Raw genomic sequence first — 112,034 nt, forward strand, 5'->3', positions numbered from 1 at the left:
GAGGCCGACTGGGTCCCCCGCCAGGGGAGCCACCCCGACTCCGGTCCGGAGGCGGCCGTCACCGACAAGGGGCTGCCCAAGCGGACCCCGCGCACGGTGGGCGCGAGCCGCCCCGAGGCCGTACGGCCGCCCGCGCCGCCGCGCCGCGTCGACGCCGACGAGCTGCGCCGCCGGCTCGGCGGCTTCTACCAGGGGACGCGGGACGGACGGCGCGTCGTGGCCGCCGAGCTCGCACAGGACACCGACCAGGGGGACACCGCACAGGAGGCACGCACATGACCGCGCCCAGTACGTACGGACTGAGCACCCAGGCCCGCAACCTGCAGTGGCTGCTGACCGACCTGGTCGAGGAGGTGCCCGGCGTCAACTCCGTCGCCGTCGTGTCCTCGGACGGGCTCCTGCTGCTGTCCTCCGACCCCGGGGGAGCGGCCGCGGGCGGGAACGCCGCGCCCACCAAGGGCCCGCGCGGCGCCTCCGCCGACCTGGCGACCATCGTCTCCGGCCTCGGCAGCCTCACGACGGGCGCCGCCGAGCTCATGGAGGGCGGGGCGGTCAAGCAGACGATGGTGGCGATGGAGCACGGCTCCGTCTTCGTCATGGCCATCAGCGACGGTTCGCTGCTCGGCGTCCACGCCACCCCCGACTGCGACATGAGCGTGGTGGCGTACCACATGGCCCTGTTCGTCGGCCGGGCCGGCCACGTCCTGACCCCCGAAGTCCGCAGCGAGCTGCGCCAGTCGATGGAGAAGACCCCGTGAGGAGTACGGCCTCGGCGGCGGCCGCCCCGGCCTCGGCGCCCGCGTCCGACCGCCTGCCGATACGCGGAGCCGACCGCCGGCCCGCCCGCGTCCGCCCGTACTCCCTCACGGGCGGCCGCACCCGCTTCGCGCAGGTCCTGCACGTGGAGACGTTCGTCGCCGCCTGCGACACCCGGGCGTCGGAGCCGCAGCGGCCCGAGTCCGACGACCGCATGCCCGAGATGCCGGCGATCGTCGAGGTCTGCCGCCGCATGCGCACCATCGCGGAGATATCCGCGCTGCTGAAGCTGCCCCTCGGGGTGGTCCGCGTCCTGGTCAGCGACCTCGCCGACCAGGGACGGATACGCGTCTACGGGACGGGGCACGGCCCCGGGCGACCCGAACGCGCGCTGCTGGAAAGGGTGCTCAGTGGTCTTCGCAGTCTCTGACCCGCCCGTCGGCATGCCCGCCCACGCCAAGGCCGCCCTGGACGACGAGCCCGTCCAGCCCTGGCAGTACGACCGCTCCCGCGCACCCGTCGCCGTCAAGGTGCTGGTCGCGGGCGGCTTCGGCGTCGGCAAGACCACCTTCGTGTCCTCCGTCTCCGAGATCACCCCGCTGCGCACGGAGGCGGTGATGACCCAGGCCAGCGTCCCGACGGACGACCTGTCCGGCACCCCGGACAAGAGCACCACCACCGTCGCGATGGATTTCGGCCGCATCACCCTCGCCGACGACCTCGTGCTGTACGTGTACGGGACCCCGGGCCAGGAGCGCTTCTGGTTCATGTGGGACGACCTGGTGCGCGGTGCCATCGGCGGCATCGTGCTGGCCGACACGCGCAGGCTGCGCGACTGCTTCCCGGCGCTCGACTACTTCGAGAGCTGCGGGCTCCCGTACGCGGTCGCCGTGAACCACTTCGAGGGCTCGCACGCGTACGAGCCGCAGGACGTGCGCGAGGCGCTGACCATCCCGCCGCACGTACCGGTGCTGATCATGGACGCGCGGCGCCGGGACACGGTCGTCGAGTCCCTGGTGACGCTGGTGGGCCACGCGCTGGACGCGACGCCGGAACCGTAGAACCGCAAACCCGCAGAACCCCGCAGGGCCCGCCGAACCGCAGTACCGCACACCTGAATCGAGAACGTGAGATGCGCAAGATCCTCGTCGTGGGGGCCGGCCAGTCGGGCCTCCAGCTCGCCCTCGGCCTCCAGGCGAAGGGGTACGAGATCACCCTCATGTCCAACCGGACGGCGGACGAGATCCGCACCGGGCGGGTCATGTCCACGCAGGTCATGTTCGACACGGCGCTGCGGCACGAGCGCGACCTCGCCCTGAACTTCTGGGAGCGGCAGGCCCCGCGGATCGAGGGCCTCGGCCTCTCGGTCGCCGCCCCGGACGGTTCGCGCCCGGTCGACTGGCTCGGCCGTCTCAAGGGGTACGCGCAGTCCGTCGACCAGCGCGTGAAGATGGCCGGCTGGCTCGACGTCTTCGTGCAGCGCGGCGGACAGCTGGTCGTCCACGGTGCGTCCGTCGCCGACCTGGACTTCTTCTCCCGTACGTACGACCTGGTGCTGGTCGCGGCGGGCAAGGGCGAGCTGGTGTCGATGTTCGGGCGGGACGCGGCGCGCTCCCCGTACGACGCGCCGCAGCGCATGCTGGCCGTCTCGTACGTGCACGGGCTGGAGCCGCGGCCCGAGCACCCGGAGACGGAGGCGCTGCGCTGCAACGTGGTCCCGGGGGTGGGCGAGCTGTCCGTCATCCCGACGCTGACCACGTCGGGGCGGGCGGACATCCTGTTCTGGGAGGGCCTTCCGGGCGGCCCGCTGGACGTCTTCAAGGGCGTGCGGGAGCCGGGCGAGCACCTCGCGCTGACGCTGGAGCTGATGGAGGAGTTCACGCCCTGGGAGTACGCGCGGGCGGCGAAGGCGGAGCTGACGGACGCGGGCGCCACGCTGGCCGGGCGGTACGCGCCGGTCGTCCGGAACCCGGTCGGGCGGCTGCCGGGCGGCGGGCTGGCGCTGGGGGTCGCGGACGTGGTCGTCGCGAACGACCCGATCACGGGGCAGGGGTCGAACGCGGCGTCGAAGTGCGCGGCCTCGTACCTGTCGTCGATCCTGATGCACGGGGACAAGCCGTTCGACGAGGCGTGGATGAAGGCGACGTTCGACAAGTTCTGGTTCACGACGGGCAAGCCGGTGACCGAGTGGACGAACGCGATGCTGGCCCCCCTGCCGGAGCACGTACTGACCCTGGTCGGCGCGGCCGGGCGGTTCCAGGCGGTGGCGGATCGGTTCGCCAACGGCTTCGACCAGCCGGCCGACTTCGACGGGTACTTCTACGACGCGCAGGACGCGGAGGACTACTTGGCGGAGGTCGCGGAGGTCGCGGAGGCTGCGGGAGTCGCTGAGGCGGCGGGAGTCGCGGCGGTCGCGGGAGCCTCCGTGGAGGAGTAACCGCTGTCGTCGCTGCTGCTGCTGCCGTCGCCGCTGCTGCCGTCGCCGTTCGTGTCGTTGTCGGGAAGTGCCGGTGCGGTGAACCGGGCGAGCGGGGCCGCGTCGGGATCGGGCCGTACGGCGCCGAGCAGCGGATTGGCCGCGATGGGGGACACCTTGACCTTCGCGCCGGGGCGCGGGGCCTGGATCACCTTTCCGTCGCCGACGTACAGGGCCACGTGGGTGGCGGTCGGGAAGTAGACCACCAGATCGCCGGGGCGCAGCTCGTCCAGGGGCACCTTGGGGAGCTGCGCCCACTGTTCCTGGCTGGTCCGGGGGATGGACCGGCCGGCGTGCGCCCAGGCCTGCGAGGTGAGCCCGGAGCAGTCGAAGGACCCGGGGCCCTCGGCGCCCCAGACGTACGGTTTGCCGATCTGCTCGGTGGCATAGGCCAGGGCGGCGCCGCCGGCGGCCGTGGGCGTACGGGGGGTGTCGGCGAGCCGGCCGGAGTCCAGCAGCTCCCGCTGCGCGGTGGCGGTGTTCGCGGCCTCGCGGGAGCCGAGCCGGGCGAGCTGCTCGGGGGTGAGCGAGGCGAGGACCCGCTCGACCTGCTTGAGCTTGAGGTCGACCTCCTGTTTGTGCCGCTTGCGCTGCGCGGTCAGGTTCTGCCGGGCGTCGAGGGACTTGCGGGCGGCGGTGGCGAGGAGGCCGGCGCGCTGCTCGCCGCGGGTGAGCCGGGCCAGCAGCCCCGCCCGCCGGGCGCCCTCGCGGGCGGCGAGCCGCCGCTGGTCCTGGGCGGCCTGGGGGTCGCCGGTGAGCAGCATCCGGGCGTACGGGGAGAAGCCGACGGCGCCCTGCTGGTACTGCTCCCGCGCCACCCGCCCGGCGGCGGCCTTCTCGGCGCCGAGGGCGGTACGGGTCCTCGCGAGCTCGGCACTGAGCCGCCGCTCCTCGTCCTGCCCGGCCTTGAGCGCGAGTTCGGTGGCCTTGTACCGCTCGGCGGCGGCTTCGGCATCCCGATAGAGCCCCTGCAGCCGCGCGAGCAACTCCCCGACGCCGAGCCCCTGGAGTTCGGTGGCCCCTGCGCCGCTGAGTCCCGGCGCCCCGGCCCCTCCGCTGCCGGGGTCCCGCGTGGCGGTGGCGGCTGCGCCGGCGTCCCGCGTGGCGGTGGTGCCTGCGTCGGCGGGGTTCCGTGTGGCGGCGGCTCCTGCGGTGCCGGCGTCCCGCGTGGCGGTGGCCCCGGCGGTGCCGTCGCCCTGCCGGTCGGTGGCATCCGCCGCACCGGCGGCCCGCGAGTCGGCGCCGTCCGCCGAGTCGAGCCCCTGCGACGTGGTGGCACCGCGGGCGCCGGTGGTCCGGCGGGGGGTGGTGTCTTCCGGGTCGGGGTTCTGCGTTGCAGCGGCGTGCGCCGAGTCGAGGCCCTGCGGGGCGGTGGCACCGCGCGCACCGGGGGTCCGCCCGGGGGTGGTGTCCACCGAGTCGAGGCCCCGCCGGGCGGCGTCTGCGGTACCGGGATTCCGCGTGGCGAAGGCGCCGGTGGGGATGTCGCTCCGCCCGTCGGTGGCCCGCCGGCTGGTGGCGTTCGCCGAGCCGGGACCCTCGGGGGCGGTGGCGCCGGGGGGCCGGTGGGCGGTGGTGTCCGCCGAGTCGAGGCCCCGCCGGGCGGCGCTTCCGGTGACGGGGGCCTGCGGGGCGGTGGCGTTCGCCGAGCCGTGGGCGGCCCGTGCGGTGGCGCCTCCGGGGTGGGGGGGTGCTGCGGCGGCACGGGGCTGCCGGGTCGTGGCGGCGGCCGAGTCCGCCAGGAAGTCGGGCACGGACCCGGCGTGGGTGACGGGGAGCGGCCCGGCCGACACGAACAGGGCGGCGATGCAGGCGGCACGGAGCACGCGGCGTGACATGTGATCACCTCCAGGCGGCCGATGCTGCCACGCCCGGTATGACAAATCCCCCACCCGGGACGGCCAGTTCCCCACGCCCACCCGTCCGGCCCACCGCTGCCGGCGGCGCGGCCCCCCGTCCGGCCCCCGGTAGCCGGACCCTGCGGGCGGCTTCGTGGTGGGCCGGTGCCGGGGGCGGGGTGGGGTGCCGTCCGGGGCGGGGCACGATTTATGGCGGCTGCTCCGGGTCGGGGAGGGGCTCGGGATCCACGCCCCACATCACGTTTTACGCCCCGGCCGACACCCCACCCCACCGCCGACCCCGGCCGGTTCGGCCCCCGGCGCATCCGGCCCACCGTTGCCGGAGGCGCTGCCCACGTCCGGCCCCCTGGGCACGGGTCCGGGCGGAGCCCGGAGAAAGGGCGGGCGGGGAGAAGGCCCCGCGCAGCGGCAACCCGCGCACCGACCGGCAAGGGCTGCGGCCCCGGGTGCGGCTGGGATCAGGAGTGGAGGAGGCGGGTCTTGGCCTCCTTGAACTCCTGGGGGGTGAGGAGGCCTTCCCGGGCCAGGGTGGCCAGTTGGGCCAGTTCCGTGGCCAGGCCGGCCGGCGGGGGCGTGGTCTGGCCGCCGTCGGTGGTCATCCGGCCGTCCGGAGCAGCCGACTTGGCCGGAGCCGTTTCGGGGCCCGCCGGAGCCACCGGCTGCGAGTCGGTGGGCTCGGCTCCCGGGCCCGCGGAGCCGGAGGCCTCGGCGCCGGCCGTCTCCGAGCCGGAGGGCTCCGCCGCCGGTGGCCGGCCCGCCGCTCGGGCGAGGAGGCCCTGGAGGAGGGGGCGGCCCGTGGGGCGGCGGGCCGGGTCCACTCTCGTGCCGACCGGGCGGATGAACATCAGGCCGCCTCCGTCCGCTCGGGCGGGATCCGGACCGAGCCGACGATGCGCCCGCCCGCCGCCCGTACCGCGATCGCCGCGTCCTCGGCCCACACGTGCTCCACGAGCAGCAGCAGCGCGCAGCTGCCCCGCTCCAGCAGCTGCGCCGACTCCTCGACGTCCTCCGCCCCGATCAGCTGCGCGGCCTCCCGGTGCCGCAGCAGCCCCAGCAGCTCCATGAACTCGTCGAACTCCGCCGCCAGCACCTCGCCCGCCGCCGTCTTCGTGACCACGAGCCCGTCGATCAGCCGTACGACCCCCGCCTTGCGCAGCCCCATCACGGCCTCGACCGCCGGTACCCGCAGCTGCTCCTCCGGGAAGGCCAGGACGATGAATTCCACTGGTCCCATGTCTCGCCGCTCCCACTCGTGACCGATTCTGACTACTCCTCGGCACTCTATGACATAAGCGGACATACCATCCGTCCGCTTGCTACGTTTCCGATATGACCGCTCTGACGGCAGAGGTGGCGGAGCCCGCGCCGCCCCCGCCTCCCGACGGCTCCGCGTCCACGCGCAGAGGCGTCGAGCTGACGCTCCTCGCCGGAGCCGTCCTCATCTGCGTCCTCGGCCACCTCTACGTCGGCCTCGCCACCACCGGCCGCGCCCCCGGATCCGCCGCCCGCTACGCGGCCGGGCTCGGGGGTGCGGCCCTGCTCGCGCACCTCGCCGTCCGCTTCCGGGCCCCGTACGCCGATCCGCTCGTGCTGCCCATCGCGGTCCTGCTCAACGGTCTCGGCCTGGTCCTGATCCAGCGGCTCGACCTGACCACTCCCGGCCATCTCACCGCCGGTGACCAACTGCGCTGGTCGGCGCTGGGCGTGGCCCTCTTCGTCCTCGTCGTCGTGCTGCTGCGCGACCACCGGGTGCTCCAGAAGTACGCGTACCTCTCCGTGGCCGCGGCCCTCGCGCTGATGCTCGTCCCCGTCTTCTTCCCGGCGGTCAACGGCGCGCACATCTGGATCCGGTTCGCCGGACTCTCCTTCCAGCCCGGCGAGTTCGCCAAGATCCTGCTCGCCGTGTTCTTCGCCGCCTACCTCGCCGCGAACCGCACCGCCCTCGCCCTCACCGGCCGCCGGCTGTTCTGGAAGCTGCGCCTGCTACCCGGCCGGGTCCTCGGCCCGATCCTCGCGATCTGGCTGCTCAGCGTCGGCGTGCTCGTCCTGGAGCGCGATCTCGGGACCTCGCTGCTCTTCTTCGGGCTCTTCGTCGTCATGCTGTTCACCGCCACCGGCCGGATCGGCTGGATCGCGATCGGGCTGCTGCTCGCCGCGCTGGGCGCGTACGCCGTCGGCACCCTGGAGCCGCATGTGCACAGCCGCGTCGAGGACTGGCTGAATCCTTTCGCCTCCATCGAGAGGGGGGAAGGACCGGGCCAGCTCGCCCAGTCCCTCTTCGCCTTCGCCGCCGGTGGGCTGCTCGGCTCCGGGCTCGGCCACGGGCAGTCCTTCCTCATCGGCTTCGCCGCCAAGTCGGACTTCATCCTCGCCACCGCCGGCGAGGAGCTCGGCCTCGTCGGCCTCACCGCGATCCTGCTGCTCTACGGACTCCTCGTCCACCGAGGTTTTCGCGCCGGGCTCGCGCTGCGCGACCCCTTCGGCCGCCTCCTCGCCACCGGGCTCGCCTCGATCGTCGCGCTCCAGGTGTTCGTCATCGCCGGGGGAGTCACCGGGCTGATCCCGCTCACCGGCATGGCGATGCCCTTCCTCGCCCAGGGCGGCTCCTCCGTCGTCACCAACTGGGTCATCGTCGCGCTGCTCGTCCGGCTCGGCGACAGCGCCGGCCGCCCCCGCCCGGCCGCAGGGGGCGGCGCGTGATCCGGTACATCCGCTGGTGCGCGTACTTCTGCGCGCTGCTGCTCGCCGCCCTGCTCGTCAACGTGGCCCGGGTGCAGGTCTGGGAGGCCGCCGCGTACGGGGCGAACCCGGCCAACAAGCGCCCCGCCATCGAGCGCTACGCCGAGCCCCGCGGGGACATCCTGGTCGACGGGAGGCCCGTCACCGGATCCCGGGACAGCGGCCAGCTCCTGCGCTACGAGCGGACGTACGCCAACGGCCCGCTCTACGCGCCGGTCACCGGGTTCTCCTCGCAGACGTACGGGACCAGCCTCCTGGAGCGCGCCGAGGACGCGGTCCTCTCGGGCACCGATCCGGGGCTCTCGGCCTTCCCGCTCTGGTACGACCTGGCCCGCGGCCGCCCGTCCGGCGGCAACGCGGAGACCACCGTACGGTCCGGCCCGCAACTGGCCGCGTACACCGGACTGGCGGGCCGGCGCGGCGCGGCCGTCGCCCTGGAGCCCGCCACCGGCAGGATCCTCGCGCTGGTCAGCAGCCCCTCGTACGACCCGGCGGCGCTCTCCGGCACCGGCGGGGCCGTCAAGGCGGCCTGGGCCCGGCTGAACGCGGACCCCGCCCGGCCGATGCTGAACCGGGCGCTGCGCGAGACGTACCCGCCCGGCTCCACCTTCAAGATCGTGACGGCGGCCGCGGCCCTGGACGCGGGCGTGGTCACCGATGTGGACGCGCCCACGCAGACCCCCGACCCCTACCCGCTGCCCGGCACCAGCACCCTCCTGCCGAACGCGGCCACCGGCTGCCAGGACGCCTCGATGGCCGAGGCGGTGCAGTGGTCCTGCAACACGGTGATGGCGAAGATCGGGGTACGGGTCGGACTGCGCGCGATGGTGGACGCCGCGCGCCGGTTCGGGTTCAACGAGGAGGGGCTGCGGGTGCCGGCCTGGGTCTCGCGGTCGAACTTCGACACGGACATGAGCCCGGACCAGCTGGCGCTGTCCTCGATCGGGCAGTTCAACACGACGGCCACACCGCTCCAGATGGCCATGGTCGCGGCGGCGGTCGCGAACGGCGGCGAGCTCACGTCCCCGTACCTCGTCGACCGGACCACCCAGGACGACGGGGATCAGGTCCGGCGCGGGCAGCAGCACGGCCTGGGCCGGGCGATGAACCCGGCGACGGCGCTGCGGTTGCAGGAGATGATGGTGCAGGTGGTGGAGAACGGCACCGGGCGCAATGCCGCGATCCCGGGCGCGGTGGTCGGCGGCAAGACCGGCACCGCCCAGCACGGCGTCGGGAACGCCGGGACCCCGTACGCGTGGTTCATCGGCTGGGCGAAGGCCGAGGACGCGCCGCAGCCGGGGGTCGCGGTGGCGGTGGTGGTCGAGGACGCGGAGGCGCGCCGCGGGGACATCAGCGGCAACGGCGCGGCCGCCCCGATCGCCCGGGCGGTGATGGAGGCCGCGCTCGCCGCGCGTTGAGCCGGGAACCCCCTACGCGGGATCCGACCCCTCCGCGATCGCCGCCTGCACCTCCGCAACCCGGTCCGCCTCCTCCGCCGCGAAGCGTTCGCGGTCCAGCGTCTCGGCGATCTCCTCGTCCTGGGTCATCAGCAGGTCCAGGTTGGAGTCGCCCATCTCGAAGACGCCCATGTCCAGGTACGCCTTCTGCAACCGCTCGCCCCACAGCCCGATGTCCTTCACGCACGGCACGATCCGGCTGAACAGCAGCTTCCGGAACAGGTGCAGGAACTCCGACTGCTCGGTGAACTCCGCGGCCTCCTTGCGGGAGATGCCGAAGTTCTCCAGCACCTCCACCCCGCGCAGCCGGTCCCGCATCAGGTAGCAGCCCTCGATCACGAACTCCTCGCGCTCGCGCAGCTCGGCGTCCGTCAACTGCTTGTAGTAGTCCCGCAGCGCCATCCGCCCGAACGCCACGTGCCGGGCCTCGTCCTGCATCACGTACGCCAGGATCTGCTTCGGCAGCGGCTTGTCGGTCGTATCGCGGATCATCCCGAACGCCGCCAGCGCCAGCCCCTCGATGAGCACCTGCATGCCCAGGTACGGCATGTCCCAGCGGGAGTCGCGCAGGGTGTCGCCGAGCAGCCCCTGGAGGCTGTCGTTGATCGGGTAGAGCATCCCGACCTTCTCGTGCAGGAAGCGGCCGAAGACCTCGGCGTGCCGGGCCTCGTCCATCGTCTGGGTCGCGGAGTAGAACTTCGCGTCCAGGTCCGGCACCGACTCCACGATCCGCGCCGCGCACACCATCGCGCCCTGCTCACCGTGCAGGAACTGGCTGAAGTTCCAGGCGGCGTAGTGCCGGCGCAGCTCCCCCTTGTCCTTCTCGGTGAGTCCGGCCCAGTGCCGGGTGCCGTAGAGGGTCAGTGCCTCGTCCGGGGTGCCGAGCGGGTTGTACGGGTCGACCTCCAGCTCCCAGTCGATGCGCTTGGCACCGTCCCACTGCTTGTCCTTGCCCTTCTGGTACAGCGCGAGGAGCCGTTCGCGGCCACCGGCGTACTCCCAGCTGAAGCGGGCCGAACCGGAGGCCGGAACCTGCCAGACGTCCGCGCCCGGGTCCTTGGTGTAGAGCTCGTGCGTCGACACTGACGCCCCCTCGCCTCGTGTACTTCCGTACAGGACTGGATGGTTGGCAGCGTCACACGTTGGTAGACGCGGGGTCAACAAGTCGTGCGCAGGGGATTGACGGTCTTGCTGACAAGCAGTCTCATAACTGTTGACCGCCGGTAACCCGATGAGCGAGGTATCCGAAGCCATGACGACCGTGACCGATCGAAACGCGCTGCAGGACGCGCTCGGCCTCCTCAAGGACCGCGAGCAGGTCGCCGCACGGCTGCTCGAGTCCTCGGCCAAGCACTCCTTCGACCCCGACAAGGAACTCGACTGGGACGCCCCGCCCATCGACGGCAAGTACTACTGGCCGCCCGAGCTGCTCTCCCTCTACGACACCCCGCTCTGGAAGAAGATGGGCGAGGAGCAGCGCATCGACCTCTCCCGCCACGAGGCCGCGGCCCTCGGCTCCCTCGGCATCTGGTTCGAGATCATCCTGATGCAGCTGATGGTCCGGCACATCTACGACAAGTCGCTGACCAGCAATCACGTCCGGTACGCGCTCACCGAGATAGCCGACGAGTGCCGCCACTCCATGATGTTCGCCCGCATGATCCAGAAGGCCGGTGCCCCCGCCTACCCCGTCTCCCGCACCAACCACAACCTCGCCCGCATCCTCAAGACGATCTCCACCACCCCCGGCTCCTTCGCCTGCACCCTCCTCGGCGAGGAGATCCTCGACTGGATGCAGCGCCTCACCTTCCCCGACGAGCGCATCCAGCCCCTCGTGCGCGGAGTCACCCGCATCCACGTCATCGAGGAGGCCCGGCACGTCCGCTACGCCCGCGAGGAACTGCGCCGCCAGATGCTGACCGCCCCGCGCTGGGAGCAGGAGCTGACCCGCGTCAGCTGCGGGCAGGCCGCCCGCGTCTTCTCGCTGGCCTTCGTCAACCCGAAGGTCTACGAGAACGTCGGCCTCGACCGGCGCGAGGCCCTCGCCCAGGTCCAGGCGAGCGGCCACCGGCGCGAGGTCATGCAGACGGGCGCCAAGCGGCTCACGGACTTCCTCGACGACATCGGCGTCCTGCGCGGAGTCGGCCGCAGGCTCTGGAAGAGCTCGGGACTCCTCGCCTGAACCGGCTGTTTCGGGGCTACCCTGCGGGCATGACGACCGTACGCGCGTACCGCAGGCTGAGCGTCGAGGAGCGGCGGGCCCAGCTCCTCGATGCCGCCTTGTCGCTGTTCGCGCACCGGGCCCCGGAGGAGGTCTCGCTCGACGACGTCGCCGAGGCGGCGGGCGTCTCGCGGCCCCTGGTCTACCGCTACTTCCCGGGCGGCAAGCAGCAGCTGTACGAGGCGGCCCTGCGCTCGGCGGCCGAGCTCCTGGAGCAGTGCTTCGCCGAACCGCAGGCCGGTCCGCTCACCCAGCGCCTCTCCCGGGCCCTGGACCGCTACCTGGCCTTCGTGGACGAGCACGACGCCGGCTTCTCGGCCCTCCTCCAGGGCGGCAGCGTCGTCGAGACCTCCCGTACGACGGCCACGGTGGACGGCATCCGCCGGGCCGCGGCCCAGCAGATCCTCTACCACCTGGCCGTCCCGGCCCCCGGCCCGCGGCTGCGGATGATGGTCCGCACCTGGATCACGGCGGTCGAGGCGGCCTCCCTGATCTGGATCGACGAGGGCAAGCAGCCCGAGGTCTCGGCCCTGCGCGACTGGCTGGTCGACCAGTTCATAGCCCTCCTGACGGCGACGGCCGCCACCGACCCGGAGACCGCCGCCGCGGCGCGGGCCGCGCTGGCCCTGGAATCGGCGGACGGCCCGGTCGGCGTCCTGGCCCGCCGCGTGATCCCGGTGGTCTCCGAGGCCGCCCACCTGCTGTGACACTGGTGGGGTGAGAAGCGAACCCACGCCCTTCGAGGGCGGCCCGATGGACGGCCGGGTCCTGCCGATCCTCCTCGGCCCGACCGGCCACCCGCCGAAGTGGTACGAGATCCCGGTCCCGTCCGCGGACGGCGGCCCCGCGACGGTCCTGCTGTACGAGCGGGTCCCGGCGGGCTATTCCAAGCGGCTGCACCTCCAGAAGGGCTGGAAGTACGCGTACGCCCCCTCCGGCCAGAAGCCCAGGATCCGCTGGCCCTGGACGAAGCCGACCCCGCAGCAGCGGGACACTCCCTAGCAGTCACTCCCTAGCAGGCACTCCCGGGCAGAGCACTTCCGGGCAGGGCATTCCCCGGCCGGGCATTCCGCGGCGGGTACGCGCTACAGGGTGTCCGGCGGGGGCTCCGGGAGCGTCAGGACGGCCAGCGCCCCGCCGCCCCGCGCCTCCCGGAACTCCAGCCGCGCGCCGATGACCTCCGCCTGCCCCACCGCGATGGTCAGCCCCAGCCCGTGCCCCTTGCCCGTCCCCACGCCCCCGGTCCGGAACCGCTGCGGGCCGTGCGCCATCAGGTACTCCGGGAACCCGTCCCCGTGGTCCCGTACGGTCACCACCGGACCGTCCACCGTCAGCACCACCGGCGCCCGCCCGTGCCTGTGGGCGTTGGCCACCAGGTTCCCGAGCACCCGCTCCAGCCGGCGCCGGTCCGTCTCCACGTGCGCGTCCCGGACGACCACCAGCTCCGTCTCCGTCCCGGACGCCCGGACCACCCGCCGCGCCAGGCGCCCCAGCTGGTGCAGATCCGTCTCCACCACCTCGCGCCCCGAGTCCAGGCGCGAGATCTCCAGCAGGTCCTCGGTCAGCCCGCGCATCGTCCGTACCCGCTCCTGCACCAGCTGCGTCGCCCGGCCCTCCGGCAGCAGCTCCGACGCCGCCTGCAAACCCGTCAGCGGCGTACGCAGCTCGTGCGCGACGTCCGCCGTGAACCGCTGCTCGCTCAGCAGCTTCGCCTGCAGGGTCCCGGCCATCGTGTCGAGCGCCCCCGCCACGGTCGCCACCTCGTCCTGGTGCCGGGAGGGGTCCTTCGTCCGCGGATCGTCCACGCGGGCGTCGAGATCGCCCTGCGTGATCCGCCGGGCCACGGTCGCCGTCTGGTGCAGCCGCCGCGTCACCCGGGTCACGGCGAAGGCGCCCACCAGCAGCGTTCCGCCGATCGCCAGCACGGACGACCCGATGATCGCGTTGTCCAGGCCGCTGATCGTCCGCGCGCTCTGCGCATAGTCCACGGCCGTGGCCAGGACCTTGCCGTCCGCCGGGGCCGCCGCCCACATCGTCGGCCGGCCCTCGTACTCGGCCACCATCGTCGCGCGCTGCCCGGACAGCGCCAGGGCGCGCAGCTCCGGGGGCAGCCCCGCCGGGTCGATCCCCGCGTCGGGCGGGAGGGCCTCGCCGGCCTCGTACTCGCGGGACACGTCGTGCAGTTTCTCCAAGGCCTTGTCCCGCGCCGCCGCGACGGTCTGCCGGGTCACCTCCACGTGGACCAGCGCGCCGAGCACGGCCGCGAGCGAGCAGCACATCACGACGATGAACAGCCCGGACTTCCAGGTCAGGGTGGCCGTCCACGCGGGCAGTCGCCCCTGCAACCCCTTCACGGGGTCCCCTCGGCGGACGGCTTCAGCGGCGGGGACGGGGAGGGGCTCTGCGCCGTCCCCGGCAGCCGTACGATCTGCTCGCGCGTCGGCAGCATCGTCCGCTGCTTCTCGTCCCAGGACCACGCGGTGATCAGCTCGTAGCCCGGATTGCCGCTCGGCACCCGCAGGATCACGTCCCGCCCGGCCACCTCCACGGTGACGACGGTCTGCGTGGTCGCCATGATCCGGTTGAGGCGTCCGTCCGGATCCGCCGTGTACGCCCGTACGGACATCATCCGGTCCGGCATCTCGATGCCGACGACGAGCTCGTCGCGGCCGTTGCCCGTCAGGTCCCGGTAGTACGGGGCCAGCACCGGGCACTTCCCGCCCGGCTGCCCCGCATGCCCGCAGGCTTTGATCGCCGCGACGGTCTGCGGGGGCATCCCGTCCGGGCCGACGTCGGTGTTCGGGTGGGCGGCCAGCTCCGCCTGGACGAGGGCCACCGGATCGACCTCGTGCACGTTCTGGCCCGTCACGGGCGGCAGCCCCTGCACGTACTCGGGCGGCGCGCCGCCGGGATCGGCGGGCGGTACGGAGGCCCCTTTGCGTTCCGGCCACAGATGTACGGGCCCGCTCGCGGTCGGGGTCGGACCGGCGGCCACCGGACCGCCGGTGTCGCCGCAGCCGGCGAGCAGGGGCAGCAGCGGGAGCAGCGGCAGGGCGAACAGGGCGGCGCGGGCGCGGGAGCCGGCACGGGGTGAGCGGGCGCGGGCGCGGGAGGGGGCGGCCGGGAAGGACAACGCATGCACAGCCGACCGGGCCTCCTCTCCACGGGCACGACGCCTCACCGGCGCATCTTAACCTTATGTGGAGATATGACCGTTTCTAGAGGCTTCGGTGACTGCGGAGGCTTCGGAGACTGCGGAGAGGCCCTCGCGGATCAGCCCTCGGTGCGGCCGCGGCGCAGCATGGCGAAGCCGAGCCCGGCCGCGCCCACGGCGGCGATCCCGCCGCCCGCGGCGAGCAGCAGTACGCCGTCGCCCGGCCCGTCGGCCAGCGTGTCCAGGGTCCCGCCGGCGACCGTGCGGGCGTGCCCGGCCGAGGCCTGGACGACCCGGCCGTCCCGGACCCCGGTCTTGTACCCGTCGGCGACGGGCGTGGCGGTGTGGCCGTCCGCGTCGCCGGTCTCGCCGACCCAGGAGGAGAGCCGGCCGTCGGGTTGCAGGGCGGCGTGGAGCGCGCCCGAGCGGCCGAGGCCGGCGACGCCGTCACGGCTGGTCAGGGTGGCCGTCTTGGCGCCGTCGGCGGCCAGGATGTCGGCCTGGAAGCCGCCCTCGGCGATCCGGTAGACGTTCGCCCTGGACACGCCGTCCGCGAGGGCGAGGCTCTTGACGAGGGTCCGGGGCGCACCCGCGGACCGCGCCGCCGACGCCGCGGGCAGCCCCTCGGCGAGTGCGGCCGCGGCGGGCAGCGCGAGGAGGGTTCCGGCGCAGACGGTCACTGCGGCGGCTCGTACCAGAGTGCGGCGGCTGACGGTGCTCACGGGAAATCCTTCGGTCCGGTCCAGGTGCCACAAACCTAGGAGTCCGCTGTGTCAGTACCGCGATGAGCTTGTAACAGGTACCCGGCGGAGTCCCGTAGAAGCTGTTACACGGCCGAGAACTCCACCGGGGGATTGCCGCGAGGCGTCCGGGCTGCTCCCATGTACGGCGGGGGGTGAGGTCCATGCGGGGACTCAAGGTGCTGCCGAGCGGCCGCCCCGGCCGCGGCCGGCTCTACGTCAACCTGCCCGACGGCCAGGCGGTGGCCTGGTACGACCGGCAGACCAACCGGATCAGCGTGCTCGCCGACCAGCACCGCGAAGCGGTCGTGGCGGCGTTACGCCCGTACATCGCCGGCCCGTTCACGGTCGGTCCGCCGCCGGTGCCTTCGCCGGCGGACCTGCGCAGACTCGCCCTTCCGCCGGACGAGGACCTGGCTCCGAACCGCCCCGGCGAACTCCTGCTGGGCGAGCTGGAACACGGCCCGGCGGGCACCCGGACCCGGCACCGGATGCGCCAGGACCTGACCGCCCAGCAGCGCATGGGCGACCTCCTCGACGCCCTCGAACCGGACGGCTGGCGGGTCCTGCACGGCGTCCCGCTCCCGGGCCTGGGCGGCATCGACCACCTGCTCATAGGCCCGGCCGGGATCTTCTGCGTCCGCACGCTCCCGGGACGCCGCCAGCGTGCGGCCGTGGGGGACCTGCTGCTGACGGTGGGCCGGGCCGAGCCGCGCCAGGACCCGCGCTGGATCCGCCGCGCCGCCGCCGCGGCCACCCGGGCGCTCGCGGCCCCGGTCCTGCCCGCCCTGGCCCTGGTCGACGCCTCACGCGTCGAGGTGGCCCCGACGGTCCGCGACATCCGCGTCCTGGAGCCGGCCACGGTCCGGGCGCAGCTCGAGGCGGCCCCGACCACCCTCAAACCCCCGGACGCGGAAGCCCTGTTCACCCAGGCCCGCGACGCCCGCACCTGGCTCCCGCCCCTTCCGCACCGCCCCCGGCGGCGGTTCCTCCCGGCCCGTCCGGAGCTTGAGGACCGGGGTCCGGGGCGGAGTTCCGGGAAACGCTGAAAGGGCGGGGCGGCGGGGCGGCGGCCGGTGCGTGAGGCCGTACCGTCCCGCCCCCGCCCCGCCGTCAGGCCGAGGCCCGCTTGCGCGGGGCCGCCTTCTTCGTCGCGGCGGCCGTCTTCTTCGCCGAGGCCGCCTTCGAGGCGGACTTGGCGGTGGACTTGGTGGCCGTGGACTTGGTGGCGGTGGACTTCGTCGCCGTCGACCTGTCCGCGGCGGACTTGGCCGAGGTCGACTTGGCCGACGCGGTCTTCTTCGTACCGGAGGCCGCCGCCTTCTTCGTCGCGGCCGTGGACTTCTTCCCGCCCACCGCCTTCGGCGCGGCCGCCGCCGTCTTCCGCCGGATCGGGGTGACCTCCGCCTCCGGGCCCGCCTCCCCCCGCGCGGCCTTCGCCGCGCTCACGCTCTTCTCCAGCGCCGCCATCAGGTCGATGACCTTCCCGCCGGCCGGCTCCACCTCGGCCTGCGCCGCGGGCTCGAACGCGCCCTCCGACTTCGCCGAGACCATCGCCTCCACGGCCTCCCGGTACTCGTCCGTCAGCGAGTCCATCTCCACCTCGCCGAGCGTCGCCATCAGCGCGTCCGCCAGGTCCAGCTCGGCCTCCCGCACCGACACCTTCCCCTCCGGGGCCACCCCCTCCGGCACCCGGATCTCGTCCGGCCAGAGCAGCCCGTGCATCGCGATCACATCGTCGACCACCCGCAGCATGCCGAGCCGCTCCCGCCCCCGCAGCGCGTACTTGGCGATCGCGACCTTCCGGCTCCGCTTCAGCGCCTCCCGCAGCAGCGTGTAAGGCTTCGCCGCCGTCGGCCCGTTCGCCGCGAGGTAGTACGCCGCGTCCATCTGGAGCGGGTCGATCTCGTCCGCCGGTACGAAGGACACGATCTCGATCGTCTTCGCCGTGGCGATCGGCAGCTGCGCCAGGTCCTCGTCCGTGATCGGGATGATCGACCCGTCCGCCTCCTCGAACCCCTTGCCGATCTCGGCGGTCGCCACCTCCTCGCCGTCCAGCTCGCACACCTTGCGGTAGCGGATCCGTCCGCCGTCGCTCAGGTGGATCTGGCGAAAGGAGATGGAGTGGCTCTCGGTGGCGTTCACCAGCTTGATCGGAATGCTGACCAGGCCGAAAGAAATTGCCCCGTTCCAGATGGATCGCACGGTTCCTCCCGATTCATGGCAATCTCATCGTATGACGCCGATCACCATGGTGGAGGGGCGTCGCATCCCGCTCTCCAACCTCCACAAGGTCCTGTACCCCGAGACCGGCTACACCAAGGGCGAGGTGCTGCACTACTACGCCACCGTCGCCGGTCCGCTGCTGGCCCACGTCCACAACCGGCCGGTGTCGTTCCTGCGCTATCCCGACGGCCCCGACGGCCAGCTCTTCTTCACGAAGAACCCGCCGCCCGGCACCCCCGCCTGGGTGAAAACCACCCCGGTGCCCCGCTCCGAGGACGTCTCCGCGCAGCAGGTGGTCATCGCGGACCTGCCCTCCCTCATGTGGGCCGCCAACCTCGTCGTCGAGTTCCACACCCCCCAGTGGCCGGCCGGCAGCCCGGCCGTCGCCGACCGGCTGATCATCGACCTCGACCCCGGCGCCCCCGCCACCGCCGTCGAGTGCTGCGCCGTCGCGCTGTGGCTGCGCGAGCGCCTCGCCGCCGACGGGCTGGACGCGTACGCCAAGACCTCCGGCTCCAAGGGCATGCACCTGGCCGTGGCCCTGGAGCCGACCCCGTCCGACCGGGTGTCGGCGTACGCGAAGGGCCTCGCCCAGGAGGCCGAGCGCGCGCTCCCCGACCTCGCCCTGCACCGCATGGCCAAGGCCCTGCGCCCCGGCAAGGTCTTCGTCGACCACAGCCAGAACGCGGCCGCAAAGACCACGGCCGCCCCCTACACGCTGCGCGCGCGGGCCCGGCCGACGGTCTCCGCGCCCGTCTCCTGGGAAGAGGTCGCGGCCTGCCGCACCCCCGCCGACCTGGTCTTCCTCGCCGACGACATCCTGCCCCGGCTGGAGCGCGACGGGGACCTCTTCGGCCCGCTGACCGACCCCGACCGCGCCCACCGGCTGCCCGCACCCCCCGGGTCCCGGCCGTGATCCGCGTCGCGCTCGCCGCCACCGTACGCACCCTCCCGCGCGGGGCGGGCCTCGCGTACGAGCCGAAGTTCGACGGCCACCGCCTCGTCGTCGTGCGGACCGCCGAGGACGTGGTGCTGCAGGCGCGCTCGGGCCGCATCGTGACCGCCGCCTTCCCCGATCTGGCGGCCGCGGCCCGGCAGTTGCCCGCCGGGACCGTCCTCGACGGCGAGGTGGTGGTCTGGCACGGCGGCCGTACGGACTTCGCCCTCGTCCAGCGCCGGGCGGCTGCCACGGCCGCGCGGGCCGCCGTGCTCGCCCAGAGCCTGCCGGCCTCGTACGCGGCGTTCGACGTACTGGAACTGGCCGGGCTGGACCTGCGCGGGCGCACGTACGAGCGGCGCCGGGTGCTCCTGGTCGACCTGCTGCTCCCGCTCGGGCCGCCCTTGCAGCCGGTCCCGATGACGACCGATCCGGAACTGGCCGCCACCTGGTACGAGACCCTGCCCGCCAGCGGCATCGAGGGGCTGGTCGTCAAGCGGCTGGACCAGACGTACCCGGCGGGCCGGCGCGGCTGGCAGAAGCTGCGGCACACGGAGGTGCGGGACGCGGCGGTGGTCGGGTACACCGGCACCCCGCGCCGCCCGCTCGCGCTGGTCCTGGTGCTGCCCGTCGGGGACGAGACCCCGCTGGTGTCGAGCCCGCTGACGGCGGCGCTGCGGGCGGACGTGGCGGCGGCGGTCGCGGAGCGCGAAGCCCCCGCCCGCACCCCGGCCGGGTCTCGGGCGGGCGGCGCCACGGTCACCGCGATCGGGCTCGGCGAGGTTCCGTACCGCCCGCTCGACCCGCCGCTGACGGCCGAGGTCCGCCACCCCTCGACGGCCCGGCACCCGCCGCCGGAGGTGCTCAGACTGCGGACGGAACTCTGACCCGCGCCGTCGCGTGGCGCGGGTCAGGGGCCAGGACGATGCGGCCGGGTTCAGCTGTGCGCGCCGCGCCCCGCGTCGGGGGGAGCGCCGGGCTGTACGTGCGGATGCGGGCCCTCGACCTGCTTCCAGCCGGACTCCCGCTCGGCCCGGACGTCCTCCGGATGACTGGAGGTCGTGGAGCCGAAGTTCCCGTAGCCCTGCATCTCGTGCGGGCGCAGCCCGCCCTCCGGGATCTCCACCTGGTCGCGTTCCTCGCGGACCTCGTAGACCGCGCCGCCGGCGGGCAGGTGCGGCTGGCTCTCCGCGGTCGGCGGCGGCGGCTCCTTGGCCCGGACCCGCTGGCCGAGCTTGAAGCCGCCGAGCAGGAAGGCGACCACAGCGATCCCGACGACCAGGAACCACACGATGTGCGTCACGGTCGCGTCCAGACTCAGGGTCATATCCATACGCACCATTTTCCCCAAAAGGGGCTGTTTCGCCGCAAAGGAGGGAAGATCCCCTTATCCGACCAGCGTGTGACTAGCGGGCCGAATCCAGGGCAGGCGCCGGGACGACCGCCCCGAAGGGAGCCGCAAAATGCCCCACGGATCTTCACCCGAACGAGAACGCCAGTTTGAGCACGTCATGGAGAGCGCCGAACCGGACGACATGTCCTCCGGCCGGCGCGGCGGCCTGCACTCCCGTTCGGGGGCGCAGGGGCAGACGTACGAACAGCTCTACGCGGAGGCCCGGCGGCGCAACATCCGCGGCCGCTCCGACATGAACAAGACGCAGCTGAGGCGCGCCCTCGGCGGCTGAGCCCCGACGCCCCGACGTCCCGGGCCCCGGCGCCTACCGCAGCGGCCCGTCCGAATCCCGCAGCGCCCGGACCTCGTACCCCCCGAGCACGGCCAGGATCTCCGCGCAGATCGCCAGCGCCGTCTCCGGGGGTGTCCGGGCCCCCAGGTCCAGCCCGATCGGTCCGTGCACGCGGGCCAGGTCCGCATCGCAGACCCCGGCGGCGATCAGCCCCTCGCGCCGCCGCGCGGTGGTCTTGCGGGAGCCGAGCGCGCCGACGTACGGAATCCCCAGCGCGAGCGCGCTCCGTACGGTCGGCACGTCGAACTCCGGATCGTGACTGAGCATCACCAGGCAGGCGGCGTCCCGGCGTGCGTCCAGCAGCTTTTCGGCCTCGGCGACGGAGCCGACGAGTCCGGCCCCCCACCCCAGCAGCAGGGCCTGCGCCTCGATGATCTCGGCCAGCTCGCCGCCCCCGCCGATGACCACGTACGGGGCGGACGGGTACGCCTCCACGAACACCAGCCCGCGCTGCCCGTACAGCGCGTCCCGCCCCGGCCGGCGCGTGGCCAGCAGCTCGCCGGCCCGCCGCTCGGCGTCGTCGGCCGGCGCGTCGACGGCCCGGACCACCTCGCTCACCGCGTGCTCGGCGTGCTCGTCGAGCCGGGTCACGAGCGCGACGCCGACGCCCTCCCCGAGCAGGTCCCACCACGCGGCGGGCACGGCCGACAGCGGCTGGAGCAGGATCTCGGCCCGCCCGCCGCAGGTCAGCTTCGCCGAGACGGCCTCGTCCGCCCCCACCGAGACCTCGCACACCCGCGCGGCGGCCCCGGCGGCCATGGTTCCGGCCTCCGCCACCAGCTCGGCGTCGAACACTCCCCGGTACAGGGCCCCGACGCACTCCCCGCGCGCGTCCACGAGCAGGGCCCCGGCCGGGTCCCGCGGCCCGAACCCCTGCTCGGCCACCGGCCGGGCCAGGAACGCGGCCCGCCCCTCGGCCGCCCACCGCCGCGCAGTCTCCACCAGCTCACGCATCGCGCTGCCCCATCCTCGTCGTCAGAGCCCGCCCCATGGCACCCGGTCGGCGGCGCACCGCGGACTCATCGCCAACCTACGCACGCACCGCACCCCTACCCATCCCTCAAAACCCACAGACCCGGACCCGCCTCCCTCGTACAGACCACCGGACGGGCCGCCGGACCCTGACTTGCGCGCGGGCGCCGGGAGGCGTTGTTTCGAAGTACGGCAGGGAACGTCGGGGACGACCCTTGGGGATGACCCGCAATGCTCTTCACGGACCGCGACGACGCAGGTCGAAGACTCGGCACGGAGCTCGCGAGGTACGCGGCGGACCGCCCCGTGGTCCTGGGGCTGCCGCGCGGCGGGGTCCCGGTGGCCTTCCACGTGGCCCACGCCCTCGGCGCCCCGCTCGACGTGATCGTCGTCCGCAAGCTGGGGGTTCCGTACCAGCCCGAGCTGGCGTTCGGTGCCATCGGGGAGGGCGGCGTACGCGTGATCAGCGAGGACATCGTCCGGCGCGGGGGGCTCCGCCCGCAGGACATCGCCGCCGTCGAGGAGGCGGAACAGGCGGAGCTGACCCGGAGGGCCGCCCGCTACCGGGCGGGGCGGCCGCAGGAGGACCTCCGCGGCCGGACGGTGATCGTGGTGGACGACGGCATCGCGACCGGCGCCACGGCGGCCGCCGCCTGCCAGGTCGTACGGGCGCAGGGCGCGGCCCGGGTCGTCATGGCGGCCCCGGTGGCCCCGCCGGACGCGCTGGGCCGGGTGGGCGCGGTGGCCGACGAGGTGGTCTGCCTCTCCGCGCCGCCGGGGTTCTCCTCGGTCGGCCAGTGGTACCGGGACTTCTCCCAGACCCCGGACGAGGAGGTCGTCTCCCTGCTCGCCCAGTCGCCGCGCCGGCCGGCCCCGGCGGAAGAGGCCGGGGTGGAGGTGGCGGTGGAGGCGGCGGGCCTGCACCTGCCCGGAGACCTCACCCTCCCGCCGGGCGCGAGCGCGGTGGTCGTGTTCGCGCACGGTTCGGGCAGCAGCCGCCACAGCCCCCGCAACCGCCAGGTGGCCGCGGCCCTGAACCGGGCCGGCCTGGGCACCCTGCTGTTCGACCTGCTCACCCCGGCCGAGGAGGCGGACCGCTCGAACGTCTTCGACATCGACACCCTGGCCGCCCGCCTCGCCGCCGCCACGACCTGGCTCCGCACCCGGACCCCGGCCCCGCCGGCCTACTTCGGCGCCAGCACGGGCGCGGCAGCCGCCCTCGCGGCCGCGGCCTCCCCGGACTCGCCGGTCTACGCGGTGGTCTCCCGCGGCGGCCGCCCGGACCTGGCCGGAGGATCCCGCCTCGCCGGGGTCCGGGCCCCCACGCTCCTGATCGTCGGCTCGGAGGACCACCTGGTCCTCGGCCTCAACCGCGAGGCACAGGCCCGCCTGCGCTGCGAGAACCGCCTGGAGGTCGTCCCGGGCGCCACCCACCTCTTCGAGGAGCCCGGAGCACTCCACCGGGTGTCGGCCCTCGCCGAGCAGTGGCTCACCACCCACCGCCCGCGGCCCGCGACCGGCTGAGGAGCGGGGCCGCTCGGGTGATCGTTGCCGAGACATGACGCAAAGGGTGATCATTCGATCACGGAGAGTCAATAATGGCCTCGTTCGTAGCCAGAGGCGCGCGCTTGCGGGCGCGACCCTCCCAGTCCCGTGAGGACGGTTCTCTTGAGTCATCGAACGATCCGAACCAGACGTCTGAAGTCCGCCACCATGGTCGGGGCCGGTGTGCTCGCCGTGGCGCTCAACGTCGTCCCGAGCACGACGGCCATCGCCGACGCGATCCACCGGTCCGGTACCGACAGTGCCGTGGCACTGCCCGGCCCGTCCGGTGTGGTCACGGGTGGTGACCACGGCAGCAAGGGCCGCGGCCCGCAGGGCCCCCAGGGCAGGCCGGGCCGGCCCGGCCACCCGGGCCGCCCGGGCGTCCAGGGCCCGCAGGGCTACCAGGGAGTCCCGGGTGAGCAGGGCAACCAGGGCTCCCAGGGCAACCAGGGCAACCAGGGGTTCCAGGGCAACCAAGGGAACCAGGGCTTCCAGGGGTTCCAGGGCAACCAGGGCAACCAGGGGTTCCAGGGCAACCAAGGGAACCAGGGCTTCCAGGGCTTCCAGGGCTTCCAAGGGTTCCAGGGCAACCAGGGGAACCAGGGCTTCCAGGGCGAGACGGGCACGGTGACGACCTACGTCAACGTCTCCGACCCCGTCACCAACGGCACGTCGACCGTCTTCTGCAACCCCGGAGACCAGGCCACCGGCGGCGGCTTCCAGACGAACAACGGCATCGTGCACCAGAGCCAGCCCGTTGCTCCCAACGGGTGGCAGGCCACGACCGTCACCGTCGGGCCCAGCCAGCCGATCGCCACGTACGTGGTGTGCGTCGACACGACGCCGTAACCCTCCCCGAAGAACGGCGGCGCCCCGGGGCTTCGGCCCCGGGGCGCCGCCGTTCGTCGTGCACGCCTACACCAGCAGCGGTCCGCCGCAGCGCGCGGCGCCCTCCTTCATCGCGATGAGGTTGGCCACCACGTACGAGATGTCGTTCCTCGAGTGCCAGTCGGTCGGGAAGTAGGTGACCAGCCGCGACGACTGGAACTTGGCCTCGATCGTCGGCACGAAGGTGCGGTACTGATCGTCCGTGTAGTACCAGAAGGAGTTCTCGTTGTAGTACGCGACGTGCGTCGGGTCCTGGTACGCGCCGCGCCCGTCCGAGCTGGGCGTCATCGTGAGCAGCATTCCGCCGGGCGCCAGCAGCCGGTACAGCTCGTTGATCAGCGGCACCTTCGAGGGCACGTGCTCCAGGAAGTCCACCGCCCGCATCAGCCCCACGGAACCGTCGGGCAGGTCCAGCTTCCCGGGCAGCGTCGCGACGATGTCGACGCCCTTGCCCGGGTACTGGTCGACGCCCAGGTAGCCGGGCGGCTTGCGGTGGGCCGCGCCGAGGTCCAGCGCGAGCAGTCCGCGCCGCTGGGTCCACGCGAGGGCGTTGGCCTCGATGTACTTGTCGTACAGGACGACCGTCTCGCGCTGGATGTGCGCGTTGATCTCCGGGTCGCTCTGGGTGTTCGCGGGGTGCACCCGCTGGAGGTACAGACAGCGGTTGATGTGGTGGAAGTCCCCGATGTGGAAGAGGCGGCACATCAGGTCCTGGTCGTCCAGGACCGTCCGCGCGGCGTCGTACCCGCCGGCCTGCTCGTAGCTCTCCTTGCGGAAGGCCCGTACGTGGTTGGGCGCGTACCAGATGTAGGAGACGTTGTGCGGGGTCGGCGCCAGCGAGACGATCTGCTGCAGCTTGCGGCCGTCGACCTCCACCTCCTCGTACTGCCAGCCGCAGGATTCGTCCCACCGGGTGTCGTCCCGGCTCCCGTCCTCGGTGATCTGCGCGGTGTTGCTGTAGACGAAGACGGCCTCGGGGTGCTCGTCGAACGCCGTGCCGAGCTCCGCCAGGCACGACTTCGCCAGCAGGTCGTCGTGGTCGAGTTCCACGAGGATGTCGCCGCGCGCGAGTTCGCAGGCCCTGCGCTTCGCCGCTCCGACGCCCTGGACCTCGTCCGCGACCACCACGCGGACCCGGTCGTCGGGCCGCTCCGGCCGCCATCGGGCGCCGCTGTTGAGAAGGACGATCCACTCCCAGTCCTGACAGGTCTGCGCCTGAAGGGTCGCCAGGCACTCGTCGAGGAAACGAGGCCGGTGGCTGGGCGTGAAAACGGAGAACCTCGGGGTCGCGGTCGACGTCATCTGGTGCTCCCGGCTGGGGGTGTCTTTCCGCGCGACGTTACGAGGGCGCCCGCGCGATGCCGCCGAATGGCAGGCGGTCGGGGCCCAAGACCACTCGAATGTACGTTTAGACCAGCCAGCCGGCGTCGCGGGCGATGCGGATCGCGTCGACGCGGTTGCGGGCCTTCAGCTTCATCACGACCGTCGTCAGGTAGTTCCGTACCGTCCCGGTGGACAGGTGGAGTTCGCCGGCGATCTCGGCGGCCTCCGAGCCCTGGGCCGCCATGCGCAGCACCTCGGTCTCGCGGTCGGTCAGCGGGCTCTCCAGGCCGTTCCAGGCGGCCACGGCCAGCTTGGAGTCGATGACCCGCTGGCCGGCGACCACCCGGCGGATGGCGCTGGCCAGTTCCTTCGGGGAGTCGTCCTTGAGGAGGTAGCCGGAGACCTGGGCCGCCAGGGCCCGGCGCAGGGTGCCGGGGCGGCCGAGGCTGGTGAGCATCAGCGTCCGGCACTCCGGGAGGTGCTCGTGGATCTGCATGGCCGCGCTCAGCCCGTCGAGGCCGGGGAGGTCGATGTCGATGATGGCGATGTCCGGCCGGACGTCGAGGGCGGCGGCCAGGATCTCGTCCCCGCGCGACAGTTCGCTGACGACCTCCAGGTCGTCCTCCAGGTCGAGCAGGGCGACGAGCGCACCGCGCACCATGTGCATGTCTTCGGCCAGCAGGATTCTGATCACCGTGACGAGCCCCCCGTCCGCGCGGTCGATCTTGTACTTCCGATCATAGCAACCGGCCCGGTCCGGCAGCCGGTTGGCAGTCGCCTGGCGGTCGGTTGGCGGCCGGTGTGCGCCGTCACGTCAGGCGACGAGCCACGACCGTTCGCCCTCCGCCGGCTCGTCCGACTCGTCGAGGTCGGGGTCGACGTCCCCGTGTGCGGGAACCTGCGCGACCAGCCGGAACAGGGTTCCGGGGCCCCGTTCGACCGTCAACTCCCCGCCCACCGCCCGCACGCGTATCCCCAGGTTCCCCAGCCCGCTGCCACTGTGCGGGGAGGTGTCGCGGTAGCCCTCGGTCACCCCGTCGTTGGTGACCGACAGCGTCATCAGGCCGTCCTCCTCGACGGCGGTGATCTCGCAGTGCACGGCGCGGCTGTGGCGCAGCACGTTGGTGACGGCCTCCCGCAGCACGGTGGCGAGCACCGTGTCCACCGGCGAACTGACCTCTCCCATGCGAATGTCGGTCACGGCGTCGACCTCGGCGGCGCCCAGCACCGACTTGGCCGAGGCGATCTCCTCCTCCAGCGACATGTCCCGGTATCCGCTCGCCACCCGCCGCACGTCGGCCAGCGACTGGCGGGAGATGGCGAGCACGTCCTCGATCTCGTCCATGGCCCGGGCGGGATGGGCCGGGATCAGGCGGTGGATGAGCTCGCCCTTGAGCTGGATCGCGGAGAGGCTGTACCCCAGCAGGTCGTGCAAGTCGCGGGCGAAGCGGAGCCGTTCGCGGGTGACCGCGGCGCGGGTGAGCTCACCGCGGCTCTCGTGCAGGACGCGGACCAGCTCCGACAGTCGGGTCAGCCCGAAGGTGACCAGCCCGGTCAGCAGGGTGCTCTGCGCCAGGTAGATGCCGTCGAGGACGGGCCGCCCTTCCAGCAGCGGGGGCACCAGCATGCTGATGCCGACGAAGCCGTACAGGATCCAGCCCAGCCGCGGGGGAAGGAGCAGCAGCAGGGAGCCGGCGAGGAAGCCCGCCATGGCACCCCACTGCGATTTCAGGGCGATGAGCGGCAGGTAGGTGAAGGCGACCTGGGCGCCGAGGGTCAGCGCCCTGCGGGCGGTCGGGACGCGCTGTGTGCTCGTCCGCGAGTGCAGGAGCTGGAGGGCGAAGACCGCGCCGAGGCAGCCGAAGGCGGCTGCCAGGGCGGGCCCCTCGACTCCGGCGCTGAGGATGTTCAGGGCGGTGATGCCCACGTAGCAGAGGAGTGCGGCGATGAGGATGACCTGGGCCATCCGGGGCGCGGGTAAGTCCCGGCTACGTCGCAGAATGCCCTCGACCAGGACCGCCTCCGACGGTCCATCCGAGGACTTGAGGCGGCCAGGCATGTCAATCCCCCTTGAGCGTTCCTCTGTTACATGCCAGGTGTGAGCATAGGGGAGGGGCGTGGGCAGGGGGCGTGAATCGTTCCGTCATACGAACAGCGGGACGGGGTTGAGCTGGTCGTACGGAGTGGGTTCGGCCAGTCGGCCGAGGCTCACGGGAACGTCGAAGAGCCGGCCGGACCCGTACCTCGCCCAGAAGTGGCGCAGTCCCGGTACGACCACTTTCGTCACGGGAAGTCCGAGGTCAGGTCGGCTCTGGTCGAGCACCAGCAGGTCCATACCTTTACCCCGGACCAGCTCGGTGATCAAGCGGACGTCGTCGAGCAGATCGGTGCTCCGGACCGACGGCCAGTGGCCCGGCGTGCGGGTCTGCGCCACCGGATCGGCCGCCAGATATGGCTGGTTGGCGATGGTGGCCCCCTGCCACCAGGACAGCGGCTCCGGGTCGGTGATCCGGTATCCGCGGCCGTCCGGCCGTGCGTCTGCGACGGCGGGCAGCAGCTGCCCCAGCTCCGACACGGCCCGGGACAGCGCCACCCGGGGGTCGAAGTGGGCTCCGAAGCCGAAGATCACGTCCTCGCCGGGCTTGTCGGTCCGCCGGGACAGCGCCGCGAACACCGGAATGCCCAGGTCGGACGTGAGGTCGAGCGCCCACACCTCCCGGTTCGTCCGGCGCAGGCCGTGGCGGATCCGCTCCACCCACTCGTCCTCGAAGGAGCCGAGGTCCACCCCCGGTTGACGGGTGCGGTTGTACCACCACAGGGCCACCGCGTCCCGCTCCACCAGCTCCAGGAAGCCCTGCACCAGCGCGTCCTCGGGGCTGCTGCCCGCCGCGTTGCCGTTGGAGTCGGCCCACGGCTCGTCCTCGGCGGGGTTCCCGGCGGGATGACCGGCGCGACCACCGGCGCAATCCGTCCCCCGCCCGAAGTACAGCATCGAGGTGGGGAGCAGCCGCTGGACGCCCCCGGTGAGCGACCACACCGGGGTCCAGTCGGTCGGACGGTTCTCGTCGAACGGCGCCGGGACGTGGTGGAAGCGGGAGTGCCGCGCGTTCCACAGCTCCCGCTCCGCGAACTGTCGGGGGCCGTAGAGCTGGCAGTCGTTGGGGTGCACGGCCGCCTCGCCCAGGCCGCGCAGGGAGTCGCGGACCACCGGCTCGTCCCCGTGCCGCGTACCGCTGTAGCGCTCGACCGCCTCGCACAGCGCGCTCGTACGGGCTTCCTCGGCGGTGCGGCCCTTGCCGCCGCTGAGCGCGCGCAGACCGGAGCTGAGACCGGCGAAGGACGCCGACTCCATGGCCAGGTTGTGCCCGGAGGTGTACGCGTGCACGAAGTCCGGGGCGCCGGAGGCCTGCCGGATCTCCTTGACCACCCCGGTCACCGGGTCCACGAGGTGCCCGTACGCACGCAGCACCTGCGCCGGGGTCAGGGCCCGGTCCCCGCCCCCGGTCGCGGCGGCCTTGGGCCGCGACACGGGGACGAACGGCGCACCGACCCGGCGGGCCACCAGGCCGGGGTCCCCGCAGCCCGCGCACTGCGGGAGCCGGCTCACCGGATGGCTGGCGGTGCGCAGGCGCAGCGTGTCGAAGGTACGGATGTGGGCCTGCTCGGGATGGCGCAGCCCGGCCAGCCACTTGGCGGCCTCCAGGACGGCGAGGTTCACCGCGAGCGCCGTCCCGGCCGCCAGCCCGGCGGGCGGCCGCGGCACGGGGCCGTCGAGGCCCAGCGCGCGCCGCACCGGCACCTCCGAGTGGCGGTGGCCGCGCAGCCGTACGGCCAGGCAGTGCCAGCAGGGCCCGGAGCCGGGCCGGAAGAACGGGCCCACCCAGGGGTCCGTCCCGCACAGCTTGGCCGGCACCCACGGCCGGCCCGCGGCGCGGTGGCGGGCGTCCACGGCGGCCAGCCCGGGGGAGAGGTAGTCCTCGCACAGGACGAGGACCAGGTCGGCGGCGCCGGGGTCCGCGGCGACCGCGATCCCCGACTCCCGGCAGGCCTCGGCCACCGGCCGCGGATCCAGGCCGGGCAGCGCCTCGATCGCGACGGCGGCCCGGGCCAGCCCGGCGGCGGCCATGCCGCCGTCCAGCCCGGCCAGGTCCCAGTAAGCCTCGGCCTCGGCCGCCGCCTCGGCGGGCGCGGCCGCCGGGGCGGCGGAGCGGATCAACCCGGCGTCGGCCAGGGAGAGGAGGGCCGCCTCGGCGTCCTCGGCGCCCAGGATCCGAGAGGCCTCCTGCCGGACCGCCCCGGCGGTCCGGGTGCCGTCGAGCAGCGGTACGAGGATCTCCGCCTCGCTCCCGCTCAGGGCGGTCACCCCGCGCCGGGACACCAGGTAGGCGGCGTCGCCGGGGACGACCGTCGGCCGCAGATGGGACTTGAAACCCACCAGCGCCTCGGCGGTGGCCGGCGGCGGCGCGAGCGCCGCGGCGGGCCGCTCACGCTCGGCCGTGCTCATGCTCCCAGCCGTCCGGCAATCGGCGCCGCCGGGCCCGTGACCTGCGTCTGGCTGCAGACGCTGAACAGGGCGTACGCGGTGTCCGGCAGGGCGTCGAGGTTCTCGATCACCAGCCCCGGCTTCGAGGGGCGGGCGGGTATCGGTGCGGATCCGGTGCTGGGGCTGATGCGGGCGTTGGCCGAAAGGCTGGTCATGGCGGTGGAGTTCCCTCTGCGTCGTCGTGGCGCGGGTCGGTCCGTTCACTGACGATTCTGCGAGGATCCGGTGATCGCGGGACAGTGCCCCGGTCACCAGCGGAAGGTGAAGATTTCACATGGTGCGGTGCCGCCGACAGGGCTGAACCTTCAGGGCAGCCAGCGGACGGGCAACTGCCGGGGGCCGCGGATGAGGAGGCCCGTGCGCCAGGTGAGGTCGCGGGGGCCGGCGTCCAGGGAGAGGCCGGGACAGCGCGCCAGGAGCGCGGTGACGGCCGTACGGGCCTGGAGGCGGGCCAGCGGGGCTCCCAGGCAGTAGTGGATGCCGTGGCCGAAGGCGATGTGCCCGCCCGCGGGCCGGCGGATGTCGAAGCGGTCCGGGTCGGGGAAGCGCGCGGGGTCCCGGTCGGCGTCGGCGAGGGCGACCAGCACCAGTTCGCCGCCGCCGGGTATCGGGGTCCCGGCGATCTCCACGGGCCCCGTGGTGAACCGGTACGTGGTGGTCTCGACCGGCCCCTCGTACCGCAGCATCTCCTCCACGGCGTTGTCGACGAGCGACGGGTCGGCGCGCAGCGCGGCGAGCTGGTCGGGGTGGCGGAGCAGCGCGAGGACGCCCGCGGAGATCAGCTGGACGGTGGTCTCGAAGCCGGTGACGAGCAGGAGCCAGGCCATGCCGATGAGTTCGTCGGGCGAGAGCCGGCCGCCGTCCTCGTCGGTGGCGCGGATGAGGGCGCTCATCAGGTCCTCGCGGGGCCGCTCGCGCATCTCGTCCACCATGGCGACGAGGTAGCGCGTCATCGCCGCCGTGGCGGCGGTCCTGGTGGCGTGGTCCGGGCTGCTCAGGGCCTGTTCGGCCCAGTCGCGGAAGGCGGCGCGGTCGAGGGAGGGCACCCCGAGGAGTTCGCAGATGATGCCCATGGCCAGCGGGAACGCGAGGGCCTCGACGAGGTCGGCCGCGCCGGCGGGCCGGGCCAGCATGGCGTCGAGGAGCTCGCCGGTGAGGGCCCGCACCCTCGGGGCGAGCGCCTCGACGCGGCGCGGCGTGAACTCCTTCACCACCAGCTTGCGCAGCCGGGTGTGGTCGGGCGGGTTCGAGCTCAGCAGGTTCTCGCCCGCGGAGAGCCTCGCCAGCGGCAGCGCGGGAGAGGCGTCCCGCCAGGACTTGGACAGGGAAGGCTCGGTGAGCGCGGCGCGGCAGGCCTCGTACCCGACCACGAGCCAGGCCTCGGCGCCCTCCGGCACGCGGACGCGGTGCACCGGGCCCCGGGCGCGCAGCGCGGCGTACACCGGGTGGGGATTCCTGGTGAATTCCTCGCCGAGCGCCCCGAAGTCCGCCGCGATGTCCGTCCCTGAGCCCGCCGTGAAGTCCGGCGCGATGTCCGTTCCCACGGATCAGCCCTCCTGCCGTCGTACCGTCTGGTCGTCGTGACGTGCTGTCGCCCTACCGAGCGGGGGTGTTCCGCTTCTCGAACACCTCCCTGGCCACTCCGATGGCGTTCAGCACCCGCGGGAATCCGGCGTACGGCACCACGTGGATCAGCGCCTCCACGACCTGCGCCGGGCTCAGGCCGACGTTCAGGGCGGCGCCGATGTGCACCCGCAGCTGGGGAGCGGTGTCACCGAACGCCGTCAGGGCGGCGACGGTGACGAGCTGGCGCCGCCTCGGCGACAGCCACGGGCGGTGGTAGACGTCCCCGAAGGTGAACTCGACGATGAACCGGCCGAGGTCCGGGGCGATGTCCTTGAGCGACTCGATGACCTCCAGGCCGTGGTGCCCGTCGATTTCCACGAGCTTCTCGGTTCCGCGCATGTAGCGGTCGCGCGGGTCGTTCATGACCGGCGGTTCGAAGGTGACGCCCCGGTTGGCGAAGACCGTCCTGGCGACGCCGACCGCGTTGAGCGCCCGCGGGAACCCCGTGAACGGCACGATGTGGATCAGGGCCTCGACGACCTCCTCGGGCCGCACGCCGACGTGCAGCGCCGCGTCGATGTGGAAGTCCAGCTGCGGGGCGGTGTCCCCCTGGGCGGCCAGCGCGGCGACCGTCGACAGCTCCCGTTCGCGCAGATCGAGGCCCGGCCGGGCGTAGACGTCGCCGTACGCGAACTCGACGACGTAGCGGCCGAGGTCCGGGGCGATGTCCCGCAGCGACTCGATCACGGCCGCTCCCCGCTCGCCCGAGGTCTCGTGCAGGACGGCCAGCCCCCGCTCGTAGCGGGAGTCGTCGCCGGAGGTGGCCGCGGCCGCGGCCGATGCCGGGTTCAGCAGGCTCTCGGCGAGGCCGATGCCGACGAGGGCGCCCCCGGTGAGGGTGGCCCGACGGGTCATTTCGGCGGTGCTCCGTACGTCGTTCATGGTGTGTCGTCTCCATCCATCGGTGCGAGCGGCACCGTGCCGATCGCGATGACGTTTCCTTCGCTGATGTATCCGTCCGGGTCACGCAGCGGGCCGGCCGGATCGTCGGGGTCGAGGAAGGGGGCCCAGTTCCCCGGGATGCCCTCGTCCGCCGCCTGCCGGGCGAAGCGCGCGCACGCGTTCGCGTAGAACCGGAGGGCGGCAGGGGGCAGCGGAGCGTGGTGCTCCATGAGGATCGTGCGCTGCGTCACGTCCGCCAGGCCGGCCGCCCGCAGCCGGCGGTACAGATCGCGGCCCCGGAGCAACTGGCGGGCGTACCCGGGGGAGGCGGCGGACGCCCGGAAGAAGTCGGTGATCAGGAACGGGTCCGCCGGGCGGACGGTGCTCAGCGAACCGTCCACGTCCTTGACCGCGACGAGCCCGCCGGGCCTGGTGACCCGGCGCAGTTCCGCCAGCGCACGCGCCAGCTCCGCGTCGTCCAGGTACTGCGTCGTGTTCGCGCACCAGACGGCGTCGAACATGCCGTCCGCGTACGGCAGGTCGAGGACGCTGCCCTGCCGTACCACCAGCGGCGCGGCGCCCGGGTGGTCCCGCAGCCGCCCGGCGGCGCGCGCCACGTTCTCCCCGGCCAGGTCGACGGCCGAGATCCGGCCCGCCGAGCCGACGAGTTCGGCGATGCGGGGCAGGAAGGCGCCGCTGCCGCAGCCCGCGTCCAGTACGTGCCACCCGGGCCGGATGCCGACGCCGTCCAGGGCGTCCCGGTAGTACGCGGCGCAGGCCTCGAAGTGCGGGTCCACGATCTCCTCGTGGGTGAACGGCAGTCCGGTGGACGTCGTGTACCCCCACCCCGCGTGATCCGCCGTCAGCATGCCGCGGCCTCCGCCCCTGCCCGTACGACGGCCCCCGCAGCGGTGGATTCCGCATGGGCGAGCAGCTCCGTGAGGATCTCCGCCGTCGCCTCCGGCGCCTCCAGGGGAGCGAGGTGGCCGACCCCGGGAAGGACCACGAGCCGGCCGCGCGGCAGCGCCTTCGCCGTCCGGCAGGCCTCGTCGAGGGAGACGAGCTCGTCCTCGGCGCCGATCACGACCACCGCGGGTACGTCCGCCGCCCGCAGGGTGGCCGTGGAGTCCGTACGGGCCGCGATGGCCCGCTGCGCCCAGGCGACGGACCGCGGCCGCGCCGCCAGCGCCAGGTCGGTCACCCGCGCCGTCAGGTGCGGCCGCCGGGCGCGCGTGGTGGCGCCCAGCAGGGACGGCGTGGTCGCGGCGACGAGCCCGGCGCGCGCCGAATCGTCGAGGACCGCTTCGGCGAAGCGCAGGCGCTGCCCGGCCGCCGCCGCGGAATCGGCCGTACCCCTGGCCGCCAGCAGGGCCAGCGCGCGGACGCGGTCCGGATGGCGGCGCAGGAAGGCCATCGCCACGTAGCCGCCCATGGAGCAGCCGGCGAGGGCGACTTCGCCGATCCCCTGCCGGTCGAGCTCCCGGGCCAGGCCGTCGGCGACGAGATCGAGCGAGGGCGAGCCGTGGGGCGGCGGCGCGGAGCCGAAACCGCACTGGTCGGGGGTGAGGACCCGCCGCCCCCGGGCGCGCAGGGCCCCGGCCGCCGCGTCCCACAGGGAGGAGTCGAGGGGCAGCGCGTGGAGCAGGACGAGGGGGAGGCTCATCGGCGCGCCGCCCTTTCCGCGTCGGCGACGAACCGCCGTACGTGCTCGGGCGGTTCGCCGCCCCGCAGCCAGGCGAACGCCACCGGTGAAGGCGGCAGGTCGTGCACCGGGACCACCTTGACGTCCGGCGGGAGCACCGCGTCCAGGGACTGGAACGAGAGGTGGATCGCGTACGTGCTCCTGAGCAGCTCCACCATCGCGGTCAGCGTCGTCATGGCGTGGATCCGGCGGATCGGCCGGCCCAGCGGGGTCCGCGGCGGCACCACCAGGTTCCAGACGTGCGCCGGGAAGTCCCCGGGGCACCGGAAGCCCCCGTACTCCGCGACCTCCTCGACCGACACCGCGGCGCGGCCGGCCAGCGGGTGGTGGGCGCCGACGAGGACGGCCCGCCCGTCGAAGCCGACCGGCTCGCTCACGGCGAGGTCCGGCTCCAGCGGGTCGTACTTGACGATCATGATGTCCATGGATCCGGCCCGCAGCGGGCCGAACGGCTCGGTGACCTCGTACGGGACGTACTCCACCGACTCCGGCGCATGGCCGGCGGCCGCGACGAGGCGGGACGCCAGGTGCGTCGAGCCGTGGACGCCCAGGCGGACGGTGCGCGGCGCGGTGCCGGTGCGGGTGCCGGCGGGGGTGGGGGTGGCGGTGGCGGTGGCGGTGGGGGTGGGCATTTCAGACCTCCGTGGTCAGTCCGGCATAGGCCTGGAGCTCGTCCGAGCGGTGGACGTCGGTGTCGACGCGCAACATGGCCAGCTGCGCGCCCAGACCGGTCAGGCGCGGTACGAACCGCAGCGTCAAGCGGTCTCCGGGACCGATCAGCCCGTCCAGGACGGCCTCGGCGAGCAGGTGGTTGACGTGCACGAGCGCCTCGGTGACGGACACCTTGGCGGTGGCGATGTACAGCTCGCGGTGGGCCGGGGGACGGGTGTCCGCACGGCCGGGCACGGTCACGATGGCCGACCGCTGCGCGGTCAGCTCGTCCGCCGCCTCGAAGGCCTTGAGCAGCCGGCGCAGCGTGGCCGTCCGCGCGCCGGGCGCGGGCCCGGCCCAGGCGAGCGAGTCGTCTCCGGCGACGTGGTCGAAGGCGAACCGCTCGCGGAGGTTGGACGGGCTGCCGGCCAGGTAGACGGTACGGGTGAACGAGCGCCGCCACGCCTCCCGTTCCGCGGGAGCCAGCGCGAGGGCGAAGGCGCAGGTCTCGCGCACCCACCGGGGCAGGTCGAGCCGGCCGATGACGACCACGGCCAGCACCTCGTCGGTCGGTGCGGTGCGGCCGCCGTGGAGTCCGGCCCGGACGGCGCGCAGGGCCTGCGCGCTGGACAGGTCGAGCCCGTCGGCGAGCTCCGGGCGGGCGGACCGGACGCGGTCCGCGGCCGACTTGAGCAGGGCCGCGGAGGACAGGGGGAAGGGGGTCACAGGAACACCGCCGACAGGAGTGCGGGATCGGGAGCGGGGCGGCCCTTGCCGAGGAGCGAGCAGGCCAGCCGGTAGGGGTCGACGTACGCATGGCCCCGCCGGTGCCGCTCCAGCGCCTCGGACAGATCGCCCGCAGCGGTCGTCGCGGACCCGGACCCGGACCCGGACCCGGACCCGGACCCGGACCCCGAGCGCCTCAGGAGCCGGGCGGCCACGGCCAGGCAGTGGCGCAGCAGGTCGTGGCGGAAGGACTGCTGCTCCCCCGGGCCGAGGGTCGCGATGAAGTACAGGCGCATGCCGAGCCGGAGCGCGTCGTCGCCGTGGCCGTCCGCGGCGTCGGCCGTCCCGGCCGAGGCGCGCAGCAGCGCGCCCGCCGTGTGGTCGCGCCAGCCGCCGTGCCGGGCCGAGGTGATCTTGCCGTCGATGGGCACCCGGCCGATGGGCACCCGGCGCACCGGCGGCCCCAGGCTGGTCAGCACCCGGTGGAGCAGCCGGTAGTCCGCGTCGAGCTCGCGGTCGTACAGCAGGACCACCTCGTCGTACCAGGGCACCAGCGGCAGCAGCTCGCGCAGCGCGCAGGCGAGGTAGTTGGGGCGGCCGTCCGCGGTGACGATCCGGCGCAGCGGCATCCCGTACCGGGTGAGGTCCAGGTAGACGGGGCCCCCGCAGTGCCGCTGGTCGAGGACCAGGCCCACGGCGCCGAGCCGTTCGATCATCTCCTCCAGCCCGAGGCCGGGCGGCTGGTGCTCCCGCAGGCCCGGGTCGTGCATCCCCAGCCGCTCGTAGTGCCCGGCCCACAGCCGCAGCATCCGCTCGCTCGCGGGGTGCACCCAGCCGCTGTGCTCGACGGCGTCCCGGTAGGGCCGCAGGACCTCGGCGCCCTGGCGCTGCTCCGAGGAGCGGTAGCGGACGTACAGGTCCCCGATCTCCTCCTCGGAGAGCTGCGTGTAGTCGGTCTCCCCGTGGGTGCGGTCGAGGTACTCCCAGAAGCCGACGGTCTGTTCGGTGACGTGGTAGGTGGTGTGGCTGTAGCGGTACGTCACCGCGGCGAGCGGGGCGGTGGCCCGGAACATCACGTCCGTCCACAGCAGGCCCTTGAGGTGGCTGGGGGTCAGCGGTTTGGTGGGGGTGACCGTGACCGGTGCCAGCAGGACGTTCTTGCGGGGCAGCACGTTCATCCTTCCTCCCGGTCCGGGGCGTGCGCGTGGGCTCGGTCGGGGGCGTGGGCGGCGATGGCTCGGCGGAGCCGCGCGTACGTCGGCGGCCGCGGGCCGGACGGCGCCGGGGCGTCCGTCCCGGCCGCCCGTACGCGGGCCAGGAACTCCGGGTCGGCGAAGACCTCGGCGGGGGTGGCGAGGCCCGACCCGATCCGGGTGGTGCCCCGCCATACGGCGCGGTCGGTGGCCGCCGCCGCGCTCGCGGCCGCCCGGACCGCCCCGGACACGGGCGGCACGGGCCGCTCGCCCGGCCGGCCGGGCCCGGGGAACGGCGGCGCTCCGGCCGCCGCCCGCCACCGATCGGCACGCGACCAGGAGTCGTGCACCCCCTGCTCGTACCAGGGCCGCAGGACGCGGTCGGCCAGTTCAGCGGCGGCCAGGCCCAACCACTCGTCCACCGCCGGGTGTTCCCCGATCAGGTCCGCGAGCCGGAAGGCGTGCGCGAGGGCGAGGGACAGGCCGCGGCCGAACATCGGATCGGTGACGCAGGCGGCGTCCCCGGCCCGCAGGAGCCCGGCGACCGGACGCTGCCGGCCGGGCCCGGCGCCGCGCAGGATGTTCGGCGGCATCGCGATGGCCCGGACCGGGCCGAGCGGCTCCGCCACGTCCTCGTCGACCCAGTCGGCCAGGTACGGCGAGAGGCGGCAGGCGGCGGTGAAGGCGGCGGGCGTGCGCAGGGCCGCCATCGCGCGGTCGCCGGGCAGGGCGCCGAAGGTGACGGCGAAGACCTCGTTGTCCGCCGGGTGCAGGACGGCGGAGTAGTGGTCCCAGATGCCGCCGGCCGCGTTGCCCCGGTTGAGCGGGCCCGGCGGCGGGCCGCCGGGGTCGCGCAGCCGGTAGAAGCGGCCGAAGGCGTGCAGCCGGCTGGGACCGGTCAGATCGCCCGCGGCCGGCAGGCCCGCCGCGGCCAGCCAGGCGCGGGACGCGCACCGGCGGCCGGACGCGTCCACCACCAGGTCGGCGGGGATCCGCTCGCCGCCGTCCGTGACGACCCCCGTCACCCGCAGGCCCGTCGGCCCGGACGGGGCGGTCAGCACTCCGGCGACCGTGGTCCGGTGGCTGAAGGTCACCTCGGACAGGGCCCCGACGGCCCGGTGCAGTACGAGGTCCAGGACGGAGCGGCGGACGAGCAGCGTGACGAGCTCCTCGTCCCCCGGCTCCACGGGACCCGGCGGCGCCGCGGTGGTGAGATCGGCGAGCCGGGCCCCCTCCGCCAGCGCCGCGTCGAGCACGGCCGGTGCGCAGGAACGCAGCGTGCGCACGCCGAGCGCGTTCAGGATGTGGTCGTGCCCGGCCTGGGGGACCGAGGGCCGCTCCCACAGCTCGGCGCTCTTGACGAGCGGCCCGTCCGGCGGCGGTTCGCTCCGCTCCAGGACCCGCACCCGGTGGCCGCGCCCGCCGAGCGCGAGGGCCAGGGCGAGGCCGGCCGTGCCGCCGCCCGCGATCACGATGCTCGCCATGGTCAGCGACGCCGGCCGTGCACGAAGAACACCCGCCGTACGTCCTCCACCCCGCGCGGCGGCACCGGGTCCGGCCACCGCCCGAAGTCGGCCTCGGGCTCGCCCGGCTGCACGGCTCGTACGTCGAACCCGTACTGCTCGAACAGGGCCTCCGGCTCGTCGGTGCCGAACACCCACGGGCACCCCCAGCCGGCGAAGACGTCCAGCAGGCCGCGCATGTGGGGGAGGGTCAGGGCGGCCCGGTTGACGATGTCGGCGGCGATCCGGCTCCCGGGTGCGGAGATCGCGGCGACCCGCTCCAGCATCCGGTGCGCGTCGGCCTCGGGGATGTAGTAGAGCAGCCCCTCCAACAGCCACGCCGAGGGGACGGCGGGGTCGTAGCCGGAGGCGATGAGGCGGTCCTCCCAGTCGTCGGCGGTGAGGTCGACGGCGACCGTACGGTGGTCGACCCGCGGCTCGGCTCCCCGCAGCCGCTCCGCCTTGAAGTCGAGCACCGCAGGGCGGTCCACCTCGAAGTAGCGGATGTGCCCGGGCCACGGGAGCCGGTAGGCGCGGGAGTCCATGCCGGCCGGGGCCAGCACGAGCTGGGGCGTCCCCGGGTCCTGGGCCGCCTCCTGGAGCAGGTCGTCGAAGAACCGGGTGCGGATGGCGTTGTAGTCCGGGGTGCTGGGCAGGGTGCGCGGCCGGTCGGGCGGGAAGGTCGCCGCCCGGATCTCGGCGAGCAGTTCCGGGCCGGCCTCGCCGACCAGTCCGGCGGCGTACGGGTCCTCGTACAGCCGGTCCGGGCGGCGGGTCTCGGCGGCCCGCAGGGCGGCGGTGAGCAGGGCGGTCCGTTCGACGGGGTTGAGCACGGGCATGGTGGCTCCTTGTACGGGGGTGCGGGTGCCGGACGGCCGAGGTGCGGTGGGGTGGGGTGGGAGCGGTGTCAGGCGAGCGGGGCGTGGGGGTCCCGGGTCAGGCGCTCCCAGAGGGCGTCGTCCTGCCGGAAGAGGCGGTCCTTGACCTGCGTCGGGCGGATGCCGGTGGCGACCGCCTCGTGCCAGTCGCGGTCGAACGCCTCGGCGTCCAGCAGGCGTACGGCGGGGGCGGCCAGCCGGCCGGCCGCCCGGGCCTGTGCGTACCCGGCGGACTGCGCCGCGAGGGAACGGTCCAGGGCGGCGGTGAAACGTACGGTCTCGGCCGCGTGCCAGGGGCTGCGCGGGGCGACGGCGAACACGTAGCGCGGGGCCCCGTGCTCCGCCGGACCGGCCGCCGGACCGGCCGCCGGTCCGGTCGTCGCACCGGCCGCCGGTTCGACCCGGCACGCCACGTTGCGCAGTGCGAGTCCGCCGGAGCCCAGGGCCGTGTGCAGGGCCAGGACCACCTGCGCGTCCCGCAGCCGCTCACCCGCCGCGTCGGACCGGCCGCCCCGGCCCGCGTACTCCAGCCGCGGGACCCCGCCGGACAGGTCCACGACGCGGACCACGTCACCGACGGCGTACCGGTACAGCCCGCCGACGTGGCTGAAGACCACGTGGTAGTCCTGGCCGGCTTCGAGCTCGTGCGGCAGCAGCGTGGCGGAGTCCGGGGCGAGATCCTGATCGGCCGGCACGAACTCGTACACCGAGGCCGACGCGACGAGGCTGCCCGCCGAGGCGTGCCGGTCCAGCGCCACGCCGACCGGGCCCTCCGAGGCGGCCACCGGCGCCGGCAGCACGGTGACGCCGGGGCCGAACTCCTCCCGGAGTGCGGGCAGGTACAGCGAGGCCACCCCGGTCGTCCAGCAGAAGATCGCCCGCAGCCGGGGCCACACGTGCGCGGGCCGTACGGTGCCGAAGTACTCCGCGAGGTGTTCGAGTTCGGCGGCCCGCCCGGGGTCCGGCGCCCGGTGCGGCAGACCGCCGAGGGTGCCGTCCCGCACCTCCTTCACGATCCGCGGCCACCACAGGTTCAGCTGGTACGGGACGGCGGCGACCATCGCCGGATTGATGCCGATCAGCGCGCGCAGATCGCTCTGCACCGCCAGCCGGAGCCGCAGGTACGCCCGCTCCAGGTGGTCGCCGGGCTCGGTCGGCACCGGAAGCGCCGCCCACGGTGCGCCCGTGCCGGGTTCGGCCGAGAGGGGCTCGCCGAACCGGGCCCCGAAGTCCACCTGGCTGGCGCCCACATGGGGCCGGCCGTCGCCCGTGGTGGGCGGGGCGCTCAGCGGATCGTGCTTGAGGTTGAGGACGGCGTCGGGCCGGTCCAGTACGTCGGGGAAGTGCTCGATCAGCGGGGCCCAGGCCGCGAAGTAGAACGGCATGAAGGTCGTCCGCATGAAGCGCGGGGTGACGGGCACCTTCTTGTGCGCTCCGGTGCTGCCGCTGCTGGTGAAGTAGACGGCGGGCGCGTCGGCCGACAGCAGGTTCCGCTCCCCGGCGGCCGTCCGCTCGATGAGGTCGGCGTGGTCGGCGTAGTCGCGTACGGGGACGGCCTCGCGGAAGTCGTCCACCGTGAGGACGCGGCCGAGGCCGTGCCGCCTGCCGAACCGGGTGGAGGCGTTGAAGCCCACCAGATCGGTCAGGACGCGCTGCTGCATCCCGCGCAGATCGGCGTGCTCGGCGGCCAGCCGCTCGCGCGCGGCGAACACGCGCTCGCGGTAGCGGCCGGTGTGGCCGGGGGTGTGCCAGACGGACGAGGCGTTCACGAGGCCAGCACCTCCCGTACGGCTTCGGCCGCCCGGTCGGCGTCGGGCTGCTCCGGCAGCATCGTCACCGGCAACTCCCGCACCTCCTCCAGCAGCAGCTTCCGCAGGTTCCTCTGGTAGCTCTCGAACTCCGCCCAGCTCCCGTCCTGCCCGTCGTGCTCCAGGGCGTTGAGCCGTGCGCCGTCTCCCCTGCGGCGCCAGGCGGACCCGGGGGAGACGTCGAGGAAGACCACCCCGCTGGGCTGCGGGAAGGAGCGCCACCAGGAGTACATCCGGCTGTCCTGGACCCCTGCCATCCGGCACTTCGCCAGGATCTTGTAGTAGTACGAGTCCACGAGCACCGGAACCCGCGGGTCCGTCTCCCGCACCTGGTCCCTGAGGTGGACCACGGCCGTCTGCAGCACGCTGGCCATGAAGTCCACCGAGTACGCGGTGCCGAGGCCCGGCAGCAGGTGGTCGTGCACGTCCCGCCGCAGCTCGGTGATCAGGGCGTGCTCGGGTGCGACGAACGCGCGGTCCGTCGACACCATCCGCCACTCGGGCAGCATGGGCGCCAGACGCCCCATGGCCGAGGACTTGCCGGCCCCGTCGGGACCCAGCAGTACGTGGAACCGGCGCCCGCTCATCGGACGGCGATCGTCTCGGAGCGCCGCCGGGAGAGCCGCGCCAGCCGCTCGCGCAGCTCGGCGTCCTCGCCCACGGCCACGGGGTGCCCCACGAGTTCGAGCATCGGCAGGTCGGAGACGTGGTCCCCGTACGCGAAGCAGTCGCGCGGGTCGACGGCGGGCCGCGCCGCCAGGAGGGCGAGGACCGCGGCGCGCTTGCCCTCGCCGATGACCGGGGTACCGACCTCGCCGGTGTAGCGGCCGTCCTCGATCAGCGGACGGGTGCAGAGGACCGTTTCCGCGCCCAGTTCGCGCGCCAGCGGTTCCAGGAGCGGCGGGAACGAGCCCGAGACCAGGACCAGGGGCGCGCCGGCGGCCCGGTGGCCGCGCAGGGCCCGGCGCGTGGAGTCGATGTAGAAGCCCCGGGTGGAGGCGGTGCGTTCGGTGAACCAGTCGTCCGCCAGCCGCGTGACCGTCTCCACGGACTCGCCCGCGTAGTGGCTGTAGTAGAAGCGGTTGATCTCCTCGCGGGGCGCCCCGGCGGCGGCCCGCCGGCCGATCACCGCCGTGATCCGCTCGTACTCCTCCTCCCCGGCCGGGCCGTGCCGGCGCACCAGCTGGTAGTGGAGGAAGTCGAACATGCTCTTGACGGTGATCAGCGTCTCGTCGACGTCGCTGAAGACGATGTAGGGCCCGGGCCCGGGCGTGTGGCCGGTCATGACGTACGGACCTCCGCGCGCGCCGGAGCCGCAGCCTCCGCGGCGGCCGCCGCCGCGGCCAGCGCCACCCCGTCCTGGAGGGACCGCTGCGCCGCCCGCGTCTCCTTGGCGTGGGAGACCTGGGTGTCGAAGGCCGTGAACCGGACCTCCATTCCCGCCGTCTCCGAACCGCCCTGGCTCACGGAGAGTTCGCAGTGGAAGGTCATCCGGGTGCGGTGCGGGGTGCGGTGGGCGAGGACGCGGCAGCGCACCACCGCGGGGAGCGGGAAGAGGAAGTTGCGGTACCGGGTGGCGAAGGAGTCGATGACGAAGTAGCTGCTCCCCACCGCCTCGGGCGGCAGGTAGAACTGCTCGGCCACCGCGATGAACATCTGCCGGCCGGCTTCGGTGGCCAGCATCCCCTGCATGTGCTGTCCGGTGAGGTGGTCGGACATCACCTCGTTGTCGCCGTCGACCAGCAGGTCCGCCTCGTACCAGTCGGCGCCGACCGGACGCGGAGCCGAGATCAGCACGTTCTCGGGACGGTGCTTGTGGGCGATCTCCCGGCCGGCGCGGGTGTGCAGCGCCTGGTCGTCGATGACGACCAGGTCCGCGAGCCCGCGCCGGGCCAGGGTGTCGCGTATGAACTGGACGTCGAACAGGGAGACGCCCTGCCCCACGCTCACGCGGACGCCGTCGGCGCCTTCGGCGCTCTCGGGGAACGTCCCGTTCCTGATCAGGCGCGCCAGCTGGGAGACGGTGAACACGCCGTCGTGGTGGGCGAACTCGGCGAACACGTCGCCCACGAGGAACAGCGTGCCGGGCTTGGCATCGGTGGCCTGGGACGACTCATGGGGCATGGGCACGGACATGGCTTTCGACCTTTCCTGTTCGGGTGGTGGTGGGGGTCACGTCATTCGGTCAGGCGCCGGCTCAGCACCGGGAACTCCGGGTCGCTGCCCAGGGCCCCGCCCTCCGCCCAGCGGTTGCGCGGCACCTCCTGGACGTAGACCGTGATCTTGTCCAGGGGGGCTCCGGTGACCTTCCTGACGGTCCGGGTCAGCTCCTCCATGAGCTCCCGGCACTGGGCGTCGTCCTGGCCGTCCCAGGTGGTGACGGAGATGATGGGCATGGGATGGGACCTCTCAGGGTGTGGTGCGCAGGTCCTGGAAGGACGGGCCGCGCAGTTTGAGGTGGGCGTGGATGTCCCCGCCGAGGCCGAACTCCCCGATGGCGCCGCCGTAGCTGCGCTGGTAGCTCATCCACAGCACGACGACGTTGATGATCCGGTTGGCGCCGGGCAGCTCCGGGTCGGGGAACGGGTCCGGCATCGTGGCGTGGTAGCGGCCGGAGCCGTCCGCGTCCGTGACGAACACGTTCGGCACCCCGAGCGGTCCCGGCCGGGTCGGGCCCGCCGGATCCAGGTCGCGGGCGCGCAGCGACATCACCGTGTAGACGCTGTCCGGTACGAGGCGGGAGAAGTCGAAGTCGAACGTCCCGGACCGGCCGTCCGGGGTGACGGCGACCTCCAGGGTCCCGCTCGCCTCCATCCACCGGCCGAACGTCACCGGCTCGACGACCTTGGGGCCGTCCTCCGCACGCAGGTCCGGGATCGGCACCTGGTGGAAGGCGTGGCTCGGCCGCTCGACGCGGGCGGCGTCCGGCAGCTGCTCCGGCGCGAACACCATGGGGTAGTTGTTGCACGGCAGGGGCAGCGGCAGGGTGTGGAGCACGAGGTCCCGGTCCGCCCCGTCGGGGTCGGTGTCCAGTTCGCGCACCACCGTGTAGGGGGCGAGGCGGCCGAACTCGGGAACCGGGCTGGCCGGTGAGACCACGGCCGCGCCCCACTCGGGCGCGGCCCCGCCGGCGGTGGTGGGCCGGTTGACCATGCCCACCACCACGAAGTTGCCCTCGCCGTCCATGACCTCGCTCGGCGGGTAGAGCGGCCCCTGGGTCGTCAGGGCGAGCTCGTACGTCTCCGTGCGGTTCGGGGTCGCGAGCCCGGCCGGGGGGCGGGGTGCCGTACGGGGTGCCGTACGGGTCGTCGTACCGGCGGTGAGACCGCTCTCAGACATCGGCGCGCTTGTAGACGCGGGTGTACAGGCCGCTCTCGCCGCCCACGATGTAGCGGTCGCCCGCCTGGCGGACGATCTCCTGGTACTCCGGCGAGGTGAACACCGCCTGGTACTCGGCCGGCTCGACCTCGAAGCCGGACACGAACATCACGCCCGGCTGCGAGCTGATCAGCGAGTGGTAGGCCAGGAACGTCTTCACCTCGTCCGCGCGCCGGACGACGTCGAAGATGGTGTTCTCGCGCCACTCGCGGTACGCGGCGTACTCGCTGGGCTTGACCTCGATGTAGCGCAGCTGCACGTACGGGGTCTGCGGCAGCGGGTCGGCGGTGTCCTTGGGCGCCTCGACGAACTCCAGGAGGTGGCGCCGGAAGTCCGTGACGAGGTCACCCGACACGGCCTCCCAGAGCTGCTTCCAGCCGGCGTTCAGGCCGTCGAGCTCGGAGAGCTCCTTGACCGGCGTGATCTCCAGGACGTTGCCGTCGTCCACGCTGACGTACAGCGCGCGGCCGGCCACCGGCTCCTTCTGGTTCAGCCGGCTCCACTCGGCGAGGACCTGGTCCAGCCGGCCCGGGGCCACGGTTACTTCATTGAGGACGAGCAGGGTGGAAGACATGGGTGTGCCCTTTCGATGACAACGTGAATCGGAAATGTGTGGTGGGGGGAGAGAGCGTGGGGGGCTCAGGGAATGAGGGATGAGTGGATGGGGGGTGCGGGGATGGGGGGTGCGGGGGTGGGGGGGAATGCGTCAGGCGACGGTGACGCCCTTGGACGCGATCACCGCGGCCGCCTCCGCGACGGTCTGCTCGGGGACGAGTTCACCCATCTCGATCTCGACGCCGAACGTCTTCTGCAACCGCAGCGCCAATTCCTCCAGCAGCAGCGAGTCGATCTCCATCGCCTCGAACGTGGTGTCCGGCGTAACATCCGCCGTCGGCACGTCCAGCTCGCCCAGGACCGTTATCACCCGGGTGACGATCGAAACATCCATGAGAATCCTCCGTGAATCACTTGGAACGCCGACTTTCGCGTTGCGGGATCGGAGCTGGTGAATTCAGCGGATCGAATTTCCTCCGCGTCCCACGGATTCATCATGGGTTCCGGGAACGGGCGGAGGAAGTGTCTCCTGATCATGGTGGTGCGAACACCACCGGCATGGGAATCAGGCGGCCTCGGCATGGCAGCCGACCAGTTCGCGCGGACGCGCGGCCGATTCCGCCCCGGGCCGGGCGACATACAGGGTCAGCAGGGACTCTGGGCTCTCCGGCACGCTCATCACCACGCGGTCGAAGACCCGCACCCCGGCCTGCGGGAGCGCGATCTTGCGCCGGCTCTGGTTCGGGCCGACCACCTCGTGACAGTCCCACAGCGTGGCGAAGCGCGGGCTGCGCTCGCTCAGCCGCTCGGCGATCCGGCCGAATTCCCGGTCCTCCGGGAAACGGGCCGACTGCGCCCGGAACTGGGCGACCAGACCGCGCCCCACCTCGTCCGCCTCGGGATACTTCTCGCGCGTCGACGGCTCGGTGAAGAACTTCAGCACGCAGTTGTCACCGCGGGCTTCGATACGGAACAGGGAGCGGGCCGAACGACTGGCCAGTTCGATCCGCCCGTACCGGTCCGTGATGTACGCCGGATTGCGCGACCACCCCTCGACGAGCGCGTTCATCCGCGCGTACTCGCTGTCCCACCGACGGCCCGCCGTGGGCTGCGGCGGATTGTGGCCCGCCAGCCGGTAGAAGTACGTGCGCTCCACGTCCCCGAGCCGCAGCGCATTGCTGACGGCATTCACGATGCCTTCGGAGACGTTGATGTCCCGGCCCTGTTCGAGCCAGGTGTACCAGGACACCCCGACCCCGGCCAGAGCCGCGACCTCCTCGCGCCGCAGCCCCGGCGTACGTCTGCGCTCCACGTTCACCAGACCGACTTCCTCCGGCGTGATCTGCTCCCTGCGCGCCCGCAGGAAATGCCGCAGCCGCGTCCGCCGTAAAAGTCCTGATACCGGAGGGGATGCAGTCGTCTGCATTCCTCGACCTCTTTCTCTTTCCGACTGAAGAAAACTTCGGTGTGGTGCGCCCGGCTGGCAGGCTCACCGGTGGTGGTGGCACCACCCCGTTCGACAGACACTCCCTCCCGCCGGAATCGCCCGCCACACTGGCGGCATGTTCCACACAGCGGCGAACATCCCGGCTGCCAGGGCAGCGGGTACGGCGGAGAGCATCCCGGCGAAGAACGAATCGACCCGGCTGCGCCTGTTCTGCTTCCATCACGCGGGCGGCAGCGCATGGTCCTTCTCGGGCTGGGGGCAATGGCTCGGCCGCGGCGTGGAGGTGGTGCCGGTGTCCATGCCCCCCAGGTCGGCGCCCGCGGCCGACGTCCCCGGTGCCGTCAGCACGATGGACGACCTCGTACGCGAGGTGACAAGGCAGCTGACCCCCTTCCTCGACGAGCCCTACGCCTTCTACGGACACAGCATGGGAGCGCTGGTCTCCTACGGCGTGGCACAGCGGCACATCGCCGCCGGAAGGCGCCCGCCCGCCTGTTTCGTGGCCGGGGCCCACCGTGCGCCGCATGTCCAGGCTGCGCCCGACCTGACCGTAGGGCTATCGGATCGAGCCTCCCTCGAGCTGCTGTTGGGCCTGGGTGGAGCCGGTCGGCTGCTGCGGGAGAACCCCGTCCGCATGAGCACCGTCGTCCAACGGCTCCGCGAGGACCTGCGGGTATGCGGCACCTACCGGCACCCGCAGGACGGCCACCGGCCGCTGCCCTGCCCGGTCCACGTACTGCTGGGCAGCCGTGACCCGCTCGTGCCCGCGGCGGACGCCGAGGCGTGGCGCGTGCACGCGGGCGGGCCGTTCTCGTTCCGCACCCTCCCGGGGGGCCACTTCTTCAACCGGGAGCACAAGGACCTGTTCTTCGCCGAGTTGGGGACCATCCTCGGGGCGGTGGAAAACCGAACCGTGTGATTCCCGCCGCTGACACCGCGTCGGGGTGTGACCTACCTTCGGGCGGTATGGACGCCATGCCGTTAGGGACCGACCACAACGACCGTAACGACCGCAACGACCGTACCGAGCGCAACGACCGTACGAAGAAGAAGCGCACCGAACTGGCGCACTTCCTGCGGACCCGCCGGGCGGCACTCTCCCCCGAGGACGTCGGACTGGCGACGGCCGCCCGGCGCGCCCGGGTCGGGCTCCGCCGCGAGGAGGTCGCGGTCCTGGCCGGGGTGAGCGCGTCGTGGTACGCGTGGCTGGAACAGGGCCGCCCCATCAAGGTCTCCGACGGGATACTCGACGCGATCAGCCGCGCCCTGCGCTTCAGCGAACGCGAGCGGGTGCACCTGTACCGGCTCGCGGACGCCAACCCCCCGCTGCCGCTCTCGGCCCCTGACCTCCCGGATTCCGGGCTCTTCCAACGGATGGTCGACACCCAGCTGTTGGGGCCCGCCTGCGTCATCGACCGGTACTGGGAGGTCCTCGCGGTCAACGAACCGGCCGCCGAGGCGCTGCGCCTGGGCCGCGACGGCAACGACAACTTCCTGACCAGCCTGTTCACCGGATCCCACGGCGAGCGGTACCTCAACCGGCCGCAGCTGGCCCGCCGGATGACGGCCCGGTTCCGCCTGCAGTCCTCGTACGGGGCCGACGATCCGCGGTACGAGGAGATCGCCGACGAACTGGCCGGGAGCGACCCGCGGTTCGCCGAGCTGTGGGAGCGCCACGAGGTCGAGGAGTTCGGGCCGACGACCGTGGAGGTGGACCACCCCCACGAGGGCCGCGTCTCCTTCGTGCTCTTCACCATGGACCTGGACGAAGCCGCCGGCACCCGCCTCCTGGTGTACCTCCCGCCGGGCGCCGCCGGGCCCGTGTCGGCCTGGTCGTAGGGGAGGGGCGAGGGGCGGGGGCGAGGGGCGGAGGCGAGGGTGGTGGTCCCACCACCACCGGCGGCACGGTCTGGATGGGTTCCGGCCGCCGCCGCAGAATCGTCGGGTGGCCTGCCCCCGCGCGGAGAGCGGCCCGTTCCACCGTGCCCGGTAGCGGCGTCCCGCACCGGCGACTATGGAGGCCTCCCTTGACTCATGCCTTGCCCCACGGCCGGACGGCGGTCCTCGCCGGGCTCGGGACGTTCGTCCCGCCCCGCGTCGTGACCAACGAGGAGCTGTCGCGGACCATGGACACCTCGGACGAGTGGATCCGCACCCGTACGGGCATCACCCAGCGGCACTGGGCCGACCCGGGCACCGCCACCGGCGACCTCGCCGTGGCCGCGGGCGAGCGGGCGCTGAAGTCGGCCGGCTCCGGGGACGTCGACCTGGTGGTGCTCGCCACGACCACTCCGGACCACCCGTGCCCGGCGACGGCTCCCGAAGTCGCCTCCCGGCTGGGCCTGGAGGGCGTGCCCGCGTACGACGTGGCCGCGGTGTGCAGCGGCTTCGTCTACGGGCTGGCCTCCGCTGCGGGCGCCATCGCCGCCGGCATCGCGGAGCGCGTCCTGGTCATCGGCGCGGAGACGTACTCGACGATCCTCAACCCCGAGGACCGCACCACGTCGGTCATCTTCGGCGACGGCGCCGGAGCGGTGGTGCTGCGGGCCGGTGACCCCACCGAGCCCGGTGCGCTGCTGGGGTACGACCTGGGCAGCGACGGCTCGCTGAAGGACCTGATCATCGTCCCGGGCGGCGGTTCGCGGCAGCGCTCGGCCGCGGCCGCGGCCGACGGGCCCGAACCGGACCCCGCCGACGCGTACTTCACCATGCAGGGCAAGCCGGTCTTCCGGCACGCCGTGACCCGTATGGCGGCCTCCTCCCAGGCCATGCTCGACCGCGCCGGATGGGCGGCGGACTCGGTGGACTGGTTCGTGGGCCACCAGGCGAACGTACGGATCCTGCACGCCGTGGCCGACCAGCTCGGCATGGCGCGGGAGCGGACGGTCGTCAACCTCGACCGCGTCGGCAACACCTCGGCCGCCTCCATCCCGCTGGCCCTCGCCGACGCCGTCGCCGGGGGCCGGGTCACACCGGGCGACCGCGTGCTGATGAGTGCCTTCGGGGGCGGCGTGACCTGGGGCTCGACCGCCCTGGTCTGGCCCGAGATCACCGCGTACTGACACGACCAACCACCCCAGAGTCGGCCGCCGGTCACCGTGACCGGCGGCCGACGCCGTACGTACGGACAACGCAAAGCGAGGAGTACCCCATGAACATCGGCATCCTGGGCGCGGGCAACATCGGCCGCCCGCTCGGCCGGCACTGGGTGGCGGCCGGGCACCGCGTGACGTTCGGCTCCCGGGATCCGGGCCGGCTCGCCTCCTTCGTCGCACCGCTGGGCGAGCGGGCGCGGGCCGCGACGTACGCCGAGGCGGTCCGGGCGAACGACGTCGTCCTGCTGTCCGTCCCGCACCCGGCCCTCGACGGCCTCCTGGAGCAGCTGGCGGGCCCGTTGGCCGGAAAGACCGTGATCGACGCCACCAGCCCGATCGGCGTCTCGGAAGACGGACTGTTCATCTCGGTGCTCGGACCGGGCGCCACCCGGGGGAGCCGGACCGCCGAGCGGCTGCCCGACAGCCCGCTCGCCCGCGCGTTCTGCCACTTCCCGGACGAGCTGCTGTGGTCGCGCGGCACCGGGCAGCGGCACTTCTGGGGCATGGGCACCGCTTCCGACGACCCCGCGGCCCGGGAGGTCACCGAGACCCTGGTGCACGACGCCGGTTTCGTACCGGTCCATGTCGGCGGGCTGGGGGAGTCGGCCGCCCTGGATCCCGGCGGCGCGCTCTTCGGCCTCGCCTCCACGGCCGCGGGCCTGCGCGCCGCGGCCGGCCTCTGACGTACGACGGGGACCGCCTGCCCCCTCCGGCCGGAGCCGGACGGGGCAGGCGGTCCCGTTTCCCACGTGCCTGTCCTGCGTACCCGTTCTACGGACCCGCGCTCATGCGGTGGGGGAGGAGCCGACCCGCTCGCCCGCTCCCCGGCCCGCGAGGGGCCGGGGCTCGGCGGCGGGAAGGGCGGCCGCCACGAGCTTCTTCTTCGGGTTCGACCAGCGCCGCGTGATCGGCCGCTCGACCAGGGTGTACAGCGCCCACGAGGCCAGGATCGCGACGCCCAAGGCCAGCGCCATCAGCCCGACGGCCGCCGGGTTCGCGTACGAGTGGCTGCCGAGCAGCTTCCACACCGCGACCATCACCGTGTAGTGCACGAGGTAGAAGGCGAACGAGATGTCGCCGAGCCAGACCATCGCGCGGTTGCGGAAGAGCGTGAACCTGCCCTCGTCGTCCGCGATGGCGCCGGCCGCGATGAGGAGGGCGGCGGGGACGACGCAGACCGCGCGCGTCGCGTAGATGGGCGGAACGAAGTAGCCCAGGGCGAAGGCGGCGGCGAGCAGGACGCCGGACCAGACCATGCCGATGTTGCGCCAGCGTCCCGCCATCACGGAACGGGCCACGAGGATGCCGAGGGCGAAGTCCAGTACCCGGGGCAGCGGCAGGATGTAGGAGAAGAAGTACTGGTTGATCGAGGTGTCGGGCTCGGTGGGCATCATCGCCCCGGCCGGGACCAGCAGCGTGGAGAGCAGCGGCGTCGCGATGATGCCGGCGACGACGCCCACGACCCAGAGGTTCAGCCGGCGGGCCGGGATCTTCTTGATCCAGTGGAGCAGGACGGGGAAGAGGAGGTAGAAGACGGCCTCGACGCCCAGGGACCAACCGGCCGGGTTCACCCCGAAGTTGATCGCGAAGTCCGGGTACCAGACCTGGACCATGAAGAGGTTGAGCACGCCGATCGTCATGTCCGTGATGGGCGCCGCGAACACCAGCATGGCCAGCGCCCAGACGACCACGTAGTTCGGGACGATCTTGAGGAAGCGGCGCCGCCAGAAGCGCGGCGCGGTATCGGTGTCCCGGGCCGACCAGGTCAGTACGAAGCCACTGAGCACGAAGAAGAACGTGACGCCGAGGGCGCCGGCGTGGGCCACGGCGTCGTAGTACGTCGTGACGGCCGAGCTGCTGCTCAGCCAGGGGACGCCCAGGAAGCCCAGGAGTGCCGCGTGGTACAGGAACACCACGAAGGCGGCGGGAAAGCGCAACCCGGTCAGCGTGTCGAGGCGGGTCACCCGGGTACGCATTCTGTCCGTCGACACGATGCTGCTCCTTCAGAAGAGGAATGCTGGGAAAGACGCCAGGAAAGCTACCCGAGACACGGCTGAATTGCCGGGGCGTACTTATCCGGTTGGTGCCACCACCAGGAGCCGGAGGCACTTCCTCCGTAGGCGTGGGCACGGGAAAATTCACCTGCGGACGTTTCCGCCTTTCGAAATCCGAGCGTCACCTGGCGCTATTTCTCGCTTCGCGCATATTCCTCGACCCGGGAGCAACCATGTCCACCAGCGTGACCAGTCAGAGCAGCACGACGCCCCCGGAGACGGAAGTCCCGACCCCCGCGGCCGCGCCACCGGGCTCGCCCTGGCGGTCCTGGCTGGCCGTGGTCGGACTGGCCCTCGGCGTCTTCTCGTTCGTCACCACGGAGACCCTGCCCATCGGCCTGCTCCCCTCCATCGCGGAGGGCACGAAGGTCTCCCTCGGCTCGGCCGGCTTCCTCGTCACCGGCTTCGCGGTGCTCGCCGCGGTGACCGCCGCACCTCTGACGGCGCTCACCGGCCGCGTGGACCGCAAGTGGCTGCTCGTCGGCCTGATGGTCCTCTACGTCGCCGGCAACTTCATGGCCGCCGCCGTCTCCGGCTACGCGCTGCTCCTGACCGCCCGCCTCATCGTGGCCCTGGCGCACGGGGTGTTCTGGTCCATCGCCGTGTCGATCGCCGTACGGCTGGTCCCCGAGCGGCACGCGGTCCGCGCGACCTCGGTGGTCCTCGGCGGCATCTCCCTCGCCTCCGTCGCGGGCACCCCGCTCGGCACCGCCGTCGGCCAGTCCGCCGGCTGGCACGCGGCCTTCGTCTGCGTCGGCTTCCTCGGCTTCCTCGTCCTGGCGGCGAGCCTGCTGTTCATGCCCGCCCTGCCCGCCAAGGGCAGCGGCAGCCTGGCCGCGCTCCTGCACGTACTGCGCCACCGCGCGCTGCGCGTCGCGGTCGGCGTCACCGCGCTGATCATGAGCGGCCACTTCCTCGCCTTCACGTACGTGGCCCCCTTCCTGCAGGAGGTGACCGGCGTCCGGGCGTCCCTCGTCGGCGCGCTGCTCCTGGTCTTCGGCGCGGCCGGACTGGCGGGGAACTTCGCCGCGGGCGCCGTCGTCGGCCGGGCCCTGCGGACGAGCATCATCGCCTGCACCGGACTGCTGGCCGTCGTCATGGGGGTGATGTACGCGGGCGGAGCGAGCGGCCCGCTCGTCATCACGATGCTGGTGTGCTGGGGCGTGCTCTACGCGGCGCTCCCGGTCGCCCTGCAGACCTGGGTCATGCGGCTCGTCCCCGAGGAGAGCGAGGCCGCCTCGTCGCTGTACGTCGCCGCCTTCAACGGGGCCATCGGTGTGGGTTCGTTCATCGGCGGCCTGATCATCGACTCCAACGGCCCGCGCCTGGCGATGGCCGTGGCCGGCGCCTTCGCGCTCGCCGCGATGGTGATGACCGCTGCTTTCGGCCGGACCGGGGGAGAGGCCCCGCAGTCCGTACGTTCCTGATCACGACGCGTTCACGTATCCCGACCAGGCTCGTGTGACGGGCCCCTTGGGGGCGACGTGAGGAATTCATGGTGGCCGTATGGCACACGACCTGTCGTGGGGCTCGGGCGCGCGGCCATACTCGTGAAAACCTCCGCCCGGCTAGAGAGGTGCAACATGCGGTATACGACCGGGGGTGTCCAGACCTTCCATCTCTGGTCGCTGTCCGAGGACGTGATCGTCGATCAGGGGGCCGGCGGCGACGTACTCCTGCTCACCAGCCGCTGGGGCCAGGACCGGCTCGACCGGCCCAGCCCGGCGGTGCGCGAGGTACTGCGGAGGATGGAGCTCGGGCCGGTCCTGCTGGCCAATGCCCTGAGCGAGCCCGAGGACCAGTGCCCGTTCACCCTGCCGGCGCTCAGCAAGCTGTCACACCTCGTGGTGCGCACGCTCGGCGTGGACGACCTGAAAGGGCCGCTGCTGTCCGTGGTCCCGCTGTCGTCGGCGGCTTCGTTCGTCCTGATCCGGCCTGCCGGTGAGCGCCGCGTATGCCTGCCCCGGCACGTGGCCTTCACCGTGCCGGAGTCGGGCACCGGATGCGTCCTGGAGTCCGAGCGCTCCCCCCACCGCGTCGTCCTGCACCGGCAGGAGGCGGCGTGGGTGGCGATGACCCTCGCGTGGCCGACCACGCTCACCGCGGTCTCGGCCGCGCTGCCGCTGCCCCCGCAGGTGACCGAGGACATCGTCGGCTACCTGGCGGCCGCCGGGCTGGTGATGTCCGTGGACGAGCCCGCGTAGCGGCTTGGTGGCTTGGCGGCTCTGCGGCTTGGCGGCTCGGCGACTCAAGGGACGCTTGGGTTCCGGCCGAGTTCCCGTCCAGGTGGTTTCAAGCCACTTCGTCGATAGTGCGGCGCATACAGCGGGAAAGTCCCGTAACTGACTCGACGGAGTGGCCATCATGCTGGACACGGATACCTTCCGTAAGGTTTTCGGTTCCTTTCCGACCCCCGTGGCGATCGTCACCGCACTCGGCGAGGACGGCGAACCGACCGGCTTCACCTGCAACGCGTTCTCCGCCGTCTCGGCGGCGCCGCCCCTGCTCCTGCTGTGCGTGGGCAAGGGATCCCGGACCTTGCCCGCGATCCTGGCCTCCGGGGTGTTCGCGATGAACTTCGTGGCGCACCGGGGCCGGGACAAGGCCCTGACCTTCGCCGGGAAGACGGCGCGCAAGTTCGACGCGGTGGCCTGGCGCGGCGGGCTGGCGGGCGTTCCCGTACTCACCGAGGACGCGGTGGCCTACGCGGGCTGCACGCTCGTGGAGACGGTGGAGGCGGGCGACCACCTGCTGCTCATCGGGCGGATCGACGAGAGCGAGACCTTCCCTGGCGCGGCCGCCCTCTACCAGCAGGGCGAGTTCGGCCGGTGGGAGCCGGACCGCCGGCTGGCCGTCCAGTACTGATGACGCAACGACGAAGCTCCTGGCGGACACGGTGTCTGCCAGGAGCTCCGTCGTGCGTACGGCGCGACCGCGCCCCCCATCGCCTAGGCGGAGAGTGCATGCAGGGTGGAGGAAGGGGCCTGCAGGCCGGTGTCGTTGGCCAGGATGGCCTCATGCAGCCGCTGGAGCCGCGGCGACGGTTCGACACCCAGCTCGTTGATGAGCGCGTGGCGCAGCGCCTGGAACGCGTCGAGCGCACGCCAGGGGTGCCCGGCCCGGTACAGGGCGGTCATCAGCTGGGCGGACAGGGTCTCGTGCAGGGGCTGCCGGCTCACGAGCATGCGCAGCTCGCCGATGATCTCCGCGTGCCGGCCGAGGCTGAGGTCGGCTTCGAGGCGCATCTCCAGCGCCCAGTCGCGTTCCTCCTGCATGCCGATGACCTCCGTACTGAGGACCTCCCCGATCGGGACGTCGGTGAGGGCCGGGCCGCGCCACAGGTCCAGGGCGCGGCCGAGCTGCTCGGAGGCCGTCCTGGGGTCGTTCTCGGCCATCGTCCGGCCGCCGGTGCGCACCAGCTGCTGGAAGGTCAGCAGGTCGAGGGAGAACTCCTCGGGAGCCAGCCGGTAACCCCCGTAACAGGTCGCCAGTACGTCCTTGGCGCTACGGCCGGATTGCTGCTGCACGCCGGCCTGCGTGAGTTTGCGGCGCAATTGGAGGATGTAGGTCTGGAGCGTGGTGGCGGCACTGCGGGGAATGGCATCGCCCCACAATTCGGCCATCAGCGTTTCCACTTGTACGACACGTCCCTCGCGGATGGCGAGCAGCGCGAGGATCTGGCGCGGTTTTCCGGCGGTCGGTGCGATGGACATGCCGTTCATACGGGCTTCGAGCGGTCCGAGAACTCCGAATTCCATGGACTCAGCATCGCAGCCGACTTGAGCGGGCGACCAGTGACGAGTGCACGGACGGACATGAAGTTCTCATATGCGTCCGCCCGCCTGCGCAGGAGCAGGCGGGCGGACGGGAACTCGGGGGCGCAGGCTCAGCCGTTGACGAAGGTGAGCCCGGTCGCGTCGTAGCGGGTGCCCGCGATCTCCCCGGGCGGGGCCGCGGCCTCGATCGCGGCGAGGTCCTCGGGCGACAGCTCGACGGCCAGGGCCGCGAGGTTCTCCTCCAGGTAGCGCTGGCGCCGGGTACCGGGGATCGGCACCACGTCCTCGCCCCGGTGCTGCACCCAGGCGAGCGCGAGCTGGCCGGCCGTGACCCCCTTCGCCGCGGCGAGCTCGTCCAGCTTCGCGACGATCGCCAGGTTCCGCTCGCGGTTGCCGTCGGCGAAGCGCGGGTGCCCGCGCCGTACGTCGCTCTCCGCCAGCTTCTCCACCGAGCCGTACCGGCCGGTCAGGAAGCCCCGCCCGAGCGGTGCGTACGGGACCACGCCCACGCCGAGCTCGCGGCACACCGGGACGATCTCCGCCTCCAGGTCGCGGGACCACAGCGACCACTCGCTCTGCAGCGCGGCGATCGGGTGCACCGCGTGCGCCCGCCGGATGGTCTGCGCACCGGCCTCGGACAGGCCGAGGTGGCGTACCTTCCCGGCCCGCACCAGCTCGGCCATGGCGCCGACGGTCTCCTCGATCGGGACCTGCGGATCGACCCGGTGCTGGTAGAAGAGGTCGATGTGGTCGACACCGAGCCGGCGCAGCGACGCCTCGCAGGCCTGCCGTACGTACGCGGCGTCGCCCCGTACGAGGGTGGGCTCGCCCAGCCGGTTGGCGAAGCCGAACTTCGTGGCCAGCACGACCCGGTCGCGGCGCCCGGCGACGGCCCGGCCGATCAGCTCCTCGTTGTGCCCGCTGCCGTAGAAGTCGGCGGTGTCCAGCAGGGTCACCCCGAGGTCGAGGGCGCGGTGCAGGGTCGCGACCGACTCCGCGTCGTCGGTGGCGCCGTAGCCGTGGCTCATGCCCATGCAGCCCAGGCCCTGCGCGGAAACCGCCAGTTCGCCGAGGTGTCGGGTGGGGACGTCGGTCATGCTGCCTCCAGGGCAAAGGGACGGGACGCGAAAAGGACAGCGGCCGGATCGAAGGTCAGGGCGATGTGCGTGGCGATGGAATTGACGTCCCGCCAGGCCCGCTCCAGCGGACTCCCGGTGCTCTGCCCGGACGTACCGGAAGCGGAGAACATCCGATTGACGGCGCTGACGAGGAGCTCGGTGGACAGCGCGTAGTCGCGCACGTTGCGGGCGATCTCCTCTTCGGAGATCCGGGGGCCCCGGTCGGCGACGGACGCGGCCCGCTCCAGCAGCAGCATCGCGGCGTCGATCTCACCGGAGCTGCGGGTCAGGACGGCTTCGTACGTACTGAGGGCCGGCCCGGGACCCCCCACCCGCCCGCCGCCGCGCGCGAGCCGCTGGGCGGTGTCGGAGGTCCACAGCTTGAGCGCGCCGCGCGCGGCACCGAGGGCCGCGGGCGCACACGACAGCCCGTTCACGGCCTGGATCGGCACGGTGTGGCCGTCGGACAGCCGCTGCCGGTCCGCGCTCCGCGACTCGGGGACGAACACGTCATCGACGATGACCGTATTGCTCCCGGTACCCCGCATCCCGGACCCGGTCCAGGTGTCCTTGACGGCATAAGCCCCCCGAGGCAAGGCGAACAACCGCGCGCCCCCGCCCCCGGGCAGGACGGCGCACACCACGACCCAGTCGGAATAGTCGACGCCACTGATGTAGGCCCAGCTCCCGGACACCCGCCACCCGCCCGGGGCCGGCACGGCCTTGCCCACGGGCGAAAGCGACCCGACGACGAAAACATCGGCCCCGCCGCCCCAGACGTCAGCCTGCCCCTCCTCCGGCAGACAGGTGGCCACCCGAGCCAGACTGGCCGCGACGGAAGCACACCAAGCGGTGGCCGCACACCCCTCGGCGACGGTGGCAACGGCCCGGGCGAACTCACTGAAACCGCCCTCGACCCCACCGAGCCGTACGGGCACGAAATGCCGGGCGAACCCGCTCTCCAGCATCAGAGCCACCACATCGGGAGTGAGCCGCCGCTGCTCCTCCGCATCGGCAGCCCGCCGCCGCCCCAACTCGCCCAACCCCCCGGCCCGCTCAACAAGCCCGGTCCCCGTAACCATCCTGCCTCCTCAAAAGACACCGATGAGCGGCCGGACCATCCCACACCCCCCTCAACCCCCACTCGCACCCCCCTCGAGCCAGGTCAGACCCAACTGCGTGGAGGTGCCGCTGATTCGGTATACAAATCAGCCTTGCGGCTGATTTGTATCTCTATCTGCGATGGCGAGTTCTCGTCACACTCTGGTGGGAGTGAGCGAGATATCCATTGGCTGGTGCTGAGTGCGCTGGGGGAAGCCGTTGGCATACGTTCCGATACTCAAGGGCAAGGCGGGGGAGTTCTCGGCGCTTGAGCACGTCACGCCGGCGGTTCGCTCGTGCATCCGCCCCGTCATGGAGCTGGTCCCTGACCCGGACGTGCGGGATGTGCTCGAGACCTTCTGCGACCGTGCGATGGACGCCGTGCCGAAGGGTGCCGTCCTGACTGTGGACTGCGGCGCCCTGCCAACGGCACGAGTCCTTGAGGGTGACGCCGGTGGCCCCATGGCCCGTCTCAGCGAGTCTCTCGCCCTCCGAGGCGTGGCCATGTGCCCGGTCATCCGGTACACGGACTCGCGAGACGTCCTGGCGGAGGCCTCACAGGCGATCGCTCTGCACCAGAGTGGTGTCTGCCTGCGTGTGTCCGTTGCCGCCGGCATGCCGGAGCGTCTTCCCGGCCACGGACAGATCCGGGGGCTGCTCAAGGTTCTTCAACTGGATCCGGAAGAGGTCGACCTGCTCATTGATGCCGGGCCGGTGGATTCCAGCATCGTGAGAGACCGATTGGCCGACCGCGCTCTGGCCGCGCTCACGACGCTCTCTCCGTGGCGTTGGCGGCGTGAGTGTGTTGCCGCCGGAGCGTTTCCCGCCAACCTGACCGGGTTTCCGAGGGGGCGGTCGACGACGGTAGCTCGGCGTGATGCGGAGCTCTGGCGGCGAGTCTTGAGCGGATGCCGCGGGAGGTTGCCGGACTTCGGTGACTTCGGTGTGACCCATCCACGGATGCCGACGCATTCTCGTGGGACGCCTGATCCCAACATGCGATACACGACGCCAGATGCCTGGCAGGTCTTCGTCTATCCGCGAGTCCGCTCCGGAAACGATGACTTTTTCACCCTGAGTGCCGACCTGGTCGCGTCTCCGTACTGGCCCGCGACAGGGGCGCGAACGTCATGGGGTGACGCACGTCTGAACGAGTGCGCGATGCGACAGAGGCCTAAAGCCGGCGGTGGAACGGAATGGCGGGCGTGGGCAACCTCGCATCACCTGGCGGTGGTTACGTCCGACCTCCATGCGTTGGGGCACCCAGGTCCGTGACAGCGGTCCCCCGTGGCGGGGGACCGCCTTCCCGAAGCAGTGGGGCATCAACTGCGGGCGTCAGGACACGTCGGCGCGTACCGCCTTGCCAATCAAACCGTCCGTGTACGTCACCGTCTTCGCGGTGAACTTACCCTTGCCGGTGATCGCACCGGTCACGTTCTCGCCCGGGGCCAGCTCCACCGTGGCGATCTGGTCCTCGTCGGCACCGAGTTCAGCCGTGTGCTTGGTGCCGTTCGTGTCGGTGATCGCAAAGTAGAGCGGGTTCACGTTGATCGGCTTGCCGCTGTTGTTCGTGACAGTGACGGACACGCTCGTGTAGTCGTCGCCTTGCGCGATGACGCTCTTGTTGAACTCCGCCTTCTTGGCAGCAACGTCGACAGCAGCCTTCTTCTCCGGCTCGGCGGAGGACGGCTTGGACTCGGAGGCCTTCGCCGGCGCGGACGCTGCGGCGGCCGGCGGCGTGGATTCCTTCGCCGTCTTGTCGCTGCTCTCACCGCCGAGGACAGCCCCGATGACGCCGAGGAGCACGACGACGCCCACGATGCCCAGACACGAGAACCCCACGATCTTCCCCGCGTTGGACTTCTTCGGCGGCGGGGGCGGGTATCCGTACCCGGGCTGCGGCTGGCCGGGCGGCGGGAACTGCTGAGACATGGAAACCCCCACAGTGACGGGTGCGAATCCGGTCACCGTATGGAGATATGTGCGCGCGGGTGCGGCAATGTCCAAACCGTAACAATCGAGAGTTCAACTACTCGCCGCCCGCCACACTGGAGCCTCCCGAAGGAGGGGACCGCCGCCTCTCACCCACGCCCTTGCAGCCCTGCTGGTTCAGGATCCGTGTCGTCAGCGAAAAGCCTGCCGGCTGCATCATGAGCGATCGCCGACGTGCGCCTACGGGAGGAACGATGGGGTGCGCACCGTGAGAGACAACGAGAAAGCCCCGGACTCAGTGGGACTGAGTTCGGGGCTTCTTCTTTGGCACTTCAGCTGGCCAGTCACACTTACACATTGCTAGCTGGAGTGCCCCCGGCAGGATTCGAACCTGCGCACACGGCTCCGGAGGGCATGTCTAGGGGATCGCTGAGGTGCCACCTGACCTGCGATTTCCTCGGAACCGGTTCCTCGGTAAACCGATCTCTATCGCATACCGTGCACAGGTCCCCGCAGGCACCCTTGTCAGACCCTCCACATACACTCCTTGGCCATGGCCAAGGGACTGATCTCGCGGGACGACATCCTCAAGACGCTGGAGGAGTACGACGCCTTGGGGCGCGACACCTTCCTCGACCGGTACGGCTACCGGGAGGCCAGCACCTACCTGCTGGTGCACGAGGGCAAGGACTACGACTCCAAGGCCATCGCCGGCGTGGCCCACAAGCACCAGCACGGCGAACCGCTCACTTGGCAGCAGTTCAACGGCGGCCTCGGCCAGGCGGTGGACTGGCTCAAGCGCGAGGGCTTCAAGGTCGTCGCCTCTCGCAACCCGAAGTGGACGAGGGACGAGCTGATCCTCGCCTGCGACCTGGTCGTACGGAACGGGTGGGAGGGCCTCGCCGCGGAAGACCCGCGCATCGCAGAACTCTCCGCCCTTCTGCAGGTCCTCGCCGCCTATCCCGAAGAAGAGCGAGCCGCCACCTACCGCAACTGCAACGGAGCGGCCCGGAAAACCTACGACATCGCGACGCATCACCCCGACTACAGCGGGAAGCGCACCAACGGCGGTCGGCTGGACGTTGTTGTCCTTCAGGACTTCCTTGACCGGCCAGCCGCGATGGCCCAGGCAGCCCAGCTGCTCCGCGAAGGCCTGAAGGCAGGGACCCTTGAGACCGTCCTGGCCGAGGACGATGATGATGCCGAGGACGAAGCCAGCGCCCCTGAGGGGCGCGTGCTGTACCGACGACACCGCACCCGTGAGCGCAACAAGGGGCTTCGAAAGAAGAAGATCGCCGCGGTACTGAAAGCTGGCGGAAGCCTCTCCTGTGAGGCATGCGGCTTCGACTTTGCGCTGGTCTACGGCGAGCGCGGAGAGGGCTACATCGAGTGCCACCACGTAGTCCCGCTGCACGAGGCTGGCGAAGGGACCACGAAGCTCTCAGACCTGGCGCTCATCTGCTCGAACTGTCACCGCATGATTCACCGCAGCGCACCATGGCCCACGCCTGCCGAGCTGCGCGACCTAGTTCAACGACAGACGACGAGTGCGGGGGCCGTGATGCCTGGCCCGAGGCATGCGGACACGTCAGTCGCAGGCGCGCGGTAGGCCACGGCAGCGCTGCTGCACTGAGGCGGCCTTGTTGGTCATTGTTGGCAGCTCTAGGTCGCCGCTCGACGGTGAAGCCGCGGCCCAGGGGCGGATCCCGTTCGACATCCATCCTTGGGGCTGACACGTAGCGTGCTGACGTCGCCAGGGGTGTAGTCCATCGCCTCGTCGAGCAGGTCGAGTCGCTTGCGGTTGAGGGCAGTTAGCGGCGGGGGGGGGTCTGCTCGGGCGGGATCAGACGGACAAGTCAGGAGCTTTCAGGTATGTCATCCGCACTAACTCGGCAGCCACTCGACACGGGGAGTCCCCATCTCGGTGATACCCGACGGATCGCGACCGAGATAGCCCTACGCTGCTGTCTTCGACGGCTCGCCTGCTAGATGACGAGCGCTCCTCCTCTCCCGCATCCGAAAATATTGGGAAGGACTCTGGGATGCCAAGTTTCAAGGAATCGCTGCGCCGAGAAGCGAACGCGACTTTTCGCAGAGTTGTCAGTGAAGCCGTGGCGGCAGTGGATGATCTACCAGGCCTTGATGACACGCAGCGAAATGTCCTTCGCAGGAAAGTGCGGCGCTCCGTTAGTCGATCCCGCGGCGCAAATCGCTATCGTGTCCGCCTCTGGTATCCGGTCGTCAATTTTATCGTGGTTGCAAGCATGCTAGGACTCATCGCTGCAACTTCAGCATGGATGAAGCACTGGAACAGAGAGCCAGATGGGGGTGAAATTGGGATTGGCCTAGCCATCGGCTTCATCCTGCTCTCCGCCGTAGTTCTGGTGCCGAGTAAGACCAGTGGCCAAAATCGAAGAAATCGCCTCCTGAAGCAATTCTTTTTCTTGGCTTTTGTGGCCTACCCGTCCTCCATCTTGACATACGCTCTGACTCAGGACCCTTGGGTGTCCTACATCGCTGGAGCGGCGATCATTCCGATCTCGATCTTCATCTCTTCCCTTTTCGTCGTGACAATTATGGGTAAAGTGATGAGGCGGCGCCCGGTATCGGCCGATAGCGTATACGACCGCACAGCGCTTGCGATGCTTGAGACTGCGGCGCTGGTCTCGCGAAGTCGATCGGAGTGGCAGTCGAGTACGGTCTCACGTCGAGTAGTTGCGGCCATCGAGGACCTTGCGAGGACGTGCCAAGGTGGCCTATCTCTCCGCTCCCGGGTCGGGCGATGGCATGCCGACGTATTTTCTCGAACAGCTGTCGAGGCTTTGAGGGTTGCGCACGTAGTTAGAGAGCACAAGAAGCTGATCGTGTGTGCATCGAGTGCAGAAGACTTTGATAAAGTTGCCATCTCACTTAGTAGCGGACTCGATGCTCTGCTGGCCAATGACCGAAGCAAGCTTTTGGAACACGCCCCTGATGTCGTACTCAAGGAGCGTGTTAGAGTCGTTGTTCGGCATCTCATTCCGGTGGTGCTGCTGATTGCCGCAGCCGTCATCCTTCCAATGATTCCGCCGCTCTCCGGGCAAGATAAGGTTGCCGATAGCGTTCGACTCACGTTCATTGTGGCAGCGGTTTTGGCGCTAGTCGCTCCGCGGAGTGAATCCTCAACACGGATTCTGGACACACTCAGCAAGGCGACGTCCTCAAAATAACGCTCACCTGAGGTGAATCGTCGCGGGTGGGCCGCCAGGTCCCCGCTAGATGATAGCCCGCCCGCAATTTTTCTGGTTGAGTTGCTGTGCGAGTATAACTGCAGAGTTTTCTTTTGGGAGAGATGTGACCAGCACTCCGGGTGTTCTTGTCGGTGCGTCTATACCCAGTGTCAGTGATTCGGCTCTGGCTGAAGTGGTGGCCGAGATTAAATCTCTTGATGGTAAGGGGCGCAATTCGCTAAAGTCGCGTTTTGCGAGAGTGTTCCGTGACTCCATAGATGAGATTCTGGACGGGCGTCGTACTCGACGTTATAGGTTCAGTAAGGTGTCTCCTCCCGAGAAATCATATCTCGGCACCAAAGTAGAGATTCTGGTGCGTGACGAGTTCGGGTTCAGTGAGGGGGTTGATCTGGATTATCTGATCGCTGGCCACGAGGTCGATGCCAAATTTAGTTCAACCGGCGCTTGGATGATCGCACCCAAGAATATTGGTGAGATCTGTCTGGTAATGAGGGCCTCTGAGGAGACGGCGAAATTCAGCGTCGGGGTGGTGCGGGCCACGCCTGATTTGCTGCGCCCAGCGAAGAACCGGGATAGTAAGAGAGTTATTCACGCTGAGGGGCAGAAGGAAATCGTCTGGTTGGTGAAGGAGGCTCAGTATGCGGAGAATCAGCTAATGGAGCTGGACCGTCGAGACAGCAAAGCCGTTGCGTCTGTCTTTGCTCTGGGATCGGGCCAGGCTCGAATTAATGAGCTATTCCGGCTTTTTCCGCTTACTGTGATGAATGGGACAACCGTGCAGACGGTTGCCTCGCAGTTGGATAGCTCTAAGCGCGTCCGTGAGGCTCGGGATGATCTCCGGGACAAGGGGGTGGTGATTCTTGGAGCCGACGAGCACTACCAACTTGTTGCGGCTGCTCTGGGCCTTCGCCCTATCGCCAAGGGGACCTGGATCGGTGTGCCGCTCGCAGCGAAGACGCCGGGCCGTCTGGCCTTCGAGGTGGATGGGATCCACTACTGCGTCGCTGGTCCTGGCGAGGCTCGGGTAAAGGCCCCGGTTATTCTGAAGGGTTGGCGACCTTCATCCGTGTCATGATTTCCGGCGCCACCGGGGGGCGGCGGCGACCTGTGAGGGATCCTGGCTTCCCGAGGCGGTGGGAAGCTTGATGGGGCGCGCCTGGCAGCTGAACGACCAACGCGTGTCTGACCCCAGTCCGCGCGGGACTCGGGGTGCCTACCGTTGGGCTCCGACGGGGACGCTGGGGCCTCGGCGAGAAGCGCTCAGCGTGCGAAGCTGGGGTGGTTAACGACTGCCGCCCAGGCTCAGGAAGAGGAGGCTGCGTGCCGCAGGCCAGTCCGCGAGGAACGTATTTGCTCATCGCGGAGTCGCTCCGCGTGAGAATCGCTGAGGGGCGCTACGCGGACGGTCTGCCGTCCGAGGCGGAGATCGGGCGCGAGTTCGGAGTGGCCCGTACGACCGTGCGCCGAGCCCTGCGAGCGCTGGAAGAATCTGGGGAGGTTGCCACCGTTGCTGGGGTCGGCCGGCTGGTGCCTGGAGGTGCCCAGCAGGCGCCCTACGAGCGGATCATGGCGGACCTGTTGAGGCAGATCCGTGAAGGTGCTCTCCCCGCCGGCGCCCGCCTGCCCAGTGAGGCTGTGATGGCCGAGGCCTACGGCGTTGCTCGCGGCACGGTGCGCCGTGCCGTTCGGGAGCTGGAGACGGCCGGGCACATTAGGGCCCAGCACGGGGTAGGAAGATTCGTCAGCAGCGCTACCTGAATCCCGACGCTCTCGGAGGCGTATCCATGCAATTGGCCAAGTGGGCCCATGACCTCGCGGAATCGCTGCTCGCTGAGAGCCTGCCGAAGCGGTGGGCTCACTCGCAGCGCGTCTATTCGCAGGCTCTGACCCTGGCTCCGGCGCTGGGGGACGACGCCGAGCTGTTGGCAGCAGCAGCGATTGCACATGACGTCGGCTACGCCCAATCCGCCGTCGACACCAAGCAGCACATGATCGACGGGGCCCGATACCTGCGTGACGTGGTCGGAGCAGATCCGAGGCTGTGTAGCCTCGTCGCGTTTCATACGTCGTCGCCATGGGAGGCGTCCGAGCTGGGGTTGGCTGAAGCCCTGGCCGAGTTCGGCCCCGCGGAGCCCGACCTGGTGGACGCCATCACATTCTGCGACCTCACAAGCAGCCCGACCGGCGCGCTGGTCGATCCCGGCGAGCGGTTGGCAGAAGTGTTGGAGCGGTACGGCCCCGAACACGTCGTCTACCGAGCCGTCTCCGCGGCCCGTCCCGAGTTGCTGGCCATGGTGGACCGGGTAAGGCAGCGCCGGGCCGAGGCGGATGGGTGGGCTCTCAGCTGATCCGGGGGACCGGTGACTCTCGGAAGCCCTCTTCGAGACGCCGGCGCGTAGTCGGCGACATGTCGAGCGAGACCACTTCGGACCGTGGAACCCATCGGACCTCGAAGGATTCGGAACTTACCTTGATCCCGCCGCCGACCGGTCGGGCGCGGAAGCAGAGCGAGAACTCCTGGCGAACCTCGCCGTCCGCGAACGCGATGACGTGGCCGGGGTCGGTGAAAATGCCCACCAGTCCGATCACCTCAACGGTGATGCCGGTCTCTTCCCGGACTTCTCGGACCACCGTTCCGGCGATGTTCTCGCCGATCTCCTGTACGCCTCCCGGCATTCCCCAACGCCCGTTGTCCGACCGGCGTTCCATCAGGACGGCGCCCTCGTCGTTGACGACGAAGGCCGTGACCGCGGGCACGATGCTGTTTGCCTTCGGCGCGGCAGGGTCGTTGAAGTAGTCGGTGCGGCGGCTCATAGTCACCTTTCGAGGGGAACGGCTTCGCTCCAGACCTTCTCGAAGCTCAGCTGATATGTCGAGACCAGTTCGGCGCCCGCTACTCGGCGCAGGTGGAGGACTGGGGTCAGTGGCGCGCTTACCCCGTACACCTGCGTATTCACTAGCCACTCGTCATCCGAGCGGTACAGCGAGTTGTGCAAGGTCGACCTGTGCTGACGAAACTCGATCCCCGGCACTGAGTAGAGCGGGCGGTACAGCTTCATGACCTCCCGGACTTTGTAGGCAACCCCCTCTCCGATCTCCTCTTCCTCGCCGCGGCGCTGGATCTCCGGACTTTCAGGGTCTCCGAGCAAGATACGTGCCCGGACTCCCTCGGCTGCTTTCAGCCTGAGGAGCTTTGCCCATCGCGGGTTCTCGGCGAGGAACACGCCTGCGTGCACCAGTACGCCGATTTCGCGCTCAGCCCTGCCGAACATCTGGAGCCATAGCTCGGCCGGCACGTAGGACCGGTGCGGGTACACCTTCAAGACCTCGGCGTCGGCAGCGTCCTTGCGCTGGGAGTCGGGTAGACCCTCCGGCCACAGGTACGACTCGTCCTCATGCAGCATCGCCGCGATGGCGAGGCGATGGCGGCGGTACGGCGCCCGCCCTTTCGTGATCCAGCGCTCCACGGTCTTGGGGTCCACCCCGACGTGCTCTGCCAGGGCTTCCACGTTGATGCCTTGCGTCAGCATTGCGGATCGCAGCCGCTCGTTAGCCATCCCACCCCCAGGGACGTCCAGGGACGTACTCGACCTGCGGAACGCTACCGAGGACGTCCCAAGTCGTCCAGGGACGTGGTGACTTCGTCCCGCCCGTCAGCGGCACTCTGATGACACATCACACGGAGCCCCGGTTGAGCGAGGAGCTTGACAAGCGCAATCAGGGCCGCCACTGTGAGAGACATGTTCAAGCATGTATCGCATGCTGGATCGGGGCCATTTCCACGCTCTGACCTGCATTGATACCTGCGACGAGCTGTGCCCGGAGGAAAGCCCCAGGGGGTGAGTACGAAGGCAGCGTCCGTTCCTTAAGAACTCAACAGCGTGTCAAGTGAGACGAGACGGGACGTGATCCCCGTCCCCATGGCGACGGGCAGTCGTCGGCGGCAACACCTTCTCTTGCGTGCTGGCTCTGGAGAACGCCCCGCTTCCAAGGGGGTGCCACCCGGTATGCGCCGCCCTGCTGGCGTCAGAGCAGTGACGATGACGCACCCGACTCTCAGGCTCGGGACCGGCACACCGCGGCAACGGTGCGCCGGCGAAGCCTCGCCCCTCCGTCCTGGAGGCTGCTGTGCTTCTTCCACATCTCGGGGCGCTGGCCGTACTGGACCGGTACGGCCAGCCACGCCCCCCGCGTCGCCGTACGACCGCCGCGCGAGACGGATCGGGCTCGACCCGGTACCCATCGTGCGGCCCTCACACCCTCCGCAGCGCTCACAGCGCTGCGGCCGGTTGCCTCCTCCGCCCGTCATGTACGGGCGGGGCGTGGGGAGCCGCGGAGCCCGGGCTTCACCCCTCCCGGGGCTGGTCGCCTCTCGCCAAAGACCGCGACCGCCTCGGAGTCCCTTCGACTTCAGGAGAACAGTGATGCGTACGTACATCGGCGGCCAGGAGGCCGTCAGCGTGGATGAGTTCATTGAACTGGCCCTGGGTACCCCGCTGGAGCTGTGGCTCGGGGAGGAGGGCGAGACCGAGGAGGAGCGTGCGGCCCGCCTGGACGCGGCCCGTGACATCCTCGCCGAGAACCCCGATCTGCCGGACGACGTGAGCCGGGTCGCCGCCCAGGTGATCGAGGCCAACGCCCCGGAGCTGTTCAACGTCATCCCCTTGACGCGGCGGCCTGCCGGCCGTCGTGCGGCCCGCAAGGGGGCTGCGGCATGAGCCACACCCTGACGGCCTTGTCCGCTGCGCTGCCGGTCGCGGCCGGATGGTCCGCCCACGGTTTCCGGCTGCGGCGCCGGATCGATGCCGCCCGCCGTGACCCGCTCACGGGCCTCTGGACCCGCGCCCCGTTCGAGGAGCGGGCGCGCAAGTCCCTGACTCGCGGTCGGCAGCGCGCCGTCTACGTCATGGATCTCAACTGGTTCAAGCAGATCAACGACCGGTTCGGGCACGCTGCGGGAGACGCCGTCATCCGGGCGACCGGCGAGCGCCTGGCCCGCTGGGCGGCCGATCACGCCGGGGTCGCTGGGCGGCTCGGTGGAGATGAGTTCGCCGCAGTGACTGACGTGTGCGGTGAAGCGGACACGGTGACTGACAACCTCAGCGCCAAGGTGCTGGATCTCCTTCACCGGCTCGAACAGCCGGTGGTCTTCGACGGTCGCCCCATTGGCGTACATGTCTCGGTCGGAGCGGTCCGCTACTGGCGCGACACCGCCGATCTGTCGGCCTTGCTCCGGCTGGCGGACGAACACATGTACATGGCCAAGCGGGAGGGTGGGGGCGCCAGCCTCGCCCCGCGGTTCCCGACCAAGCCGCAGAGCGAGACGGTTAACGGTCGCCGCGCCGGCCGTCGCGGCACCGCGACCACCGGGACGGAGACGGTCGCATGAACGGTGTTCAGATCCGTTCAGCAGAGCGCGCGCTGTCCGTCGGCACGTGGCTGATCGTGTCCGGGGCGATGCTGTATTCCGTCCTCACGGTCACTCCGCTGATGACCGCGCACACTTCGGCTGAGTGGCGCTGGACCGCCCCGATCCTGCCCCTGGTGGTAGACGCGGCGGTAGTGATCGTGGTCCGCCTCGACTCCGTTCTAGCCCGCCTCGGCGGGCACGGCGGACGGTGGCCGATCGCACTGCGCTGGATGACCGGCGGCATGACCCTGGCCCTTAACGTCGCGGACTCTGCCCTGCAAGGAGACCTGGTCGGGGTCGCGGTCCACTCCGTCGCCCCGCTCCTCCTCATCGTCACCGCTGAGACCGGACTCGCCTACCGGCGGGCCATCACCGCCGCCTTGAACGCGCTGAAGGCGGAGCAGCGGGCTGAGCAGGAAGCGCGTCAGCGGGCTGCCTTCGACCGTGAGGAGCGGGCGGAGCAGCGTGAGCGTGATCGGCGCGAGCACGAGGCAGGGTTGGCCCGTGAACAGCGAGACCACGAGGCCCGGTTGGCCCGTGAACGCGCTGAACACGACGAGCGCGCACGGCGCGAGGAACGCGAGCGTGAAGAGGCCCGCGAGGCCCGGGAGCGGGCCGAGCGTGAACGTGTCCAGCGTGAGCGTGAACACGAGCAGCAGCAGCGTGAACGCCGTGAACGCGAAGAGGCCCACCGGCGCGAGCAGCAGCAGCGCGAGCGGGCCGAGCGTGAACGTCGTGAACAGACCGAGCGGGCGGAACGGACGGAGCGTGAACGCGCCGCCCTGCTGGCCGCCGGCCCTGCCACCGAGAAGCTGCCGGAGGCCCGGGCCCGTCAGATCGTGCTTGCCGCCTACTCGGCAGAGCTGCCCGTGCGGGCTGCGGTCGAGCTGACCGGCTGGTCGCTCGGTTGGGTCTCCTCCCGCTACAGCGAACTGCGTCAGAGCCAGCCTGAGGCTGCGAGGGCCGCCTGATGTCGGCGCTGACGTTCGCCAAGTGCTTCGACCCGGACGGCGCCCGATTCGGGATCCCGACCTATCCGTGGCGCCTGGCCCCCGAGGGCCTGGCCACCCGTCGGCAGCTCCGCGCCGAGGGGTTACGCCCTGGTGGTCAGCCGGTCGCCGCGCAGCTGCTGCGGCCCCGGTTCCGCCGTGAGCCGCTGGTGGCCTACCTCTACCGCGTCGACCGGGCCAAGCCGGTCCGGCCGATGACCTCACGCAAGTGGGGCGCGCTCGCTCTGGCGATGCTCGCCCGCCGCACCTGCCCCGCCTGCCAGACCGACGCCGGATACGTCATCCCGGCCTCGCTCGGCATGTGCGTGACCTGCGCCTACCCCGATGAAGGTCACACAAGAGGTAGAAATCCTGCCCCTTAGCGACGGGGTAGGAACGCTACCCCTTGTTGCCCCATCCGGGGCTGACCATCGATCACACGGGCCCGGCCGCTCACCTCTCACAGCAGTCGGCCAGGCCCGCTATTCCCTCGCTCTGGAAGGAAGCTCCAGTGAAGCACCCTGACAATGAGCACGACTCCAACCGTCCCGAGGCCGAGGTCACCGGCTTCGGCAGCAACCTGGGCGCCGAGGTAGTCGACCTCGGCAAGGCCCGCTCCGCCCGTACTGGGCCGGACGACCACTCAACCGACCCCGAGCCCGGTGGGTTGGCCGATGGATCCGGTGACCCGGCGGCCCGCCTGCTGGTTGACGGACCGGATCTGAAGGGGCCCGGGTGCCTCGGCCGTCTGATGGGCGCGCGCCGACGGGCGATCGTGCCTGCCTGGCTGAGGTCCACCGCAGAGCTGAAGACGGCCGCCGCGTGGGTGGCCGGGCACTACGGGCACATGATCGGCTTCCACGTGTTCCGCTCCCCGGTCTACGCCGCCCGCCTCGCGCTCCAGTCCCCGCGCGGGGCCGCGAAGTTCATCGGCGGAACGATGCGGTGGGTCGCCGACAAGGAGGGTGAGCCGGTCCGCCTGGCAATGGTGCAGAAAGAGGACGCGGCCACCTATCTGAAGCTGTCGCGGCAGCGTGACGGCCGGGTCCGCCTGCGGACCCTGGTCATGCTCCTCGCGTCCGTGATTGGCCTCGGCGCGGCGCTGGCCCTGTACGTGATGGCCCCGGCCTGGCTGATGGCCGTCTCGGTCAGCGCGCTCGTGCTGGCCCTCGGCTACACCGGAGAGGCGCCGGACGCGCCGGTCATCCACCGTGCGGTGGAGCTGGCCAAGGTCCAGAAGCTCACTTCGGACATCGTCCTGCGGGCTCTGGCGGCTCTGTCGATCTCGCAGATCAACCAGGCGATCGCCAAGGGCCGGGACGGGTTCGTGTTCACCGCCCCGATCACCCGCGACGGCCCCGGCTGGCGCGCCGAGGGCGACCTCCCCTACGGCGTCACCGTCTCCGATGTGATGGACCGCCGTGACCGCCTCGCTTCCGGTCTGCGCCGACCGCTGGGCTGTGTGTGGCCCGAGGCCGTCCCCGACGAGCACACCGGCCGCCTGGTGCTGTGGGTCGGAGACCAGGACATGTCCAAGGCACAGCAGCCGGTATGGCCGCTGGCCAAGGCGGGCAGCGTGGATCTCTTCAAGCCGACCGCGTTCGGCACCGACCAGCGCGGACGCTGGGTGGAGATGTCCCTCATGTACATCTCCGGGATCGTCGGAGCCATCCCGCGGATGGGCAAGACCTTCCTGCTCCGCCTGCTGCTCCTGATTGCCGCCCTGGACCCGCGGGCGGAGCTGCACACCTATGACCTGAAGGGGACCGGCGACCTGGACCCGGTCGGAGACAAGTGCTCCCACCGCCACCAGGCCGGAGAGGACGACGAGAACATCGAGTACGCCATCAAGGACATGCGGGCCCTGCGCGAGGAACTGCGCCGCCGCGCCAAGATGATCCGCTCCCTGCCCCGCGACATCTGCCCGGAGTCCAAGGTCACCTCGGAGCTGGCCAGCAAGAAGTCGCTCGGCCTGCACCCGATCGTGATCGGCGTGGACGAGTGTCAGGTCTGGTTCGAGCACCCCAAGTACGGGGGCGAGTTCGAGGAGATCTGCACCGACCTGGTCAAGCGCGGCCCCGCCACCGGAATCACCCTGCTGCTGGCCACCCAGCGCCCTGACTCCAAGTCTCTGCCGACCGGGATCAGCGCGAACGCCTCCACCCGGTTCTGCATGAAGGTCATGGGCCAGATCGAGAACGACATGGTCCTGGGCACCGGCTCGTACAAGCGCGGCATCCGAGCGACCATGTTCGCCTGGGGTGACAAGGGCATCCACTACTTCGTGGGTGAGGGCAACGACGCCCGGATCGTCCGCTCCGTCTACGTGGACGCGCCCGCCGCCGAGACGATCGCCAACCGGGCTCGCCGCATCCGCGAGGACGCCGGCACTCTCACCGGCCACGCCCTCGGCGAGACCCCCGAGGCCGAGACCGCCACCGCGTACGACCTCCTCGCCGACATCCTCGCCGTCGTCCCCGCCGAGGAGCCCAAGGTCTGGTCGGAAACCGTCGTGGCCCGTCTCGCCGAGCTGCGGCCGGAGGTCTACGGCGGGTGGGAGCCTGAGCAGCTGGCCTACACCCTCAAGCCGCACGGCATCCCCACCGGTCAGGTCTGGGGCAAGACCGACGAAGGCAAGGGCGCCAACCGGCGCGGCATCGAGCGTGCCAAGGTCACCGCTGTTGTAGCGGAGCGTGACGGAAAGCGGGACGCGGGCTAGCCCGATCCGCAGCTAGACCTAGCAGAACACCCCGCTAGGTCTAGCACCGCGCCTAGCGATCAAAGCAATCCCTGATCAGGCCACTAGTTCTCTAGTGGCCTGCCCCTTGCATGCCCAGAAACAGCCTGGGAGGCCCCTTGTGACCCTCGCCCTCACCGCTAGCCTGCTCGCCCTCGTGTTCACGCTCGGTTACGCCGGACTGTGTGCGGTCTCTCCGTTCGGGAACTGCCGCAAGTGCCGCGGCTTCGGCTACGCCCTCAAGAAGGACCGCCGCGGGCGCCTCAAGCCCGGCAAGACCTGCCGCCGCTGCCGAGGCGACCGCAAGCGCATACGCGTCGGCCGCCACCTCTACAACGTCGCCATGCGCCTGCACCGCGACGGCACCCGCTAACCCCCACCCGACCTCACCGACTGGAGCACTCCATGGGCTTCACGATCTCCGCCGTACTGCTCTTCGGCATCGCCTCGTTCTTCGTCCTCAAGACCAAAGCCGCCGGGGCCGGGGCCGCGATCGTCCTGTTCCTCTTCGGGTTCTTCACCGCCGGGACCGGCGCGTACGAGCCCATCACCAACCTCGTGCAGTCCGCCGCCACCGCCCTCACCGACATCGCCGAGTAGGGAGCCACCACCGTGAAGCACCGCCCCGCCCGCCGGGAGACCACCGAGACCTACCGCCCTGTCCCCCTGATCCCCGCCAACCCGCCCGCCGTCCAGCAGCCGCACACGCTCCCGGACGTCCAGACGATCCAGCTCCCCGACGGCCGCCTCATCACCGGCTACGCCATCGCCCCCACCAAAGCCCCCGAGCCCATCGCCGAGCGGCCGGCCATCAACCCGCTCGCCGTGAACATCGCCCTCGGCGGCATCGGCTTCGCCGCGGCCTGCGGCGGCCTGATGCTCCTGACCACGTTCATCGCCGCGGTCGCCGCTCTCATTCAGCAGCTCGTCATCCTGGCCGCCGTCATCTTCGGCGGGTTCATCGCCGTCCAGGTCCTCGGCAACAACCCCGGCCGCGACGGCGGGACGGTCGTCAACATCCGCCGGGCCGTCTTCAAGCGCAACCACTTCCACCACTGAAGGAGTCGCCGTGTTCGAGATCCGCGTGATCTGTGCCCCTGCCGAGGCAGACAAGGTCACCCAGGCCCTCGCCGAGACGTTCACGACCGGTCCGGTCCGCCAGTACCCCACCCGCGACGGCGACCGCGTCCGCGTGTACGTCACCGCCGAGCAGCGGCTGAGTCACTGGCCGGCACCCGAGACCGCGTACGCCAAGGCCCCCAGCATCATCAGCGAGATCGGATGGACCGCCCGTGGGGCCCGCGACTGCCTGCACGGCTTCCAGATACGCGAGTTGTGGCTCCGCAAAGCCGCGCTCCTGGACCGCATCGCCCTGGACGGCGAGCGCCACCACGTCCCCGGAGATGCCGCGGCCCTCGCCGTCGAAGCGGCCCGGCGGCTGATGGATCTGGACGACGCCGCCGGGCTCGGACCCAGCGGCTACGCGGACGGGCCGTACACCCCGGACCACCCCGACAGCGTCCGTGAGCCCCGCGGTTACGTCCGCCAGGAGTACGCCATCTGGATCGGCAAGCAGTAGCTGTGCCCGGGGCGGTCGCCTCTCGCCAAAGACCGCGACCGCCCCGGTTCTCCGTCCCTTCGACAGAAACAGGAGACCACCAGCATGACACCCACCCGCACCCCCGCGTTGCTGTTCGCGGCTCTGGCCGCCGCAGAGCGCGGCTGGCCCGTCTTCCCCCTGCGGCCTGGAGACAAGCGGCCCGCCGGACACCCCGAACGCAACTGCCCCCGCACCGGCCGCTGCACGGACGGCCACCGCACCCCGGAGCAGCGCGCCACCCTCAGCGCCGAGCAGGTCGCCGCGTGCTGGCAGGCGGCTCCCTACAACGTCGGCATTGCCACCGGCCCCGCCGGTCTCGTCGTGGTGGACCTGGATATCCCCAAGCCCGACGACGGAACCCCACCGCCCCAGTGGGCCGGGGCCACGGACGGCCTGGACGTGTTCGCCATGCTCTGCGAGCGCGCCAGCCAGCCGCTGCCCACCGAGACGTTCACGGTGCGCACCCGACGCGGCGGACAGCACCTGTACTTCACCGCACCCCCCGAAAAGCAGCTACGTGGGAGCGCAGGGCGCCTGGGGTGGAAGGTCGACACGCGAGCCTGGGGCGGATACGTGGTCGCGGCCGGCAGCACCGTCGGCACTGGCTCGTACGAGATCATTCACGACGCGCCCACGGCCCCCCTCCCCACGTGGCTTGGTGACCTCCTCACCACCCCTCCCGCACCCGCTCCGGTCCCCGTGGCAGTGCTCCGCTCGCGCATCGGGAAGGCGCACCGGTACGCGACCGCCGCGCTCAACGGCGAGGTCGCCAAGGTGGCCGGGGCCGTCACCGGCACCCAGAACACGACGCTCTACAACGCGGCCTACGCCCTCGGCAGGCTGATCGCCGCCGGAACGCTGACGGAGCAGGAAGTCACCGACGCCCTCACCAGCGCCGCTGAGGCTAAGGGCCTGGCCCCTGCCCGCATCGCGGCCAGCATCAGCGACGGCATCCGCCGCAGCGCCCGCAACGCGGCCGGTGATGCGGCATGAGCACCCATCCCGCAGACGCTGACCTGTGGGCCGGGTTCGACGCCCTCAGCGCCGAGGACGTGACCGGACCCGCATGGGACGAGCCGGTACCGCTCACCGGCCGCAGGGACCTCCCCGCCTTCCCCGTGGACGCCCTCCCGCCTTGGCTTTCCGCCATGGTCGCGGCAGTCGCAGAGGAAACCCAGACGCCCCCAGACCTCGCCGGATGCCTGGCCCTAGCCGTTATCGCCACCGCCGCCGGCGGACGGGCCACCGTGTGCGTGCGCGGCCGGTGGCGCGAGCCCGTCAACCTCTACACCGCCGTCGCCCTGGACCCCGGCAACCGCAAGAGCGCCGTGTTCTCCCTGATGACCGAACCGCTCATGGCCGTGGAAAAGGCTCTGGTGGAACTCTCCGGCCCCGCCCGTGCCGAGGCCGAGACCACCGCCCGCCTGGCCAAGGCGGCCGCCGACAAGGCAGCCGCCAAGGCCGCGAACGCCGAACCCGGAATGCGCGACCAGCTCACCGCCGAGGCCGTCGCCCTCGCCCAAGCCGCCGAGGAGATCAAGGTTCCCTGCAAGCCGCAGTTGGTCGCGGACGACGTGACACCGGAGAACCTGGCGACCCTGCTCACCGAGCAGGACGGCCGGATCTCCGTCCTCTCCCCGGAGGGCGGCATCTTCGAAATCATCTCCGGCCGCTACAGCGGGGCGCCCAACATGGAGATCTTCCTCAAGGGCCACGCCGGGGACATGGTCCGCGTCAACCGTCAGGGCCGCGAAGCCCAGCACATCGAACACCCCGCCGTCACGATGGGACTCGCTGTCCAGCCCGAAGTGCTGGAGTCCATCGGCCAGATCAAAGGCGCCGACGGCCGCGGACTCCTGGCCCGCTTCCTGTACGCACAGCCCGAATCCCTCGTCGGCCGGCGCAACCTCACCCCGCAGCTCATCCCGGACGACATCGCCGAGACGTACGCCCGCCAGCTCGGCGGGCTGGCCATGGCCCTGAACGGCTGGACCGACCCGGCAGTACTCACCCTCACCCCCGAAGCCGACGCGGTCATGCTCGCCTACCAGAAGGTCACCGAATCCAGGATCGGGAAGGGCGGCTCACTCGCGGACATCGTGAAGTGGGCGAGCAAGCGGGACGGCGCAGTTGCCCGCATCGCCGGGCTGCTGCACCTTGCCACCCACCCCGACAGCGGGTGGACCCGCCCCATCGAGGCCTCCACCCTGGCCGACGCGGCCAGGCTCGGGGACTACTTCACCGCGCACGCCCAGCACGTGTTCGACGCCATGGGCGCCGCACCCGCCCAGGAAGCCGCCCGACAGGTACTCGCGCACGTCGGCGATGCCCGGCTGACCGGCTTCACCAAGAGGGAGCTGTTCCGCCAGCTCTCCCGCGGGGACTTCCCCGCCATGGCCGACCTCGACCCGGCCCTGGCCCTACTTGAGGAACACGGCTGGATCCGCCAGCAGCCCCAGCCCCCGCGCACCGGACGCGGCGGCCGGCCGCCCTCCCCGAAGTACGACGCGCACCCCCGCCTCGTGCGCGGCGACGCCTGACAGAACCCCGGTCAGGACGACACAACTGACAGAACCTCCGGCCTAGCGCGCTGACCTGCACAAACAGGCCCTCCGGTCGTCGTGACAAAACCTCCGGAAACTCTGACAGAACTCACCCGTCCGACCGTGGGTGAACCCACCACCGAGGTTCTGTCAGAGTTTCCGCGAGTTTTGTCAGAGCCGTACCTAGACCGAAAGTCGCAGGTCAGCGCACTGTCGCCCAGGTTCTGTCAGTTCTGTCAGCGGTCCGGGGGTTTCTGCTCCTCAACTCATCCCCCAACCTCCCCGAAGGAGCCTCGCCGTGGCCAAGCCCCGCGACGAAATGTTGACCATCCCGCAGGTAGTCGAAGAGATCGGTGTTCCACGAGCCACGTTCTATCGCTGGCGGCAGTGCAAGAAAGGCCCCAAATCCATCAAGCTCCCGAACGGATCTGTGCGCATCCGACGGTCCGATCTCACCCGTTGGTTGGAGATGCGGGAGGAAGCTGCGTGATGGACCACGCCGAGTCCGGGGCCGAGCAGATCAGTGGCTTGGCCCCGGAAGGGTTTTCCCTCGATGTCCGCCTATGGAATATCTCCAAGGCGAAGAGCAAAACCCGGCCGTACCAACTCCGATGGCTCGTCGGAGGGAAAGTCAGCAGCAAGACGTTCGCCACCGTGACACTTGCCGGTAGTCGCCGGTCGGAACTGTGGCTGGCCATGAAGCGCGGCGAGGCGTTCCGCATCGAGGACGGCCTGCCAGAGTCCGAGGTTCGCGCAGCCATGCGGGCCGCAGCAGCCGCGAACACTCGTGAGGAACTGTCCTGGTTCACGTTCTGCCGGGAGTACATGGCCATGCGCTGGCCCACGGCCGCGGCGAAGACGCGCGAGGGCATCGCGGACGGTCTCGCTGCGGTGACCCTGGCCATGGTGGAGCAGGACAAGCGCATGCCCGCGGTGGAGGAGCTACGCCTTGCTCTTCGCTGGGCTGTAGTCCCAGCGAACGCGGAGCTGGAGCCGCCGGCCGAGCTTGAAGAAGCCCATCACTGGCTTGTGAAGAGGTCCCTGTTCGTTTCCGCTCTGGAGGATCCGAAGACTCTTCGAGACATCCAGTACCGGCTTTCGTTCAAGCTGGACGGGACCCCTGCGGCGGGGGAGACCTCCCGCCGCAGGCGCCGTGCGCTGAACACCGCTGTGGAGTACGCCGTCGAGCGCAAGCTCCTGCGGGAGAACCCTCTCATCGGCCTCAAGAAGGCGAAGACCTCGTCATCGGACCGAGTGGATCCACGCGTTCTCGTGAACAAGACCCAGGCTGCCCAGTTGCTGGCAGCAGTCTCGTACGTCGGTACGTGGGACCGAAAGAAGGGGCGCCGGCTGGTCGCGTTCTATGCCGTCATGTACTTCGCAGCACTCCGCCCGAGCGAGGCGGTAGGACTGCGAAAGAGGGACTGCTATCTCCCCGAGATGGGGTGGGGAACGCTCACCCTCCGCGACACGCATCCGGTGTCGGGCAAGCAGTGGACGGACAGCGGGGAGCGCCACGACAAGCGCGGCTTGAAGTCCAGGGAGGCCAAGGACGACAGGCCGGTCCCCATCCCGCCGCCCCTGGTCGCCATGCTCCGTAACCACCTCAAAGAGTTCGGCACAGCTAGGGACGGCCGTCTCTTCACGAACGAGCGGCTCGGTCTGGTCGGCAGCAGCACGTACTGGCGGGTGTGGAAGGACGCCCGGGAGTACGCGCTGCCGCCGGATCTCCAGGCATCCATCCTTGGTGGCCGGCCGTACGACCTGCGGCATACCTGCATCACGACTTGGTTGAACGCCGGAGTCCCCGTTGCCGAGGTTGCCCGACGGGTCGGTAACTCGCCCGAGGTCATACACCGGGTGTACGAGGGCTGCATCTATGGGCAGGAGGAAGCCATGAACTGGAAGATCGAGAAGGAGCTGGGGTGGTCCACTGATTAGGACTGCCTGAGCAAGTCAAAGTTCCGGAGAAGACAACCAATGGACGGGACATGTGATTCGATCAGCTAACCGGTCGAACTGGAGGTTGGATATGCCTACCTATCGTGACTTGGCGCTGCCTGGCAGAGGCGAGGTCTGGCGTGAGTTGCGTGGACTCCGCTCAGGGGTTCAAGGGCCTGCGAGTGGTGACTTCGAGCGGCGTTCCGTGTTCGTTGCATCCCTGGAACAGGCTCAACAGTTCACGGAGGCGGCAGCTGCTGCTGGCCCCGCGACGCGCCCAGTACAGATCTTCTATGCCCTGTCGCAGTTCGGTCGAGCAATCTCAGCGGCATCGAATGTAAACGGGGGAGCGGAGTGGCGCCTCAAAGGACACGGCATACGAACCGAGAAGCTGGATGCCAGCAACGGGTTGGCGTCGGTCGGGGTGATTCCCTCTGCCAAGGGATCCTTGTCCGGCGTAGCTCAGGCTTTGGGCGTTCCCTCGTTCGACGCTGGGACGGAGCTAACGCTGGGTTCCCTATGGCCCCTCATTCCGGAGACGCAGGCAGTCCCGCTGCCTGGCGGGGGGCCTGTCGGTGCACTATCGGCTACCGTCACGAACATTTTGTCCGAAGGTATGGAGAACTGGGCTCGCTTGCAGCTCCTGCCGATAGCGTCCGAAGTGCGTGTCCAAGCACAAAGGCATTCCGCCGCCCTCGACGCGTTCTTGTGCCACTATCCGACTCTTCAGGGGCACAGGTCTGAGGAATTTGCGCAGACTCCTGCCGTCGCATGGGGCGTTGGCCAAGACTCACTTGCAATCCTCGTACCTGCCGTGGGTGCGCGGCCCATGACCGAGCAGGCACTGACGACGTCATACAGGGGGCAAAGCGATCGGTTCGTGTTCCCAGCTGTGGGGTCGATGGTCGGCCCCGTACATCCGCTGCTCGTCTGGTGGGCTGTGCTGTTCGGTCTCTCGATCCTGGCCCGCTATGAGCCTGAACACTGGGCGGCGATCATCGACATCGACAAGTCCATGGAAGCCAACGCCGTCGAGCACCTACTGGATCACGCAGTGGCAGTTGTGCCTCACCTGGCGCTCCTGGCGATTCAGGAAGCATCGCGTCCCTGACCGGCCGCTCTATCGCAGGTCTATCGCGATCAGTGCGTAACAACGACAAAGACCTGGACTCAGTGGGACTGGGTCCAGGTCTTCATGCTTGGCACTCGTGCAGGTCAGCGGGTGTTTCACGCTGGTCCAGCTGGAGTGCCCCCGGCAGGATTCGAACCTGCGCACACGGCTCCGGAGGCCGTTGCTCTATCCCCTGAGCTACGGGGGCGTGTCGTTCGCGTTGCGGCGACGGGTTGAACACTACCAGCTTCCGCGGGGTGATCAGGAACGGATTGCGGGCCCGGGGGGCGTGGGTCGCTCGGAGGGGGTGGAAGTGGCAAAAACCCGGACGCGGGGGCTTAGGCGGACCTACTCTCGAGTTGTGCCAGGCGCCTCGGGCCGGGTGCTTGTTGTCGACGACAACAAGGTCATCCGGCAGCTGATCAAGGTCAATCTCGAGCTGGAGGGCTTCGAGGTCGTGACCGCGAACGATGGTGCCGAGTGCCTGGACATCGTGCATCGCGTGTGCCCCGATGTGATCACCCTTGATGTGGTCATGCCCCGGCTGGACGGGTTCGCGACCGCCGCGCAGCTGCGTGCCGATCCGCGGACGCGGCATCTGCCCCTCGCCATCGTGAGCGCCTGTACGCAGTACGAGGTGGAGGCCGGGATCGAGGCCGGGGTGGACGCGTTCCTCGCCAAGCCCTTCGAGCCCGCCGAGCTCGTACGGGTCGTACGCCGGCTCGCCGAGCGCAAGGACCGGCGCGAGCGGAAGGGCACGCCGGCCGGGCGGGGGAGAGGGTAGCGCCCGTCCCCCTGTTCACATGGCGAAACCGTTCGCGGGATGGGAGGGCTTCTCCCCTAGGCTGGTCCCGTGACCCCCGCCGACCTCTCCAGCACCGTCGCACGCGCCGTGCGCTGCGCCGTCGAGGACGGGGAGCTGCCCGCCGGGGCGGGCGTGCCCGAGCGGGTCGTCGTCGAGCGGACCCGGCCCGGGGGAGTGGGCGACTACGCCACCCCCGTCGCCTTTCACGTCGCCAAGACCGCGGGGACTTCTCCCCGTCACGTCGCCGACGTGCTCGCGCGGCGGTTGGGCGCGGTGGCAGGGATCGAGCGCGTCGAGGTCACCGGCCCCGGGTTCCTCAACTTCGTGCTGGAGCCGGTCTCCGTCGAGGGACTCGTGCGTGACGTACGGGCGCACCGGCTCCGGTACGGGTTCTCCGGCGCGAGCGAGCTGCGGGCCGGTGTCGTCGGGGCGGCCGTGCGCCGCATCGAGCTCAGTCAGGGGCTGGGCACGGGAGAGGCCCTGCGCATCGCTCCGGTCGCCCGGCGGGACGGGGAAGTCGTCGCCCTGTACGGGCAGGACGCCGCGGCCTGGGCCATGCTCTGCGTCGCGCCGCACGAGAGCGCCGTGTTCTCCCCCCGGCTGCTCGTGCAGGACGAGTCCAATGACTTTTTCCGGGTGACATACGGGTATGCGCGGACTCGGGCGCTCCTCACGAACGCCGCCCAGCTCGGGTTCGGGAGCGAGGCCGGTGACGTGGCGGCGGCGGAAGGGGGGCCGCTCGTCGCCCTCCTCGCCGAGTACCCCCTCGTACTGGACGCCGCCGCGCACCGGCGGGCGCCGGAGCAGCTCGTCCGGTTCCTCGTCCGCGCCGCCGACGAGCTGCTCGATTTCCAGTACTGCGTCCTGCCCAAGGGCGACGAGAAACCCTCGGCCGCCCACCGCGCCCGGCTGGCCCTTGCCGAAGCCGCCGGGACGGTGCTGGCCGGCGGCCTGGCCCTTCTCGGCATAGACGCACCTGACTGCCTGTGATCTGCGAAGAGAGATACCGATGAGCCGTTCCGCGCACCCCGCCGGGCCCCGCCACGCCGACGTCCTGCCCGAGGGGCACTACTCCCCGCCGCCCGCCGACCTCAACGCGCTCGACGAGAAGGTCTGGGCCCGGACCGTGCGCCGGAACGACGAGGGCGAAGTGACCGTGGGCGGGATCGCCGTCAGCACCCTCGCCGAGGAGTTCGGGACGCCCGCCTACTTCCTCGACGAAGAGGACTTCCGGGCCAGGTGCCGGGCCTGGGCCCACGCCTTCGGGCCCGATGCCGACGTGTTCTACGCGGGCAAGGCGTTCCTCTCCAAGGCCATCGTGAAGTGGCTCAAGGAGGAAGGGCTCAACCTCGACGTCTGCTCCGGCGGCGAGCTGGCCACCGCCCTCGCCGCCGGCATGCCCGCCGAACGGATCGCCTTCCACGGCAACAACAAGTCCGCGGCCGAGATCACCCGCGCCGTCACCGCCGGCGTCGGCCGGATCGTGCTCGACTCCTTCCAGGAGATCGCCCGCGTCGCGCACATCGCCCGTGAGCTGGGCGTGCGCCAGCCCGTCCAGATCCGCGTGACCGTCGGCGTCGAAGCCCACACGCACGAGTTCATCGCCACCGCGCACGAGGACCAGAAGTTCGGCATCGCCGTCGCCGACGGCTCCGCCGCCGAGGCCGTACGGCGCGCACTCGGACACGACAGCCTCGACCTGCTCGGCGTCCACTCCCACATCGGCTCGCAGATCTTCGACATGGCCGGCTTCGAGGTCTCCGCCAAGCGCGTCGTGCAGCTGCTGGCCGCCGTACGGGACGAGCACGGCGTCGAGCTGCCCGAGATCGACCTCGGCGGCGGCCTCGGCATCGCGTACACCTCCTCCGACGACCCGCGCGAGCCCCACGAGATCGCCAAGGCGCTGCACGAGATCGTCGCCCGCGAGTGCGAGTCCGCCGGCCTGCGCGCGCCCCGCATCTCCGTCGAGCCCGGCCGCGCCATCGTCGGCCCCACCGCCTTCACCCTCTACGAGGTCGGCACGATCAAGCCGCTCGAGGGGCTGCGTACGTACGTCTCCGTCGACGGCGGCATGTCCGACAACATCCGCACCGCCCTCTACGACGCCGAATACGCCGTCACGCTCGTCTCCCGCGTCTCCGACGCCGAGCCCATGCTCGTCCGCGTCGTCGGCAAGCACTGCGAGAGCGGCGACATCGTCGTGAAGGACGCCTTCCTGCCGGCCGACCTGGCCCCGGGAGACCTCCTCGCCGTACCCGCCACCGGGGCGTACTGCCGCTCCATGGCCAGCAACTACAACCACGCGCTGCGCCCGCCCGTCGTCGCGGTGCGCGACGGGCAGGCCCGGGTCATCGTCCGGCGCGAGACGGAGGAAGATCTCCTGCGTCTCGACCTCGGATGAACCGCATATTTCCGGGAGAAGGCCCCAGACCCCCAAAATAGGTGCCGAGAGGTGCCGATACGTGTCTCACTCAATGGACCGAGGATGGAAAGTGCTGTCCATTGAGTGAGACTGGTTGAGACCTGGCGCGCAACCCGCGCGCCGGGTGGTGATGGAAGATCGAAAGGCGTAGGTCGAATGATGCGTACGCGTCCGCTGAAGGTGGCGCTGCTGGGCTGTGGAGTGGTCGGCTCAGAGGTGGCGCGCATCATGACGACGCACGCCGACGACCTCACGGCCCGCATCGGTGCGCCCGTCGAGCTCGCCGGCGTGGCCGTGCGCCGCCCCTCCAAGGTGCGCGAGGGCATCGACCCCGCCCTGGTCACCACCGATGCGACCGCCCTCCTCAAACGCGGCGACATCGACATCGCGATCGAGGTCATCGGCGGCATCGAGCCCGCCCGCACCCTCATCACCACCGCCTTCGAGCACGGCATCTCCGTCGTCTCGGCGAACAAGGCGCTGCTCGCCCAGGACGGCGCGGCCCTGCACGCCGCGGCCGAGCAGCACGGGCTGGACCTGTACTACGAGGCCGCCGTCGCCGGCGCCATCCCGCTGGTCCGCCCCATGCGCGAGTCCCTGGCCGGCGACAAGATCAACCGGGTGATGGGCATCGTCAACGGCACGACGAACTTCATCCTCGACAAGATGGACTCCACCGGCGCCGGGTACCAGGAGGCGCTCGACGAGGCCACCGCCCTCGGGTACGCCGAGGCCGACCCCACCGCCGACGTCGAGGGCTACGACGCCGCCGCCAAGGCCGCGATCCTGGCCGGCATCGCCTTCCACACCCGGGTCCGCCTCGACGACGTCTACCGCGAGGGCATGACCGAGGTCAGCGCCGCCGACTTCGCCTCCGCCAAGCGCATGGGCTGCACCATCAAGCTCCTCGCGATCCTGGAGCGCGCCGCCGACGGCGAGTCCGTCACCGCCCGCGTGCACCCGGCGATGATCCCGCTGACCCACCCGCTCGCCTCCGTCCGCGAGGCGTACAACGCCGTCTTCGTCGAGGCGGAGGCCGCCGGGCGGCTCATGTTCTACGGGCCCGGCGCGGGCGGTTCGCCGACCGCCTCGGCGGTCCTGGGCGACCTCGTCGCCGTCTGCCGCAACAAGCTCGCCGAGGCAACGGGGCCCGGCGAGTCGGCGTACACCCAGCTGCCGGTCAGCCCCATGGGCGACGTCGTCACGCGCTACCACATCAGCCTCGATGTGGCGGACAAGCCGGGCGTCCTCGCCCAGGTGGCGACGACGTTCGCGGAGCACGGTGTCTCCATCGACACCGTCCGCCAGCAGGGCAAGGACGGCGAGGCCTCCCTCGTCGTCGTCACCCACCGCGCGCCCGACGCCGCCCTCTCCGGGACCGTCGAGGCACTGCGGAAGCTGGACACCGTGCGCGGTGTCGCCAGCATCATGCGTGTTGAAGGGGAGTAAGGACCCATGAGCAGCAATCGCACCCACCAGTGGCGCGGCATCATCGAGGAGTACCGGGACCGCCTGCCGGTGACGGACACGACTCCCGTGGTCACGCTCCGCGAGGGCGGCACTCCCCTCGTCCCCGCGCAGGTGCTCTCCGAGCGCACCGGCTGCGAGGTCCACCTCAAGGTCGAGGGCGCGAACCCCACCGGGTCCTTCAAGGACCGCGGTATGACCATGGCGATCACCAAGGCCAAGGAGGACGGCGCCAAGGCCGTCATCTGCGCCTCCACGGGCAACACCTCGGCCTCCGCCGCCGCGTACGCGGTGCGCGCCGGGATGGTCTCGGCCGTCCTCGTGCCCCGCGGCAAGATCGCGCTCGGCAAGATGGGCCAGGCGCTCGTGCACGGCGCCAAGATCCTCCAGGTGGACGGCAACTTCGACGACTGCCTGGACCTGGCCCGCGCGCTGTCCGACAACTACCCGGTCGCGCTGGTCAATTCCGTGAACCCGGTGCGCATCGAGGGCCAGAAGACGGCCGCGTTCGAGATCGTCGACGCGCTCGGCGACGCCCCCGACATCCACGTGCTGCCCGTCGGCAACGCCGGCAACATCACCGCGTACTGGAAGGGCTTCAAGGAGTACAAGGCCGACGGTCTGGCCTCCCGTACGCCCCGCGTGTGGGGTTTCCAGGCCTCCGGCTCCGCACCCATCGTGCGCGGCGAGGTCGTCAAGGAGCCGCACACCATCGCCACCGCGATCCGCATCGGCAACCCGGCCTCCTGGGACTACGCCCTGCAGGCGCGCGACGAGTCGGGCGGCTTCATCGACGAGGTGACGGACCGCCAGATCCTGGCCGCCTACCGCCTGTTGGCCGCGCAGGAGGGCGTCTTCGTCGAGCCCGCCTCGGCGGCGTCCGTGGCCGGCCTGCTCAAGGCCGCCGAGCTGGGCCTGGTCGACCCCGGCCAGACGATCGTCTGCACCGTGACCGGAAACGGCCTCAAGGACCCCGACTGGGCCGTCGCCGGCGCCCCGCAGCCGGTCACCGTCCCGGTGGACGCCGAAGCCGCGGCCATCCGCCTCGGCCTGGTCTGACCGCAGTAGCAGTACCGCAGCACCGCAGTACCGCAGCACCGCAGCACCGCAGTACCCCGGTTGCCGGATTCCGGAATGCCTCTCGGAGGCTTCCGGAATCCGGCAACTCAGGCCGTACGGCACAAAAGTCAACGGCCTTCGGCGGAATCCACCGGAAGACACCGACACGCATCGTGCGCCTCCTGTGCGCCCTATGTCGCGAGAGAACCTTCCTTCGATACGCTGTACTTACATCCGCCACCGCGCATATGACCGTGGTGCTGCCCAGAGGGCCTTCGGGTGTCGTACGTTCTCCAGTACATTCGCAGCGAGCCAGCGAAGATCTCGTCTCGCACAGTCACAAGGAGTGTCATCGGACGATGGCCGGTCCAGCGTTCCGCGCCGCCGCCGTACGGGTGCGCGTCCCCGCCAGCAGTGCCAACCTCGGCCCGGGCTTCGACGCCCTCGGCCTGGCCCTGGGGCTCTACGACGACGTCGTCGTCCGGGTGGCCGACTCCGGCCTGAACATCGACATCGCGGGCGAGGGCGCCGACACCCTCCCGCGGGACGAGAGCCACCTGCTCGTACGCTCCATGCGCACCGCCTTCGACCTGCTGGGCGGGCAGCCGCGCGGCCTCGAGGTCGTCTGCGCCAACCGCATCCCGCACGGCCGCGGCCTCGGGTCCTCCTCCGCCGCCATCTGCGCCGGCATCGTCGCCGCCCGCGCCGTGACCATAGGCGGAGAAGCCAAGCTCGACGACGCGGCCCTGCTCGAACTGGCCACCGAGATCGAGGGCCATCCCGACAACGTCGCCGCCTGTCTCCTCGGCGGATTCACCCTCGCCTGGATGGACGGCGGCAGCGCCAAGGCGATCCGTATGGAGCCCGCCGAGTCCATCGTTCCGGTGGTGTTCGTCCCCTCCAAGCCGGTCCTGACGGAGACCGCGCGCGGCTTGCTGCCGCGCAACGTCCCGCACGTGGACGCGGCCGTCAACGCGGGTCGCGCGGCCCTGCTCGTCGAAGCCCTGACCAGGCGTCCCGAGTTGCTGCTGCCGGCCACCGAAGACCGGCTCCACCAGGAGTACCGGTCCCCGGCGATGCCCGAGAGCGTGGCACTCGTCAACCGGCTGCGGGCGGACGGCATCCCCGCGGTCATCTCCGGCGCGGGCCCCACGGTCCTCGCGCTGGTCGACAACGGCGCGGCCGACAAGGTCGCGCAGCTCGCGGGCGAAGGGTGGGCGGCGAACCGGCTCGCCCTCGACGCCGCGGGCGCCAGCGTCCTGCCGCTCGGAACGCAGGGCGGCTAGGCCGTAGGGGCAGACCCGCCGGGGGCGGGCGGCCAGGGCAGGCCGCCCGCGCTGTAGGCGCGATTGCCGGTGATTGAGAGGGGGAATATCTGTTGGATCCGGTAGTGTTAGTCTCAAGTGCGCAGCCGAAGCCGCCATGGCTCGGTGCTCAGTGTCCCCATCCGGGACCACCTTTCTTCCGGGAGCCTCCCCGACTGCTTTGATCGCATCCAGCAGTTTCGAGCACGCTCCGGAATCGGCGTGACATTCCCACGCTTCCAGCTCGGGGGCTTCTCGCCGGAACCACCCACGCACGTTTCTTTCCGCCGTTCTTCTTTCGGCGGACCACCGCCCCGGCACGGTCTTACACCTAGGACCGTTGTCGGACAGCACAACCGGTCGCCGAGCCAGACAGGCCGACGTCCGCTCCAGGGAAGGACCCTTCGTGAGCGACACCACCGATCTGATGGGCGCTGCCGACACCACTGTCGACACCAGTGCCCCCGCCGCGGGCACCGCCCCCAAGCGTCGCCGCTCCGGCACCGGCCTCGAGGGCATGGTCCTGGCCGAGCTCCAGCAGGTCGCGTCGGGCCTCGGCATCAGGGGCACCGCGCGGATGCGCAAGAGCCAGCTGATCGAGGTCATCAAGGAGGCGCAGGCGGGAAGCAGTGCCCCCAAGGCCGCGGCTCCCGCCGCCGACGCCGCCGAGGCCAAGCCGAAGCGCCGCGCCACCAGCAAGGCCCGTACGGGTGAGGCCGCCGCCGAGGCGCCCGCCGAGAAGCCTGCCGCGCAGGCGCAGATCGAGATCCCGGGTCAGCCGGCCTCCGACGACGCCCCGGCCGGCGAGCGCCGCCGCCGTCGGGCCACGGCCCCCTCCGGCAGCCCGGAGACCGCGGCCCCCGCCGCCGTGCAGGTCGAGGCGAAGACCGAGACCGCCACCACCACCGCGACCGCTCCGGCCGAGGTCAAGGCCGAGGCCGCCACCGCCGTCTCCGCGCCCGCCCAGGAGGGCGAGGGCCGCGGCCGCCGTGACCGCCGCGACCGTGGTGACCGCACCGAGCGCGAGGGCGGCCGCCGTGACCGCCGCGACCGCGGAGCCAAGGCCGACGACCAGGGCCAGGGCGCCCAGGGTCAGGGCCAGGCCCAGGCCGGCCAGGGTCAGGGCGGCGGCCAGGGTGGCCAGGGTCAGGGTCAGGGCGGCGGCCGTGCCGACCGCCAGGACCGCCAGCAGCAGGGCGGCCGCCAGGACCGCCAGCAGCAGCAGGGCCGTCAGGACCGCCAGGGCCCCCAGGGCAACGGCCCCGAGGACGACTTCGACGACGAGGGCGGCCGTCGTGGCCGTCGCGGCCGCTACCGCGACCGCCGTGGCCGTCGTGGCCGCGACGAGTTCGCGCCGAACGAGCCGCAGGTCGCCGACGACGACGTCCTGATCCCCGTCGCGGGCATCCTGGACATCCTCGACAACTACGCGTTCATCCGGACCTCGGGCTACCTGCCCGGCCCCAACGACGTGTACGTCTCCCTCGCCCAGGTCCGCAAGGCGGGTCTGCGCAAGGGCGACCACACCACCGGTGCCGTGCGCCAGCCCAAGGACGGCGAGCGCCGCGAGAAGTTCAACGCCCTCGTGCGTCTGGACTCGGTGAACGGCATGGCGCCCGAATCCGGCCGCGGCCGCCCGGAGTTCCAGAAGCTGACCCCGCTGTACCCCCAGGACCGGCTCCGTCTGGAGACCGACCCGGGCGTGCTGACGACCCGCATCATCGACCTCGTGTCGCCGATCGGCAAGGGCCAGCGAGGCCTGATCGTGGCCCCGCCGAAGACCGGCAAGACCATGATCATGCAGGCGATCGCCAACGCGATCACCACCAACAACCCCGAGTGCCACCTGATGGTCGTCCTGGTCGACGAGCGTCCGGAAGAGGTCACCGACATGCAGCGGTCGGTCAAGGGCGAGGTCATCTCCTCGACCTTCGACCGCCCGGCCGAGGACCACACCACCGTCGCCGAGCTGGCCATCGAGCGCGCCAAGCGCCTCGTCGAGCTGGGTCACGACGTGGTCGTCCTGCTGGACTCCATCACCCGTCTGGGCCGCGCGTACAACCTCGCGGCGCCCGCCTCCGGCCGCATCCTGTCCGGTGGTGTCGACTCGACCGCGCTGTACCCGCCGAAGCGCTTCTTCGGTGCCGCGCGCAACATCGAGGACGGCGGCTCGCTGACCATCCTGGCCACCGCGCTGGTCGACACCGGCTCGCGCATGGACGAGGTGATCTTCGAGGAGTTCAAGGGCACCGGCAACATGGAGCTCAAGCTCGACCGGAAGCTCGCCGACAAGCGCATCTTCCCGGCCGTCGACGTCGACCCGTCGGGCACCCGCAAGGAGGAGATCCTCCTCAACAGCGAGGAGCTCGCCATCGTCTGGAAGCTGCGCCGGGTGCTGCACGCGCTCGACTCGCAGCAGGCCATCGAGCTGCTCCTCGACAAGATGAAGCAGACGAAGTCGAACGCCGAGTTCCTGATGCAGATCGCCAAGACGACCCCGTCGGGCAAGAACGACGACTGATCCGCAGATCCGCGGATCCGCCGCCGTACCCCGCATCACCGGACCGCCCCCACCGCAGCCGCGGCGGGGGCGGTCCGCGTTTTCCACGCCTTTCCATGCCTTTTCCCGCCTCTCCGTACGTATCCGCAGGTGCGAGCTTCGCCACACTCGCCGTTTCTCTGAACCTTCCGGCCGCGCGCCGCGTCCCCCTGGGAAACCGCAGGTGGGCGCGGTGCGTCCGGCGCGGCGCGGACCGTTCGTCCCGCCCCGGCCGCCGCAGGGCCCCCGTACGGGCGGCTTTCCGGCCGTGGAACCCTGGAGGACATTCGTCCGTCTGTGTCAGAGGGCAGTGCGGGAGGCCACGGGGCCGGACATCCGGCCGGGAACGTACTCAGGACTGAGGAGAGCATGAGCGAGGACAGCAGGGACGGCGGCAGGCGTGCCGCGGGCCGGCGCCGACGGAAACCGCCGAAGCGTCGCGGGGTCCTGGTCATCGCCGCGTGGAGCGCCGCAGGCGTGGTCCTGCTGGGCGGGGCGGGTCTCGGCTGGTTCTACTTCCACCTGAACGGGAACCTCAAGACGGTCGACATCGACCAGGCGCTCGGCACCGACCGCCCGCAGAACGTGGACAACGGCTCGATGGACATCCTCGTCCTCGGCTCCGACTCCCGCGGCGGCGCCAATTCCGAGTACGGGCACGACGACGGCGGCTCGGCCCGCTCCGACACGGCGATGATCGTCCACCTCTACGAGGGCCACAAGAAGGCCACGGTCGTCTCGATACCGCGCGACACCATGGTCAACCGGCCGGCCTGCACGCTGAGCAACGGCAAGACCGACCGCGGCAGCTCGCGCTCCCAGTTCAACGAGTCGTTCACCATCGGCGGGGCCGCCTGCGCGGTCAAGACCGTCGAGAAGATGTCGGGGATCCGCATGGACCACTACATCGAGGTCGACTTCACGGGCTTCAAGAAGATCATCGACAACCTCGGCGGCGTCGAGGTGACGACCAACAAGCCGATCAAGGACTACGGGAGCCACCTCGACCTCCCGGCCGGCCCCAACAAGCTCAACGGCGAGCAGGCCCTGGGCCTCGTACGGACCCGCAAGAGCGTCGGCGACGGCTCCGACCTGGGCCGAATACAGCTCCAGCAGGCGTTCATGAAGGCCCTGATCAAGCAGGTCAAGGGCATCGGCGTCTTCGACAACCCCAAGCGGCTGCTCGACCTCGCCGACACCGGCACCAAGGCGCTCACCACCGACAAGTCGCTCGGTGACGTGAAGTCCCTGATGGGCTTCGCCCAGAGCCTCCAGGGCATCGACGCCCAGGACATGAAGATGATCACCCTGCCCGTGGGCCCGGACCCGCGCGACAGCGACCGGGTCGCCCCGCTGACCAAGGAGTCCAAGATGGTCTGGGACGCCCTGCTCGCCGAGCAGCCGGTCCCCGCCGAGGCCACCGCGAACTCCATGGGCGACAAGGGCACCGCCGGCCAGATCGTGCAGTAAACCGCAAAACGCCTGGTCAAGCGCTTCCCGCAGGGGAGCGGAATAGATGTCGGACCCCCCTCGTTGAGGGAGGCGTCCTCAGAATTTTGACAGGCAGCCCGGTCCTGGCAGACTGGTCTGTCGGCCCCGGTTCACGCAGTGCGCAATTCGGCTCCTGCGACCCGGCGCCCTCCCGAATCTAGGAGACACCTTGAAGCGCGATGTTCACCCCGAGTACGTCGAGACCCAGGTCAGCTGCACCTGTGGCGCGTCGTTCACCACCCGTAGCACCCTGACCGAAGGCACCATCCGTGCCGAGGTCTGCTCCGAGTGCCACCCGTTCTACACGGGCAAGCAGAAGATCCTCGACACCGGTGGCCGCGTCGCCCGCTTCGAGGCCCGCTTCGGCAAGGCTGCCGGCTCGAAGTAGCGAGCCCCCGGCGCCGGACCCCGGCTGCACCCTGTCCACACGGGGGCAGCCGGACCGGCGCCTTTGTCGTCCCGCAGCCCTTTTTCGTACTTTTCACTTCAGGAGCCCCCGATGTTCGAGGCGGTCGAGGAACTGGTCGGCGAGCACGCCGATCTTGAGAAGAAGCTCGCCGACCCTTCGGTCCACTCGGATCAGGCCAACGCGCGCAAGCTCAACAAGCGCTACGCGGAGCTGACCCCGATCGTCGCGACCTTCCGTGCCTGGAAGCAGTCCGCCGAGGACATCGAGACGGCGAAGGAGTTCGCGGCCGACGACCCGGACTTCGCGGCCGAGGTGAAGGAGCTCACCGCGCACCGCGAGGAGCTCACCGAGAAGCTGCGCCTGCTGCTGGTCCCGCGCGACCCCAGCGACGACAAGGACGTGCTCCTCGAGGTCAAGGCGGGCGCGGGCGGCGACGAGTCCGCCCTGTTCGCCGGCGACCTGCTGCGCATGTACCTGCGCTACGCCGAGCGCGTGGGCTGGAAGACCGAGATCATCGACGCCACCGAGTCCGAGCTCGGCGGCTACAAGGACGTCCAGGTCTCCGTCCGCACCAAGGGCGGCAACGGCGCCACCGAGCCCGGCCAGGGCGTGTGGGCCCGCCTGAAATACGAGGGCGGCGTGCACCGCGTCCAGCGCGTTCCGGCCACCGAGTCCCAGGGCCGCATCCACACCTCCGCCGCCGGCGTGCTCGTCACCCCGGAGGCCGAGGAGGTCGAGGTCGAGATCAACCCGAACGACCTCCGCATCGACGTGTACCGCTCGTCGGGCCCCGGCGGCCAGTCCGTCAACACCACCGACTCGGCCGTGCGCATCACGCACGTCCCGACCGGTGTGGTCGCCTCCTGCCAGAACGAGAAGAGCCAGCTCCAGAACAAGGAGCAGGCGATGCGCATCCTGCGGTCGCGCCTGCTGGCCGCGGCCCAGGAGGCCGCCGAGCAGGAGGCCTCCGACGTACGCCGCAGCCAGGTGCGCTCCGTGGACCGCTCCGAGAAGATCCGTACGTACAACTTCCCGGAAAACCGGATCTCGGACCACCGGACGGGCTTCAAGGCGTACAACTTGGACCAGGTGCTCGACGGTGACCTCGATCCGATGATCCAGGCCTGCGTCGACGCGGACTCGGCCGCCAAGCTGGCGTCCGCGCACTGATCCGCGCCTGACCGCACCACCCCGCTCGACACCGCACCACCCCGCTCGACCCGCTTCACCGTGTACGCCCCGCACCACCCCCGTACGACAGCAGCCCGGAGGACCAGCGTGAACTTGCTGCTTGCCGAGGTGGCCCAGGCCACCCAGCGGCTGGCCGCCGCCGGCGTGCCCTCACCGCGCTTCGACGCGGAGGAGCTCGCGGCCTTCGTGCACGGCGTCAAGCGGGGGGAACTGCACCACGTCAAGGACGCGGACTTCGACGCCCGCTACTGGGAGGCCGTCGCCCGCCGCGAGGCGCGCGAGCCGCTCCAGCACATCACCGGCCGCGCCTTCTTCCGGTACCTGGAGCTCCAGGTCGGGCCCGGGGTCTTCGTGCCCCGGCCCGAGACCGAGTCGGTCGTGGACTGGGCCATACACGCCGTCCGGGCGATGGACGTCGTCGAGCCGCTGATCGTGGACCTGTGCACCGGCTCCGGCGCCATCGCGCTGGCCATGGCCCAGGAGGTGCCGCGCTCGCGCGTGCACGCGGTCGAGCTGTCCGAGGACGCCCTGCGGTGGACCCGCAAGAACGCCGAGGGATCGCGGGTCACCGTCCACCAGGGCGACGCGCTGAGCGCCCTGCCCGAGCTGGACGGCCAGGTCGACCTGGTGATCTCGAACCCGCCGTACATCCCGCTCACAGAGTGGGAGTACGTGGCCCCCGAGGCCCGGGACCACGACCCCGAGATGGCCCTGTTCTCCGGCGAGGACGGCCTCGACACCATCCGCGGCATCGAGCGCACCGCGCACCGGCTGCTGCGCCCCGGCGGCATCGTCGTCATCGAGCACGCCGACACCCAGGGCGGCCAGGTCCCGTGGATCTTCGCCGAAGAGCGGGGCTGGGCCGATGCCGCCGACCACCCCGACCTGAACAACCGCCCGCGCTTCGCCACCGCCCGCAAGGCCATGCCGTGACGGGCGCGACCCACCCCTCCACCCCCCTGCTGCACGAGGAGTCCCGCTGATGGCCCGGCGATACGACTGCAACGACGCGACGGACCGCAAGACGGGTCTGCGTGAAGCCGCATCCGCCGTGCGCCGCGGCGAGCTTGTCGTGCTGCCCACCGACACCCTGTACGGGATCGGCGCGGACGCCTTCAGCGCGGAGGCGGTCGGCGACCTGCTCGCCGCCAAGGGGCGCGGCCGCAACATGCCGACCCCCGTGCTCATCGGCTCCCCGAACACCCTGCACGGGCTCGTCACGGACTTCTCCGAGCAGGCCTGGGAGCTCGTCGACGCCTTCTGGCCGGGCGCGCTGACGCTCGTCGCCAAGCACCAGCCCTCGTTGGCCTGGGACTTGGGGGAGACCCGCGGGACCGTGGCCGTACGGATGCCCCTGCACCCCGTCGCGATCGAGCTGCTGACCGAGGTCGGTCCGATGGCCGTGTCCTCGGCGAACCTGACCGGGCACCCGGCGCCGGAGGACTGCGACGCGGCGCGCGAGATGCTGGGCGACTCCGTGTCCGTGTACCTGGACGGCGGTCCGACCCCGGGGATCCAGCCGTCGTCGATCGTCGACGTCACCGGGAAGGTTCCCGTCCTGCTGCGCGAGGGGGCGCTGACCGCCGAGCAGCTGCGGGAGGTCGTACCCGACCTCGAGGTGGCCCCGTGAGCCCTGAGGGGCGTGGCATAGCAAGCGGGCACACCTCCGGCGGCAGCCACGGCTGGGGGGACCCCCACCCGGCGGGCGCCGGCGGGGACACGTTCCGCATCCTCCACGTCAGCACCGGCAACGTGTGCCGCTCGCCGATCACCGAGCGGCTGACCCGGCATGCGCTGGCGCACCGGCTGGGCGGCATCCCGGTCGGCGACCTGATCGTGGAGAGCGCGGGGACGTGGGGCCACGAGGGGGCCCCGATGGAGGCCAACGCGGCGGCCGTGCTCGCGGACTTCGGAGCGGACGCGTCCGGGTTCACCGGGCGGGAGCTGCTGGACGAGCACGTCATACGGGCGGACCTGGTGCTCACCGCCACCCGGGACCACCGGGCGCAGGTCATCTCGATGGGGCATTCGGCGGGACTGCGCACGTTCACGCTGAAGGAGTTCACGCGGCTGGTGCGGGCCATAGACCCGGCCACGCTGCCGCCGCTGGACGACGGGGTCGCGGAGCGGGCCCGGGCGCTGGTGCGGGCCGCGGCCGCGCTGCGGGGCTGGCTGCTGGCGCCGTCGCCCGACGCGGACGAGGTGTACGACCCGTACGGGGCGCCGATCACCTTCTTCCGCTCGATCGGCGACGAGATCAACCAGGCCCTCGACCCGGTGGTCACGGCCCTGACGGGCGTCACGGCTTCCCGCTGACGGCGGCCGGCCGGAGGCCGGCGCAGCGCCGCGAAGCCTGAGAGGCCCCCTGGGGCCGAGCAGTGCGAGAGGCGCGATCGAGAAGGGGCCAACCAGGCCCTGGACCCGGTGGTCACGGCCCTGACGGGCGTCACGGCTTCCCGCTGACCCCTGCGGGTGGCCGGGCCGGGCCCTGAGGGGCTGAAACGGGCTCGAAACGGGCAGAGAGGGCCCGGGCGACCTAGAGTGGGCGTATCCGGGACCGCCACTGGGAGTCGCGCCATGAGCGTCATCACCCCGCCCTCCGACCTGCTGCGGCAGCAGGATCCGCAGATGGCCGACGTGCTCGCGGGGGAGGCGCAGCGGCAGGCCGTCGCGCTCCAGCTGAGCGCCGCCGAGAACTTCGCCTCGCCCGCCGTACTGGCGGCACTCGGCTCGGCGCTCGCCAACAAGTACGCCGAGGGCTATCCGGGCCACCGCTACCACGGCGGCTGCGAGTACGCCGACCTCGCCGAGGGGCTGGCCGTCGAGCGGGCCCGGGCGCTGTTCGGGGTGGAGCACGCCAACGTACAGCCGCATTCCGGCTCCGCCGCCGTGCTGGCCGCGTACGCCGCGCTGCTGCGGCCCGGGGACACCGTCCTCGCGATGGGGCTCGCGTACGGCGGCCACCTCACCCACGGTTCACCCGCCAACTTCTCCGGCCGCTGGTTCGACTTCGTCGGGTACGGGGTCGACGCCGAGACCGGCCTGATCGACTACCAGCAGGTGCAGGGCCTGGCCCGGATGCACCGGCCCAAGGCCATCGTCTGCGGCTCGATCTCCTACCCTCGCCACCCCGAGTACTCCGTGTTCCGGGAGATCGCCGACGAGGTCGGGGCGTACCTCATCGCGGACGCCGCCCACCCGATCGGGCTCGTCGCCGGCGGAGCCGCGCCCAGCCCCGTCCCGTACGCCGACATCGTCTGCGCGACGACGCACAAGGTGCTGCGCGGCCCGCGCGGCGGGATGGTCCTGTGCGGGGCCGAGTTCGCCGAGCGGATCGACCGGGCGGTCTTCCCGTTCACCCAGGGCGGCGCCCAGATGCACACCATCGCCGCCAAGGCCGTGGCCTTCGGCGAGGCCGCGGCGCCGGCGTTCACCACGTACGCCCATCGGGTGGTGGCCAACGCGCGGGTGCTGGCCGATGGACTCGCGGCCCACGGGTTCGCGGTGACGACGGGCGGCACCGACACCCACCTGATCACCGCCGACCCGGCGCCGCTCGGCGTGGACGGTCCGACCGCGCGCGGCCGGCTCGCCGCCGCCGGGATCGTGCTGGACACCTGCGCCCTCCCGTACGGGGACCAGCGCGGGATCCGGCTCGGTACGGCCGCGGTCACCACCCAGGGCATGCGGGAGCCCGAGATGGCCCGGATCGCCGCGCTGTTTACCGCCGCACTGCGCGGGGAAGGCGCGAGAATCCGCACGGAAGTGGCCGAGCTGACGCGCGGATTTCCCCCGTATGGGGCGTAAGCAGGACAAGCGGGGCGTACCGCAACCGGGATAGCGCCCCCTCGCGTCCTCGGTGAGGGGTACATCGCAGCTAATGTGTGGGGCTGAGATGGCCGGCGATACATCTGGGGCAGCCCGTGCGTGAATATCTGCTGACGCTTTGCGTCACGGTCGCGGTGACCTACCTGCTGACCGGGCCCGTGCGGAAGTTCGCGATCGCGGCCGGTGCGATGCCGGAGATCCGCGCCCGCGACGTGCACCGCGAGCCCACTCCGCGGCTCGGCGGCATCGCCATGTTCGGCGGACTGTGCGCGGGGCTGCTGGTCGCGGACCACCTGCGCAACCTCAACGGCGTCTTCGAGCTGTCGAACGAGCCGCGGGCGCTGCTCTCCGGAGCCGCCCTGATCTGGCTGATCGGCGTGCTCGACGACAAGTTCGAGATCGACGCCCTGATCAAGCTGGGCGCGCAGATGATCGCCGCCGGTGTGATGGTCATGCAGGGCCTGACCATCCTGTGGATCCCCGTCCCGGGCATCGGGACGGTCGCGCTGACCCAGTGGCAGGGCAACCTGCTCACCGTGGCCCTCGTCGTGATCACCATCAACGCGGTGAACTTCGTGGACGGGCTCGACGGCCTGGCGGCCGGCATGGTCTGCATCGCCGCCGCCGCGTTCTTCCTCTACTCGTACCGGATCTGGTTCGGGTACGGGATCGAGGCGGCCGCGCCCGCGACCCTGTTCGCGGCGATCCTGATGGGCATGTGCCTCGGCTTCCTGCCGCACAACATGCACCCGGCCCGGATCTTCATGGGCGATTCCGGATCGATGCTCATCGGTCTGGTGCTGGCCGCCGCCGCGATCTCGATCACCGGGCAGGTGGACCCGGACACCATGGCCCTGTTCGTCGGCGGTGAGCGCAACACGGTGCACGCGATGATCCCGGTCTTCATTCCGCTTCTGCTCCCGCTGACGATCATCGCGATCCCGATGGCGGACCTGGTCCTGGCCATCGTGCGGCGTACGTGGAAGGGCCAGTCGCCCTTTGCGGCCGACCGCGGGCACCTGCACCACCGGCTGCTGGAGCTCGGGCACTCGCACAGCCGCGCGGTGCTGATCATGTACTTCTGGTCGGGACTGATCGCGTTCGGCGCGGTGGCGTACTCGGTGCACTCCGCCTCGATGTGGATCGTGCTCGCCATCGTCGCGCTGAGCGGGCTGGGCCTCGTCCTGCTGCTCCTGCCGCGCTTCACCCCGCGCGCCCCGCGCTGGGCCGAGGGTCTGGTCCCGCCGCGCTACCGGCACCGCGAGCGCGCCGCCGAGGCGGCCGCGCTCGATGCCTCGGGACGGGAGCCGGAGCCCGCCGGGCCGATCCGGGTCGGCGTCTCGGGCGTCAACGGAGCGACCGCGGTAGGCCCCCGTTCGCGCTTCCCCGACCGGCGTAAGGCCGAGTCGGCGCGCTGACGCCCGCGGTACATGTCGGACATGAACCGCCTTTACCACACACAACGACGGCTTGTCGCGCACACACGGGCGGGTTAGCTCTCATGTGTGACAGTCAGCACACTCCGCAGGTAAAGCTCTCATCAAATAGTTTGTGATACCGTTCACTAAACCCGGCGACAGAGCCGAAGGACCGTAGTGCGACGGCCCATCGGCCCGAGGTTCGATCTCGGACCGGGCTTACGCTCGTCCCGTACGAGTTCCCGTACGAGTCCGTGCCCCCACCACCACGCGGAGCAAACCGCCATGCGGTCAGATGACGTCCGATCCCTCCTGCACGCCGCTGTACCCACGGCTGTCGCCGGCGCTCTCGCCGCCGTCATCAGTGCCGTGGTGGCAGGCGGCGAAGGAGCCCTTGGCGCCGTCATTGCCACGCTGGTCGTGATGCTGTTCATGGGCATCGGATTCGTCGTTCTGCAACGCACCGCGAAATCGCTGCCGCACCTGTTCCAGGCCATGGGGCTGATGCTCTACACGGCCCAGATCCTGCTGCTCTTCGTCTTTCTCGCCGTGTTCAAGAACACGACGCTGTTCAACCCCAAGGCCTTCGCGATCACGCTCGTCGCCACCACCCTCGTGTGGATCGGCGCACAGACGCGTGCTCATATGAAGGCCAAGATCCTCTACGTCGAACCGGACTCGACGAAGGGCGACAAGCCCGAAAATTCGGGGCCGAAGTCGTGAGGGGTAGGGCCGGAATAAGGGCGCGTTCGAGATGCTGCTATCGTCCGGTGCCAACTGCGGCATTGCGGGCGCGGGCATCTGAGCTGACGCCTGTTCCATCGCGAGGCTCGATGCCTGATCGCCGCCCCCACACCCGTAACACCAGTCCAGTGCCGAACAGCGGCTGTGCGCCGCGCCGACACAACGAGGTTGCCGTACCTATGCGCCACGCTGAAGGAGCCCGCGGTGAGTGCTGACCTGACGCAGGTGCTCGCTTTCGAGACCGACTGTCACATCTTCGACGGATGTGGCTTCCCCGGTCCGGGCCTGCACTCGTTCCTCTTCGAGCCGCTGTGGGGCGAACCCGGCCTGACCAGTGTGTACTTCAACAAGCCGATGCTGCTGGCCCTCCTGGGCTCGCTGATCATCGTCGGCTTCTTCTGGGCCGCCTTCCGCAAGCCGAAGGTCGTCCCGGGCAAGCTCCAGATGGTCGCCGAGACCGGCTACGACTTCGTGCGCCGCGGCATCGTCTACGAGACGCTGGGCAAGAAGGAGGGCGAGAAGTACGTCCCCTTCATGGTGTCGCTGTTCTTCTTCGTCTGGGTCCTGAACGTCTGGTCGATCGTTCCCCTGGCCCAGTTCCCGGTGACCGCGATCATCGCGTACCCGGCGATCCTCGCGGCGATCGTCTACTTCATCTGGATGTCGGTGACGTTCAAGCGTCACGGCTTCGTCGGCGGACTCAAGAACCTGACGGGCTACGACAAGTCGCTCGGCGGGGTCCTCCCGCTCGTCATGGTCATCGAGTTCTTCTCGAACGTCCTGGTGCGCCCGTTCACCCACGCGGTCCGACTGTTCGCGAACATGTTCGCCGGTCACACCCTGCTGCTGCTGTTCACCATCGCCAGCTGGTACCTGCTGAACGGGATCGGGATCGCCTACGCGGGCGTCTCTTTCATCATGGTCATCGTGATGACGGCCTTCGAGCTCTTCATCCAGGCTGTCCAGGCCTACGTCTTCGTGCTGCTGGCCTGCAGCTTCATCCAGGGCGCACTCGCCGAGCACCACTGAGTCCGGCCCTCCCCCAAACCCCCTGTCGTCCGGTGGCCAACCCCCACCGGTCCGTGAAAGAGAAGGAAGAACTGGCATGTCCCAGATCCTCGCTGCCGCCGATGGCGTCACCGGCTCCCTCAGCTCCGTTGGTTACGGTCTCGCGGCCATCGGCCCGGGTGTCGGCGTCGGCATCATCTTCGGTAACGGCACGCAGGCTCTCGCCCGTCAGCCCGAGGCTGCCGGTCTGATCCGCGCCAACCAGATCCTCGGCTTCGCCTTCTGTGAGGCGCTCGCCCTCATCGGTCTGGTCATGCCGTTCGTCTACAGCTGACGAACCGCGACCACTAGTCCGATTAGACGAAAGGCACTGATGTGAACCTCCTGGTTCTCGCGGCAGAGACGGAAAATCCGCTCTTCCCGCCGATCCCCGAGCTCGTCATCGGTCTGATCGCCTTCGTCATCGTCTTCGGTGTCCTCGCGAAGAAGCTCCTCCCGAACATCAACAAGGTTCTGGACGAGCGTCGCGAGCAGATCGAGGGCGGTATCGAGAAGGCTGAGGCCGCTCAGACCGAGGCCCAGAGCGTGCTGGAGCAGTACAAGGCCCAGCTCGCCGAAGCCCGGCACGAGGCCGCGCGCCTGCGCCAGGAAGCGCTGGAGCAGGGCACTGCGCTCAAGGAAGAACTGCGCGCAGAGGGCCAGCGGCAGCGTGAGGAGATCATCGCTGCCGGCCACGCCCAGATCGAGGCCGACCGCAAGGCCGCCTCTCAGGCGCTGCGCCAGGACGTGGGCAAGCTCGCCACCGACCTGGCCGGCAAGCTCGTCGGCGAGTCCCTCGAGGACGCCGCCCGGCAGAGCCGCACGATCGACCGCTTCCTCAGCGAGCTCGAGGAGAAGGCCGAGGCGGCCCGATGAACGGAGCGAGCCGCGAGGCGCTGGCCTCCGCGCGCGAGCGTCTCGACGCGCTGACGGACAACACGTCCGTCGACGCGGCGAAGCTCGCCGGCGAGCTGGCAGCCGTCACCGCGCTGCTCGACCGTGAGGTCTCGCTGCGTCGGGTCATCACGGACCCGGCGCAGTCCGGCGAGGCCAAGGCCGAGCTGGTCGGCCGTCTGCTGTCCGGCCAGGTGGGCGGGGAAACCCTCGACCTGGTGTCCGGCATGGCGCGCTCCCGCTGGTCGCAGTCCCGCGACCTGGTGGACGCGCTGGAGGAGCTGGCGGCCACCGCCGACCTCACGGCGGCCCAGCAGACCGGCGCGCTCGACAACGTCGAGGACGAGGTCTTCCGCTTCGGCCGGATCGTCGCCTCGAGCACCGAGCTGCGTTCCGCGCTGACCGACCGCGCGGCCACCGCCTCCGCCAAGAGCGGGCTGCTGCGCAGCCTGCTCGGTGGCAAGGCGAACGCCGTCACGGAGCGCCTGGTCATCCGTCTCGTCACGCACCCGCGTGGACGTAGCCTGGAAGCGGGACTCGAGTCCCTCTCCAAGCTCGCCGCCGAGCGCCGTGACCGCATGGTCGCCACCGTGACCAGCGCGGTTCCGCTCAGCGACGTGCAGAAGGCGCGTCTCGGCGCGGTGCTGGCGAAGCTGTACGGCCGCCAGATGCACCTGAACCTCGACGTGGACCCCGAGGTCCTCGGCGGGATCTCGGTGCGTGTCGGCGACGAGGTCATCGACGGCACCATCGCGGACCGCCTCTCCGAGGCGTCCCGCCGCATGGCCGGCTGACCTCAGCCACCAATAGAACAACGCATTTCCAGCGGCCCGGTTGGGCCGTGCAGAACTTGCAGAAGATTCCTGGGGGTCGCCCCCAGACCCCTAAGAAGCTTCAGGCCCAACAAGGAGAGCAGGGAACCCAGATGGCGGAGCTCACGATCCGGCCGGAGGAGATCCGGGACGCACTGGAGAACTTTGTCCAGTCGTACCAGCCGGACGCGGCCTCGCGCGAGGAGGTCGGAACGGTCAGCGTTGCCGGCGACGGCATCGCGAAGGTGGAGGGCCTGCCCTCCGCCATGGCGAACGAGCTGCTGAAGTTCGAGGACGGCACCCTCGGTCTCGCCCTCAACCTCGAGGAGCGCGAGATCGGTGCGGTCGTCCTCGGCGAGTTCAGCGGTATCGAGGAGGGCCAGCCGGTGCAGCGCACCGGTGAGGTGCTCTCCGTCGGCGTCGGCGAGGGCTACCTCGGCCGCGTCGTCGACCCGCTCGGCAACCCGATCGACGGTCTCGGCGAGATCGCGACCGAAGGCCGTCGCGCCCTCGAGCTGCAGGCCCCGGGCGTCATGGTCCGCAAGTCGGTGCACGAGCCGATGCAGACCGGCTACAAGGCCATCGACGCGATGGTGCCGGTCGGCCGTGGCCAGCGTCAGCTGATCATCGGCGACCGTCAGACCGGCAAGACCGCTCTGGCCGTCGACACGATCATCAACCAGCGCGACAACTGGCGCTCTGGCGACGTGAACAAGCAGGTCCGCTGCATCTACGTCGCCATCGGCCAGAAGGGCTCGACCATCGCGTCCGTTCGCGGCGCCCTGGAAGACGCCGGCGCGCTCGAGTACACGACGATCGTCGCCGCCCCGGCGTCCGACCCGGCCGGCTTCAAGTACCTGGCGCCGTACACCGGTTCCGCCATCGGCCAGCACTGGATGTACGCCGGCAAGCACGTCCTGATCATCTTCGACGACCTGTCGAAGCAGGCCGACGCCTACCGCGCCGTGTCGCTGCTGCTGCGCCGCCCGCCGGGCCGTGAGGCCTACCCGGGTGACGTCTTCTACCTGCACTCCCGTCTGCTGGAGCGCTGCGCGAAGCTCTCCGACGACATGGGTGCCGGTTCGATGACCGGTCTGCCGATCGTCGAGACCAAGGCGAACGACGTGTCGGCGTTCATCCCGACCAACGTCATCTCCATCACCGACGGCCAGTGCTTCCTGGAGTCCGACCTGTTCAACGCGGGCCAGCGCCCGGCGCTGAACGTCGGTATCTCGGTCTCCCGCGTCGGTGGCTCGGCCCAGCACAAGGCCATGAAGCAGGTTTCCGGCCGTCTGCGCCTGGACCTCGCCCAGTACCGCGAGCTGGAGGCGTTCGCCGCCTTCGGTTCCGACCTGGACGCCGCTTCGAAGGCCTCGCTGGAGCGCGGCAAGCGCCTGGTCGAGCTGCTGAAGCAGGGCCAGTACCAGCCGATGCCGGTCGAGGAGCAGGTCGTCTCCGTCTGGGCCGGCACCACCGGCAAGATGGACGACGTCCCGGTCGCCGACATCCGTCGCTTCGAGTCGGAGCTGCTGGAGCACCTGCGCCGCGAGCGCAAGGACCTCCTCACCTCCATCGCCGACGGCGGCAAGATGTCGGACGACACGCTGACGTCGATCGCTGACGCCATCGCTTCCTTCAAGCGCCAGTTCGAGACCTCGGACGGCAAGCTCCTGGGCGAGGACGCACCGGCCGTCAACGTCTCCAAGTGACGACGGAAGGGACCTGACTCATGGGAGCGCAGCTCCGGGTCTACAAGCGTCGCATCCGTGCCATCACGGCGACCAAGAAGATCACCAAGGCGATGGAGATGATCGCCGCCTCGCGCATCGTCAAGGCGCAGCGCAAGGTGGCGGCGTCGATGCCGTACGCGACCGAGCTCACCCGTGCGGTGACCGCGGTGGCGACCGGTTCGAACACCAAGCACGCCCTGACCACCGAGGTCGAGGCGCCGACCCGTGCCGCGATCGTGCTCATCACGAGCGACCGCGGTCTGGCCGGCGGCTACTCCTCGAACGCCATCAAGCAGGCGGAGCGGCTCACCGAGCGGCTGCGCGCTGAGGGCAAGGACGTCGACACCTACATCGTCGGCCGTAAGGGTCTGGCCTACTACGGCTTCCGCGAGCGCAAGGTCGCGGATTCGTGGACCGGCTTCACCGACAGCCCGGCCTACGCCGACGCCAAGCGCGTCGCCGGGCCGCTGATCGAGGCCATCCAGACGGAGACGGCCGAGGGTGGCGTCGACGAGCTGCACATCGTCTACACGGAATTCGTGTCGATGATGACGCAGAACCCGGTCGACGGCCGGATGCTGCCGCTCAGCCTCGACCAGGCTCCGGAGGAGGACGGTGCGAAGGGCGAGATCCTTCCGCTGTTCGACTTCGAGCCGTCGGCGGAGGACGTCCTCGACGCCCTGCTGCCGCGCTACGTCGAGAGCCGTATCTACAACGCACTGCTGCAGTCGGCCGCTTCCGAGCACGCCGCCCGCCGCCGTGCGATGAAGGCGGCGACCGACAACGCCGGAGACCTCATCAAGAGCCTCTCCCGGCTTGCCAACGCGGCCCGCCAGGCCGAAATCACCCAGGAAATCAGCGAGATCGTCGGTGGCGCGAGCGCCATGGCTGACGCGACCGCGGGGAGTGACAAGTAATGACGACCACTGTTGAGACGGCCGCCGCCACGGGCCGCGTCGCCCGGGTCATCGGCCCGGTCGTCGACGTGGAGTTCCCCGTCGACGCCATGCCCGAGATCTACAACGCCCTCAAGGTCCAGGTCTCCGACCCGGCCGAGGACGGCGCGCTCAAGACCCTGACCCTCGAGGTCGCGCAGCACCTGGGTGACGGCCTCGTCCGTACCATCTCGATGCAGCCGACCGACGGTCTGGTCCGCCAGGCCCCGGTGACCGACACGGGCGAGGGCATCACCGTCCCCGTCGGTGACTTCACCAAGGGCAAGGTGTTCAACACCCTCGGTGAGGTGCTGAACTACCCCGAGGCGAACGCCGAGATCACCGAGCGCTGGCCGATCCACCGCAAGGCCCCTCGCTTCGACGAGCTCGAGTCGAAGACCGAGATGTTCGAGACCGGCGTCAAGGTCATCGACCTTCTCACCCCGTACGTCAAGGGTGGAAAGATCGGTCTGTTCGGTGGTGCCGGTGTCGGCAAGACCGTTCTGATCCAGGAAATGATCTACCGCGTCGCCAACAACCACGACGGTGTGTCGGTCTTCGCGGGCGTCGGTGAGCGTACCCGTGAGGGCAACGACCTCATCGAGGAAATGGCCGACTCGGGCGTCATCGACAAGACGGCGCTCGTCTTCGGCCAGATGGACGAGCCCCCGGGCACCCGTCTTCGCGTCGCGCTCGCCGGTCTGACCATGGCGGAGTACTTCCGCGATGTGCAGAAGCAGGACGTGCTCTTCTTCATCGACAACATCTTCCGTTACACCCAGGCCGGTTCGGAGGTGTCGACCCTTCTGGGCCGCATGCCGTCCGCCGTGGGTTACCAGCCGAACCTGGCTGACGAGATGGGTCTGCTGCAGGAGCGCATCACCTCGACCCGCGGTCACTCGATCACCTCGATGCAGGCGATCTACGTCCCCGCGGACGACCTGACCGACCCGGCGCCGGCCACCACCTTCGCCCACCTCGACGCGACGACGGTTCTCTCCCGTCCGATCTCCGAGAAGGGCATCTACCCGGCCGTGGACCCGCTGGACTCGACGTCCCGCATCCTCGACCCGCGGTACATCGCGGCGGACCACTACGCCACCGCGATGCGCGTCAAGGGGATCCTGCAGAAGTACAAGGACCTCCAGGACATCATCGCGATCCTCGGTATCGACGAGCTGGGCGAGGAGGACAAGCTCGTTGTCCACCGTGCCCGTCGTGTCGAGCGCTTCCTGTCGCAGAACACCCACGTCGCCAAGCAGTTCACCGGCGTGGACGGTTCGGACGTTCCGCTCGACGAGTCGATCACCGCGTTCAACGCGATCTGCGACGGTGACTACGACCACTTCCCCGAGCAGGCGTTCTTCCTGTGCGGTGGCATCGAGGACCTGAAGGCCAACGCCAAGGAGCTGGGCGTCTCCTGATCCGGCGCGCTCCTCGCGGAGCGCTTCCGGTTCGCAGGTTTCGCGGAGAGGGGCGGGTGTGTCCCGTCCCTCTCCCCACGCCCATTAGAATTTGACCCAACACCCGGCCGACCCGCCGGGTGGTGACCCGAGGAGCCACCTTGGCTGCTGAGCTGCACGTCGAGCTGGTCGCGGCGGACCGCAATGTCTGGTCCGGCGAGGCCACCCTTGTTGTCGCCCGCACCACGTCCGGCGACATCGGCGTCATGCCCGGTCACCAGCCGCTTCTCGGTGTGCTGGAATCGGGCCCGGTGACCATCCGCACCAGCGAGGGCAACACTGTCGTCGCCGCGGTGCACGGCGGTTTCATCTCGTTCGCGGACAACAAGCTGTCCCTGCTGGCCGAGATCGCCGAGCTCGCTGACGAGATTGACGTCCAGCGTGCGGAGCGGGCACTGGAGCGCGCGAAGTCGGAGGCCGATGCGGCCGCCGAGCGTCGCGCCGATGTCCGGCTGCGCGCGGTCACGGGGCACTGAGCCCCGTACCGAACAGGTTTGAGACCTCAGCCGCGGTCCGGTCTGGAATTTTCCAGACCGGGTCGCGGCTGAGGCGATGCAGGTCGTTTTTCGTTTGAGGTATTCGATGAGCGAGGAGGTCGGTGAAGATGCTCCTCGCTCTGCTTGTGAGCGGCCTGGTCGTAGCCCTGGTGGTGATCGGGCTGTTTGTCTTCGGGCTGCGCCGCAGACTGATCCAGCGTTCCGGCGGCACCTTCGACTGCAGCCTGCGCTGGGGCGTGTCCGAGGAACCCGACATCTCCGGCAAGGGCTGGGTGTACGGGGTCGCCCGCTACAGCGGTGACCGCATCGAGTGGTTCCGCGTCTTCTCGTACTCGCCGCGGCCGCGCCGGCTGCTGGAGCGCTCGTCCATCGAGGTGGTCGCCCGCCGCGCCCCCGAGGGCGAGGAGGAGCTGGCGCTGCTGTCCGACGCCGTCGTGCTCGGCTGTCTCCACCGCGGGACCCGCCTGGAGCTGGCGATGAGCGAGGACGCGCTGACGGGTTTCCTGGCCTGGCTGGAGGCGGCGCCTCCCGGCCAGAGGGTGAACGTCGCGTAGGACGCGTTGTCCGGATACGAAGAAGCCGGGGAGACGGGGGCGGACCCGTCTCCCCGGCTTCGTCCGTGCTACTGGAGTCCGGTGTGGATCGCGTTGGCCAGCTCGCCGTTGGCCGTGTCTCCGCTGAACTCCCAGAAGAAGGCGCCCTTGAGGCCCTGCTGCTTGGTCCAGTTCATCTTCCCGGCGATGGTGGCGGGGGTGTCGTAGCTCCACCAGTTGCCGCCGCACTTGGCGTAGGCCGTGCCGGCGACGGTGCCGGTCGCCGGGCAGCTGCCCTTGAGCACCTTGTAGTCCTCGATGCCCTGCTCGTACGTGCCCGTGGCGGGCCCGGTGGCGGTGCCGCCGGGGGCGTCCTGGGTGACGCCGGTCCAGCCGCGGCCGTAGAAGCCGATGCCGAGGTTCAGCTTCGAGCCGGCGATGCCCTTGCCCTTGAGCTTGGTGATCGCGGCCTCGGAGTTGAATCCGGCGATCGGGATGCCGGCGTACGAGGTGAGCGGGGAGTGCGGGGCGGTCGGGCCCTTGGCGTCCCACGCGCCGAAGAAGTCGTACGTCATGACGTTGTAGAAGTCGACGTACTGGGAGGCGCCCGCGTAGTCCGCGAGGTCGAGCTTGCCGCCGTTGGAGCCGTCGGCGGAGATCGCGGCGGTCACCAGGTTGCTGCCGCCGAACTTGGTGCGCAGCGCGGACAGGACGTTCTTCAGGGAGGCGGCGCCGCTGGTGTCGCAGGACAGGCCGCAGGCGTTCGGGTACTCCCAGTCGATGTCGATGCCGTCGAAGACGTCCGCCCAGCGCGGGTCCTCGACCAGGCTGTAGCAGGAGTCGGCGAAGGCGGCCGGGTTGGCCGCGGCCTGGCCGAAGCCGCCGGACCAGGTCCAGCCGCCGAAGGACCACAGCACCTTGATGTTCGGGTACTTCGCCTTGAGCTTGCGCAGCTGGTTGAAGTTGCCGCGCAGCGGCTGGTCCCAGGTGTCGGCGACGCCGTCGACGCTCTGGTCGGCGGTGTAGGCCTTGTCGTAGTCGGCGTAGGAGTCACCGATGGTGCACTTGCCGCCCTGGACGTTGCCGAACGCGTAGTTGATGTGGGTGATCTTCGCGGCGGAGCCCGAGGTGACCAGGTTCTTCACGTGGTAGTTGCGCCCGTAGACGCCCCATTCGGTGAAGTAGCCGAGCTTGACCTTGCCGCCCGGGTCCGGGGGAGTGGTGCCGCCGCCGGTGGTGGTGACCGAGACGGAGCCGGAGGCCGGACCCGTCTGGTCGGCGGTGTCGCGGGCGATGACGCTGTACGTGTACGTCGTCCCCTTGGTCAGGCCGGAGTCGCCGTAGCTCGTACCGGTGACGGTCGCCACCTTGGTGCCGCCGCGGTAGACGTCGTAGTTCTTGACGCCCTTGTCGTCGGTGGCCGCGGCCCAGCCGATGGTCAGCGAGGTGTCGGTGACCCCGCTCGCGGTGGGGGTGCCGGGGGCCGACGGCGGGCTGTCGGTGGGGGTCGATCCGCCGTCGCAGGAGCCGCCGTTGACCTTGCAGCCGCTGGGGGCGCCGGAGCCGGCGCCGTTGAAGCCGAAGCTGATCGTGGCACCGGGGGCGAGGGTGCCGTTCCAGCCCACGTTCTTGCCGGTCCAGTGGGTGCCGGAGCTGGTGACGGTGGCGTCCCAGGCGGAGGTGACCGTCGTGCCGGAGGGGTAGTCCCACTCCACGGTCCAGCTGGTGAGGGTGGTGGTGCCGGTGTTCTTCACCGTCCACTTGCCCTCGAAGCCGGTGCCCCAGTCGGAGACCTTGGTGTACGTGGCCGTCGCGGAGGCGGCGGCCTCTGCGGGGCCGGCCAGGGCCACGAGTCCGGCGATGGGCAGGGCGAAGGCGGCCACGGTCGCGGCGATCCTTCGCAGCAGTCGCATGCGGGGTGGGGGTGCCGTGCCTGTTGCGCGTGCTGTGCTCAAGGGTGTTCCTCCGTAGGTCCGTCGCGGCCGTGGGGCCGACCGCGACTGGGGATGGGACCTGCGCCGCCCGTGAGCACGCTTGTCATGGCACGCTCACCACAGTTGCCGCGAGCGTAGAAAGGTCTGGACCAACCGTCAAGAGGTCCAGACCTTCACTCCGTTGGGCCGCTAGAGGCCCAACTCCTGGGCCAGCACGGCCGCCTGGACCCGGCTGCGCAGCTCCAGCTTCCCCAGCAACCTGCTGACGTGCGTCTTCACCGTCGCCTCCGCCATCTCCAGCCGGACCGCGATCTCCGCGTTCGAGAGCCCCTCGCCCAGGCAGCCGAGCACCTCCCGCTCCCGCCGCGTCAGCGAGGCCACCGCCGCGGCCGTCTCCGGCGCCACCGGGGCCTTCACGGGCCGCGGAGCCGCGAACTCGGCGATCAGCCGCCGGGTCACCGCCGGGGCGATCAGGCCCTCCCCGCGCGCGACCGTCCGTACCGCCTCGATCAGCTCCGCCGCGTCCGCGTTCTTCAGCAGGAAGCCCGCCGCCCCCGCGCGCAGGGCGCCGAACACGTACTCGTCCAGATCGAAGGTGGTGAGGACCAGGACGTCCGCCAGCCCCTCCGCGACCACCTGGCGGGTCGCCGACACCCCGTCGAGCCGCGGCATCTGCACGTCCATGAGGACGAGGTCCGGGCGCAGCTCCCGCGCCAGGCGCACCGCCTCCTCCCCGTCCGCCGCCTCGCCCACGACCTCGACGTCGCCCGCGCTGCGCAGGATCAGCACCAGCCCGGCCCGTACGGCCCTCTGGTCCTCGGCCACCACCACCCGGATGCTCATCCGGCCACCGCCTTCTCCTCCGCGGGCAGCTCCGCCCGCACCAGCCACACCGATCCCGTACGGCCCGCCGCGAACTCCCCGCCCAGCAGCTCCGTCCGCTCCCGCATGCCGATCAGCCCGGCCCCCGAGCCGGGGGCGCGGGGGCCCGGCCGGTCCCCGTACGGGGACTCCACCCGTACGGTCAACAGCCCGTCCGCCCGCGTCACGCACACCCGGACCGTGCCCGGGGCGGCGTGCTTGAGGGTGTTCGTCAGCGACTCCTGGACGATCCGGTACGCCGCGAGCTCCACGGGCGCCGGCAACTGCCCCCCGGGCGGCCGGTCGTCGAGCAGTACGAAGTCCAGCCCGCTCGCGGCGCCGTTGACACGGGCCTGCCCCAGCAGCGCGTCGAGCCCGTCGAGGGAGGGCGTGGCGACCGCCTCCTGCTCGGCGCCCGCGTCCCGCAGCAGCCCGATCAGGCGGCGCATCTCGGCCAGCCCCTGCACGCTGTTCTCCCGGATCACCCCGAGGGCCTCCCGGCTCGTCCCGGGGGAGTCGATGGACAGCGCGGCCGTGGAGTGGATGGCGATGGCGGAGAGGTGGTTGGCCACCATGTCGTGCAGCTCGCGGGCCATCCGGGCGCGCTCGGCGACGACGGCCTGGCTGCGGTCCATTTCGGCCAGCAGCGCGGTCTGCTCGGCGCGCAGCCGGGCGGCCTCGGCGGCCTCGCGGTGGTTGCGCAGGGTGGCGCCGGTCAGGGCCGGGCCGAAGCAGACGATGCCGGTGATCACGCCGATCATCAGGGCCTGCGGGGTGCGCAGCCAGGCCACGGAGGCGATGGTGACGGTGATGGTGATCAGGCCGGTGGAGACCGGGAGCCGCCGGGCCATGGCGGGTTTGCCGTAGACGACGGCCGCGTACATCAGGTCCGTGAAGATCAGGACGGTGCCCAGATTCCCCACGGTGAACTGGTCGGCGATCACCCCCACGGTGCCGACGGCCAGCGTGGTGTTGGGCGCCGTGCGGCGCAGCAGCTCCATCGGACCGAGCGCGAGGAGCGGGACCAGGGCGGCCCACGGGGGGAAGAAGTGCCGGTTGCTCGTGCTGTAGATGCCGAGCGACCAGAGCAGCAGCCCCGCGAGCACGCTGAACACCGCGAGGAGGACGTCGTCGCGGTGGGGGCGGAAGATCTTGGTCCGCTCGGTCGGGGCCGGCTTGATCGGGGTCACGGTCCCATCCAACAGGGTGGGGGAGGGCCGGGCGTCGCCGCCGGGGCGGAGGCCGGCCGGGTCGGCACTACACCGAAGGATGCAGTCGCGGTTCGTCACCGGCGACGACGAAGCGGTGCGGATCGGGCGGGAGGCTGGATCCAGTGGTTGTCGGAAGGTCGCAAACGGCAACGGAAGGGAGAATCCGGTGCTCGTCGCACTGATCATCACCTGCGAGGTCGGCTTCTGGGTGCTGCTGGCCGGCGGACTGGCGCTGCGCTACCTGGCGAAGATGCCGAGGCTGGGGGCGGCGGTCCTGCTGTGCGAGCCGCTGCTGGAGCTGGTCCTGCTGGTGGCCTCCGCCGTGGACCTCAAGAACGGGGGCGAGCCGAGCTGGAAGCACGGTCTGGCCGCGCTGTACATCGGTTACACCGTCGGCTACGGCCACTACACGGTGAAGTGGCTCGACCGGCACGCGGCGTACCGCCTCGCCGGGGGCCCGAAGCCGCCCGGCCCGAAGTACGGCAGGGCCAGGGCGGTCCACGAGTGGAAGCTGTGGATCCGCACGCTGGCCGCGGCGGCCGTCGCGCTCGGGCTGCTCCAGGGCGCGATCTGGTACGTGGGCGACGCGGCCGACACCGGCAGCCTGCAGAGCTGGCAGTACGTCGCCCTGCGCGTGCTCGGCATCCAGGCCGTCATCGCCGCCACCTATACGTTCTGGCCGCGCAAGCCTCCCGCGGCCCAGCCGCAGGAGGAACGGGCGGGGGCCGAGCGCTAGCGCTCGCCGCCGGGCACCCAGAGGACGTCGCCGACCTCCTTGTTGGCCGTACGGGCCAGAATGAAGAGGAGGTCGGAGAGGCGGTTGAGGTAGGTCGCGGTCAGCGGGTTCATCACCTCGCCGTGCACCTCCAGGGCCGCCCAGGTGGAGCGCTCGGCGCGGCGGACCACGGTGCAGGCCTGGTGCAGCAGGGCCGCGCCGGGGGTGCCGCCGGGGAGGATGAAGCTGCGCAGCTTCTCCAGCCGCTCGTTGAAGGTGTCGCAGTCGGCTTCGAGCTTGTCGACGTAGAACTGCTCGACGCGCAGCGGCGGGTACTCGGGGTTCTCGATGACCGGAGTGCAGAGGTCGGCGCCGACGTCGAACAGGTCGTTCTGCACCCGTACCAGGACCTTCACGACATCCTCCGGCAGCCCGCCGAGGGCGATCGCCGTGCCGATGGCCGCGTTGGCCTCGTTGGCGTCGGCGTAGGCGGAGATCCGCAGGTCGGTCTTGGCCGTCCGGCTCATGTCGCCGAGAGCGGTCGTGCCCTTGTCGCCGGTGCGGGTGTAGATGCGCGTGAGGTTCACCATGCGGCCAGCCTAGTGAGCCGGGCCGGAATATCGCACGCGGACCTCTCGGCGGCGCCGCTCGGCCGCCGCCGGGCGAACTGGCTGCGGCCGGGCGGATGCTGGGCCGGATCGGTGTGATGTCCGTCAGTTGAGACGTGACGCGTGTTACTTCGCGGTCACACGAACCCCCGCTGGCGCTAGTCTCCGCCGGAGAGGCTACGAGACTGGGCCGTATGGAAGAACGTGGGGTGTGCAGTGGCTGGGAAGCTCGCCGTCATCGGTGCCGGACTGATGGGTTCCGGGATCGCTCAGGTCTCCGCTCAGGCGGGGTGGGACGTCGTACTGCGTGATGTCACCGACGCCGCGCTGACCCGCGGCACCGACGGCATCAAGGCCTCGTACGACAAGTTCGTCTCCAAGGGCAGGATGACGGCCGAGGACGCCGAGGCCGCGCTCGCCCGCATCAAGACCACCACCGACCTCGACGCGGTCGCCGACGCCGACATCGTCGTCGAGGCCGTCTTCGAGAAGCTCGAGGTCAAGCACGAGATCTTCCGCGCGCTCGACAAGCTCGTACGGGACGACGCGATCCTCGCGTCCAACACCTCCGCCATCCCGATCACCAAGATCGCGGCCGTGACGGAGCGTCCGGAGCGCGTCGTCGGCGCGCACTTCTTCTCTCCCGTCCCGATGATGCAGCTCTGCGAGCTCGTCCGCGGCTACAAGACGAGCGACGAGACCCTCGCCGCCACCCGCGCGTTCGCCGAGTCCGTCGGCAAGACCTGCATCGTCGTCAACCGCGACGTCGCCGGGTTCGTGACGACCCGTCTGATCTCCGCCCTGGTCGTCGAAGCCGCGAAGCTGTACGAATCGGGCGTGGCCTCCGCCGAGGACATCGACATCGCCTGCAAGCTGGGCTTCGGTCACGCCATGGGGCCGCTCGCCACCGCCGACCTCACCGGCGTCGACATCCTGCTGCACGCCACCAGCAACATCTACACCGAGTCCCAGGACGAGAAGTTCGCGCCGCCGGAGCTCATGCGCCGCATGGTGGACGCCGGCGACATCGGCCGCAAGAGCGGTCAGGGCTTCTACAAGCACTGAAGCGACACTGAGCGCCAGTTCGAATATCCGCACCCGCACGGGTGAATTAGGTATCGGTTCGCTCACGGTCGGCAACCTCGCTGCCCGAACGGCAGTCAGATGCAGTGAGAGTTGCCGACCGCGGACCAGTCGGATCCCTACGTACCCGTACCCAGGACTGCCGGGAGCACATATGCACATCAGGGGCGACCACGCCGAACTCGCTGTCGGGGGCCGCCTCGACGTGCGCAGCGCGGCGGACGCCCGTACGGCCCTCCACACCGCCCTCGACGACGGCCACGGCGACCTCGTGCTGGACCTCACCGGTCTCGACTCCTGGGACGCGACCGGCCTCGGCGTGATCATGGGAGCCCACCGGCGGGCCGGCCGGACCGGCCGACGTCTCGTCCTGCGCGGGGTGCCGCCGCAGATGCAGCGCCTCCTCGTGGCCACCCGGCTGCACCGCATCCTCGCGATCGAGGGCGGGCTGGAAGCGGAATCCCTCCC

115 protein-coding genes and 1 tRNA gene (2 of these 116 running past the window's edge) are annotated in these 112,034 nt (G+C 70.9%); 71 read left to right on the forward strand and 45 right to left on the reverse strand.

What is annotated here, in order from left to right:
- The 5 genes from IF02_RS0103300 to IF02_RS0103320 form a co-directional block, all read left to right on the forward strand.
- Positions 1-279 carry the end of a nitrate- and nitrite sensing domain-containing protein gene (locus tag IF02_RS0103300; RefSeq protein ID WP_051695587.1) on the forward strand. Its footprint begins 2,841 nt before the window's first position, so 279 of the gene's 3,120 nt are visible here — the last part of the coding sequence; its start codon lies off the left edge, out of view; it ends in the stop codon at positions 277-279.
- On the forward strand, positions 276-758 hold the full coding sequence (locus IF02_RS0103305) for a roadblock/LC7 domain-containing protein (protein WP_030153660.1): 483 nt from the start codon (positions 276-278) through the stop codon (positions 756-758). Before IF02_RS0103300 ends, IF02_RS0103305 begins: the two co-directional genes overlap by 4 nt.
- Positions 755-1,186 (forward strand): DUF742 domain-containing protein, encoded by a 432-nt coding sequence (locus IF02_RS0103310; RefSeq protein ID WP_030153661.1) that lies wholly within the window; start codon positions 755-757, stop codon positions 1,184-1,186. The genes IF02_RS0103305 and IF02_RS0103310 overlap by 4 nt, the downstream gene beginning before the upstream one ends.
- Positions 1,187-1,199: 13 nt before the next feature.
- Positions 1,200-1,817: a GTP-binding protein gene (locus tag IF02_RS0103315; protein WP_030153662.1), complete on the forward strand. Its 618-nt coding sequence runs from the start codon at positions 1,200-1,202 to the stop codon at positions 1,815-1,817.
- Positions 1,818-1,888: 71 nt separating this feature from the next.
- Positions 1,889-3,193, forward strand: coding sequence for a styrene monooxygenase/indole monooxygenase family protein (locus IF02_RS0103320; RefSeq protein WP_030153663.1), 1,305 nt, complete (start codon positions 1,889-1,891; stop codon positions 3,191-3,193).
- Here IF02_RS0103320 and IF02_RS35355 read toward each other — a convergent pair.
- The 3 genes from IF02_RS35355 to IF02_RS0103335 all read right to left on the reverse strand — a co-directional run bounded on the left by IF02_RS35355 (position 3,100) and on the right by IF02_RS0103335 (position 6,325).
- On the reverse strand, positions 3,100-5,070 hold the full coding sequence (locus tag IF02_RS35355) for a C40 family peptidase (RefSeq protein WP_234318071.1): 1,971 nt from the start codon (positions 5,068-5,070) through the stop codon (positions 3,100-3,102). The two genes, IF02_RS0103320 and IF02_RS35355, sit on opposite strands and share 94 nt — an antisense overlap.
- Positions 5,071-5,549: 479 nt before the next feature.
- Positions 5,550-5,936, reverse strand: a complete 387-nt coding sequence (locus tag IF02_RS0103330; protein WP_030153666.1) for an SHOCT domain-containing protein — start codon at positions 5,934-5,936, stop codon at positions 5,550-5,552.
- Positions 5,936-6,325: a DUF6325 family protein gene (locus IF02_RS0103335; protein WP_030153668.1), complete on the reverse strand. Its 390-nt coding sequence runs from the start codon at positions 6,323-6,325 to the stop codon at positions 5,936-5,938. Before IF02_RS0103335 ends, IF02_RS0103330 begins: the two co-directional genes overlap by 1 nt.
- A gap of 95 nt (positions 6,326-6,420) precedes the next feature.
- Between IF02_RS0103335 and IF02_RS0103340 the strand changes: the two genes are divergently transcribed.
- Both IF02_RS0103340 and IF02_RS0103345 read left to right on the forward strand, forming a co-directional pair.
- Positions 6,421-7,791, forward strand: coding sequence for an FtsW/RodA/SpoVE family cell cycle protein (locus IF02_RS0103340; protein ID WP_030153669.1), 1,371 nt, complete (start codon positions 6,421-6,423; stop codon positions 7,789-7,791).
- Positions 7,788-9,248 carry a penicillin-binding transpeptidase domain-containing protein gene (locus IF02_RS0103345; RefSeq protein ID WP_030153670.1) on the forward strand — a complete coding sequence of 487 codons (1,461 nt, stop codon included), beginning with the start codon at positions 7,788-7,790 and terminating at the stop codon, positions 9,246-9,248. Before IF02_RS0103340 ends, IF02_RS0103345 begins: the two co-directional genes overlap by 4 nt.
- Before the next feature lie 12 nt (positions 9,249-9,260).
- Here IF02_RS0103345 and IF02_RS0103350 read toward each other — a convergent pair whose 3' ends face one another.
- Complete coding sequence (locus IF02_RS0103350; protein ID WP_030153671.1) at positions 9,261-10,370, reverse strand: ferritin-like domain-containing protein; 1,110 nt, start codon at positions 10,368-10,370, stop codon at positions 9,261-9,263.
- 169 nt (positions 10,371-10,539) lie between these two features.
- On the opposite strand from IF02_RS0103350, the gene IF02_RS0103355 reads away from it, so the two are divergent.
- Genes IF02_RS0103355 through IF02_RS0103365 form a run of 3 tightly spaced genes read left to right on the forward strand, consistent with a single transcriptional unit; the run spans position 10,540 to position 12,510 of the window.
- Complete coding sequence (locus tag IF02_RS0103355) at positions 10,540-11,469, forward strand: AurF N-oxygenase family protein (RefSeq protein WP_030153673.1); 930 nt, start codon at positions 10,540-10,542, stop codon at positions 11,467-11,469.
- Between the two features lie 29 nt (positions 11,470-11,498).
- A complete protein-coding gene (locus IF02_RS0103360; protein WP_030153674.1) occupies positions 11,499-12,215 on the forward strand; it encodes a TetR/AcrR family transcriptional regulator in 717 nt (238 codons plus the stop codon).
- Between the two features lie 10 nt (positions 12,216-12,225).
- On the forward strand, positions 12,226-12,510 hold the full coding sequence (locus tag IF02_RS0103365) for a hypothetical protein (RefSeq protein ID WP_030153675.1): 285 nt from the start codon (positions 12,226-12,228) through the stop codon (positions 12,508-12,510).
- An 83-nt stretch (positions 12,511-12,593) separates the two neighbouring features.
- On the opposite strand, the gene IF02_RS0103370 is transcribed toward IF02_RS0103365, so the two are convergent.
- The 3 genes from IF02_RS0103370 to IF02_RS0103380 form a co-directional block, all read right to left on the reverse strand.
- Positions 12,594-13,862, reverse strand: a complete 1,269-nt coding sequence (locus IF02_RS0103370) for an ATP-binding protein (RefSeq protein WP_420708077.1) — start codon at positions 13,860-13,862, stop codon at positions 12,594-12,596.
- The gene (locus tag IF02_RS0103375) at positions 13,859-14,650 is read right to left on the reverse strand and encodes a hypothetical protein (protein ID WP_199809163.1); all 792 of its coding nucleotides are present in this window, start codon (positions 14,648-14,650) and stop codon (positions 13,859-13,861) included. The genes IF02_RS0103370 and IF02_RS0103375 overlap by 4 nt, the downstream gene beginning before the upstream one ends.
- Positions 14,651-14,781: 131 nt before the next feature.
- Complete coding sequence (locus IF02_RS0103380; protein ID WP_030153679.1) at positions 14,782-15,384, reverse strand: hypothetical protein; 603 nt, start codon at positions 15,382-15,384, stop codon at positions 14,782-14,784.
- A 182-nt stretch (positions 15,385-15,566) separates the two neighbouring features.
- Here IF02_RS0103380 and IF02_RS0103385 point away from each other — a divergent pair, with 182 nt between their 5' ends.
- Positions 15,567-16,451: a nuclease-related domain-containing protein gene (locus tag IF02_RS0103385; RefSeq protein ID WP_078621835.1), complete on the forward strand. Its 885-nt coding sequence runs from the start codon at positions 15,567-15,569 to the stop codon at positions 16,449-16,451.
- Between the two features lie 64 nt (positions 16,452-16,515).
- Here IF02_RS0103385 and IF02_RS0103390 read toward each other — a convergent pair whose 3' ends face one another.
- Entirely contained in the window at positions 16,516-17,607 is a 1,092-nt protein-coding gene (locus IF02_RS0103390) for a Ku protein (protein ID WP_030153681.1), read from the reverse strand.
- 31 nt (positions 17,608-17,638) lie between these two features.
- Between IF02_RS0103390 and ligD the strand changes: the two genes are divergently transcribed.
- Together ligD and IF02_RS0103400 are read left to right on the forward strand one after the other, a co-directional pair.
- The gene (gene ligD / locus IF02_RS0103395) at positions 17,639-18,544 is read left to right on the forward strand and encodes a non-homologous end-joining DNA ligase (protein WP_030153682.1); all 906 of its coding nucleotides are present in this window, start codon (positions 17,639-17,641) and stop codon (positions 18,542-18,544) included.
- Positions 18,544-19,452, forward strand: a complete 909-nt coding sequence (locus IF02_RS0103400) for a hypothetical protein (protein WP_030153683.1) — start codon at positions 18,544-18,546, stop codon at positions 19,450-19,452. The genes ligD and IF02_RS0103400 overlap by 1 nt, the downstream gene beginning before the upstream one ends.
- A gap of 50 nt (positions 19,453-19,502) precedes the next feature.
- Here IF02_RS0103400 and IF02_RS0103405 read toward each other — a convergent pair whose 3' ends face one another.
- Positions 19,503-19,898: a DUF6479 family protein gene (locus tag IF02_RS0103405; protein WP_030153684.1), complete on the reverse strand. Its 396-nt coding sequence runs from the start codon at positions 19,896-19,898 to the stop codon at positions 19,503-19,505.
- Positions 19,899-20,028: 130 nt separating this feature from the next.
- On the opposite strand from IF02_RS0103405, the gene IF02_RS0103410 reads away from it, so the two are divergent.
- A complete protein-coding gene (locus IF02_RS0103410) occupies positions 20,029-20,250 on the forward strand; it encodes a hypothetical protein (RefSeq protein WP_030153686.1) in 222 nt (73 codons plus the stop codon).
- A gap of 33 nt (positions 20,251-20,283) precedes the next feature.
- Here the strand turns inward: IF02_RS0103410 and IF02_RS0103415 are convergent, their stop codons facing one another.
- On the reverse strand, positions 20,284-21,264 hold the full coding sequence (locus IF02_RS0103415) for an XdhC family protein (protein ID WP_030153687.1): 981 nt from the start codon (positions 21,262-21,264) through the stop codon (positions 20,284-20,286).
- A gap of 249 nt (positions 21,265-21,513) precedes the next feature.
- On the opposite strand from IF02_RS0103415, the gene IF02_RS0103420 reads away from it, so the two are divergent.
- Positions 21,514-22,806, forward strand: a complete 1,293-nt coding sequence (locus tag IF02_RS0103420; protein ID WP_030153688.1) for an alpha/beta fold hydrolase — start codon at positions 21,514-21,516, stop codon at positions 22,804-22,806.
- A gap of 189 nt (positions 22,807-22,995) precedes the next feature.
- The gene (locus IF02_RS35870; RefSeq protein WP_030153689.1) at positions 22,996-23,676 is read left to right on the forward strand and encodes a collagen-like protein; all 681 of its coding nucleotides are present in this window, start codon (positions 22,996-22,998) and stop codon (positions 23,674-23,676) included.
- 66 nt (positions 23,677-23,742) lie between these two features.
- Here the strand turns inward: IF02_RS35870 and IF02_RS0103430 are convergent, their stop codons facing one another.
- The 23 genes from IF02_RS0103430 to IF02_RS0103540 all read right to left on the reverse strand — a co-directional run bounded on the left by IF02_RS0103430 (position 23,743) and on the right by IF02_RS0103540 (position 45,908).
- A complete protein-coding gene (locus IF02_RS0103430) occupies positions 23,743-25,017 on the reverse strand; it encodes a glycosyltransferase (RefSeq protein ID WP_030153691.1) in 1,275 nt (424 codons plus the stop codon).
- A gap of 106 nt (positions 25,018-25,123) precedes the next feature.
- Complete coding sequence (locus IF02_RS0103435; RefSeq protein ID WP_078621836.1) at positions 25,124-25,732, reverse strand: response regulator transcription factor; 609 nt, start codon at positions 25,730-25,732, stop codon at positions 25,124-25,126.
- Between the two features lie 120 nt (positions 25,733-25,852).
- Positions 25,853-27,004, reverse strand: coding sequence for a sensor histidine kinase (locus IF02_RS0103440; RefSeq protein ID WP_051695590.1), 1,152 nt, complete (start codon positions 27,002-27,004; stop codon positions 25,853-25,855).
- A gap of 177 nt (positions 27,005-27,181) precedes the next feature.
- On the reverse strand, positions 27,182-29,542 hold the full coding sequence (locus tag IF02_RS0103445; RefSeq protein WP_030153694.1) for a TOMM precursor leader peptide-binding protein: 2,361 nt from the start codon (positions 29,540-29,542) through the stop codon (positions 27,182-27,184).
- Entirely contained in the window at positions 29,539-29,736 is a 198-nt protein-coding gene (locus IF02_RS0103450) for a hypothetical protein (protein ID WP_030153695.1), read from the reverse strand. Before IF02_RS0103450 ends, IF02_RS0103445 begins: the two co-directional genes overlap by 4 nt.
- 150 nt (positions 29,737-29,886) lie before the next feature.
- The gene (locus IF02_RS0103455) at positions 29,887-31,125 is read right to left on the reverse strand and encodes a cytochrome P450 family protein (RefSeq protein ID WP_078621838.1); all 1,239 of its coding nucleotides are present in this window, start codon (positions 31,123-31,125) and stop codon (positions 29,887-29,889) included.
- Between the two features lie 52 nt (positions 31,126-31,177).
- On the reverse strand, positions 31,178-32,089 hold the full coding sequence (locus IF02_RS0103460) for a carboxymuconolactone decarboxylase family protein (protein WP_234318072.1): 912 nt from the start codon (positions 32,087-32,089) through the stop codon (positions 31,178-31,180).
- The gene (locus IF02_RS0103465; RefSeq protein ID WP_030153699.1) at positions 32,086-32,958 is read right to left on the reverse strand and encodes a class I SAM-dependent methyltransferase; all 873 of its coding nucleotides are present in this window, start codon (positions 32,956-32,958) and stop codon (positions 32,086-32,088) included. Before IF02_RS0103465 ends, IF02_RS0103460 begins: the two co-directional genes overlap by 4 nt.
- Positions 32,952-33,752, reverse strand: coding sequence for an alpha/beta fold hydrolase (locus tag IF02_RS0103470; RefSeq protein WP_030153700.1), 801 nt, complete (start codon positions 33,750-33,752; stop codon positions 32,952-32,954). The genes IF02_RS0103465 and IF02_RS0103470 overlap by 7 nt, the downstream gene beginning before the upstream one ends.
- Positions 33,749-34,423, reverse strand: coding sequence for a LysR substrate-binding domain-containing protein (locus tag IF02_RS0103475; RefSeq protein WP_030153701.1), 675 nt, complete (start codon positions 34,421-34,423; stop codon positions 33,749-33,751). The genes IF02_RS0103470 and IF02_RS0103475 overlap by 4 nt, the downstream gene beginning before the upstream one ends.
- Before the next feature lies 1 nt (position 34,424).
- Positions 34,425-35,168, reverse strand: coding sequence for a DUF6182 family protein (locus IF02_RS0103480; RefSeq protein WP_037835411.1), 744 nt, complete (start codon positions 35,166-35,168; stop codon positions 34,425-34,427).
- On the reverse strand, positions 35,165-36,346 hold the full coding sequence (locus IF02_RS0103485) for a hypothetical protein (RefSeq protein ID WP_030153703.1): 1,182 nt from the start codon (positions 36,344-36,346) through the stop codon (positions 35,165-35,167). The genes IF02_RS0103480 and IF02_RS0103485 overlap by 4 nt, the downstream gene beginning before the upstream one ends.
- On the reverse strand, positions 36,343-37,845 hold the full coding sequence (locus IF02_RS32955; RefSeq protein ID WP_051695594.1) for a hypothetical protein: 1,503 nt from the start codon (positions 37,843-37,845) through the stop codon (positions 36,343-36,345). The genes IF02_RS0103485 and IF02_RS32955 overlap by 4 nt, the downstream gene beginning before the upstream one ends.
- Positions 37,846-37,847: 2 nt before the next feature.
- The gene (locus tag IF02_RS0103495; protein ID WP_030153706.1) at positions 37,848-38,702 is read right to left on the reverse strand and encodes a class I SAM-dependent methyltransferase; all 855 of its coding nucleotides are present in this window, start codon (positions 38,700-38,702) and stop codon (positions 37,848-37,850) included.
- A gap of 68 nt (positions 38,703-38,770) precedes the next feature.
- Positions 38,771-40,510 (reverse strand): GH3 family domain-containing protein, encoded by a 1,740-nt coding sequence (locus IF02_RS0103500; RefSeq protein ID WP_030153707.1) that lies wholly within the window; start codon positions 40,508-40,510, stop codon positions 38,771-38,773.
- Entirely contained in the window at positions 40,507-41,136 is a 630-nt protein-coding gene (locus IF02_RS0103505; RefSeq protein ID WP_030153709.1) for a hypothetical protein, read from the reverse strand. The genes IF02_RS0103500 and IF02_RS0103505 overlap by 4 nt, the downstream gene beginning before the upstream one ends.
- Entirely contained in the window at positions 41,133-41,834 is a 702-nt protein-coding gene (locus IF02_RS0103510) for an HAD family hydrolase (protein WP_030153710.1), read from the reverse strand. The genes IF02_RS0103505 and IF02_RS0103510 overlap by 4 nt, the downstream gene beginning before the upstream one ends.
- Complete coding sequence (locus tag IF02_RS0103515; protein WP_051695597.1) at positions 41,831-42,685, reverse strand: AfsA-related hotdog domain-containing protein; 855 nt, start codon at positions 42,683-42,685, stop codon at positions 41,831-41,833. Before IF02_RS0103515 ends, IF02_RS0103510 begins: the two co-directional genes overlap by 4 nt.
- A gap of 41 nt (positions 42,686-42,726) precedes the next feature.
- Positions 42,727-42,945: a tautomerase family protein gene (locus IF02_RS0103520; protein WP_030153712.1), complete on the reverse strand. Its 219-nt coding sequence runs from the start codon at positions 42,943-42,945 to the stop codon at positions 42,727-42,729.
- 13 nt (positions 42,946-42,958) lie between these two features.
- A complete protein-coding gene (locus IF02_RS0103525; RefSeq protein ID WP_078621839.1) occupies positions 42,959-43,888 on the reverse strand; it encodes a hypothetical protein in 930 nt (309 codons plus the stop codon).
- Positions 43,881-44,501, reverse strand: coding sequence for a hypothetical protein (locus IF02_RS0103530; protein ID WP_030153715.1), 621 nt, complete (start codon positions 44,499-44,501; stop codon positions 43,881-43,883). The genes IF02_RS0103525 and IF02_RS0103530 overlap by 8 nt, the downstream gene beginning before the upstream one ends.
- A 132-nt stretch (positions 44,502-44,633) precedes the next feature.
- Positions 44,634-44,876, reverse strand: a complete 243-nt coding sequence (locus IF02_RS0103535) for an acyl carrier protein (RefSeq protein WP_030153716.1) — start codon at positions 44,874-44,876, stop codon at positions 44,634-44,636.
- 171 nt (positions 44,877-45,047) lie between these two features.
- Entirely contained in the window at positions 45,048-45,908 is an 861-nt protein-coding gene (locus IF02_RS0103540) for a helix-turn-helix transcriptional regulator (RefSeq protein WP_030153717.1), read from the reverse strand.
- A 136-nt stretch (positions 45,909-46,044) separates the two neighbouring features.
- On the opposite strand from IF02_RS0103540, the gene IF02_RS0103545 reads away from it, so the two are divergent.
- The 4 genes from IF02_RS0103545 to IF02_RS0103560 all read left to right on the forward strand — a co-directional run bounded on the left by IF02_RS0103545 (position 46,045) and on the right by IF02_RS0103560 (position 49,707).
- Positions 46,045-46,848: a thioesterase II family protein gene (locus IF02_RS0103545; protein ID WP_051695600.1), complete on the forward strand. Its 804-nt coding sequence runs from the start codon at positions 46,045-46,047 to the stop codon at positions 46,846-46,848.
- Between the two features lie 56 nt (positions 46,849-46,904).
- The gene (locus tag IF02_RS0103550; protein WP_199809164.1) at positions 46,905-47,768 is read left to right on the forward strand and encodes a helix-turn-helix transcriptional regulator; all 864 of its coding nucleotides are present in this window, start codon (positions 46,905-46,907) and stop codon (positions 47,766-47,768) included.
- A gap of 188 nt (positions 47,769-47,956) precedes the next feature.
- Positions 47,957-48,991 carry a beta-ketoacyl-ACP synthase III gene (locus tag IF02_RS0103555; RefSeq protein ID WP_051695605.1) on the forward strand — a complete coding sequence of 345 codons (1,035 nt, stop codon included), beginning with the start codon at positions 47,957-47,959 and terminating at the stop codon, positions 48,989-48,991.
- A gap of 89 nt (positions 48,992-49,080) precedes the next feature.
- Positions 49,081-49,707: an NADPH-dependent F420 reductase gene (locus IF02_RS0103560; RefSeq protein WP_030153722.1), complete on the forward strand. Its 627-nt coding sequence runs from the start codon at positions 49,081-49,083 to the stop codon at positions 49,705-49,707.
- 102 nt (positions 49,708-49,809) lie between these two features.
- Here the strand turns inward: IF02_RS0103560 and IF02_RS0103565 are convergent, their stop codons facing one another.
- Positions 49,810-51,015 carry an acyltransferase family protein gene (locus tag IF02_RS0103565; RefSeq protein ID WP_234318074.1) on the reverse strand — a complete coding sequence of 402 codons (1,206 nt, stop codon included), beginning with the start codon at positions 51,013-51,015 and terminating at the stop codon, positions 49,810-49,812.
- Positions 51,016-51,251: 236 nt separating this feature from the next.
- Here IF02_RS0103565 and IF02_RS0103570 point away from each other — a divergent pair, with 236 nt between their 5' ends.
- The 3 genes from IF02_RS0103570 (at position 51,252) to IF02_RS0103580 (ending at position 53,943) form a co-directional block, all read left to right on the forward strand.
- On the forward strand, positions 51,252-52,505 hold the full coding sequence (locus IF02_RS0103570) for an MFS transporter (protein ID WP_051695608.1): 1,254 nt from the start codon (positions 51,252-51,254) through the stop codon (positions 52,503-52,505).
- Positions 52,506-52,661: 156 nt separating this feature from the next.
- Positions 52,662-53,282, forward strand: coding sequence for a hypothetical protein (locus IF02_RS0103575; protein WP_030153725.1), 621 nt, complete (start codon positions 52,662-52,664; stop codon positions 53,280-53,282).
- A 160-nt stretch (positions 53,283-53,442) separates the two neighbouring features.
- Complete coding sequence (locus tag IF02_RS0103580; RefSeq protein ID WP_267880899.1) at positions 53,443-53,943, forward strand: flavin reductase family protein; 501 nt, start codon at positions 53,443-53,445, stop codon at positions 53,941-53,943.
- Positions 53,944-54,026: 83 nt separating this feature from the next.
- On the opposite strand, the gene IF02_RS0103585 is transcribed toward IF02_RS0103580, so the two are convergent.
- The 3 genes from IF02_RS0103585 to IF02_RS0103595 all read right to left on the reverse strand — a co-directional run bounded on the left by IF02_RS0103585 (position 54,027) and on the right by IF02_RS0103595 (position 57,054).
- Positions 54,027-54,836 (reverse strand): AfsR/SARP family transcriptional regulator, encoded by an 810-nt coding sequence (locus IF02_RS0103585; protein ID WP_030153728.1) that lies wholly within the window; start codon positions 54,834-54,836, stop codon positions 54,027-54,029.
- Between the two features lie 128 nt (positions 54,837-54,964).
- Entirely contained in the window at positions 54,965-55,951 is a 987-nt protein-coding gene (locus tag IF02_RS0103590; protein WP_030153729.1) for an aldo/keto reductase, read from the reverse strand.
- Complete coding sequence (locus IF02_RS0103595; RefSeq protein ID WP_030153730.1) at positions 55,948-57,054, reverse strand: acyl-CoA dehydrogenase family protein; 1,107 nt, start codon at positions 57,052-57,054, stop codon at positions 55,948-55,950. Before IF02_RS0103595 ends, IF02_RS0103590 begins: the two co-directional genes overlap by 4 nt.
- Before the next feature lie 220 nt (positions 57,055-57,274).
- Between IF02_RS0103595 and IF02_RS0103600 the strand changes: the two genes are divergently transcribed.
- Positions 57,275-58,348, forward strand: coding sequence for a beta family protein (locus IF02_RS0103600; protein WP_234318076.1), 1,074 nt, complete (start codon positions 57,275-57,277; stop codon positions 58,346-58,348).
- Between the two features lie 60 nt (positions 58,349-58,408).
- On the opposite strand, the gene IF02_RS0103605 is transcribed toward IF02_RS0103600, so the two are convergent.
- Positions 58,409-59,005, reverse strand: coding sequence for a DUF4352 domain-containing protein (locus tag IF02_RS0103605; RefSeq protein ID WP_051695615.1), 597 nt, complete (start codon positions 59,003-59,005; stop codon positions 58,409-58,411).
- A 553-nt stretch (positions 59,006-59,558) separates the two neighbouring features.
- On the opposite strand from IF02_RS0103605, the gene IF02_RS0103610 reads away from it, so the two are divergent.
- From IF02_RS0103610 to IF02_RS0103625, 5 genes are all read left to right on the forward strand, one after another.
- On the forward strand, positions 59,559-60,614 hold the full coding sequence (locus IF02_RS0103610) for an HNH endonuclease (protein WP_030153734.1): 1,056 nt from the start codon (positions 59,559-59,561) through the stop codon (positions 60,612-60,614).
- A 433-nt stretch (positions 60,615-61,047) separates the two neighbouring features.
- Positions 61,048-62,214, forward strand: coding sequence for a hypothetical protein (locus IF02_RS34695; protein ID WP_158708446.1), 1,167 nt, complete (start codon positions 61,048-61,050; stop codon positions 62,212-62,214).
- A gap of 124 nt (positions 62,215-62,338) precedes the next feature.
- Positions 62,339-63,310, forward strand: coding sequence for a NaeI family type II restriction endonuclease (locus IF02_RS33460; protein ID WP_158708447.1), 972 nt, complete (start codon positions 62,339-62,341; stop codon positions 63,308-63,310).
- Between the two features lie 245 nt (positions 63,311-63,555).
- Positions 63,556-63,993 (forward strand): GntR family transcriptional regulator, encoded by a 438-nt coding sequence (locus IF02_RS36175; protein ID WP_030153735.1) that lies wholly within the window; start codon positions 63,556-63,558, stop codon positions 63,991-63,993.
- Positions 63,994-64,019: 26 nt separating this feature from the next.
- The gene (locus IF02_RS0103625; protein WP_037835415.1) at positions 64,020-64,583 is read left to right on the forward strand and encodes an HD domain-containing protein; all 564 of its coding nucleotides are present in this window, start codon (positions 64,020-64,022) and stop codon (positions 64,581-64,583) included.
- Here the strand turns inward: IF02_RS0103625 and IF02_RS0103630 are convergent.
- Positions 64,576-65,049: an NUDIX domain-containing protein gene (locus IF02_RS0103630; RefSeq protein WP_030153738.1), complete on the reverse strand. Its 474-nt coding sequence runs from the start codon at positions 65,047-65,049 to the stop codon at positions 64,576-64,578. The genes IF02_RS0103625 and IF02_RS0103630 overlap by 8 nt on opposite strands.
- Before the next feature lie 2 nt (positions 65,050-65,051).
- A complete protein-coding gene (locus tag IF02_RS0103635) occupies positions 65,052-65,792 on the reverse strand; it encodes a helix-turn-helix domain-containing protein (RefSeq protein WP_030153739.1) in 741 nt (246 codons plus the stop codon).
- An 867-nt stretch (positions 65,793-66,659) separates the two neighbouring features.
- Between IF02_RS0103635 and IF02_RS0103640 the strand changes: the two genes are divergently transcribed.
- The 14 genes from IF02_RS0103640 to IF02_RS36180 all read left to right on the forward strand — a co-directional run bounded on the left by IF02_RS0103640 (position 66,660) and on the right by IF02_RS36180 (position 78,566).
- Positions 66,660-66,953 carry a hypothetical protein gene (locus tag IF02_RS0103640; RefSeq protein ID WP_030153740.1) on the forward strand — a complete coding sequence of 98 codons (294 nt, stop codon included), beginning with the start codon at positions 66,660-66,662 and terminating at the stop codon, positions 66,951-66,953.
- On the forward strand, positions 66,950-67,624 hold the full coding sequence (locus IF02_RS0103645) for a GGDEF domain-containing protein (protein WP_030153741.1): 675 nt from the start codon (positions 66,950-66,952) through the stop codon (positions 67,622-67,624). Before IF02_RS0103640 ends, IF02_RS0103645 begins: the two co-directional genes overlap by 4 nt.
- On the forward strand, positions 67,621-68,616 hold the full coding sequence (locus IF02_RS0103650) for a hypothetical protein (RefSeq protein WP_030153742.1): 996 nt from the start codon (positions 67,621-67,623) through the stop codon (positions 68,614-68,616). Before IF02_RS0103645 ends, IF02_RS0103650 begins: the two co-directional genes overlap by 4 nt.
- Entirely contained in the window at positions 68,616-69,017 is a 402-nt protein-coding gene (locus tag IF02_RS0103655; protein WP_030153744.1) for an RRQRL motif-containing zinc-binding protein, read from the forward strand. Before IF02_RS0103650 ends, IF02_RS0103655 begins: the two co-directional genes overlap by 1 nt.
- Before the next feature lie 128 nt (positions 69,018-69,145).
- Positions 69,146-71,353 carry a cell division protein FtsK gene (locus tag IF02_RS0103660; RefSeq protein WP_030153745.1) on the forward strand — a complete coding sequence of 736 codons (2,208 nt, stop codon included), beginning with the start codon at positions 69,146-69,148 and terminating at the stop codon, positions 71,351-71,353.
- 139 nt (positions 71,354-71,492) lie between these two features.
- Positions 71,493-71,744 (forward strand): hypothetical protein, encoded by a 252-nt coding sequence (locus tag IF02_RS0103665; protein WP_030153746.1) that lies wholly within the window; start codon positions 71,493-71,495, stop codon positions 71,742-71,744.
- A gap of 32 nt (positions 71,745-71,776) precedes the next feature.
- Complete coding sequence (locus IF02_RS0103670) at positions 71,777-71,971, forward strand: hypothetical protein (RefSeq protein ID WP_030153747.1); 195 nt, start codon at positions 71,777-71,779, stop codon at positions 71,969-71,971.
- Positions 71,972-71,983: 12 nt separating this feature from the next.
- Positions 71,984-72,430 (forward strand): hypothetical protein, encoded by a 447-nt coding sequence (locus IF02_RS0103675; RefSeq protein WP_030153748.1) that lies wholly within the window; start codon positions 71,984-71,986, stop codon positions 72,428-72,430.
- Positions 72,431-72,440: 10 nt separating this feature from the next.
- Positions 72,441-72,950 carry a hypothetical protein gene (locus IF02_RS0103680; protein WP_030153749.1) on the forward strand — a complete coding sequence of 170 codons (510 nt, stop codon included), beginning with the start codon at positions 72,441-72,443 and terminating at the stop codon, positions 72,948-72,950.
- 84 nt (positions 72,951-73,034) lie between these two features.
- Entirely contained in the window at positions 73,035-73,964 is a 930-nt protein-coding gene (locus IF02_RS0103685) for a bifunctional DNA primase/polymerase (protein WP_037835416.1), read from the forward strand.
- Positions 73,961-75,511, forward strand: coding sequence for a YfjI family protein (locus tag IF02_RS0103690; RefSeq protein ID WP_030153752.1), 1,551 nt, complete (start codon positions 73,961-73,963; stop codon positions 75,509-75,511). The genes IF02_RS0103685 and IF02_RS0103690 overlap by 4 nt, the downstream gene beginning before the upstream one ends.
- 271 nt (positions 75,512-75,782) lie before the next feature.
- Positions 75,783-76,004, forward strand: coding sequence for a helix-turn-helix domain-containing protein (locus IF02_RS33465; RefSeq protein WP_324603748.1), 222 nt, complete (start codon positions 75,783-75,785; stop codon positions 76,002-76,004).
- Positions 76,004-77,455 (forward strand): tyrosine-type recombinase/integrase, encoded by a 1,452-nt coding sequence (locus tag IF02_RS32125; RefSeq protein ID WP_030153753.1) that lies wholly within the window; start codon positions 76,004-76,006, stop codon positions 77,453-77,455. Before IF02_RS33465 ends, IF02_RS32125 begins: the two co-directional genes overlap by 1 nt.
- A gap of 91 nt (positions 77,456-77,546) precedes the next feature.
- Positions 77,547-78,566: a YaaC family protein gene (locus IF02_RS36180; protein ID WP_420708080.1), complete on the forward strand. Its 1,020-nt coding sequence runs from the start codon at positions 77,547-77,549 to the stop codon at positions 78,564-78,566.
- A 136-nt stretch (positions 78,567-78,702) separates the two neighbouring features.
- On the opposite strand, the gene IF02_RS0103705 is transcribed toward IF02_RS36180, so the two are convergent.
- A tRNA-Arg gene (locus tag IF02_RS0103705) sits at positions 78,703-78,774 on the reverse strand.
- Positions 78,775-78,879: 105 nt separating this feature from the next.
- On the opposite strand from IF02_RS0103705, the gene IF02_RS0103710 reads away from it, so the two are divergent.
- From IF02_RS0103710 to IF02_RS0103830, 25 genes are all read left to right on the forward strand, one after another.
- Positions 78,880-79,350 carry a response regulator gene (locus tag IF02_RS0103710; protein ID WP_420708081.1) on the forward strand — a complete coding sequence of 157 codons (471 nt, stop codon included), beginning with the start codon at positions 78,880-78,882 and terminating at the stop codon, positions 79,348-79,350.
- A gap of 69 nt (positions 79,351-79,419) precedes the next feature.
- Positions 79,420-80,361, forward strand: coding sequence for an ArgS-related anticodon-binding protein NrtL (gene nrtL, locus IF02_RS0103715; RefSeq protein WP_030153757.1), 942 nt, complete (start codon positions 79,420-79,422; stop codon positions 80,359-80,361).
- A 19-nt stretch (positions 80,362-80,380) separates the two neighbouring features.
- A complete protein-coding gene (lysA, locus tag IF02_RS0103720; RefSeq protein WP_030153759.1) occupies positions 80,381-81,772 on the forward strand; it encodes a diaminopimelate decarboxylase in 1,392 nt (463 codons plus the stop codon).
- 180 nt (positions 81,773-81,952) lie between these two features.
- The gene (locus tag IF02_RS0103725) at positions 81,953-83,242 is read left to right on the forward strand and encodes a homoserine dehydrogenase (protein WP_030153760.1); all 1,290 of its coding nucleotides are present in this window, start codon (positions 81,953-81,955) and stop codon (positions 83,240-83,242) included.
- Between the two features lie 6 nt (positions 83,243-83,248).
- A complete protein-coding gene (gene thrC, locus IF02_RS0103730) occupies positions 83,249-84,319 on the forward strand; it encodes a threonine synthase (protein WP_030153761.1) in 1,071 nt (356 codons plus the stop codon).
- 359 nt (positions 84,320-84,678) lie between these two features.
- Entirely contained in the window at positions 84,679-85,605 is a 927-nt protein-coding gene (gene thrB, locus IF02_RS0103735) for a homoserine kinase (RefSeq protein WP_030153762.1), read from the forward strand.
- A 424-nt stretch (positions 85,606-86,029) separates the two neighbouring features.
- A complete protein-coding gene (gene rho / locus IF02_RS0103740; RefSeq protein WP_030153763.1) occupies positions 86,030-88,144 on the forward strand; it encodes a transcription termination factor Rho in 2,115 nt (704 codons plus the stop codon).
- Between the two features lie 387 nt (positions 88,145-88,531).
- Complete coding sequence (locus IF02_RS0103745; protein ID WP_030153764.1) at positions 88,532-89,632, forward strand: LCP family protein; 1,101 nt, start codon at positions 88,532-88,534, stop codon at positions 89,630-89,632.
- Between the two features lie 190 nt (positions 89,633-89,822).
- Positions 89,823-90,041, forward strand: coding sequence for a 50S ribosomal protein L31 (gene rpmE / locus IF02_RS0103750; RefSeq protein WP_030153765.1), 219 nt, complete (start codon positions 89,823-89,825; stop codon positions 90,039-90,041).
- 111 nt (positions 90,042-90,152) lie between these two features.
- Positions 90,153-91,232: a peptide chain release factor 1 gene (gene prfA / locus IF02_RS0103755; protein WP_030153767.1), complete on the forward strand. Its 1,080-nt coding sequence runs from the start codon at positions 90,153-90,155 to the stop codon at positions 91,230-91,232.
- Between the two features lie 108 nt (positions 91,233-91,340).
- Positions 91,341-92,186 carry a peptide chain release factor N(5)-glutamine methyltransferase gene (prmC, locus tag IF02_RS0103760; RefSeq protein ID WP_030153768.1) on the forward strand — a complete coding sequence of 282 codons (846 nt, stop codon included), beginning with the start codon at positions 91,341-91,343 and terminating at the stop codon, positions 92,184-92,186.
- Between the two features lie 49 nt (positions 92,187-92,235).
- Positions 92,236-92,883 (forward strand): L-threonylcarbamoyladenylate synthase, encoded by a 648-nt coding sequence (locus IF02_RS0103765; protein WP_030153769.1) that lies wholly within the window; start codon positions 92,236-92,238, stop codon positions 92,881-92,883.
- Positions 92,880-93,569, forward strand: coding sequence for a low molecular weight phosphatase family protein (locus IF02_RS0103770; RefSeq protein WP_030153770.1), 690 nt, complete (start codon positions 92,880-92,882; stop codon positions 93,567-93,569). The genes IF02_RS0103765 and IF02_RS0103770 overlap by 4 nt, the downstream gene beginning before the upstream one ends.
- A 261-nt stretch (positions 93,570-93,830) precedes the next feature.
- The gene (glyA, locus tag IF02_RS0103775; protein WP_030153771.1) at positions 93,831-95,060 is read left to right on the forward strand and encodes a serine hydroxymethyltransferase; all 1,230 of its coding nucleotides are present in this window, start codon (positions 93,831-93,833) and stop codon (positions 95,058-95,060) included.
- Between the two features lie 116 nt (positions 95,061-95,176).
- Entirely contained in the window at positions 95,177-96,499 is a 1,323-nt protein-coding gene (locus IF02_RS0103780; protein ID WP_030153773.1) for an MraY family glycosyltransferase, read from the forward strand.
- A 285-nt stretch (positions 96,500-96,784) separates the two neighbouring features.
- Positions 96,785-97,222 (forward strand): hypothetical protein, encoded by a 438-nt coding sequence (locus IF02_RS0103785; protein ID WP_030153774.1) that lies wholly within the window; start codon positions 96,785-96,787, stop codon positions 97,220-97,222.
- A gap of 225 nt (positions 97,223-97,447) precedes the next feature.
- Complete coding sequence (gene atpB, locus IF02_RS0103790; RefSeq protein ID WP_030153775.1) at positions 97,448-98,272, forward strand: F0F1 ATP synthase subunit A; 825 nt, start codon at positions 97,448-97,450, stop codon at positions 98,270-98,272.
- Positions 98,273-98,348: 76 nt separating this feature from the next.
- Positions 98,349-98,585, forward strand: a complete 237-nt coding sequence (locus tag IF02_RS0103795) for an ATP synthase subunit C (protein ID WP_030153776.1) — start codon at positions 98,349-98,351, stop codon at positions 98,583-98,585.
- A gap of 41 nt (positions 98,586-98,626) precedes the next feature.
- Positions 98,627-99,166: a F0F1 ATP synthase subunit B gene (locus IF02_RS0103800; RefSeq protein ID WP_030153778.1), complete on the forward strand. Its 540-nt coding sequence runs from the start codon at positions 98,627-98,629 to the stop codon at positions 99,164-99,166.
- Positions 99,163-99,978: a F0F1 ATP synthase subunit delta gene (locus tag IF02_RS0103805; protein WP_030153779.1), complete on the forward strand. Its 816-nt coding sequence runs from the start codon at positions 99,163-99,165 to the stop codon at positions 99,976-99,978. Before IF02_RS0103800 ends, IF02_RS0103805 begins: the two co-directional genes overlap by 4 nt.
- A 131-nt stretch (positions 99,979-100,109) precedes the next feature.
- Complete coding sequence (gene atpA, locus IF02_RS0103810; protein ID WP_030153780.1) at positions 100,110-101,705, forward strand: F0F1 ATP synthase subunit alpha; 1,596 nt, start codon at positions 100,110-100,112, stop codon at positions 101,703-101,705.
- 20 nt (positions 101,706-101,725) lie between these two features.
- On the forward strand, positions 101,726-102,643 hold the full coding sequence (locus tag IF02_RS0103815) for a F0F1 ATP synthase subunit gamma (RefSeq protein WP_030153781.1): 918 nt from the start codon (positions 101,726-101,728) through the stop codon (positions 102,641-102,643).
- On the forward strand, positions 102,643-104,085 hold the full coding sequence (gene atpD, locus IF02_RS0103820; RefSeq protein WP_030153783.1) for a F0F1 ATP synthase subunit beta: 1,443 nt from the start codon (positions 102,643-102,645) through the stop codon (positions 104,083-104,085). Before IF02_RS0103815 ends, atpD begins: the two co-directional genes overlap by 1 nt.
- A 140-nt stretch (positions 104,086-104,225) precedes the next feature.
- Positions 104,226-104,600 (forward strand): F0F1 ATP synthase subunit epsilon, encoded by a 375-nt coding sequence (locus tag IF02_RS0103825; RefSeq protein ID WP_008738187.1) that lies wholly within the window; start codon positions 104,226-104,228, stop codon positions 104,598-104,600.
- 128 nt (positions 104,601-104,728) lie between these two features.
- Positions 104,729-105,175, forward strand: coding sequence for a DUF2550 domain-containing protein (locus tag IF02_RS0103830; protein ID WP_030153784.1), 447 nt, complete (start codon positions 104,729-104,731; stop codon positions 105,173-105,175).
- Positions 105,176-105,243: 68 nt separating this feature from the next.
- Here the strand turns inward: IF02_RS0103830 and IF02_RS0103835 are convergent, their stop codons facing one another.
- The 3 genes from IF02_RS0103835 to IF02_RS0103845 all read right to left on the reverse strand — a co-directional run bounded on the left by IF02_RS0103835 (position 105,244) and on the right by IF02_RS0103845 (position 109,151).
- On the reverse strand, positions 105,244-107,067 hold the full coding sequence (locus IF02_RS0103835) for a glycoside hydrolase family 18 chitinase (protein WP_030153785.1): 1,824 nt from the start codon (positions 107,065-107,067) through the stop codon (positions 105,244-105,246).
- Between the two features lie 210 nt (positions 107,068-107,277).
- A complete protein-coding gene (locus IF02_RS0103840) occupies positions 107,278-107,931 on the reverse strand; it encodes a response regulator (RefSeq protein WP_030153786.1) in 654 nt (217 codons plus the stop codon).
- The gene (locus IF02_RS0103845) at positions 107,928-109,151 is read right to left on the reverse strand and encodes a sensor histidine kinase (protein ID WP_420708084.1); all 1,224 of its coding nucleotides are present in this window, start codon (positions 109,149-109,151) and stop codon (positions 107,928-107,930) included. The genes IF02_RS0103840 and IF02_RS0103845 overlap by 4 nt, the downstream gene beginning before the upstream one ends.
- Positions 109,152-109,326: 175 nt before the next feature.
- Between IF02_RS0103845 and IF02_RS0103850 the strand changes: the two genes are divergently transcribed.
- Positions 109,327-109,896, forward strand: a complete 570-nt coding sequence (locus IF02_RS0103850) for a hypothetical protein (protein ID WP_030153788.1) — start codon at positions 109,327-109,329, stop codon at positions 109,894-109,896.
- On the opposite strand, the gene IF02_RS0103855 is transcribed toward IF02_RS0103850, so the two are convergent.
- A complete protein-coding gene (locus IF02_RS0103855) occupies positions 109,893-110,465 on the reverse strand; it encodes a cob(I)yrinic acid a,c-diamide adenosyltransferase (RefSeq protein ID WP_030153789.1) in 573 nt (190 codons plus the stop codon). The genes IF02_RS0103850 and IF02_RS0103855 overlap by 4 nt on opposite strands.
- Positions 110,466-110,699: 234 nt before the next feature.
- Here IF02_RS0103855 and IF02_RS0103860 point away from each other — a divergent pair, with 234 nt between their 5' ends.
- A complete protein-coding gene (locus tag IF02_RS0103860; protein ID WP_030153790.1) occupies positions 110,700-111,548 on the forward strand; it encodes a 3-hydroxyacyl-CoA dehydrogenase family protein in 849 nt (282 codons plus the stop codon).
- 172 nt (positions 111,549-111,720) lie between these two features.
- Positions 111,721-112,034, forward strand: the 5' portion of a protein-coding gene (locus tag IF02_RS0103865; RefSeq protein ID WP_030153791.1) for an STAS domain-containing protein. The gene runs 10 nt beyond the window's last position; the window shows 314 of its 324 coding nt (coding positions 1-314); it begins with the start codon at positions 111,721-111,723; its stop codon lies beyond the right edge, outside the window.

Source organism: Streptomyces sp. NRRL S-244 (genome assembly GCF_000717915.1).
Classification (GTDB): Bacteria; Actinomycetota; Actinomycetes; order Streptomycetales; family Streptomycetaceae; genus Streptomyces.

Excerpts from the sequence above, each read along its gene's own strand:
- IF02_RS0103815 (WP_030153781.1), top strand. The coding sequence starts at position 101,726 with ATGGGAGCGCAGCTCCGGGTCTACAAGCGTCGCATCCGTGCCATCACG.
- IF02_RS0103650 (WP_030153742.1), top strand. The coding sequence starts at position 67,621 with ATGAACGGTGTTCAGATCCGTTCAGCAGAGCGCGCGCTGTCCGTCGGC.
- IF02_RS0103305 (WP_030153660.1), top strand. The coding sequence starts at position 276 with ATGACCGCGCCCAGTACGTACGGACTGAGCACCCAGGCCCGCAACCTG.
- IF02_RS0103410 (WP_030153686.1), top strand. The coding sequence starts at position 20,029 with ATGCCCCACGGATCTTCACCCGAACGAGAACGCCAGTTTGAGCACGTC.
- IF02_RS0103420 (WP_030153688.1), top strand. The coding sequence starts at position 21,514 with ATGCTCTTCACGGACCGCGACGACGCAGGTCGAAGACTCGGCACGGAG.
- IF02_RS0103835 (WP_030153785.1), bottom strand. The coding sequence starts at position 107,067 with ATGCGACTGCTGCGAAGGATCGCCGCGACCGTGGCCGCCTTCGCCCTG.
- IF02_RS0103570 (WP_051695608.1), top strand. The coding sequence starts at position 51,252 with ATGTCCACCAGCGTGACCAGTCAGAGCAGCACGACGCCCCCGGAGACG.
- IF02_RS0103560 (WP_030153722.1), top strand. The coding sequence starts at position 49,081 with ATGAACATCGGCATCCTGGGCGCGGGCAACATCGGCCGCCCGCTCGGC.
- IF02_RS0103655 (WP_030153744.1), top strand. The coding sequence starts at position 68,616 with ATGTCGGCGCTGACGTTCGCCAAGTGCTTCGACCCGGACGGCGCCCGA.
- IF02_RS0103360 (WP_030153674.1), top strand. The coding sequence starts at position 11,499 with ATGACGACCGTACGCGCGTACCGCAGGCTGAGCGTCGAGGAGCGGCGG.
- IF02_RS0103840 (WP_030153786.1), bottom strand. The coding sequence starts at position 107,931 with ATGAGCATCCGGGTGGTGGTGGCCGAGGACCAGAGGGCCGTACGGGCC.
- IF02_RS0103855 (WP_030153789.1), bottom strand. The coding sequence starts at position 110,465 with ATGGTGAACCTCACGCGCATCTACACCCGCACCGGCGACAAGGGCACG.
- IF02_RS0103590 (WP_030153729.1), bottom strand. The coding sequence starts at position 55,951 with ATGACCGACGTCCCCACCCGACACCTCGGCGAACTGGCGGTTTCCGCG.
- IF02_RS0103830 (WP_030153784.1), top strand. The coding sequence starts at position 104,729 with ATGCTCCTCGCTCTGCTTGTGAGCGGCCTGGTCGTAGCCCTGGTGGTG.
- IF02_RS0103640 (WP_030153740.1), top strand. The coding sequence starts at position 66,660 with ATGCGTACGTACATCGGCGGCCAGGAGGCCGTCAGCGTGGATGAGTTC.
- IF02_RS0103550 (WP_199809164.1), top strand. The coding sequence starts at position 46,905 with ATGCCGTTAGGGACCGACCACAACGACCGTAACGACCGCAACGACCGT.
- IF02_RS0103635 (WP_030153739.1), bottom strand. The coding sequence starts at position 65,792 with ATGGCTAACGAGCGGCTGCGATCCGCAATGCTGACGCAAGGCATCAAC.
- IF02_RS0103725 (WP_030153760.1), top strand. The coding sequence starts at position 81,953 with ATGCGTACGCGTCCGCTGAAGGTGGCGCTGCTGGGCTGTGGAGTGGTC.
- IF02_RS35355 (WP_234318071.1), bottom strand. The coding sequence starts at position 5,070 with ATGTCACGCCGCGTGCTCCGTGCCGCCTGCATCGCCGCCCTGTTCGTG.
- IF02_RS0103585 (WP_030153728.1), bottom strand. The coding sequence starts at position 54,836 with ATGGAATTCGGAGTTCTCGGACCGCTCGAAGCCCGTATGAACGGCATG.
- IF02_RS0103630 (WP_030153738.1), bottom strand. The coding sequence starts at position 65,049 with ATGAGCCGCCGCACCGACTACTTCAACGACCCTGCCGCGCCGAAGGCA.
- prfA (WP_030153767.1), top strand. The coding sequence starts at position 90,153 with ATGTTCGAGGCGGTCGAGGAACTGGTCGGCGAGCACGCCGATCTTGAG.
- IF02_RS0103575 (WP_030153725.1), top strand. The coding sequence starts at position 52,662 with ATGCGGTATACGACCGGGGGTGTCCAGACCTTCCATCTCTGGTCGCTG.
- IF02_RS0103330 (WP_030153666.1), bottom strand. The coding sequence starts at position 5,936 with ATGTTCATCCGCCCGGTCGGCACGAGAGTGGACCCGGCCCGCCGCCCC.
- IF02_RS0103625 (WP_037835415.1), top strand. The coding sequence starts at position 64,020 with ATGCAATTGGCCAAGTGGGCCCATGACCTCGCGGAATCGCTGCTCGCT.
- thrB (WP_030153762.1), top strand. The coding sequence starts at position 84,679 with ATGGCCGGTCCAGCGTTCCGCGCCGCCGCCGTACGGGTGCGCGTCCCC.
- IF02_RS0103465 (WP_030153699.1), bottom strand. The coding sequence starts at position 32,958 with ATGCTGACGGCGGATCACGCGGGGTGGGGGTACACGACGTCCACCGGA.
- IF02_RS0103495 (WP_030153706.1), bottom strand. The coding sequence starts at position 38,702 with ATGCCCGTGCTCAACCCCGTCGAACGGACCGCCCTGCTCACCGCCGCC.
- IF02_RS0103745 (WP_030153764.1), top strand. The coding sequence starts at position 88,532 with ATGAGCGAGGACAGCAGGGACGGCGGCAGGCGTGCCGCGGGCCGGCGC.
- IF02_RS0103440 (WP_051695590.1), bottom strand. The coding sequence starts at position 27,004 with ATGGCCCAGGTCATCCTCATCGCCGCACTCCTCTGCTACGTGGGCATC.
- IF02_RS0103445 (WP_030153694.1), bottom strand. The coding sequence starts at position 29,542 with ATGAGCACGGCCGAGCGTGAGCGGCCCGCCGCGGCGCTCGCGCCGCCG.
- IF02_RS0103530 (WP_030153715.1), bottom strand. The coding sequence starts at position 44,501 with ATGTCTTCCACCCTGCTCGTCCTCAATGAAGTAACCGTGGCCCCGGGC.
- IF02_RS0103460 (WP_234318072.1), bottom strand. The coding sequence starts at position 32,089 with ATGAACGACGTACGGAGCACCGCCGAAATGACCCGTCGGGCCACCCTC.
- IF02_RS0103355 (WP_030153673.1), top strand. The coding sequence starts at position 10,540 with ATGACGACCGTGACCGATCGAAACGCGCTGCAGGACGCGCTCGGCCTC.
- IF02_RS0103685 (WP_037835416.1), top strand. The coding sequence starts at position 73,035 with ATGACACCCACCCGCACCCCCGCGTTGCTGTTCGCGGCTCTGGCCGCC.
- atpD (WP_030153783.1), top strand. The coding sequence starts at position 102,643 with ATGACGACCACTGTTGAGACGGCCGCCGCCACGGGCCGCGTCGCCCGG.
- IF02_RS32955 (WP_051695594.1), bottom strand. The coding sequence starts at position 37,845 with ATGGCGAGCATCGTGATCGCGGGCGGCGGCACGGCCGGCCTCGCCCTG.
- IF02_RS0103795 (WP_030153776.1), top strand. The coding sequence starts at position 98,349 with ATGTCCCAGATCCTCGCTGCCGCCGATGGCGTCACCGGCTCCCTCAGC.
- lysA (WP_030153759.1), top strand. The coding sequence starts at position 80,381 with ATGAGCCGTTCCGCGCACCCCGCCGGGCCCCGCCACGCCGACGTCCTG.
- IF02_RS0103340 (WP_030153669.1), top strand. The coding sequence starts at position 6,421 with ATGACCGCTCTGACGGCAGAGGTGGCGGAGCCCGCGCCGCCCCCGCCT.
- IF02_RS0103535 (WP_030153716.1), bottom strand. The coding sequence starts at position 44,876 with ATGGATGTTTCGATCGTCACCCGGGTGATAACGGTCCTGGGCGAGCTG.
- IF02_RS0103320 (WP_030153663.1), top strand. The coding sequence starts at position 1,889 with ATGCGCAAGATCCTCGTCGTGGGGGCCGGCCAGTCGGGCCTCCAGCTC.
- IF02_RS34695 (WP_158708446.1), top strand. The coding sequence starts at position 61,048 with ATGCCAAGTTTCAAGGAATCGCTGCGCCGAGAAGCGAACGCGACTTTT.
- IF02_RS0103485 (WP_030153703.1), bottom strand. The coding sequence starts at position 36,346 with ATGAACGTGCTGCCCCGCAAGAACGTCCTGCTGGCACCGGTCACGGTC.
- atpA (WP_030153780.1), top strand. The coding sequence starts at position 100,110 with ATGGCGGAGCTCACGATCCGGCCGGAGGAGATCCGGGACGCACTGGAG.
- IF02_RS0103525 (WP_078621839.1), bottom strand. The coding sequence starts at position 43,888 with ATGTCTGAGAGCGGTCTCACCGCCGGTACGACGACCCGTACGGCACCC.
- IF02_RS0103580 (WP_267880899.1), top strand. The coding sequence starts at position 53,443 with ATGCTGGACACGGATACCTTCCGTAAGGTTTTCGGTTCCTTTCCGACC.
- IF02_RS35870 (WP_030153689.1), top strand. The coding sequence starts at position 22,996 with ATGGTCGGGGCCGGTGTGCTCGCCGTGGCGCTCAACGTCGTCCCGAGC.
- IF02_RS36180 (WP_420708080.1), top strand. The coding sequence starts at position 77,547 with ATGCCTACCTATCGTGACTTGGCGCTGCCTGGCAGAGGCGAGGTCTGG.
- IF02_RS0103520 (WP_030153712.1), bottom strand. The coding sequence starts at position 42,945 with ATGCCCATCATCTCCGTCACCACCTGGGACGGCCAGGACGACGCCCAG.
- IF02_RS0103605 (WP_051695615.1), bottom strand. The coding sequence starts at position 59,005 with ATGTCTCAGCAGTTCCCGCCGCCCGGCCAGCCGCAGCCCGGGTACGGA.
- IF02_RS0103430 (WP_030153691.1), bottom strand. The coding sequence starts at position 25,017 with ATGACGTCGACCGCGACCCCGAGGTTCTCCGTTTTCACGCCCAGCCAC.
- IF02_RS32125 (WP_030153753.1), top strand. The coding sequence starts at position 76,004 with ATGGACCACGCCGAGTCCGGGGCCGAGCAGATCAGTGGCTTGGCCCCG.
- IF02_RS0103610 (WP_030153734.1), top strand. The coding sequence starts at position 59,559 with ATGGCCAAGGGACTGATCTCGCGGGACGACATCCTCAAGACGCTGGAG.
- IF02_RS0103505 (WP_030153709.1), bottom strand. The coding sequence starts at position 41,136 with ATGAGCGGGCGCCGGTTCCACGTACTGCTGGGTCCCGACGGGGCCGGC.
- IF02_RS0103510 (WP_030153710.1), bottom strand. The coding sequence starts at position 41,834 with ATGACCGGCCACACGCCCGGGCCCGGGCCCTACATCGTCTTCAGCGAC.
- IF02_RS0103540 (WP_030153717.1), bottom strand. The coding sequence starts at position 45,908 with ATGCAGACGACTGCATCCCCTCCGGTATCAGGACTTTTACGGCGGACG.
- IF02_RS0103405 (WP_030153684.1), bottom strand. The coding sequence starts at position 19,898 with ATGGATATGACCCTGAGTCTGGACGCGACCGTGACGCACATCGTGTGG.
- thrC (WP_030153761.1), top strand. The coding sequence starts at position 83,249 with ATGAGCAGCAATCGCACCCACCAGTGGCGCGGCATCATCGAGGAGTAC.
- IF02_RS0103645 (WP_030153741.1), top strand. The coding sequence starts at position 66,950 with ATGAGCCACACCCTGACGGCCTTGTCCGCTGCGCTGCCGGTCGCGGCC.
- IF02_RS0103545 (WP_051695600.1), top strand. The coding sequence starts at position 46,045 with ATGTTCCACACAGCGGCGAACATCCCGGCTGCCAGGGCAGCGGGTACG.
- IF02_RS0103785 (WP_030153774.1), top strand. The coding sequence starts at position 96,785 with ATGCGGTCAGATGACGTCCGATCCCTCCTGCACGCCGCTGTACCCACG.
- IF02_RS0103335 (WP_030153668.1), bottom strand. The coding sequence starts at position 6,325 with ATGGGACCAGTGGAATTCATCGTCCTGGCCTTCCCGGAGGAGCAGCTG.
- IF02_RS0103805 (WP_030153779.1), top strand. The coding sequence starts at position 99,163 with ATGAACGGAGCGAGCCGCGAGGCGCTGGCCTCCGCGCGCGAGCGTCTC.
- IF02_RS0103765 (WP_030153769.1), top strand. The coding sequence starts at position 92,236 with ATGGCCCGGCGATACGACTGCAACGACGCGACGGACCGCAAGACGGGT.
- IF02_RS0103385 (WP_078621835.1), top strand. The coding sequence starts at position 15,567 with ATGCGGGGACTCAAGGTGCTGCCGAGCGGCCGCCCCGGCCGCGGCCGG.
- IF02_RS0103595 (WP_030153730.1), bottom strand. The coding sequence starts at position 57,054 with ATGGTTACGGGGACCGGGCTTGTTGAGCGGGCCGGGGGGTTGGGCGAG.
- IF02_RS0103670 (WP_030153747.1), top strand. The coding sequence starts at position 71,777 with ATGGGCTTCACGATCTCCGCCGTACTGCTCTTCGGCATCGCCTCGTTC.
- IF02_RS0103470 (WP_030153700.1), bottom strand. The coding sequence starts at position 33,752 with ATGAGCCTCCCCCTCGTCCTGCTCCACGCGCTGCCCCTCGACTCCTCC.
- ligD (WP_030153682.1), top strand. The coding sequence starts at position 17,639 with ATGACGCCGATCACCATGGTGGAGGGGCGTCGCATCCCGCTCTCCAAC.
- IF02_RS0103690 (WP_030153752.1), top strand. The coding sequence starts at position 73,961 with ATGAGCACCCATCCCGCAGACGCTGACCTGTGGGCCGGGTTCGACGCC.
- glyA (WP_030153771.1), top strand. The coding sequence starts at position 93,831 with ATGAGCGTCATCACCCCGCCCTCCGACCTGCTGCGGCAGCAGGATCCG.
- IF02_RS0103415 (WP_030153687.1), bottom strand. The coding sequence starts at position 21,264 with ATGCGTGAGCTGGTGGAGACTGCGCGGCGGTGGGCGGCCGAGGGGCGG.
- IF02_RS0103475 (WP_030153701.1), bottom strand. The coding sequence starts at position 34,423 with ATGCCCACCCCCACCGCCACCGCCACCGCCACCCCCACCCCCGCCGGC.
- IF02_RS0103315 (WP_030153662.1), top strand. The coding sequence starts at position 1,200 with ATGCCCGCCCACGCCAAGGCCGCCCTGGACGACGAGCCCGTCCAGCCC.
- IF02_RS0103515 (WP_051695597.1), bottom strand. The coding sequence starts at position 42,685 with ATGTCCGTGCCCATGCCCCATGAGTCGTCCCAGGCCACCGATGCCAAG.
- IF02_RS0103450 (WP_030153695.1), bottom strand. The coding sequence starts at position 29,736 with ATGACCAGCCTTTCGGCCAACGCCCGCATCAGCCCCAGCACCGGATCC.